We start from the raw sequence: 115,343 nt of genomic DNA, 5'->3' as shown, positions 1-115,343 counted from the left end.
CCGCTCGGCGGAGGCGAGGCCGCCGCGCAGCAGGTCCGCCAGCCGCTGCTCCAACTCGCCTGCCCCCGCGGTGATCCGCTCGGCCCGCCGCTCCGCCCGGCGCCGCGCCGCCTCGGGATCACCCGGCGAGGAAGCTCCAGATCCCCCGCCCGCCGCACTCCGCTCCTCGGCGCGCTTGCGTCTTCCCTCCAGCCACTGGGCGGCCCAGTCCGGCGCCTGCCCGGAGGGCACCGCGCCGTCCGCGCCCGCCCAGAGCAGCAGCAGCCCCAGCGCGTGCTTGCACGGGAACTTCCGGCTCGGGCAACTGCACTTGTAAGCGGGACCCGTCGAGTCCGCGATGTCGATGACCGTCTGATACGGCTTGCTGCCACTTCCCCTGCACAGTCCCCATACCGTCCCCTCCTCAGTACTGCCCGCTTCCGACCACGGTCCGGCCGCGCCGAGCTTGCTCCCCGCCTTGCGTGACGCGGCGTCAGGCGCCAGTGCCAGCACCTGATCCGCCGTCCAGCGCACCGCCTGCTGTGTCATGTCATCGAAGGTAGGTCCCACCACTGACAATCGATCCTCGCGAGCACGTTTTCGCAGGTCAGGGCGCATTGTCAGTGGCGTGGTGCACGGTGGAACCAGATCCGAACCGGCCGAGCTGGAGGGGGACCGAGCCATGACCGTGTCCGTTGGACCGACGTCCGTTCACACACCCGCGGGAGAGAGGGGGCCGAGCCGGCCGAGCGAGGTGCTGCGGCCGCACGCCGAGCACGCCTTCGCCGCCGAACTCGCCGCGCTCGCAGCGCAGGACGACCGGCCCCGCCCGGAGCGCTGGCTGCTGTCGCCCTGGGCCGTGGCCACCTATCTGCTGGGCGGCACACTGCCGGACGGCACCGTGATCACCCCCAAATATGTGGGGCCGCGCCGCATCGTCGAGGTCGCCGTCACCACCCTCGCCACCGACCGGGCGCTGCTCCTGCTCGGTGTGCCCGGCACCGCGAAGACCTGGGTGTCCGAGCACCTGGCGGCCGCGGTCAGCGGCGACTCGACGTTGCTCGTGCAGGGCACGGCCGGCACGCCGGAGGAGGCCATCCGGTACGGCTGGGACTACGCGCAGCTGCTCGCGCACGGGCCCAGCCGGGACGCGCTCGTGCCGAGTCCCGTCATGCGGGCCATGGCCGAGGGCATGACGGCCCGCGTCGAGGAACTGACCCGCGTTCCCGCGGACGTTCAGGACAGCCTGATCACGATTCTCTCCGAAAAGACCTTGCCGATACCGGAATTGGGCCAGGAAGTGCAGGCCGTCCGCGGCTTCAACCTGATCGCCACGGCCAACGACCGCGACCGCGGGGTCAATGAACTCTCCAGCGCGCTGCGCCGCCGTTTCAACACGGTGGTGCTGCCGCTGCCGGAGAGCGCCGAAGCCGAGGTCGACATCGTCTCGCGCCGGGTCGACCAGATCGGCCGCTCCCTCGACCTGCCCGCCGTGCCCGAGGGCGTCGAGGAGATCCGCCGCGTCGTCACCGTCTTCCGGGAGCTGCGCGACGGGATCACGGCCGACGGGCGGACGAAACTGAAGTCGCCCAGCGGCACGCTGTCCACGGCCGAGGCGATCTCCGTCGTCACCAACGGCCTTGCTCTGGCAGCCCACTTCGGCGACGGCGTCCTGCGGGCGGGCGATGTCGCCGCCGGCATCCTCGGCGCCGTCGTGCGCGACCCTGCGGCCGACCCCGTCATCTGGCAGGAATACCTGGAAGCGGTCGTCCGCGAGCGTGACGGCTGGAAGGACTTCTACCGTGCCTGCCGCGAGGTGAGCGCATGAGCGCGGAGCGGGACGCCGGGCCGCCCGCGCCGGAGGACGGGGTGACGGTCCGGGGCACGGGGCCGCTGCTGCTCGGTGTGCGGCACCACGGGCCCGGGTCGGCGCGGGCCGTGCGGGCCGCGCTGGAGGCGGCGGCTCCAAGGGTCGTACTGATCGAGGGGCCGCCCGAGGCGGACGCACTCGTCCCGCTGGCCGCCGACAAGGACATGCGGCCCCCCGTGGCGCTCCTCGCCCATGTCGTGGACGAGCCCGGTCACTCGGCCTTCTGGCCGCTGGCCGAGTTCTCGCCGGAGTGGGTGGCGATCCAGTGGGCTCTGGAACACGGAGCGGCGGCCCGCTTCATCGACCTTCCGGCGGCCCACACCCTGGCCTGGGGGAAGGAAGAGACGGACCCGGAGCGCGGCGCGCCGGGCGGCACCCCGCTCACGACCCTGGCCCCGCCCGGGAACCCCGACGCGCCCGGCACGGGGGGAGATCACGGTCCGAGGGGAGGCCCCGGTCCGGAGGGAGACCCAGCTCCGGAAGGAGACCCCGGCCTGGCGGTCGACTCCCGTCCGGAGGGTGATCCCGGTCCGGTAGGAGATCCCGGCCGAGCGGGTGCCTCCGGCCCGGCGGGTGATCTCGCTCCGGTAGGAGATCCCGGCCCAGCGGGTGCCTCCGGCCCGGGTGGAGATCTCGGCCCGGCAGGTGATCCCGGACGGCCGGACGCGGCCGGTGATGTCGATCGTCCCCTCGACGCGGCGGCCGTGCGGATCGATCCCCTCGCGGTGCTTGCCGAGACGGCCGGTTACGACGACCCGGAGCGCTGGTGGGAGGACGTGGTCGAGCACCGGGCCGGGACGGCGGGCGATCCGTTCGCGCCCTTCGCCGTGCTGGAAGAGGCGATGGGAGCGCTGCGCGAGGCGTTCGGGGTCGGGGGACACGACCGGGACCTGGTGCGCGAGGCGTACATGCGGCTCCAGATCCGGGCGGCGCAGCGGGAGTTCGGGGACGACGTGGCCGTGGTGTGCGGGGCCTGGCACGTGCCCGCGCTGCGGCAGCGGACCACGGTCGGCGCCGACCGGGCACTCCTCAAGGGCCTGCCCAAGGCCAAGGTCGACCTGACCTGGGTGCCCTGGACACACCGCCGGCTCTCCCGGGTCAGCGGGTACGGGGCGGGCATCGACTCGCCGGGCTGGTACGGGCATCTGTTCAGCGCCCCCGACCGTCCGGTCGCGCGGTGGATGACCAAGGTGGCCCGGCTGCTGCGCGACGAGGACCGGGGCGTGTCGTCGGCCCACGTCATCGAGGCGGTGCGGCTGGCCGACACGCTCGCCGCGATGCGCGGTCGCCCGCTGCCCGGACTGACCGAGACGACCGACGCCGTCCGGGCCGTGATGTGCGAGGGCTCGGACGTGCCCCTGGCGCTGGTGCGCGACCGGCTCGTGGTCGGGGATGTGCTGGGGGAGGTGCCGGAGTCCGCCCCGGCGGTGCCGTTGCAGCGGGACCTCACGCGGTCGCAGCGGCGGCTGCGGCTCAGACCCGAGGCGCTGGAGCGGGAGATGGAGCTCGACCTGCGCAAGGAGACCGACGCGGGGCGCAGCACGCTGTTGCACCGGTTGCGGCTCCTCGGTATCGCGTGGGGCGAGCCCGCGATGTCCCGTGGCAGCACGGGCACCTTCCGGGAGACCTGGCGGCTCCGCTGGGAGCCGGAGCTGTCGGTGCGGGTCGCCGAGGCCGGCGTGTGGGGCACGACCGTTCTGGCCGCCGCGACGGCCAAGGCCGAGGCGGATGCCGTCGGCGCGCCTTCGCTGGCCGATGTCACGGCGCTCGCCGAGCGCTGCCTCCTCGCCGAACTCCCGGACGCGCTGCCCGTGGTGATGCGGGTGCTCGCCGACCGGGCCGCCCTCGACGCGGACGTGGGCCACCTCGCGCAGGCCCTGCCCGCACTCGTCCGCTCCCTGCGCTACGGCGACGTACGCGGCACGGACACCCACGCCCTCGCCGATGTCGCGGCCGGCCTCGCCGAGCGTGTCTTCGTCGGTCTCCCGCCGGCCTGCGCCGCCCTCGACGGCGACGCGGCCGAGGAGATGCGCCGCCACGTCGACGCCGTGCACGGGGCGGTGGGAATGCTGGGGGAGGCGACCGCGGGGACCGTTTCGCCCGGCGACGGAGCTCAGGCTGGCGGCATCCGCGGGCGCTGGTACTCCGTGCTGCGGGTGCTCGCCGCGCGGGACACCGTGCCGGGGGTGGTCAGGGGGCGGGCGGTTCGACTGCTCCTGGACGAAGGGGAGCTGGCGCAGGAGGAGGCCGCGCGGCTCATGGGGCTGGTGCTGTCGCCGGGGACGGAGCCGGCGGACGCGGCCGCGTGGATCGAGGGGTTCGTCGGGGGCGGCTCCGGCGGCGGCATGCTGCTGGTGCACGACGAGCGGCTGCTCGGGCTGGTGGACGCGTGGCTGACCGGGGTGCCGACGGAGGCGTTCACCGATGTGCTGCCGCTGCTGCGCCGGACGTTCTCGGCGTACGAGACAGGGGTGCGCAGGACGCTGGGCGAACTCGTCCGGCGCGGCCCGGCGCCGCGGACGGATGCCGAGGTCACCGGCTCCGGCTCCGGCATACCCGGGTTCGCCCCCGACCTCGACACCGGGCGCGCGGACGCCGTACTTCCGTTGCTGAGCCTGCTGCTGGGGCTGGGTGAATCCGGGGACGGCGACGGCGAGGACGCGGACGACCTGACGGGCGGCGAGGACGCGGACGACCGGGCGCGTGACGGCAACGACAACGATCTGGTGAGGGTGGCTCCATGACCGAGGCAGCGGTGGGCGCCGGCGACGAGCGGCTGCGGCGATGGCGGCTGGTGCTCGGCGGCGACGAGGCGGACGGCACCGGATGCGTGCTCTCCGGACAGGACGCCGCCATGGACGGGGCGCTGAGCGCGCTCTACGGCAAGGGGGGCAACGGGAGCAAGGGGCAGTCGGGGCGGGACCGCTCGGCGGGGCTCGGGGCGTCGGCGCCGTCGGTCGCGCGCTGGCTCGGTGACATCCGGACGTACTTCCCCTCCTCCGTAGTACAGGTGATGCAACGCGACGCCATCGACCGGCTCGGGCTCTCCGCCCTGCTCCTGGAGCCCGAGATGCTGGAGGCGGTGGAGGCCGACGTGCACCTGGTGGGCACCCTGCTGTCCCTCAACAAGGCGATGCCGGAGACGACGAAGGAGACCGCGCGGGCCGTGGTGCGCAAGGTCGTGGAGGACTTGGAGAAGCGGCTTGCCACGCGTACCCGGGCCACGCTCACCGGCGCCCTCGACCGCAGTGCCCGGATCAGCAGACCCCGCCACCACGACATCGACTGGAACCGCACGATCGCGGCCAACCTGAAGCACTACCTGCCCGAGTACCGCACGATCGTGCCCGAGCGGCTGATCGGTTACGGGCGTGCCTCGCAGTCGGTGAAGAAGGAGGTCATCCTCTGCATCGACCAGTCGGGGTCGATGGCGGCGTCGGTCGTCTACGCCTCAGTGTTCGGCGCCGTGCTCGCGTCGATGCGGTCCATCGCCACCCGGCTCGTCGTCTTCGACACGGCCGTCGTCGACCTCACCGACCAGCTCGACGACCCGGTCGACGTCCTCTTCGGCACCCAGCTCGGCGGCGGCACGGACATCAACCGGGCACTCGCGTACTGCCAGTCGCAGATCACCAGGCCGGCCGACACGGTCGTCGTCCTCATCAGCGACCTGTACGAAGGCGGGATACGCAACGAGATGCTGAAGCGGGTCGCGGCGATGAAGGCGTCGGGGGTGCAGTTCGTGACGCTGCTCGCGCTGTCCGACGAGGGGGCGCCCGCGTACGACCGTGAGCACGCGGCGGCGCTCGCGGCGCTCGACGCGCCGGCGTTCGCCTGCACACCCGACCTGTTCCCCGAGGTGATGGCCGCGGCGATCGAGAAGCGGCCACTGCCGATACCGGACACCCGGTGAGAAGGGGCGGGTGGCAGCTGACCGACATCCGGCGGTGACCGACTTCGCGGGCTCATGGACCCGGACGGCCGATTGCCGGCGGATCCACCCGACCGGACCCCTGCGCAAGGGCCGGGTGGTCCCCATGGGGGGTGGGGACCACTCTCGCGGCGCCCTCAGCGGCTGCTCAGAGGGGCCTCACGGGGTAATCCCCGGCCTGGTGAGGGACTGTCCGGCGACGTTCTGTGACAGGTATCACCGCTGAGGTGTGATCTGCGATTTAGGGACCCACGTCCCACGGCGATAACCTGCGAGACGGACATGCCGCGCGCTCGGACATCGTGTGCGCCACCCTTGTGACAGCGGACGTCACGTTGCCCTTCGCGGCACGCCCACGCAGACAACGAACCGCGAGATCACTGATAGGGACGGACGCGCGTGGACCTGTTCGAGTACCAGGCGAGGGACCTCTTCGCCAAGCACGGTGTACCGGTGCTGGCCGGTGAAGTCATTGACACGCCTGAGGCAGCCCGCGAGGCGACCGAGCGTCTTGGCGGCAAGTCCGTCGTCAAGGCCCAGGTGAAGGTCGGTGGCCGCGGCAAGGCCGGCGGCGTCAAGCTTGCCGCCACCCCGGACGAGGCCGTCGCCCGCGCGACGGACATTCTCGGCATGGACATCAAGGGCCACACGGTCCACAAGGTGATGATCGCCGAGACCGCGCCCGAGATCATCGAGGAGTACTACGTTTCGTACCTCCTCGACCGCACGAACCGCACCTTCCTCGCCATGGCGTCCGTTCAGGGCGGCGTGGAGATCGAGGTCGTCGCGGAAGAAAACCCCGAGGCCCTCGCGAAGGTCCCGGTCGACGCCAACGAAGGCGTGTCGATCGAGAAGGCCCGCGAGATCGTCGCCCAGGCGAAGTTCCCGGCCGAGGTGGCCGAGCAGGTCGCCGAGATCCTGGTGACGCTGTGGGACACCTTCATCAAGGAGGACGCCCTCCTCGTCGAGGTGAACCCGCTCGCCAAGGTCGCCTCCGGCAAGGTCATCGCCCTTGACGGCAAGGTGTCGCTGGACGAGAACGCCGAGTTCCGCCAGCCGGACCACGCCGCGCTCGAGGACAAGGAGTCGGCCAACCCGCTCGAGGCCGCCGCCAAGGCCAAGAACCTCAACTACGTCAAGCTCGACGGTGAGGTCGGCATCATCGGCAACGGCGCGGGTCTCGTCATGAGCACCCTCGACGTCGTCGCGTACGCCGGTGAGAACCACGGCGGGGTCAAGCCCGCCAACTTCCTCGACATCGGCGGTGGCGCCTCCGCCGCCGTCATGGCGAACGGCCTGGAGATCATCCTCGGCGACCCGGACGTCAAGTCCGTCTTCGTCAACGTCTTCGGTGGCATCACCGCCTGTGACGAGGTCGCCAACGGCATCGTCCAGGCGCTTCAGCTGCTCGCCGACAAGGGCGAGGAAGTCACCAAGCCGCTGGTCGTGCGTCTCGACGGCAACAACGCCGAGCTGGGTCGCCAGATCCTGTCGGACGCCAACCACCCGCTGGTCCAGCGCGTGGACACCATGGACGGCGCGGCCGACAAGGCCGCCGAACTCGCGGCTGCGAAGTAAGGGACGAGGGAAACAACCGCCATGGCTATCTTCCTCAACAAGGACAGCAAGGTCATCGTCCAGGGCATGACCGGTGCCACGGGTATGAAGCACACCAAGCTCATGCTCGCGGACGGGACGAACATCGTCGGTGGCGTGAACCCGCGCAAGGCGGGCACGTCCGTCGACATCGACGGCAACGAGATCCCCGTCTTCGGCACGGTCGCCGAGGCCATCGAGAAGACCGGCGCCAACGTGTCCGTCCTCTTCGTGCCGCCGGCCTTCGCCAAGGCCGCCGTCGTCGAGGCGATCGACGCGGAGATCCCCCTCGCGGTCGTCATCACCGAGGGCATCGCCGTCCACGACTCCGCCGCCTTCTGGGCGTACGCGAAGTCGAAGGGCAACAAGACCCGCATCATCGGCCCGAACTGCCCCGGTCTCATCACCCCGGGCCAGTCCAACGCCGGCATCATCCCGGGCGACATCACGAAGCCGGGCCGCATCGGCCTGGTCTCGAAGTCCGGCACGCTGACGTACCAGATGATGTACGAGCTCCGTGACATCGGCTTCTCGTCCGCCGTCGGCATCGGTGGCGACCCGGTCATCGGCACGACGCACATCGACGCGCTCGCCGCGTTCGAGGCCGACCCCGACACCGACCTGATCGTCATGATCGGCGAGATCGGCGGCGACGCCGAGGAGCGTGCGGCGGACTTCATCGCGAAGAACGTGACGAAGCCGGTCGTCGGCTACGTCGCCGGCTTCACCGCGCCCGAGGGCAAGACCATGGGCCATGCCGGCGCCATCGTCTCCGGCTCCTCCGGCACGGCCGCCGCGAAGAAGGAGGCCCTCGAGGCTGCGGGCGTCAAGGTCGGCAAGACGCCGACCGAGACGGCCAAGCTCGCGCGCGAGATCCTCGCCGGCTGAGCTGTCGCTCGACCGAACGCCGGTGGGCCCGCACCCTTTGGGGGTGCGGGCCCACCGGCGTTCTCCGTCCCGGACGTCAGCGGATCTCCGGGACCATCCGCTCGGGTCCGCTCACCTCTTGGGACCTCAGCCTGGCCCGCAGCCTCAGCTCCGCCGCGGAGAGCGGCCCGGGGGCGGCCCGGGGCGGCAGGCCGTGGATGGTCTCCGGCGGGGAGAGGGGAGCCTCGTAGTGGTCAGGGGCCGTGTCCAGCGTCAGGGCGGTCACCGCGATCAGCAGGACCGTGAAGGCGATGGCCGCCCGGGTCCACTGCTGGGCCCGGCGCTCGCCGTACCAGCGGACCGTGCGGGGCTTCGCCGCGCGCAGCCGCTCCGCGCTCGCGAGCTCGGCGAGCCGCCAGTGCAGATCCTCCGGCGACGCCAGCTCCGGCAGCCGCGCGGCGACGGCCTCGCGCGCGTGCAGCACCCGGTTGGCCGCCGCGGGCGTGCTCGCCTCCGTCTCGGCCGCGGTCTCCGGCAGCCCCAGCCCGACACCGTCGTAAAGCAGCAGGGTGCGCCGGTACACGGGCGGCAGTTCGAGGAGTACGTCGAGCAGCGCGCGGTCGGCGGCGCCGGCGGGCGGCGCCTCCGGGTGCCGGTAGCGCGGGCGCAGCCGATGCCAGGGGGAGAGCGCGTACTCGTAGGCCGTCGCGCGCACCCATCCGGCCGGGTCCCGGTCCACGGCGACCTCGGGCCAGCGGTACCAGGCCTGTTGGAACGCGCGTTCCACGGACTCGCGGGCCAGTTCGCGCCGCCCGGTCAGCAGATAGGCCTGTCGTACGAGGGCGGGGGCGCAGAACGCGTAGAGCGCGTCGAAGGCCTGAGCGGGCGTCAATGACGGCTCTGTGAGACCGGAGTCCCCGTCCTCCGCGAGCAACTCCCCGGCCCGCGCGGAACGCTTCCTGCCCCCGGCGGCCCGCTCCCCGCGGTCGGCGGACCGGGCCTCACGGGCCGTCCCCGTACGCGTCCCCGCCCCGGTCCCCGCTCCCACCAGCTCGGGGGTGATTTCCTCCTGACGGGCGTTCACCTCGGCCTGGGTGTGGGCCGGACCAGCGGTGAGCAGCCTCGCGTACGCTTCCCGCTTGCGGCCGCGCGGCGCCGAACGGCCGGTCTCCCACGAGCGCACCGTCGCCCGGCTGACGCCGAGCCGGGTGGCCACGTCGGCCTGGGTCAGCGACCGGTCCTCGCGCAGACGGCGGCGCTCCTTGGGCGCGGGCAGCGGGGTGGCGGGGCTCTGTTTCATGTCGGATCCCCCAGGGTGCCCCTTCGTACGGAAAAGTACATAACTGCATATTGAGCGACACATCCAGGGTTCGCCTGTTACGACGAGAAAGCGCGTGTCGTTGGGAGCATGAGGGCCGTGACTCAAATCACCGACCGCAGGCTCTCGTTGTCGCCCCTGCTCACCCGGATGCGCGACCGATCACCCGGACTGGCCGCGAGCCTCCTGGGCGGCGCCCTCGCCGCGGGGCTCGGACTCGGCTCGTTCGCCGTCCTCGTCATGGTGCTGTGGATCAGCTCGCCCTACCCGGACAGCGGGCCGGGCGGAGCGCTGCATGTCGCCGCCGCGCTCTGGCTGCTCGCCCACGGCGTGGAGTTGATCCGCACCGACACCCTGTCCGGCCTGCCGATGCCGGTGGGTGTGACACCGCTTCTCCTGCTCGCCCTCCCGGTCTGGCTGCTGCACCGGGCCGCGCGGGAGGCGGCCGATGTCACCTCTGGCGCGTCGCCGCGTACGGCGTGGGCCGGCGTCGTGGCCGGCTATCTGTCCGTCGGCTGGGCCGCCGCGCTGTACGCCTCGGGCGGGACGTTGCGCCCCTCCTGGACCTGGGCCGTGATCTGCCTGCCGCTGCTCGCGGTGATCGCCGCCGGAACGGGGGTCTGGACGGCGTACGGGCGCCCGTGGGGGCCGATGCCGTTCCGGAGGAAGCGGTTCGTGGAGCCACTTCCGCTCACCGGAGTGCGTCCGGTCCTGGCCGTGCGCCGTCTCGTCGCCGTGGACGACCGGGTGCTCGGCGGAGCGGCGCGGGCCGCCGCGGCCGGGGTCGCGGTCCTCGTCGGAGGCGGGGCGCTGCTCGTGGCGGCGTCGCTGGTCTGGCACGGCGACACGGCTCGCGCCTCGTTCGTCCAGCTCACCGGGGTGTGGTCGGGCCGGTTCGCCGTACTGCTGCTGTGTCTGGTCCTGGTGCCGAACGCGGCGGTGTGGGGGGCGGCGTACGGGCTCGGGCCCGGTGTCGTCCTGAGCGCCGGTCATGTCGCGGGACCGCTGACCGCGACCGTCGTGGGCACGCGCACGACGGCCGATCTGCTGACGGCGTTTCCGCTGCTCGCCGCGTTGCCGGGGGCCGGTTCCGGGGCGCCGCCGACCTGGCTGAGCGGGCTGGTGCCGGTGGCCGCCGCGGTGACGGTGGCGTGGTTCGTGGTGAAGGCGGGGGCCGTACGGGGGACCCCGGGCAGGGAGGAGCCCTGGTCGCACGGGCGGACGGTGGCCGTCGTCTCACTCGCCGCCGGATGGTGCGGCATCGCGCTCGGTGCGCTCGCCGGGCTGGCCGGGGGGCCGCTGGGCGTCGGCGCCCTGACCCATTTCGGGCCGGTGTGGTGGCAGGTGGGGCCCGCGACGGCGGTGTGGACGGCGGTCGTCGGGATTCCCGTCGCGGTGGGCGCGTCGGAGTGGAGGGACCGGGCGCGCGGGGCGGCGAAGGGCGCGGGTGTCCGCCGGGACGCGCGCGGAATCGGGCTGACTCCCCGGCTCCGGATGCCCCACTGGATGCCGGGGCGGACGGGCACCCCCTCGAGGCCGGTGCCGACACCGGTTCCGATGCAGGCGTGGCCGTCCACCGCGGCTCGGGAGGAACCCGCGGCCCGGGTCGAACCCGCGCTGCTGGAGTCCGTTCTTGAGGACTTCGACCCGTACGACCCCTACGACTCCTACGAGCCGTACGACCTTCTGCCGGGGGAGGCCACGGCCGTCGGGTGGCACGAGGAGACGTCGAGGGACACCCGCTGGGAGGCCCTGAAGAAGGCGAGCGGGCACGCCGAATCAGAGGATCCGGAGTACCCGGGACACCCGGAGGGCCCGGAGCACACGAAGGACTTCGAGATCCCGGAGGAGCCGGGGACTCCGACTGAGGGCGGGGCCGAGGACCCGGGCCGAGGTGGTCCGGGGACGGGTTCGCCCCTCTGATCCGGGACCGGGTCTCGCTCCGGCTGATCCGGGACCGGGTCTCGCCCCGGCTGATCCGGCGGGGTTCCCGGGAAGCCGGGTGGCGGACCGGTCTCCTGCCGGGCGGTGGCCCAGGGCAGGAGGCCGGTCGTCAGTTGTGGGTGCCCAGCAGTCCGCGCAGGTCCTTCGGGAGAAGGTCGTTGCAGGACTGCTTCGCGGCGTTCGTCAGGGCGTCGTTCGTACAGGAGTAGTAGTCGCTGTAGACGAGGTGGGCGGTGAAGATCCCGGCGACCATCACGATGGCCAGCGACGCGGTGACCATGCCGCTCACCGCGGCGGTCATCTGGGGGCGCATGTTCGGGTCGGGCGCCGGGGCGTCCGGGTCCGGCGTGCGCGCCTTGGAACGGAGCGCGCTGCCGCCCCAGTACAGCGCGAGCGAGCCGAGCAGCAGGGCCACGTACGGCCAGCCGAAGAGGACGAAGAAGAACGCCCACATGCCGGAGAGCAGTGCGTAACGGGCGCGGCGCTGGGCCGGGTCCGTGGGGTCCCAGCGCATGCCCCCACCGGGTTTGCCGCCGGGTCCTTCGGGACCGCCCTGCCCCTGCGGCGCGCCCGGCCGGTCGCCGAAGCCGCCGCCGTTCGAGGGACCGGGCTGCCGGTCGCTCCACTGGCTGCCCCAGGGGGAGTGCCCCGGGCCCTGCTCTCCGCCCGCGCCGTTCTCGCCAGAGCCCTGTCCGTGCCCTTGTCCGTGCCGGCGCGGCTGCCAGGGCTGGTCGGGTGTCCCCTCCGGCGGCGGCGCGAACGGATTGTCGTCCTGGTTCGAGGGAGCCGACGGGCCGGACGGGGGAGTGTCGGGCGCGTCGGGTCCGCGCTCCCCCGAGGGGCCGCCGCTTCCACCTGCCGAGCCGCCGCCGTTCCCGTCCGCGGAGCCGGGCCCGTCTGTGGAGCCGTCCCCGCTCGACCTCGGCGGGGTGGACGAAGGGCGCCGCTCGCGCAGCAGGAGCGGAGGGAGTCGGAGACTGCGGTCCGGCATCAGGTGAGCGTCTTCCCCTTGGTGGTTCTGGCAGGCGGCGTGTCCACACAGTTTCGCGCTCGCGACGCGCGCCCCGAGCCGGTCCTCCCGGGCTGACGCCTCGGGTCGGTCCGCCCGGACTGACGCCCCGAGCTTCGCACTCCGGACTCGCGCCCCGAGCTTCGTACCCCCGGACACGCGCCCCGGATGTCTCCGGGTCCCGTGCCGCGGGTGGTGTCGGGGCCGTGCCCCGAACGTTCGTCCTCGTCCCAGGTCAACGTCCCGCGCGCACGGGGCGTTCCCCGTGCCGCAGGTGTTCCCGGGTGGATCCTCCCCAGACGCTACCTTCCGGCCTCGCCCCCGTCCCGTGGGGGCCGCCCGGTGTGCCGGTATCGTTGCTGACGGTCGGCCGCTTCGTAGACTTCCCCGTATCCCGGGGCGCGAAGCATTCGTACGACCGTACAAACGCTCCCCCGAGAAAGGGCCCCCTCGTGGCCAAGACCAAGCGCCTCGTCGTGCTGGTCTCCGGATCAGGTACGAATCTGCAGGCACTGCTCGACGCCGTCGCGGAGGCGGGCTCAGCGGCCTACGGTGCCGAGATCGTGGCCGTCGGTGCCGACCGGGACGGTATCGAGGGACTCGCGCGGGCCGAGCGGGCCGGGCTCCCGACCTTCGTGTGCAAGGTCAGGGACCACGGCAGCCGGGACGAGTGGGACCAGGCGCTCGCCGAGGCGACCGCCGCTTACGAGCCCGATCTCGTCGTGTCCGCCGGGTTCATGAAGATCGTGGGGAAGGAATTCCTCGCCCGGTTCGGCGGACGGTTCGTCAACACCCATCCCGCGCTGCTCCCCAGTTTTCCCGGCGCCCACGGCGTCCGCGACGCGCTCGCGTACGGAGCCCGGGTCACCGGCTGCACCGTCCACTTCGTCGACGACGGGGTCGACACCGGACCGATCATCGCCCAGGGCGTGGTCGAGATCCGCAACGAGGACGACGAGAGCGCTCTGCACGAGCGCATCAAGGAAGTCGAGCGAAGGCTGCTCGTCGATGTCGTGGGGCGGCTCGCCCGCAACGGCTATCGCATTGAGGGACGAAAGGTAGTTATCCAGTGACCGCCGACAGCACAGTCACGGCCGAGAGCACCGAGGGCACCAAGCGGGTCATCCGTCGCGCGCTCGTCAGCGTGTACGACAAGACCGGTCTCGAGGAGCTGGCCCGCGGGCTGCACGCGGCCGGCGTCGAGCTCGTCTCCACCGGGTCCACCGCCGCGAAGATCGCCGCGACCGGTGTGCCCGTCACCAAGGTGGAGGAGCTGACCGGCTTCCCCGAGTGCCTGGACGGCCGGGTCAAGACACTGCACCCAAAGGTCCACGCCGGGATCCTCGCCGATCTGCGCCTCGAGAGCCACCGGCAGCAGCTCGCCGAGCTGGGCGTCGAGCCGTTCGACCTCGTCGTCGTCAACCTCTACCCGTTCCGGGAGACGGTCGAGTCCGGGGCGACCCCCGACGAGTGCGTCGAGCAGATCGACATCGGCGGTCCCTCGATGGTGCGCGCGGCCGCCAAGAACCACCCCTCCGTCGCCGTCGTCACCAGCCCCGACCGCTACGGCGACGTCCTCGCCGCGGTCCAGGGCGGCGGTTTCGACCTGCACACCCGCAAGCGGCTCGCAGCCGAGGCCTTCCAGCACACGGCCGCGTACGACGTCGCCGTCGCCTCCTGGTTCGCCTCCTCGTACGCGCCGGTCGACGACTCGCAGTTCCCCGACTTCCTGGGTGCCACCTGGGAGCGCGCGCACACGCTCCGCTACGGCGAGAACCCGCACCAGCCCGCCGCCCTCTACACCTCCGGCACGGGCGGTCTCGCCGAGGCCGAGCAGCTGCACGGCAAGGAGATGTCGTACAACAACTACACGGACACGGATGCCGCGCGCCGTGCCGCGTACGACCACGAGGACCCCTGCGTCGCGATCATCAAGCACGCCAACCCGTGCGGGATCGCCGTCGCGTCGAACGTCGCCGAGGCGCACCGCAAGGCGCACGCCTGTGACCCGCTGTCCGCGTTCGGCGGTGTGATCGCCGTCAACCGGCCGGTCACCAAGGAGATGGCCGAGCAGGTCGCGGAGATCTTCACCGAGGTCATCGTCGCGCCCGAGTACGAGGACGGCGCCCTCGAGGCCCTCACCAAGAAGAAGAACATCCGCGTGCTGCGGGCCCACAAAGCCCCGGCGGCCCCCGTCGAGATCAAGCCCGTCGACGGCGGCGCGCTGCTCCAGGTCGCCGACCGGCTCCAGGCCCCCGGCGACAACCCGGCGAGCTGGACCCTGGCGACCGGTGACGCCCTGCGCGAGGGCGAGCTCGACGAGCTGGCCTTCGCGTGGCGCGCCTGCCGTGCGGTGAAGTCCAACGCCATCCTGCTCGCCAAGGACGGCGCCTCGGTCGGCGTCGGCATGGGCCAGGTCAACCGCGTCGACTCCGCGAAGCTCGCGGTCGAGCGGGCCGGCGCCGAGCGCGCCCGTGGCTCCTACGCCGCCTCGGACGCGTTCTTCCCGTTCCCCGACGGCCTGGAGATCCTCGCCGACGCGGGCGTCAAGGCCGTGGTCCAGCCCGGCGGTTCGGTCCGCGACGAGCTGGTCGTGGAGGCCGCGAAGAAGGCCGGCGTCACGATGTATTTCACCGGGACGCGGCACTTCTTCCACTGATCCCGGACCCGCGCCGAGCCCGTCCGCTTACGGGATTCGGCGTGGGCGGCGCAAGCACCAGGGCCGTGTCTCCCCTGTACGGGGTGAGACACGGCCCTTGATGTGCGTGACGCGAACGGCTCGATGAACTGTTACGTGCGGTGAACGGCCCGGATGCACGGACGGTTCGGTGGTGTGGATGGTGTGGATGTTCGGCGGTACGAACGGTTCGCCGGCGCGGACGGTTCTGCTGTGGGGACGATCCGCTCAGTAGCGCGGACGGTTGAACCACGCGACGCCGGACGGCACGATCATCGCCGCCGCCATCACACCGCCGAAGCCGATCCACAGCAGCGCGAACACCAGCGACGCGGAGGAGTTGGCGTTCGCCGCGGAGATCAGGCCGAGGAAGCCGAACAGGGAGCCCAGGATGCCGTAGACCATGGTGGTGATCCGGACGCCCTGCCCGCCTCTGGTGAACTTGACTCCCAGCGTGATCGACAGACCCGCGAGGGCGAGGAAGAGCAGCGCTATGACGAGGACGATGCCCGCGGAGTCGTGGCCGAGGTCGGAGAGGCCGTTGTTGCCGAAGGTGTCCTCGCCGGCATTGGACGCGTCGTTGATGGTGGCGGCGCCGAAGATCGCGAAGATGCCGATGAGGACCTGCACGCCCGCGACGATGTAGAGCAGCACGCGGGCGGTGGTCATCAGGCCCGGCATGGTCTGCGGCATCATGTTGCCGCCCGGGTAGCCGGGGTACGCGGGCTGCTGCGGGTAGCCGTAGCCCTGCGGGGGCACGTTGGGCGGGGCCTGCGGGTACCCGTAACCGGGAGCTCCCGGCGGCGCGGTTGGAGGCTGCTGCGGCGGCGGGCCGTAGGGGTTGTTCGGGTCGCCGAAACTCATGGCGGGTTTCCTCCGTTGCCTTGTGCGGGGACTACGCGCGGCACGGTTCGGAGGAATTTCTACAGAGCGGTCCGTCCCCCCGGTACTGCCCGCGACACTGTGTGCTCATCGTTCTTTAGCAGACTCTTACTTGTCCAGCGCCATTCCGTATGTGTTGTCCAAGTGCAACATGAGTGATCATGGCCGGATACGGGCGAATCGGGCACCGGAAGGCCACTATGGGCCCGGATTGGAACCTGGACCGCGTCATCCGGGAGGATGGGGGTCATGACCGCCCAGATTCTCGATGGCAAGGCCACCGCAGCCGCGATCAAGTCCGACCTGACCGTCCGCGTGGCGGCCCTGAAGGAGAAGGGCGTCACGCCCGGCCTCGGGACGGTCCTGGTCGGGGACGACCCCGGAAGCCAGAAGTACGTCGCGGGCAAGCACCGCGACTGCGCCCAGGTGGGTATCGCCTCCATCCAGCGCGAACTGCCCGCGACCGCCACGCAGGAAGAGATCGAGGCGGTGGTCCGCGAGCTGAACGAGGACCCTGTCTGCACCGGCTACATCGTCCAGCTGCCGCTTCCCAAGGGCATCGACGAGAACCGCATCCTGGAACTGATGGACCCGGACAAGGACGCGGACGGCCTGCACCCGATGAACCTCGGGCGTCTCGTCCTCAACGAGCCCGCCCCGCTGCCCTGCACCCCCAACGGTGTCCTCACGCTCCTGCGTCGCTACGGCGTGGAGATCAAGGGCGCCGAGGTCGTGGTCGTCGGCCGCGGTGTGACCATCGGGCGTCCGATGCCACTGCTGCTGACGCGGCGCAGCGAGAACGCCACGGTCACCCAGTGCCACACCGGTACCCGTGACCTCTCCGCGCACCTCAAGCGCGCCGACATCATCGTCGCCGCCGCTGGCTCCGCGCACCTCATCCGGGCCGAGGACGTGAAGCCGGGCGCCGCCGTCCTGGACGTCGGTGTCTCGCGCAGCGCCGAGGGCAAGATCGTCGGCGACGTCCACCCGGACGTCGCCGAGGTCGCCGCCTGGATCTCCCCGAACCCGGGCGGTGTCGGCCCGATGACCCGCGCCCAGCTGCTCGTCAACGTGGTGGAAGCGGCGGAACGCAGTGTCGGCTGACGGCACCACCCCCGAGTCCGAGGACGGCGCGGCGCGCGGCGCGCGAGGCGCCACCGAGTCGGCCGTACGGGAGGCGGAGAGCACTCTGCGCGACGCCGTCACCGGGGCGCGTACCTCTGCCTCCACCTCCGGGTCCACCTCTGCCTCCGCTTCCGCGGGAGCAGGGGCTGGGACGGGCGCAGAGGGCGACTCCGTGGCACGGGGCGCGGACGGCCGGGCCACCGAGCCCGGGGCGCGTGCCACGGCCGCTGGGCGGACCGAGTCCGAGAAGGAGAGCGAGATCGAGGCCGAGTTGAAGACTGAGGTCGGGTCCGGGGCTGAGGCGGAGGCTGAGGTCGTGTCTGGGCCCGAGGTGGAGGCTGAGGTCGGGTCTGCGTCCGAGGCGGAGGCTGAGGTCGGGTCTGGGCCTGGGTCCGGGGCCGAGGCGCAAGCTCGGGTCGGGTCTGGGGTCGAGACGGAAGCTCGGGTCGGGTCTGGGGCCGAGACGGAAGCTCGGGTCGGGTCTGGGCGTGGGTCCGGGTCGGAAGCTGGGGTCGGGTCTGGGGCTGGCTCTGGCTCTCGGTCTGGGGCTGGGGCTGGGGCAGAGGTCGAGACTGAGGCCGAGGCCGGTGAGTTGGGCGGGGCGACCGTGCGGGACGCGATCAGCGCGCCCGATGCCGAGGGGAAGCCGCGGCGCACCACGCGGCGCTTCCCGCTGTTCACTCGCGACACGGCACGGCCCGAAGGCGGCGGCCGGGCGGCGTCCGGGGATGCCCCGGCGCCCGCGCGTCAGTGGCCCATTCTCACCGTGCTGTCGGCCGTCGCGCTCGGCCTGCTGCTCACCGCGCTCGACGTGTTCCGCGTCGGCACGATCCTGATCGGCGCCGCACTGCTCGCGGGTGCCGTGATGCGCTGGATGCTGCCCAGTGTGGGCATGCTCGCGGTCCGATCCCGCTTCACGGACATGCTCACGTACGGCGTCCTGGGCATCGCCATCGTGGTGCTCGCGCTGATGGCCCAGCCCAACCCGATGCTGGAGATCCCGTTCCTCGACGACACACTGCACTTCACGGTCCGCTGAATCGCGGACGACCCGCACGTGCGTGTCGGTTCGCCCGTGCGCGCCGACGGCCCGTCTTCTCCTTCGGGGAGGGCGGGCCGTGTTGTTTCATCTGACGCCCACTTGCCTGCTTCGGCTTCGGCTTCGGCTTCGGGGATGACGGCGGCCCGTCCTCTCCCCCGAGTCAAGGACGGGCCGCGATCGGGCGAGTGTTCCGCCCCGGGTCAACCCTTGTGCACGGGAACGGGCTGTTCAACAGTCGGCAGTCCGCTGTGGCACGGAAGTGACCATTCCGCCACGGTGTGCGTGCTCTGCGACGGGAACCACTCAACTCCGGCCCGCCGACCGGTCGTTGCGGTCTGCCGTCCCGCCGTCGCCGGTGGAACACTGGACCGTGGCTCGGCGGGCGTGCAACGGTGCATGCTCCGGCTCAAATGCTCCCGTGCGCCCCCATACCGGGAACTGAGATCCTGACCGAGCGCATCCCTGTGGGTAGCCAGAACGAGGACTCGGCGGAGACGGGGGTATCCCTCCGCTCGACGCCGGGTCGAGAGCTCGGGAGCCGCACGCGGGAAACAGTTGTGCACGTACGGGGGGAAGTGGGGGAAAGAATGCCTCGTTGGAAGGCGTTGCCGGATGAACTCGATCCGCAGGTCAAGGAGTTCGCCAGTCAGCTTCGACTGCTCGTCGACCGGAGTGGGTTGAGCATCGCGGCCGTGGCCGACCGCACGGGCTACAGCAAGACGTCCTGGGACCGGTACCTGAACGGCCGGCTGCTCGCGCCCAAGGGCGCGATCGTCGCGCTGGCCGAGGTGACCGGGACCAGTCCCGTGCATCTGGCGACCATGTGGGAGCTGGCCGAGCGAGCCTGGAGCCGTTCGGAGATGCGCCACGACATGACGATGGAGGCGATACGAATATCCCAGGCGCGGGCCGCGCTGGGGGAGTTCGGGCCGCCTTCGGCGAAGGAGAGCGGCGGGCGGCAGCGGTCGGCCCGGCGCGGCGGCAGCGCGACCGCCGTGCCCGGGATCGCGGAACCGGCGGGGGGTTCGCCTTCGGCGCCGCCGTCCGGGCCGCTTTCCGGTCCGCGGTCCGGGTCTCCGTCGGTGCCGGTGCAGCCGTCCGGTCGGGACGGAGGCGAGGCTTCGCCCGGAGGAGCGGCGGGTGGAACCGGTGGGGCCGCCGGCCCCTCGGCCGGTGGGGCAGGACGTGCGGGCGGCAGCTGGGGGGTTGTCGCGCCGCCGTCCGACGGGGGTGGGCGGTTCGGTCCGGTGGCACCGGCTCGTGCGGCCGGGGGGCCGGAGCCGCAGGACGCGCGGCCCGTCGGTGCCGGGGCGGACTCCGCACGGCGGAAGCGGCGCCTGACGATGTTCCTCGCCGGGGTCGTGGGGGCCCTGGTCGTCGTCGCGGCCGCCGTCTATCTCACGCAGGGCGGAGAGAAGAAGGACGCGGGCGGTACGCCGAAGACGCCGGCCGCCTCCGCCAGTGCTCAGCCCGATCTGCCGCCCGGGGTGAAGTGCGGCGGGGCCTCGTGCACCGGGAAGGACCCCGAGAAAATGGGCTGCGGCGGGCAACTGGCCAGGACCACGACCAGCGTGACGGTGCGGACCACGCTGGTGGAGGTGCGGTACAGCAAGACGTGCGGGACGGCTTGGGCCCGCATCACGCAGGCGGCCGTGGGTGACCGGGTCGAGGTGTCGTCGGGGTCCGCGGCGAAGCAGACGGCCGCGGTCGACACGGACGCGGATGCGTACACGCCGATGGTCGCGGTGAAGGACGCCGGTGACGCGAAGGCCTGCGCGACGCTGAAGTCCGGTCAGAAGGGCTGCACGACGTAGCGGGGCGCTCGCCCTCTCCGGCGCAACTTCGGCTGCGGGGCAGGATTCGGCCCCTCCGGCGTTTTAGGAGCGGAGTCCGGGGCGGAGCCCCAGCGGCGGGAACGGCAGGGGCGGAGGGGGCGAAGAACCGCTGTGGGCAGGCCCCTGAGAAATCCCCGGCGTTGGGGGATTGAGTTGGCGCGGAGGGGGCAGGCGGACCGTACCCCCACGGGATCCGGTTGCTGTCGGGGAGGGGGGAGATCCCTTTCCGACGCCCCCGGTACCCCCTTTGGCGGCCGTCGAGTTCACCCTCTCCCGAGCCCGGCGGCCGCCTTCCGGGGGGATTTGCGGGAGATCTGTGGGGTGGGCCACACGGACCCTGACGTCCGGCGTCCCGGATGCGCGATAGCCTGACGGCGGATCTCTCTTGACGCCGAGAGATCGATCATCGGAACCTTTGATCGATCATTGCGGTGGTTGCAGGGGACGATCCTGCACCCGGGGCAGGGACGCCCCACCGCCTGCTGTCATACGGAGAACGCCATGACCCGCACTCCCGTGAACGTCACCGTCACCGGCGCGGCCGGCCAGATCGGTTACGCCCTGCTCTTCCGCATCGCCTCCGGCCAGTTGCTCGGCGCGGACGTGCCGGTCAAGCTGCGCCTCCTGGAGATCACGCCGGCGCTGAAGGCCGCCGAGGGCACCGCCATGGAGCTCGACGACTGCGCCTTCCCGCTCCTTCAGGGCATCGACATCACGGACGACCCGAACGTCGCCTTCGACGGCACCAACGTCGGTCTGCTCGTCGGCGCCCGCCCCCGCACCAAGGGCATGGAGCGCGGTGACCTGCTCTCCGCCAACGGCGGCATCTTCAAGCCGCAGGGCAAGGCCATCAACGACAACGCCGCGGACGACGTCAAGATCCTGGTCGTCGGCAACCCGGCGAACACCAACGCGCTGATCGCCCAGGCCGCCGCCCCGGACGTACCCGCCGAGCGCTTCACCGCCATGACCCGTCTGGACCACAACCGCGCGCTGACCCAGCTCGCGAAGAAGACGGGCACCACGGTCGCCGACATCAAGCGTCTGACCATCTGGGGCAACCACTCCGCCACCCAGTACCCCGACATCTTCCACGCCTCGGTCGCCGGCAAGAACGCCGCCGAGGTCGTGAGCGACGAGAAGTGGCTGGCCGAGGAGTTCATCCCGACCGTCGCCAAGCGCGGCGCGGCGATCATCGAGGCCCGTGGCGCGTCCTCGGCCGCCTCGGCCGCCAACGCCGCCATCGACCACGTCTACACGTGGGTCAACGGCACGGCCGAAGGCGACTGGACCTCCATGGGTATCCCGTCGGACGGCTCGTACGGTGTGCCGGAGGGTCTCATCTCCTCCTTCCCCGTCACCACGAAGGACGGCCAGTACGAGATCGTCCAGGGCCTGGACATCAACGAGTTCTCCCGCGCCCGCATCGATGCCTCCGTGAAGGAGCTCGAGGAGGAGCGCGAGGCGGTCCGCAGCCTCGGCCTGATCTGATCAGATTTGATCTGACCTGATTCGAACGTGCGATGCCCGGGTGGTGACCACCGCCCGGGCATCGGTGTGTTCCGGGGTCGCGGTTCACCCGTTCGGCGAGCAGGGGCGGTAAGGCGTACGGAAAGTACGTATCGAACGTGTGTGCTTTGTCGCCATAAAGAGGGGTGCTGTTGGCGGAATTCTCACTATCGTCGTTACGTACGGTCCGCCGGGGGGCGGGGCGCGACAGAGGTTCGGCGAGAAACGCGTCGAGATCGGGCCGTCGGGTGGGGCCGACGGGGAGCGGGGGGCGACGGGATGGCGCAGCGATGGGACGCGGACCGTCGGCAATGGGTCGACGACGGTACGGGCCGGCCGGACGGCGGTGGAGTTCAGGACGGTGTCGACGCCGGCGGAGCGCCGCCGGCCGGGGAGCAGCAGTGGTGGGCGGCGGCCACGCAGGCGGGTCCACCGCGGCCCGAGTCCTATCCGCCCGCGGGTTCCGTACCACCGCAGCCACAGGCACAGCCGTTGCCGCCACAACCGCAGCCTCAGCCGCATCAATGGCCCCAACACCAGCAGCAGGCCCAGGCCTGGTCGCAGCCGCACCAGCAGCCGCAGACCTGGCCCGGGGGTGGCGCGACACCCGGGGGCGGTCGGGCGCCGAGGGCCGGTGACTCGCGTCGGCTGCTTCTGGTGATCGTGGCCGTGGCCGTTCTGGCGGGCGGTGTGGGCGGCGGGCTGTGGGCACTGACCAGGGATGACTCGGCGGGACACCCGAACGCGGGCCCGTCCGCGCCCTCGGTGACCGTCACGGCGACGCAGCCCGGCGCGTCTCCGGACACCTCGAACGCCTCCGGCAGCGAGGGTGCCTACGCGGATCCGGCCGTGACCACCGCCCCGGCGCCGTCCCCGGGGTACAGCCGGTCGGTCGATCCGCTCGGCTACACCGTCGACGTGCCGGACGGCTGGGCGCGCGAGGAGACGCAGGGCAAGCTGGCGCCCGTCGTCACCTACACGGCACCCGGCGGCAATCGCAGGCTCATGGTGTTCGAGGTCAAGGAGTCCTCCGTGACGGAGTCCTCTTCGCAGGCCGAGGGCATCGCGGAGGGGTTCAGGGGCTACCAGTACCTGGACCGGCAGACGGGCACGGACTGGACGGAGTTCAGCTACCGCTACGACAGCAGGCAGTACGGAGCCACCCAGACCGTCGACCACCGTTTCCAGGCCGCCGACGGCACGCCGTACGCCATCATCGCGAGCGGTCCGCCGGGCACGGACATGACCGAGCAGCTCACGACGGCCGTGAACTCCTTCTGCCCGACCGGGTTCGACTGTACGAGCCCCACCTGATGTACGAGCCCCACCTGATGTACGAGTCCCACCTGACGTACGAACCGTGCCCGGCGTACGAGCCGCGCCCGGCGCGGGACCGTCACTGAAGCAGGAGTCGCCCCCCAACGCGCGGGCGGGTTCCTGTCCTTAGGCGCCGGCGCCGGGCAGCCGCTTCTCGAACCAGTACGCCGCGTACACGTTGTCGTCGTAGCGCGGGATCTCCGTGTATCCGCAAGCCCGGTACATCGCCCGGGCCTCGGAGAGCGCGGCGTGCGTGTCGAGTCGTACGACGGTGAACTCGCGCTCGGTGGCCCGCTGTTCGAGTCCGTCGAGGATGCGGCGTCCGAGGCCGAGCCGACGGGCGGCGGGGTGCACCCACACATGGCGGATCTCGCCCGCGTGGGGAGCGAGCCGGCGCAGCGCGCCGCAGCCCACGGGGCGGTCCTCCTCGTAGGCGACGAGGAAGGCGCCCGCGTCGCCCGACACCTCGTGGGGCCGGACGAGGGTGCCGGGGTCGAAGCCTTCGGGGAACCGCTCGTCGATGTCCGCCGCGTACGCGGCGAGGCAGGCGCGGGCGTCGGGGGAGGCGCCGTCGACGGTCTCGACGGTGATCGCGGCGAGCCGGAGCAGGCGGTGCGCCGTGTCGAGGGCCGCGGTCAGTTCCGCGCGCCGGGGAGCGGCGAGACCGCCGAGCAGGCCCTCGGCCAGACCGTTGGCCAGCCGGTTCTGCTCTTTGACCTCGGCCTGCCCGGCGGCCGTGAGATCGGCGACCCGCAGTCTGCTGTCGCCGGGATGGACGCTCACCCGGACGAGGCCCTGTGCCTCCAGGGCCCGCACCATCCGGCTCAAGTACCCGGCGTCCAGGCCGAGTCGGGCCCTGAGTTCGCGCAGGGAGGCTCCCGTCCCGCCGATCTCGAACAGCAGCCGGGCCTCGCCGAGGGGGCGGTTCTGGCCGAGGTAGTGGTCGTCGAGGACTCCGATGCGCCGGGTGAAGTAGCGGTTGAACCGCCGCAGCGCCGTCACCTGGTCCGCTGACACCGGCTCCCTGTTCGGCTCCGTACCAGGCCCCATTCTCGGCTCCCTTTCGGCCCTGTTTCTTTGACTTTAGTCAAAGGAAAGAAGGCTGTCCATCGCTGCCCGGCGCCCGGTTCTGGTCGTGTATTGACTGATTTTTCAGTGACCCGGCGCACGAACTTCAAGTGGACCACCGCGGACCGGAACGAGGTCTCCTTGATGATCGCCGACGACAGGCTGACACCTCAGCAGGCGGCGAAGAAATGGGTGAGCACCACGCGTCCACCTGGCGGGCGTGACTTCCGGCGTAGTCGCCGCAGCCCCGTACGGCCGTGGGGCGGATGCCAGAGGTGGCACCCGCCCCACGGGGAGCGGCAATTCGCCGACGTTCCGCGCGGGGCGGCACGGGGAGCGGCAATTCGCCGACGGTCCGCGCAGGGCGGCCATGGCGCACGGGCAGCGGCGCCAAGCAGCGCGCCGTCGCCGGACAAGACGTCGGCCGACCTACCTCAGCTCCGCCGCGATGTCCCTCAGTGCCTCCGCCGCCCGGCGCTGCAGGCCGGGTCCGAACGTGACCCGGGTGGCCCCGAGTTCGCCCAGTTCGACGGCCGTTGCCCCGCCGAGCCGGGCGAAGACGTTCAGCGGCCCGCGGATGCCGGACCGCAGCAGCGGAAGGACCTCGGGCGGTGCCCCGATCGGATACACGCAGTCCGCCCCCGCGGCGACGTACAGCGCGGCCCGCTCGATGGCCCGCCCGGGATCTCCGTCCCCGTGGGCGAAGACATCGACACGGGCGTTCACGAAGAGCAGGTCAGCGGCCGCGCCCCGCACCTCGGCCAGCCAGTCGGCGTGCCGGGCCGCGTCCTTGAGGACACCTCCCGTGGAGTCCTCAAGATTGCAGCCGACGGCGCCTGCCTCCAGCAACCGCTCCACCAGCTCCTTGGGCGCGAGCCCGTAGCCGTCCTCGACATCCGCCGACACCGGCACGTCGACGGCCCGTACGATCCGCGCGACCGCCGCGAACATCTCGTCGGCGGGCGTCTCCCCGTCCACGTACCCGAGCGAGGCGGCGACTCCTGCGCTCGGCGTGGCGAGCGCGGGGAACCCCGCGTCCACGAACACCCGCGCGCTCGCGGCGTCCCAGGGGCCGGGCAGTACCAGCGGATCGTCCGGCACGCGCCCGTGGTGCAGCGCCCGGAAGCGCTCGGCCTTGTTCACCACCGCGTACTCCCCTCCGGGACGCGCCGGGCCGTCACTTGTACTGGCCCGCCTGGTAGTGGCCGGGCACCAGGCGGCAGGTCACGCCGAACCGGTTCCAGGCGTTGATGACCGTGATCGCGGCGATCAACTGGGCCAGCTCGGTCTCCTCGAACTGCCGGGCCGCACGCTCGTACACCTCGTCCGGGACGAATCCTTCCGTGAGTACGGTGACGGCCTCGGTCAGCTCGATCGCTGCGAGCTCCTTCTCCGTGTAGAAGTGCCGCGACTCCTCCCACGCGCCGAGCTGCACGATCCGCTCCACGCTCTCACCCGCGGCCAGCGCGTCCTTGGTGTGCATGTCGAGGCAGAACGCGCAGTGGTTGAGCTGCGAGGCGCGGATCTTCACCAGCTCCAGGAGCAGGGGGTCCACCCCGCGCCGGGCCGCCGCGTCGAGCCTGACCATCGCCTTGTAGACGTCTGGGACGAGCTCGGCCCAGCGGAGTCGCGGGGCGTGCTCGGGCGCGTACCGCGCGCTCTCGGCGCCGGTCGTCGTATTCGGCTCCGTGCTCCTCGCGGCGCCGGTCGCGGTGTTCGTCGCGGTGCTGGTCGTGGTCGTCTCCTGTGTCGTCATGCCATCGACCCTACGAGGGGAGTAGCCCAGGAGTATGGTCCATTTCCATGGCGAGAACATGGGCCACTTTGGGCGTCGACCTTCATGTCGAGCCGACCGGATCCGGAGTCCGCAAAGGGCTGACGGACGCGCTGCGCGAGGCGGTCCGCAGTGGCCGGCTGGCTCCCGGAACCCGCCTTCCGTCCTCCCGCTCGCTCGCCACCGATCTGGGCATCGCCCGCAACACGGTCGCCGACGCCTACGCCGACCTCGTCGCCGAGGGCTGGCTCACCGCCCGCCAGGGCTCGGGCACGAAGGTGGCCGAGCGGAGCGTCGTACGACCTGCGCCGGAGGCCGCGCCGCGCCGCCGAGAACAGGGCCGTCCCACGTACGACCTAGTCCCCGGCACCCCCGACCTCGCGTCCTTCCCGCGCACCGCCTGGCTCAAAGCGGCTCGCCGCGCGCTGACCCGCGCCCCGCACGACGCCCTCGGCTACGGCGATCCACGCGGTCGCCCCGAACTGCGCGCCGCCCTCGCGGTGTATCTCTCCCGTGCCCGGGGCGTCCGCGCCGACCCGGAGCGCATCGTGATCTGCTCCGGCTTCTCGGACGGCCTGACGCTGCTCGGCGCGGTCCTGCGCCGACGGGGTCTGCGCTCGCTCGCCGTGGAGTCGTACGGCCTGGACGTGCACTGGAATCTCCTGCACCGCTCGGGCCTGCGCACCACCCCCCTGCCCTTCGGTGAACTCGGCACCGACACAAGCGACATGGCAGGGGTACGAGCCGTACTGCTCACCCCCGCCCACCAGTTCCCGATGGGTGTGCCGCTGCACCCGGACCGCCGGGCCGCCGTCGTCGGCTGGGCCCGCCGCACCGGCGGGCTGGTCCTGGAGGACGACTACGACGGCGAGTTCCGCTACGACCGGCAGCCCGTCGGCGCGTTGCAGGGCCTGGACCCCGACCACGTGGTCCATCTGGGCACCGCGAGCAAGTCGCTGGCGCCCGCGCTGCGCCTCGGCTGGCTGGTCCTGCCGCCGTCCCTCGCGGACGAGGTCATCTCCCTGAAAGGGGAGGGCGGTTGGTCCACCGGAGCGCTGGACCAGCTGACCCTGGCGGAGTTCATCGCCTCCGGCGCCTACGACCGCCACGTCCGCGCCGCCCGCCTGCGCTACCGGCGCCGCCGGGACGCCCTCGTCGCCGCGCTCGCCACCCGCGCCCCCGCCGTGCACGCCACCGGCATCGCCGCCGGACTGCACGCCGTGCTCCAACTGCCGCCGGGGACCGAGCAGTCGGTCGTCCAGGCCGCCGCCTGGCAGGGCCTCGCCGTACACGGCCTCTCCCGCCACCGTCACCCCGACGCCCGCACCCCGCCCCAGGACGCCCTGGTCGTCGGCTACGGCACACCACCGGATCACGCCTGGTCGGGATCACTGGACGCGCTGTGCCGAGCACTTCCCTGAAGACCTCTACCCCCGGGGACCTCTACCCCCGGGGGACCTCTACCCCTGCGGGACCTCTACCCCTGCGGGACCTCTACGCCCAGCGGGACCTCTACGCCTTGCGCTCTTGCTCCGCCTCGGTCGCCTCCGCCGGCGCGGACGCAGGCGTCGTCTCCGTACCCGGTGCCTCGCCGAACCGCGCCAGCGCCAGGGCCCCCGCCACAGCCACCGCGAAACCGAGAACCGCCAGCCAGGACAATCCCTCGCGGGTACGGTCGCCCAGCCACACCACCCCCACCAGCGCGGGCCCGATGGTCTCCCCGATGACCAGCCCGGCGGTGGCCGTCGTCACCGAACCCCGTTCCAGGGCCGTGGTGAGCAGCAGGAACGCCGCCCCGCCACCGATCAGCAGCGCGTACGTCGCCGGATTGGCCAGCAGCCTCCCCGGATCGAGGTCCGCGATCAGCCGCACCGCGACCTCGACCACCCCGAACCCGAACCCCGCCCCGAGTCCCAGCGCGAGCGCCCGCCCCCGGTCGGGCAGCCGTCCGCCGACCAGCCCCAGCACCAGGACGGCCAGTGACGTCCCCAGCATCGCGTACTTCAAGGCCAGGGACCCCGTCCGGTCCCCCTCCGTCCCGGACGCCAGCCCCAGCATCGCGAGCCCCGCGCACACCACCGCCACCGCGCCCCACTCGACCCGGCTCAGCCGCACATGGAGCAGCCGCGAGGCGACCACCGCGGTGACGGCCAGGCTCGCGGCGAGGGCGGCGCCGACGGCATAGATTGGAAGCGACCGCAGCGCGATGATCTGCAGCAGAAACCCGACGCCGTCGAGGCCCAGTCCCGCCAGATAGCGCCACTGCCGCAGCGCCCGCAGCAGCAGCGCGGCCGCGCCGCCGGCCCCGCCGCCGGTCCCGCCCCCGCCCGCGGCCCGCGCGGCCATCGCCTGCAGAACCGTCGCCGTACCGAAACAGACCGAGGCACCAAGGGCGCACACCATTCCAAAGAGCACGAAGTGACTGTAGGGGACAGTGCGGTGCCGGGAGTCCTCCGGCCCCATCACCGACGGGGACGCCCGCATCCTGCCCCACGTGATCCTCTGGGGCCGGGTCCAGGCATGGCCCGCCCGGTCCGGGCCGGTCCGGGCGAGTCCAAGGCGGTCCTGGCATGTCCCGGCGGGTGGGCGTGTCCCGCCGAGTCCCGCCGGGTCCGGGGCGGGGCCCTTTGTCTATGCCCCCAGTACCGCCCGCAGCTGCGCCAGACCCCAGTCCAGGTCCTCCTCGGAGATGACCAGGGGCGGGGCGATCCGGACGGTGACGCCGTGGGTGTCCTTCACGAGGACGCCCCGGTCCATCAGCTTCTCCGAGATCTCCCGGCCCGTGCCGAGCGCCGGGGCGATGTCGACGCCCGCCCACAGCCCGCGCCCGCGCACCGCGGTGACATGACCGGAGTCCTTCAACAGACCCAGCTCTTGGTGCAGATGCTCACCGAGTTCGGCCGCCCGCCGCTGGTACTCGCCCGACCGCAGCATCGCGATCACCTCCAGCGCCACCGCGCAGGCCAGCGGATTCCCCCCGAACGTCGACCCGTGCTCCCCGGGCCGGAACACCCCGAGCACCTCCGCGCTCGACACCACCGCCGACACCGGCACCACCCCGCCGCCGAGCGCCTTCCCGAGGACGTACACGTCCGGCACCACACCCTCGTGCTCGCACGCGAACGTCCGGCCCGTCCGCCCCAGCCCCGACTGGATCTCGTCCGCGACGAACAGCACGTCACGCTCCAGCGTCAGCTCGCGCACGGCCGGCAGGTAACCGGCCGGCGGCACCAGTACCCCCGCCTCCCCCTGGATCGGTTCGAGCAGTACGGCCACCGTGTTCTCCGTGACCGCCGCCCGCATGGCCGTCAGGTCCCCGTACGGCACGATCTCGAATCCCGGTGTGTACGGGCCGAAGTCGGCCCGCGCCTCCGGGTCCGTCGAGAAACTGATGACCGTCGTCGTACGCCCGTGGAAGTTGTTGCCCGCGACCACGATCTTCGCCATCTCGGCGGGGACGCCCTTGACCCGGTAACCCCACTTCCGGGCTGTCTTCACCGCTGTCTCCACCGCCTCCACGCCGGTGTTCATCGGCAGCACCATCTCCATGCCGCACAGCGACGCCAGCTCCCGGCAGAAGTCCGCGAACCGGTCGTGGTGGAACGCCCGCGACGTCAGCGTCACCCGGTCCAGCTGCGCCTTGGCCGCCTCGATCAGCCGCCGGTTTCCGTGGCCGAAATTCAGCGCCGAGTATCCGGCCAGCATGTCGAGGAAGCGGCGCCCCTCGACATCCGTCATCCAGGCTCCGTCCGCCGTCGCCACGACGACCGGCAGCGGGTGGTAGTTGTGCGCGCTGTGCGCGTCGGCCGAGGCGATGTACGCCTCCGTCGTCTCCCTGGCATCCATAGCGGTCACGGGATCTCCGTTCTCTGACGAGCGGCACCGGGGAGTGGCGCGGTCTTCCCCGGCACGCCGCACGGCGCGTTCTCCCCGGGCGCGGGCTCGTGTTGCCCGCGCGGTGGTGGGCTTGTGGCCTATTTCCTATCGTCGCTCGCATGGTGGACCGGGGACCCCGGTGATCCGGCGCGCCCGGTAGGCTGATCGGCGGGGCCGTGACTGGCGCGCTGGGATGGGACCGACCATCGGGGAGCGGCACCCGCGCTGTGGCTTTCCCGGGGGCGATCCCCGGACCTCCGCACGGAGAAGCAGACCGTCGTGAGGGGCCCGGAGTGTCCGGGCGGGGAGTCGTGGCAACCGAGTGCCGTGCGCCTGGGCCGACCCGTGAACGCTGAACGCCACGTCCGGAGGCCGTCATGCCAGAGCCCCTTTCCACCGAGTCCACCGCCTTCCGCAGCGCCCTCGACGTGATCCGGGCCGTGGAGCCCAGGGTCGCCGACGCCATCGGCCAGGAAATCGCCGACCAGCGCGACATGCTCAAGCTCATCGCCTCCGAGAACTACGCCTCCCCGGCCACGCTGCTGGCCATGGGCAACTGGTTCAGCGACAAGTACGCGGAGGGCACCGTCGGCCGCCGCTTCTATGCCGGCTGCCGCAACGTGGACACCGTCGAGGCACTCGCCGCCGAGCACGCCCGCGAACTGTTCGGCGCCGAGCACGCCTACGCCCAGCCGCACTCCGGCATCGACGCCAACCTCGTCGCCTTCTGGGCCGTCCTCGCCGCCCGCGTCGAGGTCCCGGCACTCGCCAAGGCGGGCGTCCGCAACGTCAACGACCTCTCCGAGGCCGACTGGGCCGAACTGCGCCAGGCGTTCGGTAACCAGCGCATGCTCGGCATGTCCCTGGACGCGGGCGGCCATCTCACCCACGGCTTCCGCCCGAACATCTCGGGAAAGATGTTCGACCAGCGCTCCTACGGCACCGACCCCGCCACCGGTCTCATCGACTACGAGGCCCTGCGCGTCTCCGCCCGCGAGTTCAAGCCGCTGATCCTGGTCGCCGGCTACTCCGCGTACCCCCGCCTGGTGAACTTCCGCATCATGCGGGAGATCGCCGACGAGGTCGGCGCCACCCTCATGGTCGACATGGCGCACTTCGCCGGCCTGGTCGCGGGCAAGGTCCTCACCGGTGACTTCGACCCGGTCCCGCACGCCCAGATCGTCACCACCACCACGCACAAGTCGCTGCGCGGCCCGCGCGGCGGCATGGTCCTGTGCGACGAGACCCTCGCCGAGCAGGTCGACCGCGGCTGCCCGATGGTGCTCGGCGGCCCTCTTCCGCACGTCATGGCTGCCAAGGCCGTCGCGCTCGCCGAGGCCCGCCGCCCCGAGTTCCGCGACTACGCCCAGGCCGTCGTCGACAACTCCCGCGCCCTCGCCGAGGGTCTGATGCGGCGTGGCGCCACCCTGGTCACCGGCGGCACCGACAACCACCTCAACCTCATCGACGTCGCCTCCTCCTACGGTCTGACCGGCCGCCAGGCCGAGTCCGCCCTGCTCGACTCGGGCATCGTCACCAACCGCAACGCCATCCCCGCCGACCCCAACGGCGCCTGGTACACCTCCGGTATCCGCATCGGCACCCCCGCGCTGACCACCCGTGGTCTCGGCACGACCGAGATGGACGAGATCGCCGGTCTGATCGACCGCGTCCTCACCGCCGCCGAGCCCGGCACCACCGCCAAGGGCGCCCCGTCCAAGGCCCAGCACGTCCTGGACGCGAAGATCTCCGACGAGATCGCGCACCGCGCCACCGACCTGCTGGCTCCGTTCCTGCTCTACCCGGAGATCGACCTCGGCTGATGCACGGCACCGGGGCCGGATCCATCCGGCCCCGGACCGGCGCCGGACCGGTCATGGGCCGCCCGGCCCGAGGCGCCCGTGTCGTGCCGGGTCAGGTCGGGCCGGGTCGGCCGGTCACTGGAGTTCGATCAGCTCCTGGCGTGGCCCCAGCAGCGGCCCGGCATTCTCGCGTCGGGCCCGGACCGCCGCGTGGCTGATGAACCACGCGGCCCCGGCGCCGAGCGCCACGCCCGCCGCGAGTCCGGGCACCGCCCAGAACGCCGGGTCCAGCGCCACCCCGGAGGCGGACACGGCCGACCCGGAGCCGAAGAGCCTTCCGTCCTTCATCAGCTCGTCGAACACCGAGCGCGGCGCCGGATTCCAGAGGATTTTGTCGTTCATCGAGTCCGGCGACAGATCCGACCGCACCCACGGCGTACCGTCCACGGCGAGGTACACCTGGTCCTGGCGCTCGATGGTGACATCACCGTCGGGTGTCCGATGGGCGGTCCGCGTTCCGTCCCCGGCACCCGTGACCCCCCAGATCACCGTGGCCTGCGGTTCGGGGAGGTGGCCGTCCTTCCACCCGTCGGGCGCTTTCTCCGTTCCCGTGTACCGGGGCGACAGCAGCCGCCACAGCCGTCCGAAGTCCGGGTCCTCGTTGTGCAGGGTGGTCGTCCGTCCCGTGTCGCCGGCGATGGTCAGGGCGACGTCCGGGCTGTCCACCGAGGAGTGCTGCGCGGCGCTCTCCCGGACCGCCGACGAGGCCACCGGCCCACTCGCCGCCGGGCCGGCCAGGGCGGACGGTGCCGCCGAGACCACCGCCGCGGCGGTCGCCCCCAACGCCCCCATCACCGTGACCAGTTCACGAAGCCCGCGCATGGAACCCCCAACCGGCCGACATGGAGCCGGCCCGCACACCGTTGTGCCAATTTTTTGGGTGCACCGCTGGACCCGCCGGGGTTCCCCTCGACGGCGACGTCCGAGCAGTGCTCCGCCCTGCCGAATCCGGCTACCTGGCGGTTCGGCATTCTTAAGCGCCCGCGACCTCGAAAACACCCCCTCCAGCCGGAATGTCACCTCACCGTTGCACTTTCATGACAGTGGGTGTTCGAAAGCCGCTCAGGTGAGCGAAATAGTCACCGTCTGTGCTGACGAGCCGGAGGCTCGGAGGGTGCGGTTCCGGGAACCACGGCGCCGGTCCACCCGAGTCCCATCTCATTCCGGCCAGTTCCGAAGCGGGCCCCGGCACCTGAGAGAATGGTGAACATGGCCTCTGACAGTCCTCGCGTGCTCTCCGGAATCCAGCCCACGGCAGGCTCGTTCCACCTCGGCAACTACCTCGGTGCTGTCCGTCAGTGGGTGGCGCTCCAGGAGTCCCACGACGCGTTCTACATGGTCGTCGACCTGCACGCGATCACGATTCCGCAGGACCCCGCGGACCTGCGTGCCAACACCCGGCTCGCCGCGGCGCAGCTGCTCGCCGCCGGTCTCGATCCCGAGCGCTGCACGCTCTTCGTCCAGAGTCATGTCCCCGAACACGCGCAACTCGCCTGGATCATGAACTGCCTCACCGGTTTCGGCGAGGCCGCCCGCATGACGCAGTTCAAGGACAAGTCCGCCAAGCAGGGCGCCGACCGAGCGAGCGTCGGCCTCTTCACGTACCCGGTCCTCCAGGTCGCGGACATCCTGCTGTACCAGGCCAACGAGGTCCCGGTCGGTGAGGACCAGCGCCAGCACATCGAGCTCACGCGCGACCTCGCGGAGCGTTTCAACGGCCGCTTCGGCGAGACGTTCAGGATCCCCAAGCCGTACATCCTCAAGGAGACGGCGAAGATCTTCGATCTCCAGGACCCGTCGATCAAGATGAGCAAGTCGGCGTCGACGCCGAAGGGCCTCATCAATCTGCTCGACGACCCGAAGGCGACCGCCAAGAAGGTCAAGAGCGCGGTCACCGACACGGACACCGTCATCAGGTATGACACGAGCGCGAAACCGGGTATCAGCAACCTGCTGACCATCTACTCGACGCTCACCGGGACCGGAATCGGCGAACTGGAGCAGAAGTACACAGGCAAGGGCTACGGAGCGCTGAAAACGGACCTCGCCGAGGTCATGGTCGACTTCGTGACGCCGTTCCGGGAGCGCACCCAGCAGTATCTGGACGACCCGGAGACACTCGACTCGATCCTGGCCAAGGGCGCCGAGAAGGCGCGCTCCGTCGCTGCGGAGACCCTCTCCCAGGCGTACGACAGGGTCGGATTCCTGCCCGCCAAGCACTGACGGCCGAGGCCGCCACCGTATGCGCGGCCGTGCCCCGGCCGAACGGCGGCGGCACGGCCCCCTACCACAGCACCTTCGGCAGTCAGTACGAGACGAGCGCGACACTCGTACGGCGGCCGATTGCGGGTCATACCGCCGTACAGTCGAAAGCCGGGCAGGCCGAGCAACCGCCTCCGCCCGCGCAGCACCACCGGACCGAACAGCCCTGACCATCGACAACGACAGGAGACGACGTGGGGACCGTAACGATCGGCGTGTCGATCGCGGTCCCGGAGCCTCACGGCAGCCTGCTCCAGGAGCGGCGCGCGGGCTTCGGCGACCCCGCGGCTTCCGGCATTCCCACGCACGTCACCCTGCTGCCGCCGACCGAGGTCGAGGACTCGGCGCTGCCCGCGATCGAGGCGTACCTCGTCGAGGTCGCGTCCGCCGGGCGCCCGTTCCCGATGCGGCTGTCCGGCACGGGCACCTTCCGCCCCCTGTCGCCGGTCGTGTACGTACGGGTGGCCGACGGCGCGGAGGCCTGCGCCTGGCTACAGAAGCAGGTCCGGGACGCCTCGGGACCCGTCGCCCGCGAGCTGCAGTTCCCGTACCACCCGCATGTCACCGTGGCGCACGGCATCGACGACGAGGCGATGGACCACGCCTTCGAGGAGCTCTCCGGGTACGAGGCCGGGTGGCCCTGCACCGGATTCGCGCTCTACGAGCAGGGCGCCGACGGCGTGTGGCGCAAGCTCCGCGAATTCGTCTTCGGCGGCACCGCCGTGGTGCCCCCGCAGGCGTCCGCGCCCGAGCGGGACACCACACTGCCGGCGCTCTAGGCCGACCGGCCCGATCGCTCCCGGTCTCCGAGGCCCGGGCTACTGCGCCTTGGGCTACGGCGGCCCGGCCTCCGTGATCCCCGCCTGTGGGCGTCCCGGCCTCCCTGGTCCCGGCCCGTCGGCGGAACCTCAGATCGGCAGTCGCCGGAACACCGCTCGTGGCGTGTGCCGCAGCGCCCACATGACCATCCGGAGGGCCCCCGGCACCCACACCGTCTCGGAGCGGCGCCGCAGCCCCAGCTCGATCGCCGCGGCCACCGCCTCCGGGGTGGTCGACAGCGGCACCTCCGCCAGATGGGCCGTCATCCGCGTACGGACGAACCCGGGGCGTACGACCATGACGTGCGCGCCCGTGCCGTACAGGGCGTCGCCGAGACCCTGCGCGAAGGCGTCCAGGCCCGCCTTGCTGGAGCCGTAGATGAAGTTCGAGCGGCGGGCGCGTTCGCCCGCGACCGAGGACAGCACCACCAGGGAGCCGTGCCCCTGCGCCTGCAACGCCCGCGCGCACACCAGACCGGACGACACCGCGCCCGTGTAGTTCGTCTGCGCGACCCGCACCGCCAGGGCCGGTTCCTTCTCGTCCACGGCCTGGTCGCCGAGCACCCCGAAGGCCATCAGCACCATGTCGATGTCGCCCTCGGCGAAGACCTTGCCGAGCACGGCCTCGTGGGACTCGGGATCCAGGGCGTCGAAGGCGACGGTACGCGCGTCCGCCCCCAGTCGGCGCAGCTGCTCGGCGGCCTCCGCCAGGGCGGGCGTCGGCCGGCTGGCGAGCCACACCGTGCGGGTGCGCCGGGTGATCAGCCGGCGCGCGGTGGCCAGCGCGATCTCGGACGTGCCGCCGAGGATCAGCAGGGACTGGGGGATACCGAAGGCGTCCTTCATGACAGCTCCTGGAGACGAGGGAACGAAGACGGGCGGCGGGGCAGGGCGCTCTACAGGCACAGGCGGCGGGACAGGTCCGAGGTGAAGACTCCCCGCGGGTCCAGCTCCTGCCGCAGGGACCGGAACGCGCCGAGCCGCGGATACATCGCGGCCAGCAGTTCGGGCCGCAACCGCGCGTCCTTGGCGAGGTACACGCGCCCCTCGGCGCCCGCCACCTCCTCGTCCAGCTCGTCGAGGAAGGCGCCGAGGCCCGGCAGGTTCGCAGGGATGTCCAGGGCCAGGGTCCAGCCGGGCATCGGGAAGGACAGCCAGCCCGGATCGCTCTCTCCGAAGCGCTTCAGGACGGCGAGGAAGGACGGGCAACGGCGCTCGGAGATGCGCCGCACGATCCGGCGCAGGGTCTCCTCCCGGCCGTGTCCGACGACGAACTGGTACTGGACGAAGCCACCGCGCCCGTAGACGCGGTTCCAGTGCGGCACCCCGTCGAGGGGATGGAAGAAGGCGGGGATCCGCTGGAGTTCACCGGTCCGCGCGCGGGGCGCCTTGCGGTACCAGAGCTCGTTGAAGAGGCCCACCGTCGTCCGCCCGAGGAGTCCCTCCGGTACGAACGCGGGAGCGGCCGGCAGGTGCGAGGGGCGGAACGCCAGCGGGTGCCTGCGGGCGCGCGGGGGCAGCGAGTCCAGCGGCGCGTGGTCGCCGCGGGTCAGGACCGAGCGCCCCATTCGCGCGCCGCGCGCGAGGAGATCGATCCAGGCGACCGAGTAGCGGTACCGGTGGTCGGTGGCGGTGAGACGGGCCATCAGGTCGTCCAGGTCCACCGTGCGTTCGGTGTCGACGGACATCAGGGCGGTCTCCACCGGCTGGAGGCGGACGGTCGCCGTGAGGATCACACCGGTCAGGCCCATGCCGCCCGCGGTGGCGTCGAAGAGGGGGGTGCCGGGCCCGACCGTCCGGATCCCGCCGTCCGCGGTAAGCAGCTCGAAGGACAGGACGTGGCGGGCGAACGAGCCCGACCCGTGGTGGTTCTTGCCGTGGATGTCCGCGCCGATCGCGCCGCCCACGGTCACATAGCGGGTCCCCGGTGTCACCGGCACGAACCAGCCGAGGGGGAGCAGGACCTCCATGAGCCGGTGCAGGGACACCCCCGCGTCGCACAGGACCGTGCCGCCGTCCACGTCGATGGCGTGGATCCGGTCCAGGCCCGTCATGTCGAGCACCGCCCCGCCCGCGTTCTGTGCTGCGTCGCCGTACGCCCGCCCGAGCCCCCGGGCGATCCCTCCCCGCGCCCCGCACTCCCGGACGGCCGCCGCCGCCTCCTCGTAGGAGCGCGGGCGGACCAGACGGGCGGTGGTCGGGGCGGTGCGGCCCCAACCCGTGACGGAGACGGTGTCGGCAGGCATGACCGTGACCGTAGCGCCGCCAAGGGTGCACAACGGGGCAATCTACCCAACCCTCACGGCTCCTCACCGAAATGGGTGATTAATGGGATGTCGTCAAAGATTGCCGTAATTCTGCGACCACTCCCTAGAAGAGTGCGATCACATGGACGACCTTGACGACCGTGACGAGATGGATCGGCGGCTTGACGACCATGGCCACCGCGGCGGCGGCATGGATCAGCGGCGTGACGGCCCCGGCCACCGAGGCGGCATGGATCAATGGATTGACGGCCATGACGATCACGACGGCATGGACCGGCGGCGTGACGACATGGACCGCCGACTCGATGACCTGGACCGCCGGCTGCTGTCCGCACTCCACGCGTACGGCATGGACGCGCGCGTCGCGGCCGTCGCGCGCGTTCTGTCCCGGAGCGGGGAGCACGGCGCGCTGTGGCTCGCCGCGGGCCTCGCGGGGGCGGCCGCCGACCGCGAGCGGCGCGGCGCGTGGTTGCGCGCGACGGCGCTCATCGCCACCACCCACCTCGCGAGCATGGGGGTGAAGCGGATCGTGCGCCGCCCGCGTCCCACGCATGTGGAACCCCGGGTCCGCACGGCCGGACGGCACTCCTTCCCCAGCTCGCACGCCACCTCCGCGGCCGCCGCGGCGGTCGCCTACGGCACGCTCGGCGGGTACGTCGTCGCGCCGCTCGCGGCCGCCATGTGCCTGTCGCGCCTCGTCGTCGGCGTCCACTACCCCACGGATGTCGCCGCCGGTGCGGCGCTGGGCGCCGCGGCGGCCGGACTGGGCGCCCGCTGGATCGGGGCCGGCCATGGCTGAGCGCACGGCGCTCCTGGAGCGCACCCCGGCCGTCGCCCCGCCGCCGAGGAGCCTGGCAGGGCTCATCCGGGGTCTCGTCAGGACCGCGCGTCCCCGCCAGTGGGTGAAGAACGTGCTCGTCGCGGCCGCCCCGGCCGCCGCGGGCCGACTCTTCTCGCAGCATGCGCTCGGCCAACTCGCCCTTGTCTTCGCCCTGTTCACCGCCTGCGCCGCCGCTGTCTACCTGATCAACGACGCCCGGGACGCCGTCGCCGACCGCGCCCACCCGGTGAAGCGCCACCGCCCGGTCGCCGCGGGCCAGGTCCCCGTCCCGGTCGCGTACGCCGTCGGGGGCACCCTCGGGGCGCTCGTGCCCGCCGTCGCCGCCTGGCTCTGCCCACCGGCCGTCTGCGCGCTGCTGATCGCGTACATCGGCATGCAACTGGCGTACTGCGTCAGCCTGAAGCACGTGCTCGTCGTGGACCTCGTCGTCGTCACGACCGGGTTCCTGATGCGGGCGATGATCGGTGGTCTGGCCCTCGGTATCCCGCTCTCGCGCTGGTTCCTGATCACCACCGGCTTCGGGGCGCTGTTCATGGTCTCGGCGAAGCGTTATTCCGAAGCCGTGCAGATGGCGGGGAAAGCGGGCGCCACGCGCGCGTTGCTCACCGAGTACACGACCGGCTACCTGCGCTTCGTCTGGCAGCTGGCCGCCGGGGTGTCCGTCCTCGGCTACTGCCTGTGGGCCCTGGAGGAGGGCGGAGTGCCGAGCACCGGTGTGCTGCCGTGGCGTCAGCTGTCCATGGTCGCCTTCATCCTGGCCGTCCTGCGCTACGCCGTCTTCGCCGACCGGGGCACGGCTGGCGAGCCGGAGGACGTGGTCCTGCGGGACCGCCCGCTCGCCCTCATCGGCCTGGTGTGGCTGGCGATGTACGGGCTCGCGGTGGCGAACTGGTGAGCGTCACCGGGGACCGGCCCGGCTCCGGGCTCCCCGTCGCCCGCCTGGCGGACGTCGCCACGCCGGTCGACCCGGGGCGGGGACCGCTGCCATGGAGCCGGCTGTCATGGAGCCCGCCGCCATGGAACCGGTGATGGCCCCGGGGGCGACCCGCCCCCGGCAGCGGTTCCTGAGTGAGCTCCTCGGTTTCGCCGCGGTCGGTGTCCTCGCCTACGCCGCCGACCTCGGCCTCTTTCTCTGGCTGCGCGGCCCGGTGGGTCTTGATCCGCTGACCGCCAAGGCGCTCTCCTTCCTGGCGGGTTGTTCGGTGGCGTACGCCGGAAACGCGCTCGGCACCTACCGGCACGCGGCGGCCCGCGGCCCGCGCCCGTACGTGGTCTTCTTCGCGGTGAACATCGCGGGCGCGCTCGTGCAGCTGTTGTGCCTCGCCGTCAGTCACTACGGGCTCGGGTACACCTCACCGCGCGCGGACACCGTCTCGGGTGCGGGAATCGGTATGGCGCTCGCCACTGTCCTGCGTTTTTGGGGTACCCGGTCACTGGTTTTCCGAGGCGAGGGCAGAGTCGGATCATGGACTGGCTGAAAAAGATTCCCGGCGTGGGGCCCCTGGTCGTGCGCCTGATGGCCACGCACGCGTGGCGGTCGTACGAGCGGCTGGACCGGGTGAAATGGACACGGCTCGCCGCGGCGATGACCTTCATCAGCTTCGTGGCGCTGTTCCCGCTGCTGACCGTGGCCGCGGCGATCGGCGCCGCCACGCTGAGCACCCAGCAGCAGAAGGACCTCCAGAACAAGCTCGCCGACCAGGTGCCGGGCATCTCCGACCAGCTCGACATTCACAACCTGGTCCAGAACGCCGCCACGATCGGGGTCGTGGCGGGTGCCCTGCTGCTGGTCACCGGCATCGGCTGGGTCGGCTCGATGCGGGAGTGCCTGCGGGCGGTCTGGGAGCTGCCCGACAGCGATGAGAACCCCTTCGTGCGCAAGCTCAAGGACGCCGGAGTACTCGTCGGTCTGGGCGGCGCCGTGCTGCTCACCATCGCCGTCTCCACGCTCGCGTCCACGGCGATGGGCTGGTCGGCGCGGCACGTGGGCCTCGACGAGCACGGCTGGGGGAGCACCCTGCTCCAGGTCATGGCCTTCGCGGTGGCCGTGCTCGCCGACTTCCTGGTCCTGCTGTACGTCCTCACGCTGCTGCCCGGCGTCGAGCCGCCGCGCCGTCGGCTGATCGTCGCGGCGCTGATCGGCGCCGTCGGGTTCGAGCTGCTCAAGCTGCTGCTCAGCGGCTATATGCGAGGTGTGGCGTCGAAGAGCATGTACGGCGCCTTCGGGGTGCCGATCGCGCTGCTCCTGTGGATCAACTTCACGTCGAAACTGCTCCTGTACTCCGCCGCCTGGACGGCTACGCCGAGCGGGGATTCGGCACAGGAAGCGGCGGGTCCGGACGAACCGGCTGGTCCGGACGAAGCAGCAGGTCCGGACGAACCGGCCGGCTCACGAGAACCGGCCGGCTCACGAGAACCGGCCGACTCGGCGGAACCGGCCGACTCGGCGGAACCGGCCGGCTCCGCCGAACCGTCCGGCTCGGAGGGCCGGAGGGCCTCGGGGGCTCCGAAGAACGCGAAGACTCCGGAGCCCCGGGTGGTCAGCGGCGGCGGCGCACCAGGTCGGGCAGCGGCCAGCGGCGGTTGACCAGGAAGATGCCCGCCGCGAGCAGGGCGAGGAAGCCGCCCGCGACGCCGAGCGCGACGCCGACGCCGGTCGAACCGCCCTTCGTCGCGCCGGTGGAGGCCGCCACCGGCTTCGTGGAGGCGTTCGCGGAGTTCGTGGCGGAGCCCGTGCCGGAACTCGCCCCGCCCGATGCCTTCGCGCCCGGCTGCGCGGTGGTGTCGACGCCCTTGGGCGGGACCAGTTCGCCCACCGGCTGGACCTTGCCCGCGGCCTGGAATCCCCAGTCGAGCAGCCGCGCGGCCTCCTTGTAGACCTCGTTGTGCTCCTTCTTCTCCGGGTTCATGACCGTGACGAGCAGCACCTTGCCGCCGCGCTCGGCGACACCCGTGAAGGTGGCGCCCGCGTTGGTGGTGTTGCCGTTCTTCACACCCGCGATGCCCTGGTACGCGGTGATGTCGCTGTCACCGGACAGCAGCCGGTTGGTGTTCCGGATCTCGGAGGACGCGCGGCTGGTCGTGCCCTTCTTGTTCTTGGTCGTCGCGCCGGGGAATTTCGCCCGCACCGTCGCGCAGTACTCCCGGAAGTCCTTCTTCTGGAGACCCGAACGGGCGAACAGCGTCAGGTCGTACGCCGACGACACCTGGCCCCTCGCGTCGTAGCCGTCCGGGCTCATCACGTGCGTGTCGAGGGCCTGGAGGTCCTCTGCGTGCGCCTGCATGTCCTTGACCGTCTCGTCGACGCCGCCGTTCATCGCGGACAGCACATGAACGGCGTCGTTGCCGGAACGCAGGAAGACACCGAGCCACAGATCGTGGACGGTGTACGTCTCGTTCTCCTTTATGCCCACCATGCTGGAGTCCGCGCCGATGCCCGCCAGGTCGGAGGAGACCACCTTGTGCGGGGTGGTCCTCGGGAACTTGGGCAGCACCGTGTCGGCGAACAGCATCTTCAGGGTGCTTGCCGGGGGCAGCCGCCAGTGCGCGTTGTGCGCGGCCAGGACGTCGCCCGACTCCGCGTCGGCGACGATCCAGGAGCGGGCGGTGATGTCCTTGGGCAGGACGGGGGCGCCGTCGCCGAGGTTCACCTGACTGCCGGGCCGGCCGAGCTGCTCACCGCCGAGGGTCGACATGGTCGCCGGGGGAGTGGCGGACGGCGAGGCCGTGGGGCTCTCCGTCGGGGTCGGGTCGTCGACGGCGTCGGCGAACGCGGGCGCGGTGAGCGAAAGGGTCAACAAGGTGGCGGAAGCGACCAACAGGGATCGCCGGATGGTCTTTTTCGAGGCAGACACGATCGAGAAATTACAGGGGTCGTGACCGGAAGTCCCATCACCATTCAGGGAAGCCGTCTCGCCCTCTCCACCCCGGCGCCGGATCACGGTGGGCGACGGTGATACTGAACGCATGAAGCTCAGCCGCCCCGTGTCCTGGTTCCTGCTCGCCTTCGGGGTGTGGAGTTGGGTCATTTGGGTCACTTTCGTTAAGAATCTGTACCAAGACGTCAGCGGGCTCGCGTTCGATGGCGCGGGCGATCCGACGGCGTACTTCTGGGTGCATCTGACGCTCGCCGTCGTTTCGTTTGTCTTGGGGACGGTCGTCGGGGTCATTGGGTTGCGCGGCGTACGCGCTTTGCGCCAGACGTCATAACGGGGGCATACGACGTCATGGTCATCTTGTTCGTGTTGGCGGGCGTGGCCGCGCTGGCCGTGCTGGGCGGGCTGCACTGGTATGCCTGGCGACGGCTGATCCGGGACACCACGAGCGGCCCCGGAGCGGTCCGCCGGGTGGGCGCGGCCGTCTTCGTCGCCGGACCGCTGCTGATGATCGGCGCCGTCGCGAGCGAGCGGGCGGGGGCTCCCTTCTGGCTCCAGCAGACGCTGTCCTGGCCCGGGTTCCTGTGGATGGCGCTGGCCCTCTACCTCTTGCTGGCACTGCTGGCCGGGGAGGTCGTACGACCTCTCCTGCGGTGGGCCGTGGAGCGCGGGGCTGCCGGACGCCGGGAGACCGACGGAGCCGCGACCCCCGCCCTGGCCGAGGGAGCGGCGCCGCGCCCGACCGTACGTTCCCGCTCCGGCGCGTCCCCTTCGCCGGAGCATGCGGAACAGTCGGCACCGGCGGAACAGTCGGCGGGACCGGCGGAACGGTCGGCACCTGCAGAGCAGCTGGCACCGGCGGAACAGTCGGCGGGACCGACGGAACGGTCGGCACCTGCGGAGCAGCCGGGACCGGCGGAGCAGCCGGCGGGACCGACGGAACTGTCGGCACCTGCAGAGCAGCTGGCACCGGCGGAACAGTCGGCGGCACCTGCGGAGCAGCCGGCACCGGGGGAAAAGTCGGGACCGGCGGAGCATTCGGGACCGGCGGAACAGTCGGCGGGACCGACGGAACTGGCTGCACCTGCGGAGCAGCCGGGACCGGCGGAAAAGTCGGCACTGGCGGAGCATTCGGGACCGGCGGAGCAGGCCGGGTCGCCTGGGCCGCCTGGGCCGACCGGGTCGGCCGGGTCGGCCGGAGCGGCGGCCGTTCGGGCCCCGTCGCGGCGGCTCTTCGTCTCACGCGTCGTGGGCGGCGCCGCCGCGGCCGTCGCGGTGGGGACCGTGGGCTACGGGACGTACGGCGTCCTGCGCGGGCCCGCGGTGAAGCGGGTCACCGTGCCGCTCGCCAAACTGCCCCGGTCCGCCCACGGTTTCCGGATCGCCGTCGTGAGCGACATCCACCTCGGGCCGGTCCTCGGGCGCGGCTTCGCCCAGAAGGTCGTCGACACCATCAACTCCACACAGCCCGATCTGATCGCCGTCGTCGGCGACCTGGTCGACGGCAGCGTGAAGGACCTCGGTCCCGCGGCCGCCCCGCTCGCTGGGCTGCGAGCCCGGCACGGGTCCTACTTCGTCACCGGCAACCACGAGTACTTCTCCGGAGCCGAGCAGTGGATCCGGGAGGTGCGGGAGCTGGGGATCCATCCCCTGGAGAACGCGCGGACCGAACTGGCCGGATTCGACCTCGCCGGCGTGAACGACCTGCAGGGCGAGAGCGAGGGGCAGGGACCCGATTTCGGCAAGGCACTCGGGGACCGGGACATGACACGGGCCTGTGTGCTGCTGGCACATCAACCGGTGCAGATTCATGAGGCGGTACGCCACGGGGTCGACCTCCAGTTGTCCGGACACACCCATGGCGGACAGCTTTGGCCGGGGAACTTCGTCGCGGCCGCGGCCAACCCGACACTCGCGGGCCTGGACCACTACGGCGACACGCAGTTGTACGTCTCCCGGGGCGCCGGGGCCTGGGGTCCGCCGACCCGGGTTGGCGCGCCCTCGGACATCACGGTCGTCGAGCTGGCCTCGCGCGAAGCCTGAGAGTCCGCTGTGAAACGGGCCGGAAATGATCGTTTGCGCCGGTCCGGCGCACTCTTCCCGATTCCCTTCCGCGGTTGAAACTCCTGTGGTTAGGTGATCCGCGTCACTAGGGGAGTGGCGTGCGGTGGGCCTGGGGAGGGCACCGATGCGATCGGTTCGCTTATGGATTCCGGCGACGCTGCTCGTCCTGGCGGGCGTGGGTGTGGTCGGCTGGCAGCTGATGCCGGCGAAGGAGGACCGCGACCGCACCATCACGGTGGGCACGACGGACGCCGTTACGTCGCTCGACCCTGCCGGTGCCTACGACGCCGGATCCTGGGCCCTGTTCAGCAATGTCTTCCAGTCGCTGCTCACCTTCGAACCCGGCGGCGCCAAGCCTGTTCCGGACGCCGCCAAGAGCTGCGCGTTCACCGACACGGGACTGCGCACCTATCGCTGCACACTCCGTGACGACCTGACGTTCGCGAGCGGGCGGCGGATGACCGCGAGAGACGTGAAGTTCTCCTTCGACCGCGTCAAGCGCATCAACGACGAGGTGGGGCCCGCCTCCCTCCTCTCCACCCTGGGCAGCGTGGACGCGAGCGGGCAGACCGTCACCTTCCATCTGTCCTCGCCCGACGCGACGTTCCCCTTCAAGCTGGCGACCGGCGCCGGGTCGATCGTCGACAGCACCCGCTACCCGAGGCGCAGCCTGCGCACCGACACGGGCGCCGACGGCACCGGGCCGTACGTCCTGACGGCGTATACGAAGAACACGCGGGCCGTCCTCGCCCCCAACCCCCGCTACAAAGGCGCCATCAGTGACCTCGGCAGGCCCATTGTGCTGCGGTATTACCCCAACTCGCAGGCGCTGGAGGTGGCCCGGAGGGCCAAGCAGCTGGACGTCGCGGCCCGTCAGCTGCCGCCCGCCGTGCTCGCCGCGCTCTCGCCGAGCGACCCCGCGCAGCGCGTCACCGAGGACGAGAGCGCCGAGACCCGCAACCTCGTCCTCAACGTGCGCGCGCGTTCGCCGCTGCACGACCGGCGGGTGCGGCAGGCCGTCGCCTCGCTGATCGACCGCGAGGAGCTGGTCGACCGGACGTACGAGGGGACCACCGACGCGTTGTACGGGCTGATCCCGGCGGGGATCACAGGACACGCGACATCGTTCTTCGACGACTATCCGAAACCGGACGCCAAGAAGGCGCGGGCCCTGCTGACCGAGGCCGGGGTCTCGTTGCCCGTGCGCTTCACCTACGGGTTCGCCGAGGGGCGGGGTGCCGCGGGCGAGGAGGCCGCCGAGCTCAAGCGGCAGCTCGAGGCGGGCGGACTGTTCAAGGTGACGACCGAGGGCTTCGAGTGGACCGAGTTCCAGAGGCGCTACGCGGAGGGCGGGCTGGACGCCTGGGCGGTCGGCTGGGTCGCCGACTATCCCGACGCGGACACCTTCGGCGCGCCGCTCGTCGGCACCGGCAACAGCATGAAGAACGGCTACAGCAGCAAGGACGTCGACCGTCTGATCCAGGAGACCCAGCAGGACGAAGACCGCAGCCGTACGACGGACGCGTTCCGGCGGCTCCAGCAAGTCGTCGCCCAGGATGTCCCGTTGATTCCCCTGTGGCAGCGCAAGGACTACGTCATCAGCAGTGAGGACATCGGCGGTGGCCAGTATCTGTCCGACGGGACCGGCGTATTCCGCCTCTGGCAGCTGAGCTGGCTGTGACAACTGCCGTTGTCCGCCCGGCCGCTGCCCGCTGCCTGGGCGTTCCGAAGGTGAAGGCGACGGTCGACGCGAGTTCTCCCGCGAGGTCGCTGCCGCGGGCGGGGGTTGCGGCGCTTGCCGTAACCCCCGCCCGCGGATGAGGAGTCGGTCCCTCTACGGGTGCGGAGTGGATCCGTACGCCGTCAGGAAGCGGTCGCGGAACGCGTCCATCTTCCACACCGGGGCGTTGTGCTCGGGCTGCAGGCCGTCCGTCCAGCCCCAGTCGGCGATCTTGTCGAGCACCTTGGGATCCTTGGCGATGATCGAGACGGGCACGTCGCGGCTGGCGTGGTCGCCACTGACCCGGGCGATCGGCTGGTGGTCGCCGAGGAAGATCAGCACGGTGTTCTTGTTGCCGTACTTCACCAGGTAGTTGATGAGACTCGTCACCGAGTACTGGATCGACTTGCCGTACTCCACCTTCGACTTCGGCGAGCTGGTGATGATGTCCGCGGGCTTGTTGCCGGCCTTCTCGATGGCGTTGTAGATCGATCCGTCGCCGACCTGGTCCTGGGGGACCGTCTTGGGGATCGGCGCCCAGGGCTGGTGGCTCGAGGTCAGGATGATCGTCGACATCAGCGGCTTGTCGTGCTTCTTGCTGTGCACCAGGCGTTCGAACGCGGTCAGGGCGTACTGGTCGGGCATGGTCGACCAGCTGAACTTCGGTCCCTTGTAACCGAGATGGTGAGCGTCGTAGAGCTTGTCGATGCCGTAGTACTTCTGCTCGGGCCAGGCCTTCTGGATGCCCGGCATGACACCCACGGTGTCGTAGTCGCCGGTCTTCTTGAAGGCGCCGGGCAGGGTCAGGTGACTGCCCGCGGTCACGGTGCGGTACCGCTGCTGGTTGCTGATCCACAGGCCCGACATGAACGTCGAGTGGCCGAGCCAGCTGCTGCCGCCGTACGTCGCCGAGGTGAGCCAGCCGCTCTTCGCCGCGAAACCGGCCTGCGTCAGCTTGTTGTTCTCCGAGGTCAGGGTCGCGTCGACGCCCGGTGCCATGACCGGGTCCTCGATGGCGCTGCGGCCGTAGCTCTCGATGAACGTGATGATCATGTCCTTGCCGCGCAGATCGGTGAGCAGCTGGCTGGGCGGCGTGTTCGCGAAGTTGTCCTTCTTGGCGATCTTGGCGAACTCGGCTTCGTCCCGCAGCGTCTTGCGCACCCCGTCCGCCCGGTTCTGGACGGCCAGCGCGACGTCCTCGGAGGCTACGGGCACCCCGGTGAACTGCACGCCGAGCGCCGCGCAGGTGACCCAGGTGATGGCCAGCACCAGAGTCGTGCGGGTCGCCGCCTCGGTGTTCCGGGCCACCAGGTTGCCCAGCCGGACGACCGACATCGTCATGAGGACCAGTACGGCGATCACGAGCGCCACGGCGAGTGCCACGATGCCGAGCGCGCCGCCGTTGCCGAACGTGTCCTGGAGGTAGGCCTGCGCGTCGCCGAAGAGCGACCAGTCCAGGACGACGTTGAAGCCTCGCCCGAGATATTCGTTGAAGCCGATGTCGAGGAAGTTCAGGATGGTCAGGACGCCCAGAGCGAGCCCGGCGAGCACCGCCACAACGATCCGCGGCCTGCGGGGCAGGACGATCAGCAGCGCGGCACCGAAGATCGCCTCCACCGGGAGACGCAGGAACTCGGTCGGATGGAACTTGCCCGCCTGACTCGGCATGAGCAGCGCGAACAGGACGAGTACGGCGGCGAGGACGGTCGTGGTCCACGCGAGGGTGCGGGCGGCGACGGGATAGCGGTCCCGCCACCCACGCCACCGGCCGCGCACGGGCGGCTCGTCTCCCGGAGGCTCCTCCCCGTCACCGGCGCCGTCACCGACGGGGGCGTCCGGGGCGTCGGCACCGCTCTCCGCGGCGCCCTCGGACACGGCCGAGTCGTCGTCCGCGTCCGCGCCGACCTCGGCGGATTCCTCGGTCACGGTCGAGGCCTCGGCGGCGGCCTCGGTGGCGGCACCCGTCGCGACCGGGCCTTCGGGCTCGGTCGGAGCGGCGTCGCCGACGGCATCCGTGCCGGTGCCGGTCTCGGCAGCGGCCATCGATTCAGCGGAGGCTGCTTCCGCCGGAGTCCCGTCCGGGTCCTCGGCCTCGATCTCGGTCTCGGCCGAGGAAACGTCAGGTTCGTGCTCAGCAGCGGGTATGTCTTCAGCGGAGGCTGCTTCCGCTGAAGTCCCGTCCGGGTCCTCGGGGTGGATCGAGGCGGCCCCGTCGGTCGGGGTGATCTCGGGGGCCGCCTCGGCCGCTGCCTCCCCCTCGCCCGAGGCGGCGGCGTCCTCATCGGTATCCGTATCCGTGGCCGAATCCGTGGCCGCGTCCGCGAGCGGCTCCGGCGTCGGCTCGTCGCGCGGAGGCGCCTCGTCCGTGTTCGGCAGCTGTCGAGAGCTCGTTTTGAACGACAACCCGGCGGTCCTTCCGTGCGATGCGTGGTGGTGGCGTGGCGGACTGATCGGAAGAGACCGATTCGCCCTCATCGTGGTGTACGGGGCCGTGGCGGCCCGTGTTCAACCGCTTCGGTCAGCTTCTGCCCAAGTTCGTTCTCGCAGGTCACGGCGGTGCGAGCGAGGCCGTCCCGGCCTGCACGGCAGTCCCGGGAGCGACACCGGCCCGGCGTCGCCGCCCCCACCCCACGCGTGTCGGCGGCTCGCCCCACCGGCGCCCGAGGTGTCGGCTCACCGGCGTCCGAGGTGTCGGCTCACCGGCGTCCGAGGTACCGCCCCATCGGCGTCGGCGGTCTCACTCACCGGCGCCCGAGGTGTCGGCTCACCGGCGTCGCCGACCTCACCCCACGAGTGTCGGCGGTCTCGCCGTACTGGCGTCCGAGGTGCTGGCCACCGGCGTCGGCGGTCTCGCCGTACTGGCGTCCGAGGTGTCGCCCCACCGGCGTCGGCGGTCTCGCCGTACCGGCGTCCGAGGTGTCGCCCCACCGGCGTCGGCGGTCTCGCCGTACCGGCGTCCGAGGTGCTGGCCCATCGGCGTCGGCGGTCTCGCTGTACCGGCGTCCGAGGTGCTGGCCCATCGGCGTCGGCGGTCTCACTCACCGGCGTCCGAGGTGTCGCCCCATCGGCGTCGGCGGTATCACCGCACTGGGAGCGTCACCGTCACCGCCAGGCCCTCACCAGGTGCCGTCCGTACCGCGACCGTGCCCCCGTGGGCCCTCACCACGCCCTGCACGATCGCCAGGCCGAGCCCGCTGCCCGCTGCGCCGCCGGCCCGGAAGAAGCGGTCGAAGACGCGCGCCGCGTCCTCCGCCGCGAGCCCGGGACCCTTGTCCGCGACACACAGCCGTATGACACCGTCCGCGCGCTCCAGAGCGAGCCGCACCGGCACGTCGTCGGGTGTGTGGGTGCGTACGTTGCCCACGAGATTGCCCAGCACCTGCCGCAGCCCCGACTCGTCGGCCTGCACGAGCAGCGTGCCGTCGGCGCCCACGGTCACCGGACGGCCGGGCTGCTGGGCGCGCAGGTCCTCGGCCGCGTCCCGTACGAGCCGGCTCAGGTCGACGTTCTTGAACCGCAGTTCGGGCCGCTGGTCGAGGCGGGCCAGGGTGAGCAGCTCGTCGACCAGCCGGCCCATGCGGTCGGCCTCCGCGTTCATCCGGTCCCAGGCCCGCTTGCGCTCGACAGGATCGGTGAGCATCCCCTTCTCGTACAGCTGGAGGTAGCCGCGTATCGCCGCCAGCGGTGTGCGCAGCTCGTGCGAGGCGTCCCCGACGAACCGCCGCAGCTGGGCGGCGCTGTCCTCACGCGTCCGGTAGGCCGACTCGACCTGGTGCAGCATGGAGTTGAGCGCGAGCCGCAGCTGTTCGACCTCCTGGGTCGGATGATGGCTGGAGGGCACGCGCCGGGTCAGATCACCCTCGGCGATGGCCGACGAGGTCTCCACCATGGCCTCCAGCGGCAGCATCCGGCGGCGCACGCTGAACATCGTCAGGCACGCGAGCAGCGCCAACAGCAGGGTGCCCACGGCGAGATCGAGTTTGAGCGCCTTCGCGACGCCCTTGTGCAGTCCGTCGGTCGAGGCGGCGAACAGGACGTACGTCCCGTCGGCGAGCTGTGCCCCGGTCGCCCGGTAGGCGGCGCCGCGCACGGTGATGTCGCGCGGGTCGTCGGCGCGGGCGAGCGCGCCCGGGTCGTCCACGGCGGCGGCGAACGCCCGCTGTGTCTCGGTGGGTTGGTAGCCGGCCACCTCGATCGCCTCGCCCCGCCGGTCGACGGCCGCGAAGATCGAGTCCGGCTTCGGCGACTCGTCGACCGCGGGCCCGATCCGGTCGCGTACGAACGCGAGGGCGCTCAGCGAGTCGATCTGGCTCATGGTGAGCTGCGAAACGCCCAGTGACTGGCGGGTCTTGGCAAGCTGCGCGTCCACCTGGTCGAGGAGATAGTGGCGCATGCCCATCAGGCTCACGGCGGTCGCCACCACGATGCCCAGGGCCAGCAGTCCCACGTTCGCGATGGTCAGCTTGCCGCGCAGCGAATGCACGCCGTGTTTGTAGCGCGGGGGTCGGCAGCCGGGCCGGACGGGCAGGTTCACGCGAGTCCGTATCCGACGCCCCGGCGGGTCTGGATCACCGGCGGCCCCAGCGGTTCGAGCTTGCGCCGCAGATAGCTGATGTACGTCTCCACGACCGTCGACTCGGCCGAGTGCTCGTACTGCCATACGTGGCGCAGGAGTTGCTCCTTGGGCACGATCCGTCCGCCGTTGCGGACGAGGAACCGCAGCAGCGCGTACTCGGTGGGGGTGAGCTCGACCGTGGTGCCCGCGCGGTGGACGCGGTACGTCGTCTCGTCCAGCTCCAGATCGCCGTAGCGCAGCGGCGGGCGTTGCGGCAGCACGTCGTCGGGCCGCGTACGGCGAAGGACGGCGGTGATCCGGGCGACGACCTCGTCGATGTTGAACGGCTTGGTGATGTAGTCGTCGCCGAAGCCGAGCGCGCCGACGATCTCGGCGGGCGCGTCCCGCGCTGTGAGGAAGACGACGGCCAGGTCCGGCTGCCGCAGCCGCAGTTCACGGCCGAGGGCCCGGCCGTCGCCGTCCGGGAGCATCACGTCGAGCAGCGCCGCGTCGGGGCGGGTGCGCTCGGCGAGCGCGAGAGCCTCGCGAACGGTTCCGGCGGCCATCACCTCGAAGCGGTGGTAGCGCAGCGCGATGGTGAGGACGTCCGCGATGCTCGGCTCGTCCTCGACGACGAGGACGGTGGCTCCCTCGTGGGCGGTCATGACCCCAGTATCGGCGCGGCCACCGACAGCGGGAGCGGTTCGCGCCTTGGAGTTCCTTGAGAGTCATGGGCGGGTCATGTCCACGCGCGAGCGTCGCCGCCAATCCTGTTGCCCAGGACCTGGGGGACCGACCGACCGACTAAGGAGCGTTGAACGTGGCGGTATTGGCACGGTGGTGCTATCGGCACCGGCTGGTGGTCCTGTTGCTGTGGGTGGGTGCGCTGTTCGGTCTCGGCTTCGCGGCGACCACCGCGGGCACGGACTACGCGAATGTGTTCTCCCTCCCGAACACGGACTCCAAGCGTGCGTACGACCAGATGGAGAAGGCCTTCCCGAACAGCGCGGGGGACACCGACACGGTGGTGTGGAAGGTCGACGCGGGCACGGTCAGGGACGCCTCCGTGCGCTCCCGCATCCAGCCGGTGCTGGACGAGATCGCCGGTATGAAGGGCGTCGGCAAGGTCGCGGGGCCTTACCAGGGGGAGCGGGGCGCCGCGCAGATCAGCCGCAACGGCAGGATCGCGTACGCCCAGATCACCTTCGCCGAGCAGGCGAACGCCGTACCCAAGGAACTGGTGCAGAAGGTCGTCGACACCGCGCAGGGCGCCGAACGTGGCGGACTTCAGGTGGAGTTGGGCGGTCAGGCGATCCAGCGCGTACAGGAACCGCCCACCGGGCTCGCCGAGATGGTCGGCATCCTGGCCGCGGCCGTCGTGCTCTTCCTCGCCTTCGGTTCGTTCTTCGCCATGCTGCTGCCGATCGGCATCGCGATCTTCGGGGTCGGTACGGGGCTGTTCTCCACGCAGTTGCTCAGCCACACCACGGCCATCCCGGACCTGGCCCCGCTGCTGGCCACCCTGATCGGCCTCGGCGTCGGCATCGACTACGCGCTGTTCATCGTCACCCGTCACCGGCGCGGCATCCTGCGCGGCCTGGCGCCGGAGGAGTCGGCGGTCGTCGCCCTCAACACCTCCGGCCGGGCGGTGCTGTTCGCGGGCGGCACCGTGTGCATCGCCCTCGCGGGCATGCTCGTGACGAACCTGCGCTTCCTCGACGGCGTGGTCATCGGCACCTCTCTCACCGTCGTGTTCAGCGTGCTCGCGGCCACCACCCTGCTGCCGGCGCTCCTCGGGGTTCTCGGCACCCGGGTGCTCAGCCGCCGCCAGCGGCGCAAACTGGCGGCGCAGGGGCCCGAACCGGAGCGGGCGAGCGGGGCCGCGGCCCGCTGGTCGATGAACGTGCAGCGTCGCCCCCGTACGATCGCCGCTCTCGCGCTGGTCGTGATGGCGATCCTCGCGATCCCGGTCCTGTCGCTGCACCTCGGTGCCACCGACCAGGGCAACGACGACTCCACGACGACGACCAGGAAGGCCTACGACCTGCTCGCCGAGGGATTCGGGCCCGGCTTCAACGGCCCCTTGCAGGTGGTCGTGACCGGCGGTGACACGGGCGCCCTGGTGAAGAGCATCGGAGGTACCTCCGGAGTAGCGGCGGTCGCCGCGCTGCCGCCCGCGAACGGCGTGACGGTGATCCAGGTGGTGCCGACGACCTCACCGCAGTCGACGAGGACCGACCAGCTCATCGACACCCTCCGGGACCGGGTGATCCCGGACGCCGGGGTGACGGCCCATGTCGGTGGCGTCACCGCCGTGTCGAAGGACTTCGCCACCATCACCGGTGACCGGCTGCCCTATTTCGTCGCCACGATCATCGGCCTCGGCTTCCTGCTCCTGCTGATCGCCTTCCGCTCCCTGGTGGTCCCGCTGACGGCCGCGCTGATGAACCTGATCGCCGCCGCCGCGTCCTTCGGCGTCCTCGTCGCGGTCTTCCAGTGGGGCTGGGGGCTGGGGCTGCTGGGCCTCGGCAAGGAGGGCCCGATCAACGCCTTCCTGCCCGTCATCATGCTCTCGCTCCTCTTCGGCCTCTCCATGGACTACCAGGTGTTCCTCGTGAGCCGTATGCACGAGGAATGGGTGCACACGAAGGACAACGCGCGAGCGGTGCGGGTCGGCCTGGCCGAGACCGGCCGGGTCATCAACTCCGCCGCCCTGATCATGGTCTGCGTCTTCCTCGCCTTCGTCCTGAGCGGCGACTCGGGTGCGGCGATGGCGGGCGTCGGCCTCGCGGCCGCGGTCGCCCTGGACGCCTTCATCCTCCGTACGGCCCTGGTCCCCGCCGCGATGCACCTGCTCGGCAACTCCAACTGGTGGCTGCCCGCGGGTCTGGACAAGCGGCTGCCGCACCTGGCGGTGGAGCCGGCCGAGGCGTCGTCCGAGGAAACGGCACCGGCCGGGGGCGGCGCGTCGGTCGTCCACGGCTTCGTTCGCGACGCGGAGGGCGTGCCCGTCGACGGAGCGGTCCTCACCCTGCTGTCCAAGGGCGGCCGTGAACTGGACCGGGTGACCTCGCTGGCCGACGGCTCGTACATCGTCTCGGTCCCGGCTCCGGGGAGGTATCTGCTGTCGGCGAAGGCCCGTTCGTACGGGGTGCGGGCACGGCACGTGGTCGTCACGGACGAACCGCTGGTGCACGACGTGGAGCTGGCGGAGGGAGAGGTGGACGCCGACGCGGTCAACTGAGACCGCCCGGACGCCCAACCGTCCCGACGCCAGGGGTGTCCGCAAGTGGTGTCCGTAAGGGGTGTCCGCCAGCGGTGTCCGTAAGGGGTGTCCGCCTGGCGGGCCCCCCTTACTCCGTCTTCTTGGCGGGGTCGGGCAGGGCCTTCGTCATTCCCGGCAGGAAGTCCGTGAACAGCTCGTGCACCTCGTGGACGAGGGGCCGCAGCAGCCGGAAGCGGGACAGAGAGACGCCGCGCGCGGTGAGGCGTGCGCCGCGCTCGGCGAGCCGGTAGCTGCGCTCGCGGCTCTCCGTACGGTCGAAGACCCAGTACAGGACGAGCCCCATCTGGGAGAGCCACATCAGCTCGGGCAGCACCTCGCGCAGTTCCTCCGGCACCTTGGTCTTCGCCCCGGCCAGCACCTCCTTGTGGACGCTGATGGCCTCCACGCGCGCGTGTTCCGACTCGGGGGAGAAGGGGCTGAGCGGACTGTCCGGATCTGCGGCGTTCTTGAAGAACTGCACGGCGAACTCGTGGTACGGCGTGGCGATGTCCAGCCACACCCTCAGCACGCCGCCCAGCCGGGCCTCCAGGTCCGTCTCGCGGTCCAGCACCTCCCGGACCGCCTCCCGGTGTTCGGCGGCGATCCGGTCGTAGAAGCCCTGGATCAGGTGCTCCTTGCCGGCGAAGTAGTAGTACGCGTTCCCGACGGAGACCCCGGCCTCCTGCGCGATGGCCCGCATCGTCGTCTTGTCGTACCCCCGCTCCTGGAAGAGCCGCATCGCGGTCTCCAGGATCAGGGCCCGGGTCTGCTCGCTCTTGGCCGGACTCTTCGCCGTCTCCTTGCCCGGGGACTCGGAGACCGCGGCGGGCTCGGCTGACTCGGAGGACCCGATGGGGCCGGGGCTGTCTGTCGGTGCTGGCACGGGACGAGCCTAACGAGTGGGGGCGGTCGAGCATTCGCCGCTGTCGCAGGCGGGGGCTACGTAGGTCCATCCGGAGGTCGGGTCGTAGCTCCACCCGTCGCCCCAGTGGTACGCGCCACCGCCCCACCGCTGGGACGTCCGTGACGCCTGCGCCTCGCGCCACTTGGCGGCGGCGAGCGTCGCGCCCCTGGCCAGCCTGGCACCCGTGGGAGTGCTCAGCCGATGGGCCAGCGCCCGGTACTCGCGCAGCGCCCACAGGGCGACGACCCACGCGGCGGCTCCCTGGTACACCTGCCCGGCGTCGCCCACCACGGTGATCTCGTCCAGGGTGGCGCGGGGGTCGAGCCCCGGGAAGCGCCGGGCGGCCTCCTCCGATCCGGCCGGTACGAACCGGAGCGGTACGAGTTGCGCCTGCCGGGCGAGCCACTGCTTCAGGAAGGCGCACAGCGAGCAACGCGCGTCGTAGAGGACGGTGAGCCCGAGGACCGGGACGCGCGCGGCGCCCCGGTCCCGGGTGGCCGAGGTGCCGGCCACCGGTCTCACACCCCGGCCGCGGGGGCGGCCCAGTCCGTCGGCTGCACCGGCGGCATCTGCTCCCGCTCCATGACACCCCGCCGCCGGATCTTGTTGAGCACGTAGACGTTCCCCAGGTGCATGACCCCGAGCACCAGCAGGACGACACCCAGCTTGGTCGACAGGGCTTCGAAGATCTCGCGGGCGTTGGAGATCTCGTCGCTCTGGTGCAGATAGAGCGCGACGAAGCCCAGGTTGACGAGGTAGAAGCCCACCACCAGCAGATGGTTGACCGCGTCCGCGAGCTTCTCGTTGCCGTGCAGGACGTCCGCCAGGAAGATCCGCCCGTTGTGGCTCAGCGTGCGTGCCACCCAGACCGTCAGCGCGATGCTGACCAGCAGATAGATGACGTACGCGACGACCGTGAGGTCCATGTCCCCACCCCTTCTTGAACGCGTTCAAAACGCTGTCTGGGATGAATGTAGACCTGCTTTTGAACATGTTCAAGTCGATCTCGTGTGCGCGTCCGTCCGGGCGCCTCCCGCGCTCGGGGCGCGGAGGGCCGCCGGTGCTATCGCTGGGCCCTGCGGGCCAGTTCGGGGCGCTTGGTGTAGTCCGTCAGGCCGATGACGTTGCCCCAGGGGTCCGCGATCTCGACGGTCCAGCCGGTGGCGCCGGAGAAGGGCTCGTCGAGGAGGGCGATGCCCACGGCGGTCAGCGAGCGGGCCGCGGCGCGGGCGTCCGGCACCTCCAGCCACAGCCGCGGCGACGCCCACAGGGGCGGCCGGTGGCTCAACTCCTCGTCCAGTCGCAGCAGTACCCCGGGCGTCTCCTTGCCCACCTTCAGCACCGCGATCCCGGCCTCGTCCAGCCGGAACGCCGGCGGAAACCCGGCGCGCTCGTAGAAACCCACGGCCTCGCCGAGATCCCCGACGGGCAACAGCACGTTGTCGAGCCCGAGCAGCCCGTACGACACGTCGTCTGACATGCCATCAGATTAGGAGCGGACCGAGGGAGGACGGGGACGGGCTGACCGCAGCCCGAACATGTGATCACCCATTGAGGTGAAGCGCCTCCCAGTCCCCCTGGGTACGCTGAATCGACAGGCGAGATTCCGGCCTATGGGAGCACTGATGAGCGCCGCATCCGAGAACGGGCTCGACGACGAGCCGGCGTACCGCTGGCCGATCCCGCCCCCCGAGGGCTGGACCGCGGACGACCTCGACCGGATTCCGGGCCTCCCGCCGCACACGGAGTTGATCGACGGGAGTCTCGTCTTCATGAGTCCGCAGACGGCTTTTCACGGACGCTGCATGCGTCTGCTGGAGAACGCTCTCCTGGAGCAGGCCCCGGACCATCTCGACGTCATGCGGGAGATGACGATCAGACTTGACACCAAGAACCGGCCAGAGCCGGACGTCATGGTGTTTCCGGTGGACGCGAACACGGGGCCGGGCCAGACCTGGTACAGGCCCGAGGACATCCTCCTGGCCGTCGAGGTGGTCTCGCCCGACTCACGCGAACGCGACCGGGAGGTCAAACCCCGCAAGTACGCCGAGGCCGGGGTCCCGAACTTCTGGCGCGTCGAACAGGACGAGGACAAGGGCCTGCCCGTCGTCTACGTCTACGAGCTCGACCCGGCCACTAAGTCGTACGGCCTCACCGGGATCTTCCACGACCGCCTCAAGGCCACCGTCCCCTTCGAGATCGACATCGATCTGACGGCCGTCGACGGACGGAGGGGCGGATCGGAGCCGGCGGCTGACTGAGCTGACGGCGGACGCCCGGATCAGGGCCCGGTGACCGATTGTCAGTGGGGGCTCGTACTGTCGTCCGCATGGGAACGGTGATGTTCGTCGACGAGACGACCAGTGGGGGCCGGGGCGCCGGCTGGGGGATCGAGATCGCCGAGGAGCGGCTCGCCGTGCGCGAGTTGATCCGGCGGCGGGTCTTCCAGGAGGTCGCCGAGTACAACGCGCGCATGCCGGGGGTGTTCCAGGGGCTCGTGCAGCCCGAGGACACCGAGCGGGTGCTGAACGGCTACGCGCTGCGCACACCCCGCCGGATAGACCCCGAGGCCCAGAGCGAGCTGGCGCTCAGGGCCTTCGCCGGGAACGGCTTCCTGGTGCTCGTGGGCGAGCGCCAGGTGACCGACCTCGACGAGGAGATCGAACTGGTCCTGGGCACCGAGGTCACCTTCCTCAAGCTCGTCGCACTGGTAGGGGGATGACGATGGCCGACACCAAGACGCATCTGGGGTGGATCCGCTCGCAGGCGGCCGACGGCAACATGAGCGGGCTCGCCACCGACCTCCTCAGGGCCGCACTGGTCAACACGGGCCAATGGGGCAGCGGCTGGGACGAGATCCTCGACCTGCTGGACGCGCTCCCCGCCGATCAGCGGGAAAGGCTGACCGGCGCCCTGGCGGAGGGCTATCACACGGTCGGCGGCAGATCTGAACCCCGCAACCACGTGCTGACCATGCTCGCCGCCATCGCCCACGGCCTCCCGGAGTACCCGCTCGCAGACGAGCGGGCGAGGCAACTCGCGGAACTCGGCAGGCAGAACACCGTCTGGTACGCGACGCGGATGGACGTCCTGGCCGAGGCCGAACTGGCGGCCGGTCGCACACTGGACCCGGCCGTGGTCGCGGTCTTCCGCCGCACGGGCATGGACACCTACCGCCGCGAGTCCGTTGCCGCCCTGATGAAGAAGCTCACAGAGCCCGTGCTCAACGTCGGTGAGGAATGGGCCGAGCAGGCCATGAGGGACGCCTCCGCCCCCGACTGGCAGGCTCTGCTCGTCCATTTGATGACAGCCACCGCCTCCAAGCCCTCCGCCAAGTGGGACCGGCAGGCCCACGCCCTCGTCGAAGCCCTCGGCGCCGACCGGGTCCGCGCCGCCGCTCTGTCCTGGCTCGCCCTCGTCGGCCGCCCTCGCACCCACCCGCTGGAGCCCAGGTCGTACGAGGCGGACATCAACAGCGCCTATGACCCGTACAACGCCAACGCCCTGCGCGGCCTCGCCTGGCTGGTCTCCGTGCTGCCGCCCCACCCCGACACCGCCCGGGCCCTCGGCGCACTCGTCGAGACGTCCCTCAAGAAGGTCAGCGGACTGGGCCCGCGCAATCCGAAGGTCGCCAACGCCGGTGTGATCGCGCTCTCCCGAATCGACGGCGAGGCCGCCCTGGCCGAACTGGCCCGGCTGGCCACCCGGGTGACGTACAAGGCCACGGCCAAGCTCATCGACGGATTCCTCGGGGCGAAGGCCACCGCCCTCGGGCTCACCCGGGAGGAGATCGAGGAACTGGCCGTCCCGGCGTACGGGCTCACCGACGTCGGGCAGGCGCGTCACGAGTTCGGCGACAACACCGCGCTTCTCGAAGTCCAGGGCTCACGCGCCGTGCTGAGCTGGCACAACGCGACCGGCAAGGCCGTCAAGAGCGTGCCCGCCGCCGTGCGACGCGACCACGCCGAAGAGCTCAAGGAGCTGAAGGCGGCGGTCAAGGACATCGACAAGATGCTGTCGGCACAGGCCGAGCGCCTGGACCGGCAGTTCCTCGGCCGGCGCACCTGGACGTACGACACCTGGCGCGAGCGCTACCTCGACCACCCGCTCGTCGGCACCCTCGCCCGTCGGCTCCTGTGGACGGTCGACGGCACACCGGTCGGCTTCGCGAACGGCGAGCTGTCCACCCTCACCGACGATCCGGTGAAGAGAGGCGAGGAGGTCGCCCTCTGGCACCCCGTCGAGCGTGAGCCGGCCGAGGTCGTCGCCTGGCGGGACTGGCTGGAGCGGCACGAGATCACCCAGCCCTTCAAGCAGGCCCACCGCGAGGTGTACCTCCTCACCGACGCCGAGCGTGCGACGGGCACGTACTCGAACCGCTTCGCCGCCCATTTCGTGCGCCAGCACCAGTTCAACTCCCTGGCCGCCATCAGGGGCTGGCGCAACAAGCTCCGCCTCTGCGTCGACGACGAGGCGCCCCCGGCCACCCGGGAGCTGCCGCAGTGGGGGCTGCGCGCCGAGTACTGGATCACGGGCGACGGCGAGTACGGCCACGACACCACCGAGTCCGGCAGCTATCTGCGGCTGCGTACCGACCAGGTGCGCTTCTATCCGCTCGACGCCCCCGAGAACTCGGCGCACTGCTACGGCGGCGAGTACCGCATGTGGCTGCCGGACGGCCAGGACCCGGTGGAGCCTCTCCCCCTCTCCGGCATCCCGCCCCTCGTCCTGTCCGAAGTCCTGCGCGACGTCGACCTGTTCGTCGGTGTCTCCAGCGTCGGCAACGACCCGACCTGGCAGGACGGCGGCCCCGACGGCCGCTTCCAGGAGTACTGGACGTCGTACGGCTTCGGCGACCTGACCGAGACCGCGCAGACCCGCCGCGCCCTGCTCGACCGCCTGATCCCCCGGCTGGCGGTAGCCGACCGCTGCACCCTGGAGGGCCGGTTCCTGCACGTGAAGGGCGAGCGCCACACGTACAAGATCCACTTGGGCTCGGGCAACATCCTGATGAGCCCGAACGACCAGTACCTGTGCATCGTCCCGAAGGCTGCCGCGGGCGGACCCCGGACCGGCTATCTGCCGTTCGAGGGCGACCGGATGCTGGCGGTCATCCTCAGCAAGGCGATGCTGCTGGCGGACGACCTGCGCATCACGGACCCGACGATCCTGAGCCAGCTGTGACCGATCCCGCCCTCGGCCCGGTCCGCCGCCGTGCGGGCGCGCGCCCGGGACCGGCCGGAGACGGTCCGTCGCGGAGCCGGTGACGGCGAAGCTGTACGACCTGCCGCTCACCCGGCTCATCGCCGAAGTACCTCGACTCCGCTGCGGGGGTGGGCTGTTCGCCGCCTGCCGCGGATCAGGACACTGCGGAGACCGGCTTGTCCGGACCCCGTAGCAGGGCCGCCCCGAGCGGGGTGAGCGTGTGCAGGACGCTCGTGCCGTACCGCAGGCTGCTGATGAGACCCGCGTCCCGCAGGGCCGAGATGTGCTGGCTCACCGTGGGTGCCGACACTCCGGCCAGCCGGGCCAGTTCGCCCGTGTTCGCGCCCAGCGCGGTTCCCCGCAGCACCTGTGCCCGGGTCCGGCCGAGCAGCACGCCGAGCGGGCGGTCGACGGCGGTCGGCCGCGCCTCCCGGAGCGCGGGATAGACCAGCACGGGTGGCTGCGTCGAGTCGGCCAGCGAGATCGGAGGGCCCCAGCAGAAGTACGACGGCACGAGGGTCAGCCCGCGCCCGTCGAGCACGAGGTCGCGTTCCTCCGGCGGGTAGTGCACATGGAGCACAGGTGGATCCCAGCGCATCTGCGGCCCCAGCCCGTCGAGCAGTCCGTCCGCTCCGCCGGCCAGCAGGGCCCGTCCACGGACCGACCGGTCCGCCTCCACCCGGGCCAGCGTCCGCTCCCGATAGGGCGCCAGGGCGACCTCGTAGTACCGCCGCAGAGCATTCGCCAGGTCCTGACGCATCTCGCGTTCCACGAGCCGCGGTGCCCACGACGGCGCCCCGACCGCCATGAAGCGCTTCACCTCCCGGCGCACCCGGTCGGTGGGGGTGTCCACCAGTGCCGCGAGCCCGGCCGCGAGCCCCTGGGCACCCCGTGTCGGAGTCAGGAAGTCGGGGAAGTACGCCGCTCTCGGGAAGACGGGCAGCAGAAGGTGCCGTAGGACTCTTTCAAGTCCCTGGTCGGCCAGCCGCACGCGGGTCGTCCGGTACCACTCCGCGTGCGCGCTGCGCCCCTGCTGGGTCTGTAACCGGTGCAGGCTCAGGGCGATCTCCCAGAGCGGATCCGGCTCGGACGCCAGCCGGGTGCGCGCCAGGTCGGCCTCGGTGAAATGGATGTGCAGCATGACGGCCTCCCGTCCGGCCGCGGTGTGACCGCGGCCGCCCCCGTGCGGCCGCGCCGCGACGACGGCCGCCCCGTGCGGCCGCGCTGTGACAACGGCCGTACGTCCGGCCTGTTCTGGCCCGGCGAGTCATCATGTCCGCCGCCGGACACGGCTGACAACACCTGCAACAGGCGCTATTCGGCCATGTACGGATATGCCTGTGCACTACCTGTGAGGCGTCAGGCGTGCCGTATTCGGCGTTGACCTGCGTTTTTCGGCCCTGGCCGCAATGCGTGGGAAATCGTTCGGGGTGCTGACAGTGTGGTGGGGCCACCCCGAGGTCGACATGAAAGGATTGTCATGTTAGTACCGATAAAGGCTGGATGGGTCCGGTCACGCAAGGCGCTCGCGGCGACCGCGGCCCTGGCCGCGGCGCTCGCCGTCGGCGGAGTCGTCACGGCGTCCCCCGCATCGGCCGGGACGAACTGTGCCGGCGGCTACCACTGTGTGTTCTGGTCCAGCTTCAACAGCGCGAGGCACTCGTACTTCAACGGCGACAGCGACTTCACGAACGACACCTTCAACAACACGACCTACGGCACCGCGGGCTCCGGCACGACCGTCAACGACAACGCGTGGTCCGCCAGCAACTCCAGCAGCGGCGGCTACTACTCGCGGTACTACCTGAACATCAACTCCGGCGGCGGGATGCTCTTCTGCGTCAAGCCCGGCAGCGAGGTCGAGGAACTGGCCGCCGCGCTGTCGGCCAGCTCCCTCTCGCTGACCACCTCCAACCCGGGCGGCTGCTACTGACCTGCGCCGTGTCACGGATCCGGCGGTCCGCCGCCGGATCCACCGCGCCGGGAGGAGGAAGACCTTGGAGACCCGTAGGATCACCGCACTCGTCACGGCCGCGACCGTCGTGGTGGTCGCCGCCTGTGCCGCCTGGATGTACGCCGGCCGGTCCGGTCCGTCCGCCGCCACCCCGCGGCCGACGGCCGACGCCGGACGCCTGAGCGCCCGGCTGCCGTTCTACCCGCTGCTGCACGCGCCCAGCGAGCGGCAGTGGCGGATCGCGGAGGCGGAACGGCAGCTGGCCATCACCTGCATGACCGCCCACGGCTACCGGTACACGCCGGCCGAGATTCCCCGCTCGAGTACGGCCACCGTCGACCATCCGCTGCCGTTCGGCCTGGAGTCGCTCATCACCGCCACCGCGAGCCCCGCGCCGGCCGCGTCGGAACACCGGGAGAGCAAGGCGTTCCTCGCCGCGCTCTACGGTCCCGACGACCGGCGCATCGCCGCCCGGGGCAAGTCCATCAAGGTGTCCTGGCCGGCCCAGGGCTGCCAGGCCGAGGCCGAGAAGCGGCTGCTGGGCTCCGAGCGCCTCCGGTGGCTACAGGTCAGCATCCAGCTCGGCGAGGGCGAGGACCAGGCCCGCAGGAACCTGGACAAGGACCCGGCCTTCCGCGCGGCCGACGCCCGCTGGGCGCGCTGTATGAGAATCGCCGGAGTCGCCACGGACGACCCGGTCAACCTGCTCGACAGCCTCCCCCGCGACACCGACTTCGCCACCAACCCCGTCGCCCGGGCCGACATCCGCTGCAAGTCCGACACCGACTACCTGCGGACGGCCTACACCAGACTGGCCGTGGTCCAGCACGCCTGGCTCGACGCGCACCCCGCGGCTGTCGCGTCCTGGCGCTCCCTGACACAACGCCAGGACAAGGTCGCCACAGACGTCCTCGGATGACGGCGCGGACCGTCTCCGGCCCGGACCTCGCCGGCTCGCCCGGCCGCGACGGCACCCGCACCCGCCGCATACGACAACGTCGGCCTTCAAGACCGGAATCAGGTCTTGAAGGCCGACGTCACAAGGTGCCGGATCGACCGGAGGGGCCCCAGGAGAAGCGGGCCCCTTCGGCGGGTCAGGGGCGAGGGTCAGAAGCGGCGCGTGATCAGCGCGCGCTTGACTTCCTGGATCGCCTTGGTGACCTCGATGCCGCGCGGGCAGGCGTCCGTGCAGTTGAACGTCGTGCGGCAGCGCCACACACCGTCCTTGTCGTTGAGGATCTCCAGGCGCTGCTCGCCCGCCTCGTCACGCGAGTCGAAGATGAAGCGGTGGGCGTTCACGATGGCGGCCGGACCGAAGTACTGGCCGTCGTTCCAGAACACCGGGCAGGACGACGTGCACGCCGCGCACAGGATGCACTTCGTGGTGTCGTCGAACCGCTCGCGGTCCTCGGCCGACTGCAGACGCTCGCGCGTCGGCTCGTTGGTCTCCTTCGTGATGAGGAAGGGCATCACGTCGCGGTACGCCTGGAAGAACGGGTCCATGTCGACCACGAGGTCCTTCAGCACCGTCAGGCCCTTGATGGCCTCGACCGTGATCGGCTTCTCGGGGTTCAGGTCCTTGATCAGCGTCTTGCAGGCGAGGCGGTTCTTGCCGTTGATGCGCATGGCGTCCGAGCCGCAGATGCCGTGCGCGCAGGACCGGCGGAACGTGAGCGTGCCGTCCTGGTCCCACTTGATCTTGTGCAGCGCGTCGAGGACACGCTCCTTGGGGTCGATCTCCAGCTGGAAGTCTTCCCAGACCGACTCGGCCGAGATCTCCGGGTTGAACCGGCGGACGCGGAACGTGGCGGTGATGTACGGGGAGTCGGCGAAACCGGGCTCGGGTGCGCCGGCCGCGTCCGCCTTGTCCAGGGTGGGAGTAGCCATCAGTACTTACGCTCCATCGGCTGGTAGCGGGTCTGGACGACCGGCTTGTAGTCGAGACGGATGGACTCGGTGCCGTCGTCGCCGACCTCGCGGTACGCCATGGTGTGGCGCATGAAGTTGACGTCGTCGCGGTTCGGGTAGTCCTCGCGGTAGTGACCGCCGCGGGACTCCTTGCGGGCGAGCGCGGAGACGGCCATGACCTCGGCCAGGTCGAGCAGGTTGCCCAGCTCGATGGCTTCGAGGAGGTCCGTGTTGAACCGTCGGCCCTTGTCCTGGATCGAGACGTTCAGGTAGCGCTCACGCAGCTCCGCGATCTTCTCGACCGCCGTCTTGATCGTCTGCTCGGTGCGGAACACCATCACGTTGGCGTCCATGCACTCCTGCAGCTCCAGGCGGATCGCGGCGACCCGCTCGGTGCCCGTGGAGTTGCGCAGGCGCTCGACCTGGGTCACGACCTGAGCGGCCGGGTCCTCGGGCAGCTCGATGTGGGCGTCGACCTTCGCGGAGTACTCCGCGGCGGCGACACCGGCCCGCTTGCCGAACACGTTGATGTCCAGCAGCGAGTTCGTGCCGAGACGGTTGGCGCCGTGCACGGACACACAGGCGACCTCACCGGCGGCGTACAGGCCCGGAACCACCGTGGTGTTGTCCGAGAGGACCTCACCCTGGACGTTCGTCGGGATGCCGCCCATGGCGTAGTGCGCGGTGGGCTGGATCGGGATCGGGTCCGTGTAGGGCTCGATGCCGAGGTAGGTGCGCGCGAACTCCGTGATGTCGGGCAGTTTGGCGTCCAGCTGCTCCGGCGGGAGGTGCGTGAGGTCGAGGTAGACGTGGTCGCCCTCGGGACCGCAGCCGCGGCCCTCACGGATCTCCGTGTAGATGGAGCGGGACACGACGTCACGGGACGCGAGGTCCTTCATGACCGGCGCGTACTTCTCCATGAAGCGCTCGCCGTCCTTGTTGCGGAGGATGCCGCCCTCACCGCGGGCGCCCTCCGTCAGCAGGATGCCCATGCGCCAGATGCCGGTCGGGTGGAACTGGAAGAACTCCATGTCCTCCAGCGGCAGCCCGCGACGGTAGACCGCCGCCTGGCCGTCACCCGTCAGGGTGTGCGCGTTGGAGGTCACCTTGAAGAACTTGCCGGTGCCGCCGGACGCGTAGATCACGGCCTTCGCCTGGAAGACGTGGATCTCGCCGGTCGCGAGCTCGTAGGCGACGACGCCCGCCGAGTGCTTGACCCCGTCGATCTCGACGATCAGCTGGTCGAGGACGTAGAACTCGTTGAAGAACTCCACGCCCTCTTTGACGCAGTTCTGGTAGAGCGTCTGGAGGATCATGTGACCGGTGCGGTCCGCGGCGTAGCAGGACCGGCGGACCGGGGCCTCGCCGTGGTTGCGGGAGTGACCGCCGAAGCGGCGCTGGTCGATCGTCCCCTCGGGCGTCCGGTTGAACGGCAGGCCCATCTTCTCCAGGTCGAGGACGGAGTCGATGGCCTCCTTCGCCAGGATCTCGGCGGCGTCCTGGTCGACCAGGTAGTCACCGCCCTTGATCGTGTCGAAGGTGTGCCACTCCCAGTTGTCCTCTTCCACGTTGGCGAGCGCGGCGGCCATACCGCCCTGCGCGGCGCCCGTGTGGGAGCGGGTCGGGTAGAGCTTCGTCAGCACGGCGGTGCGGCTGCGCTTCGTCGACTCGATGGCGGCGCGCATGCCGGCGCCGCCGGCGCCGACGATGACGGTGTCGTACTTGTGGATCTTCATGAGTGGTTGCCTCAGCCCCGTGCCTAGCGGATGTTCGGGTCGAAGGTGAAGATCACCAGCGTGCCCAGCAGAATCGTGAACACCGTGGCGGTGTACAGCAGGCCCTTCAGCCACAGGCGCGTGCCCGCGCGTTCCGCGTAGTCGTTGATGACGGTACGCAGGCCGTTGGAGCCGTGCAGCATGGCGAGCCACAGCATCGCGAGGTCCCAGGCCTGCCACCAGGGGCTCGCCCAGCGGCCGGCCACGAAGGCGAAGCCGATCTTGGAGACGCCGCCGTCGAGGACGAGCTGGATCAGCAGGTGGCCGAGGACCAGGACGACCAGGACGATGCCGGACAGGCGCATGAAGAGCCAGCCGTACATCTCGAAGTTGCCGCGGGTCGACTTCGGGGTCTTCTTGGTGCGCTTGCGCGGGGCCTCGATGAACGGGGCCGGGTTGTCGACGCTGTAGGCCGAGAAATCTCCGGCACCTTCTACGGGGCCGATACCGGAAGCGGCGGTGTCAGTAGTGGACATCTGCGTCAGCTCCCGAATACTTCGCGGAATGCGTGACCGAGGACGGGGTAAAGAGCCCCGAACATCAGCACGACCCAGATACCGACGACGGACCAGAGCATCTGCTTCTGATAGCGCGGGCCCTTGGACCAGAAATCGACGGCGATGACACGCAGGCCGTTGAGCGCGTGGAAGAGAATGGCGGCCACGAGGCCGTACTCCAGCAGCGCGACGATCGGCGTCTTGTACGTGGACACGACCTTGTCGTAGTCCTCGGGGGAGACACGGACGAGAGCGGTGTCCAGCACGTGTACGAACAGGAAGAAGAAGATGAGGACGCCGGTGACTCGATGAGCCACCCAGGACCACATTCCTTCCCGGCCGCGGTACAGCGTTCCAGCCGGCACGGAAGAACCCTCCGGGAGCGGGGATTGGGGCCGCGCCGGCTTCTCTGTCGGTCGGGCCCGGCCGGGTACGGTCCACCGGCCCCGGCCATCGTAGCGACGTGTTGTCGGAACGCTTACAGCGGCCCTATCAATGTGATCAAACTGGCAATCAATCAGGCACGTTCGGGCTATTACGGGCGCCGGATGTCGGCGGATCGCGGCTCGTGGGCGAACTGAAGGACGAGGCGGGTCAGCCGGCCGCGGGCCAGTCTGCGCAGCTCGTCGGCGGTGATGACCCGTTCCTCCTCGGGATCGTTCGCCAGGCGCGACCGGATTCCGACGAGTACTTGGTCGAGAGCTTCCCCCGGGGTGAATCCGTCCAGACAGATGACGAATACATGTCCGAATTTGCTCTCGTATGCGGCGTGCGCGGCGCTCAGCGCGGTGTGGGCGACGGAGTACGCGCCCTCCGGGAGCAGCGTGAGCGATTCGCCGGCGAGGGCTTCGGCCAGGTCGGCCGGGGTCAGGTCGTACGCCGCCTCGTCGGCCGCGGCCAGCAGGGCGCCGAGGTCGGGGTAGGGGCGGTGGTCGGCGAGACGGTGGACCCAGCGCAGGCTGCGGCAGCAGGTGAGCAGGGCGCGGGTGACCTCATCGGCGGGTGCGGAGTTGAACCCGTCGAGGCGGGCCGGGGACGGCGCCGCGCTCTTCTGCTCGGGGAGGGCGACCTGGCCGGGGAGGCGTGGGAGACGGTGAGACGTCAGCGTGGGTCCTCGGCGGTGGGGTGAGACGCGCGACGTCCCGTGAGCGTGACGTGCGTGCGATACGTGTGTTTCGGCAGGGGGAGAAGTGAAAGGTGTGCCGCTCACGCTATCGAGGAGTGTCGGGACCTGTCCGACGGATGCCCGGATTTCACCCGCACGAGAGAGTTTCGGAGCGTGTGGTGGACGGCCCCGGTGACGGCCGGGGCAGAGTTCGCGGTGGCGCGGAGGAGCGGCGCCGAGGGGTGGAGTGGAGAGGTGGACACCTCGATGGAGGAGTACACCTGAATGGAGGGACGGGCCGGAACGGGCCCGGAAGCGACATGGCGCGGCGGAACCGGCGGGCCGAACGGTGGAGGGCCCCGGGCGGCGACATGGGCGTGGCGGAACCGGTCAGGGCGAAATGCGGTGGCGAAATGAGCGGGGTGAAGTGAGCGGAGTTGAAGTGAGCGCGGTGTAGTGATCAGGGTGGGGTGAGCAGGGTGAAGCGGTCGTGGTGAAGTGGGCGCGGCGAAGTGAGCGCGGTGAAATGAGGGTGGCGGAGTGAGTGGTGGCAGGCGGCGGGCGCCGCGGCGGCGGACAGGGCCCAACCGGCAGGCCGGGCTTGTCGCGGGCGGTCTGGCGGTCGCCGGTGTCGTCGCGGTGGCTGTGGCGGTCTGGCCCGGCGGAGACGGGCAGCCGGCCGGGGCGCGAGTGCCGTCCGCCGACCGGTCGCAGGCCGTGTCCGCGGGCCTGTCGCCCGCGGCCAGTCCCTTGCCGACCCGGAACTACCCCCTCTCCAAGGCCCCTCGCACGATCCCGGCCGTACGGCAGCACATCGCGGCCCACGGCCCCGGCTGGCGCCCGGCCGCCGGTGCCCGCGTGGTCGTGGACAACAACGGCCTCGCCGACGAGGGCAAGCTGCTCGCCGGCGAGCTCAAGCTGACGTACGCGGGGCGGACGGGCGCCAAGGCGGGCGATGTCGAGCTGGGCCTCGACAAGGGGACCGCGGGCCCGGAGTCGTACAGCCTCACCGTCAAGAACAGCCGGGTCAAGATCACCGGGCCCGCCGAGGCCGGTGTCTTCTACGGCACGCGCACCCTCAAGCAGGAGGTGCACGGCGGCGGTACCGCGCCGGAGGGTGTCGTACGCGACCGGCCCGCGAAGCCGTTCCGCGGGTTCATGCTCGACATCGCGCGCAAGCACTTCACGGCGGCCTGGATCGAGGACCGGGTGCGGGAGCTCGGGGACCTGAAGTACAACCAGCTCGGCCTGCACTTCTCCGACGACCAGGGCTTCCGCATCCAGTCCGACAGGCACCCCGAGATCGTGTCGAAGCAGCATCTGACGAAGGCGGAGGTGCGCCGGATCCTCGCCCTCGCGGCGAGCCGGCACATCACCGTCGTGCCCGAGATCGACTCGCCGGGCCACCTCGGCGCGGTCATCGCGGCGCATCCCGATCTCCAGCTGCGCAATGTGTCGGGGGTTCCCGTCCGCGGCGCCGTCGACATCTCCAAGCCCGCGGCGGGCGCCTTCGTCGACGATCTGCTCAACGAGTACGCGGTCCTCTTCCCCGGCGCCTACTGGCACCTCGGCGGCGACGAGTACCAGGCACTGACGGTGGCGAACCCGGCGGCGTCCTTCCCGCAGCTGGCCACCGCGGCCAGGAACAAGTACGGAGCGGGCGCGACGGTCTCCGACCTCACGACCGGCTGGCTGAACGACCGCGCCAAGCTGATCCACGGGCACGGCCGGACGGCGCGGGCCTGGAACGACGGCTTCTTCCGCGGGAGCACCGTCCAGGCGGACGGCGGTCTCCAGGTGGCGTACTGGACCGGCAAGGAGATCGGCGCCCGGCAGCCGGTCGAATATCTGAGCGCCGGCCGCAAGGTCATCAACTACAACGACGAGTTCCTCTACTACGTCCTCGGCGAGCCCCAGACCTTCGTCTACCCGACCGGGCAGCGCATCTACCAGCAGTGGACCCCCCTCGTCCTGCGCGGCACGACGCCGGTCCCCGCGAAGTACGACCCCCAGATCCTCGGCGGGTCCTTCGCCGTGTGGTGCGACCTCGCGGGCTCGCAGACCCAGGACCAGGTCGCGGCGGGCATCCGCATGCCGCTGCGCGCCCTGACCCAGAAACTGTGGGACCCGCGCACGCCGGCCCTGTCCTGGACGCAGTTCAAGGCGCTGGCGAACCAGCTGGGCTGAGGCGGTACGGGGCGCGGCAGGAACGGGCTGGACACGGCGACGCTTGGAACCTTACTTTCCGCTTACTTGTTCGTATGCCGGGCGCGACCTCTGGGGAGGGGTGCGCCCGGCTTCCTGTGCGTCACCACGCGGTGACGCACACCTGGGGGTTCTCATGACCATGCCACCATCGCCGCAGCGGCCCACGTCGGAGGGGCCCGCCCCGGCGCAGCCCATGGCGGAAGGGCCCGTGTCGCCGCAGCCCGCTGCGCAGGGGATCGCCTTCACGGCCCCCTTGGCGCCGCTGCCGCCGCTCCCGTCGCCGCACGGCCCCGCCTCGCTGCGCTCGCCCGTCGTCCTCGGAAAGGTCGCCGCCGCACTGCTCGGCCTGGTGATCGCAGTGGACCTCTTCGCGATCTGGGCGGACTACACGCTGGAGACCGCGCTGGGAGTCCTCGTGGACGGCGGGTCCGGTGACAACGTCTGGCGACGGGCCGAGCACGCGGAATCGCTCAACGCCGCCGTCGGGTACGCGCAGTCGGCCGCGCTCGTGTTGGCCGCCGTCGTCTTCCTGAACTGGTTCCTGCGGGTGCGCGTCAACGCCGAGGTCTTCAGTCCGTTCGGGCACGAGAAATCCCGCGCCTGGGTGGGCTGGGGCTGGTTCGTCCCGGTGGTGAACCTGTGGTTCCCGCGTCGGGTCATGGCGGACATCTGGGACGCGAGCCGCCCCGCGGGTGCCCGGAGAGGGCACGGGCTCGTCAACGCCTGGTGGACCTTCTGGATCATCGGGCTGCTGTTCGGCCGGGCCTCCTTCGGCACGTACGGCAAGGCCGAAACCACCGTGGAGCTCCAGGCCGCCGCCGGCGAGGCCATGATCGCGGACGCCCTCGACATCGTGGCCGCCGTGTTCGCGATCCTCGTCGTGCTGAAGCTGACGCGGATGCAGGACCGCAAGGCGCACGAGGGCCCGGTCGCGTCCGGCATCTGACGCGCACCGATTCGTCCGTTTCGCGGCCCGACCTCCCACCTGAGGAGTCGTCGGGCCGCTCCTCGGCGTGTCGGGTGCCGAGTCAGAGCAATTGGCCGAAAACCTGTTCATCCGGCTCCCCGGCGGGCAAGGTGGGGTCGCACTGTGACACTCCTGGTCCGTTGCACGCAGTAAGGGGAAGTGCGGGCTCCGTAAGGCAAGGGCGCCCTGTCGAGGCATTTCGAGGGAGTCGTGATGAGTCTGGTGGAACTGATCGCTCAGGCCGACGAGCGAGGTCTGGCGGCGAGCGGTCTGGCTTGTTTGGATCGGTGTGTACCGCTGCTGGGCGGTGACGACGATGTCCTGCGACCCCTGTGGGCGAGCCTGGCGGAGACGGACCCCTGGGCCGAGTGGGGAACGCGCCTCGACGAGGCGCGCGCCAAGCTGGACGCGGAGGACCCCGAGCCCGCCGTGACCGACGAGGACCACGCCGCCGTGCTCGCCCGCGGCATGCTCGACGCCGTCCCCGCGAAGCCCTCCGAGGATGAGCTGCGTGCCTGGTCGGACGCCTGCTCGGTGGCGGCACTGCAGGTGCACCGGTTCCTCGACCACGCCGACGACGCGGAGGCGTGCGTGACGGCACGCCGTGAGGGGCGCACGGAGGGCATGTCCCCGCTCGTCGCCGCCGAACTGCGCCGCCAGGTCGCCATCCTGGAACTGCTCGCCGAGCACGGCAAGGGTGGGCTGCGGCTCGCACTGGACGCGTCGACGGAGGGGCGGCGCGTGCTGAAGGCGGTGGTGTCACGCAGGGCGCGCGGGCGGGTGTAGCCCCGGGACACGGGTGCGCCGGAGGCGGTAGGGCTCCGGCGCACCCCAAACCTTGTTCCTGAGGGGCTTCTGTGACGGTCCTGGGGTGGAGGTGGCGGTCCTGGGCCGGTGTCGCGAACCCTCGCCCGGACGGGTGACGAATTCGGCCGCCGTCGCGCTCTATCGAGTGTGAACGCAACTCAAGCTACCCGGCCCTCAGCTGCGACAAAGCCCGTTCGCTGGGCGGCCGACACGGTCGCGACCATGCGCGAGGGCGCCCGGCTGCACCTCGACTACTCGGTGCAGAGCCTGTGGCGCGTCGACCGTGTGATCGACGAGATACGCCGGGACGGTGCCCCGTACGCCGCCGTCGAGAGCGTGCTGCGCGGTTTCGGGGCGTACGCCGGTGAGGTCGTCGCCCGTCAGGCCGGTGCCGAATGGTGGGAGACCGGGGGCGAACACTGGCTGCGCACCCCGGACGGACGACTCTGGGACCCGATCGAGGAGGCCCGCCGCTGCTACGCCGGCGACGGCTCCCTGCGCCTGCTGTGCCGTGAGGCCACCCGGTAGGGCCGCTTTCCGTGGCCGGGCGGCCTGTCTGACGCACTGTGACATTTCCGTGGGGTCCGACGCTGATGACCATGGGGGTGTCGACGCGGCCGGCCGCGTCGACAGGGCACATTCGGGCGAACTCGGTGCGAACGAGGACAGTGTTGGGCCAGGGAGGGGAACCCCGCCGCGTGCAGCCGTACGACACGGAACTGGGCGTGGCCGTGGCGCGGGCGCAAGAAGGGGACGAGGTCGCGTTCGCGGCCGCGTACCGGATCGTGCAGCCCGGACTGCTCGGCTATCTGCGGGGCATCGTCGGCGACGACGCCGAGGACGTGGCGTCCGACGCCTGGCTGGAGATCGCCCGGGACCTGGGACGGTTCCGGGGAGACGGCGCGGGGTTTCGCGGCTGGACCGCGACCATCGCCCGGCACCGGGCACTGGACCATCTGCGGCGGCTGAGGGTACGGCCCCGGGGAACGAGCATCGAACAGGATGTGCTGGACCTGCCCGGCAGGCACAGCACGCACGACGAGGCGCTGGAGACCCTGTCCACCGAGTACGCCCTGGAGCTGGTCGCGGGACTGCCGCGCGACCAGGCCGAGGCCGTGCTCCTGCGGGTGGTCGTCGGCCTCGACGGACCGGCCGCGGCGCGTGTCCTCGGCAAACGCCCCGGCGCGGTGCGCACCTCCGCCCACCGCGGTCTGAAGCGGCTCGCGCGCCAGCTCGGCGTCACGGGTGTGACGGACGAGGACTCCCGGACGCTGGGGGAGTCGGGATGAGCGGTACGTACGGAACGGCATCGTCGTACGGAACGGCATCGTCGTACGGCGCGGAGCGCGGAGTGGAGTCCTGGTACGGCGGGGAGTTGTCGGGCGGAGCGGCAGGCGGAGATGGAACCGGACGTGACACCGGACGGGGAACCGGACATGGGTGAACGGCACGGTGACGGCGGGGCTCCCGACCGTCGCGTCGCGCATCCGGCGAACCCCGGGGGCGAACAGGCCGCCCTGGAGACGCTCCTCGCCGCGGCGATCCGCGGTCGGGCGCACGACACCGAGGCGCGTACGCAGGCCGTGGCCGCCTTCCGGGTCGCGCGGGACGGCGGCGCGCACGCCGCTCGCACCCGGCGGAGGGACGACTGGCGCCCCAACGGGCAGCGGCGGCCGAGCCGTTCCATGACGGCCGCGTTCGCCGCGCTGCTGGCCGGTCTGACGCTGGGCGGCGTCGCCGTCGCGGCCATCGGGTCGTCCTCGCACGAAGACGGCGGCCACCGGGACAGAGCCACGGCCCGGCCGTCGAACAGCGCCCCGGACCGGCTCTCCGAGGAGGCCGCGCCGCCCGTCGGCCCCGGGGCTCCGGGCATTTCCAGCCCGAGCGGTTCCGCGGAGACCGACTCCCCGGACCGTCCGCCGCGGGCCCGGGACACCGAGGCCCACTGTCGTGCGTACGCGTCGGTCGGGGGCCGGGGCAACGCCCTGAACTCGAAGGCCTGGCAACGGCTCGTCGCGGCCGCGGGCGGCGAGGACAAGGTCGAGGCGTACTGCGCCGAGCAACTGGCCGAGCGCACCGGTGCCAAGGAGACGAAGGGGACCGGGAACACGGGGAAGCCCGGCAATCCGGGGAACACGGACGGGACGCCGGTTCCGGGGGCCTCCGCCGCCACACCGAAGCCGACGAAATCCAAGAACGAGCGGTAGGCGGGCAGCGGCAGCCGGACCGGGACCGGCAGGTCACCGGGCCGGGTCGCGTGCCCCGACGGCGACAGTGCACGCGTCCGTGCCGACGTGACGGCCTTCGTGCCTGGTCTCTCCCGAGGGCCTGCGGGCCGGTGTCCGGGAGCTCGGCCCGTCGGGCTGGTGAGGCTCACTTGGGGTGCCTGGCCGGTTGGGCGCGCGTTGGTCGCGGACGCCGTGCATCACCCCAGGCCGGAGCGGAAAACCGTGGCAACGGCCGGGGCCGCCACCCCCCACAGGAGAGGCCCCGACCGTCGCGCGGCACGGGCCGCGCGGCGACCCGTACTCTCTACAGCGCCGGGACTGCGTTTTGTGTCACACCTCGCACCGTCACCCTGTAGTTGCGCGTTGTACGAACATGGACGGGGAGCTGTTTCAGGCCGTAACGTGCCTTTCGCGCCGGTGCGGAGAAACGGACGACCGCAACCACGAGGAACCTGAGACCACGACTGCGTGGAATCCGGGACCACGACCACGTGGGGCCTGAGACCAGAACCGCGTGGGACCTGAGACCAGAACCACGCGGACCTGAGACCACAACCGTCCATCGAGGATTCACGACGGCGAGAACCCGGTCCGCGAGAGCGGCGCCGGTTGAGGCGTAAAGAGGGGCGCGGGGGTGCTGGGGGACGACGCGGAGCTGACCGCCGCGGTACTTGCTGCACAGGACGGGGACGAGACCGCGTTCCGGACTGTGTACCGAGCGGTGCACCCACGCCTGCTCGGATACGTACGGACGCTGGTGGGCGAGGCGGACGCGGAGGACGTCACGTCCGAGGCCTGGCTCCAGATCGCCCGTGACCTGGAGCGGTTCAGCGGGGACGCCGACCGCTTCCGCGGCTGGGCGGCGAGGATCGCCCGCAACCGCGCCCTGGACCACATACGGATGCGTGGCCGCCGACCCGCCATCGGCGGCGACGAGACCGAGCTGACCGGCAAGGCCGCCGAGTCCGACACCGCGATCGAGGCGATCGAGGCGCTGACCACCGACAGCACCCTCTCGCTCATCGCCCAGCTCCCCCAGGACCAGGCGGAGGCCGTCGTCCTGCGCGTCGTGGTCGGTCTCGACGCCAAGACGGCCGCCGAGACCCTCGGCAAGCGTCCCGGAGCCGTGCGCACGGCGGCGCACCGCGGCCTGAAACGGCTCGCGGAGCTGCTCGGCACCGATCCGGAATCCGTCGGCGCGCTCGACGCCGTTCCCCCGCAACGAGGTTCGCGCATCCGCGCGGTGACGTCCGCCGGTGTGACGCATACGCGTTCGCGGGCGCAGAAGGACATGTGATGGCCGACGAGCAGTACAGGTGGCTGGACCGCGACGCCGCGGAGCGTCTGCTCCGCGGAGAGCCGCTCGAAGCCGTCGACGCCGGCACCCGCGAGCAGGCGGACCGCCTTGCCGAGGCCCTCGACACACTGGCCGCCGAACCCAAGCTGAGCAGTGACGAACTCCCGGGCGAGGCCGCCGCGTTGGCCGCGTTCCGCAAGGCGCGCGCGGGCGGGGACGGCGCCGCGGCGCAGCTCGACCACGGTGGTCGCGCGCGGTCCGGCGCGCATGCCGCGGACGCCGGTCTCGTACGCATCGGGCGCCCCGGCGCGCACGGACGCCGGACGCGTTGGGGACGGCCCACCCGCTTCGGGCTCGCCGCGGTGCTGGCCGTCGGGATGGTCGGCGGGGTCGCCGTCGCGGCCGGAACCGGAGTGCTGCCGACTCCGTTCACCCGTGAACACCCGGGCCCGGCGGCCACGGCCACGGCGGTACGGACTCCGGACCGGCCGCTCGTGTCCGCCTCGCCGTCACCCGAAGTCTCCGGCGGCATCGGCTCCATGGTGCCGGTGCCTGACGGTCCGTCGGGCGGTCCCTCCGGCGACGCCTCCTCGCCCGCCGATTCCGGCACCGACTACGCGAGCGGTCTGCCCCGCCCGGACTCCACCGGGAGCGCCGACCGCACCCGCGAGTGGTGGGCCCGTACGCGTTCGTACTGCCGCGATGTCCTCGACGGCAAGGATCTCGACGCGGACCGCAGGCGCGCCCTGGAGCATGTGGCGGGTGGCGGCCGCCGGGTGAAGCTGTACTGCTCGGGCGTCCTCGGCCGCGGGCTGGGCAGCGGATCGGACGACGGCACGGGCAACGGAGCGGGCGACGGCGGCGAGCAGGGGTCGGGGCAGGGCTCCGACCAGGGCGGTCAGGGGGACCAGGGCGGCGACCGGGGCGGCGATGACGGCGACGGCCACCACATAGGGCCGCGCGACAACGACCCCCGGAGCAACGGTGGTATCAGCACCCCGTCCGCCCTCTACCCGGGGCCGGCCGCGTTCCGGCCGGCCGTGCCGACGAGGTCCCCACTGCCGAGCCCGACGCCGAGCCCGACGCCCAGCCCGTTCGACACCGCCATCTCGTGAACCGCCGTTCTCCCGGGCGCTGATCGTGCGTGCCGTCGGCTTCCGGACCGGCGTGCTGTCGTGCCGTCAGCTCTCCGACCAGCGCACTCTTGTGACGGTCGCCCTCGCGCAGAGCGTGCTGCCGGGCTGGGCCACCCGGTCGTGCCGCACGGGTGGCCCAGCCCGGTGACTCTGGTCCCGCGAACCCACGAGACTCGCTGACCTGCGCTTTCGTAATGCGTAGAACTTTTTTTGGGCCGGGTGTGACGTTTTCGGCCGCCCTGACGCAGTACGTGGTGAGCCGACTGGTCATCGGCCGTCGCACGGAGCCCGGGTTCCCCCCGTACCCACGGCTCTGTGCAACCGGCGCGGGTGGGACACGTTCCCCCGGTCCCGCCCGCGCCCCACTCTCCCTCGCCCCGCCTTCGCGCAGGGGTCTGTCACCAGTAGACGACGACCTTGTCGCCCGTGCGGACCTGTGCGAACAGCGCCGCGACCTTCCCCTCGTCCCGCACGTTGACGCAGCCGTGCGAGGCGCCGTAGTAGCCGCGGGCCGCGAAGTCCGGGGAATAGTGCACCGCTTGGCCGCCGCTGAAGAACATCGCGTACGGCATGGACGTGTGGTAGATCGTCGACACATGGTGGCGCGACTTGAAGTAGACGCTGAACACTCCTTCGCGGGTGGGCGTGTACTGCGAGCCGAACCGCACGTCCATCTCCGAGACCGTCCTGCCGTCGATCATCCAACGCAGTGTGCGGCTCGTCTTGCTGACGCACAGCACGCGGCCCGTCATACAGCGCGGGTCGGGCTTCGCGGCCGGCTGCCCGCCATAGGGGTACAGCTCCCAGTCCGCCGGTTCGTGCGTCATCTTCCGCAGCCGCCGCCAGGTGACGGTGTCCAGTTCACCGGTGCGCGGCAGTCCCCGCTTGCCCTGGAACCCCTTCACGGCCTCGACCGTCCGGGCGTCGTACGTCCCCGTCGGCGGGGTGATCAGCCACGCGACCTGGTGCAGCCGCGCCTGCGCCTTGCGGACGTCGTCGCCCCGGTCGCCACTGGACCAGAGGACTTCGGCGGGGACGGCGGCGGGCTTGTCGCCCTTCCCCTCCCCGGCGGAGCCGGACTTGTCGTCCGGCCCCTTCGACGGCGCTGCGGGCTTGTCGTCCTCCCCCTTCGCGCCGGGAGCCGTGGCGAGCGAACCGTCGATCCGTACCGGCGGCTTCTTCCCCTGAGCGTCCACGGCGTGCGCCGTGCAGCCGCTCACCGCGGCGAACGCCGCGAGCGCGGCCAGCGATCTCTTCATGCCAGTCGTACGCATCCGGACCCCTGTTCCACCCGTCCTGTCCTGCACATCAGGCCCCCGTCCCGCCGTCGTGTCACCTGAGATGCTCCCCGCGGGTGACCGGTTGCGAACCAGGCGGCATGGTGGAAGAAAACCATGGAACCGGCCCGCGGACGGGTCGGTGGGCAAGGTCCCGGCGCGGGTCCCTCCGCCTCGTGCGTCTGGGCCCTACAGTCCGTGGCCGAGGTCGATTCCTGACACGGGCCGCTTCAAGGGAGGCACAGCTATGGCGCGCGAATCCGAGTCCGGACTGCCCATCGAACCGGTCTACGGCCCGGAGACCCTGGACGGCTGGGACCCGGCCGAGAAGCTGGGCGCGCCGGGCGCCTACCCCTTCACCCGCGGGGTGTACCCGTCGATGTACACGGGCCGCCCGTGGACGATGCGGCAGTACGCGGGGTTCGGCACGGCCACCGAGTCCAACGCCCGCTACAAGCAGCTGATCGCCAACGGCACGATGGGCCTGTCGGTCGCCTTCGACCTGCCCACCCAGATGGGCCACGACTCGGACGCTCCCCTCGCGCACGGCGAGGTCGGCAAGGTCGGTGTGGCGATCGACTCGGTCGACGACATGCGCGTCCTGTTCGGCGGGATCCCGCTGGACAAGGTCTCCACCTCGATGACGATCAACGCGCCCGCCGCGCTGCTGCTGCTGATGTACCAGCTGGTCGGCGAGGAACAGGGCGTCCCGGCGGATCAGTTGACCGGCACCATCCAGAACGACGTCCTCAAGGAGTACATCGCCCGCGGGACGTACATCTTCCCGCCCAAGCCGTCCCTGCGGCTCATCGCGGACATCTTCAAGTACTGCCGTACCGAGATCCCGAAGTGGAACACGATCTCGATCTCGGGCTACCACATGGCCGAGGCGGGAGCGACTCCCGCGCAGGAGATCGCGTTCACCCTCGCCGACGGCATCGAGTACGTCCGTACGGCCGTCGCCGCCGGTATGGACGTCGACGACTTCGCGCCCCGCCTCTCCTTCTTCTTCGTCGCGCGTACGACGATCCTGGAGGAGGTCGCCAAGTTCCGTGCGGCCAGGCGCATCTGGGCCCGGGTCATGAGGGACGAGTTCGGCGCGAAGGACCCCAAGTCGCTGATGCTGCGCTTCCACACGCAGACGGCGGGTGTCCAGCTCACCGCACAGCAGCCGGAGGTGAACCTGGTCCGGGTCGCGGTCCAGGGCCTCGGCGCGGTCCTCGGCGGCACCCAGTCGCTGCACACCAACTCCTTCGACGAGGCCATCGCGCTGCCCACCGACAAGTCCGCGCGACTGGCCCTGCGCACCCAGCAGGTGCTGGCCTACGAGACGGACGTGACGGCGACGGTCGACCCGTTCGCGGGCTCGTACGTCATCGAGAGGATGACCGACGACGTCGAGGCGGCCGCCGTCGACCTCATGACGAGGGTCGAGGACCTCGGCGGCGCCGTCGAAGCCATCGAGCACGGCTTCCAGAAGGGCGAGATCGAGCGGTCCGCCTATCGCGTCGCCCAGGAGACCGATTCCGGCGAGCGTGTGGTGGTCGGCGTCAACCGCTTCCAGCTCGACGCGGAGGAGCCCTACGAGCCGCTCCGCGTCGACCCGGCCATCGAGGCCCAGCAGGCCGAACGCCTCGCCCGCCTCCGCACCGAGCGTGACCAGGCGGCCGTCGACACCGCCCTCGCCGCCCTGAAGAAGGCCGCCGAGGGCACGGACAACGTCCTCCACCCCATGAAGGACGCCCTGCGCGCCCGCGCGACGGTCGGCGAGGTCTGCAACGCGCTGCGCGAGATCTGGGGCACGTACGTCCCGACAGATGCCTTCTGACCTGGGGGATTCCTTCGTACGGGTGAACGGAAGCTGAAGCCGCGCGCCCCCGGTTACGCTCATGGAGAGTGACCCCTGAAAAGGAGGATGCCGTGGCCGTACTGCAACACGAGCTGACGTTGAGCGAAGCCGCCGACCTGCTCTCCCGTGCACTGCCTGGGCACCGCGTGGAGATTCTGCAGGGGAGGCTCACTGTGACACCACCGCCGGACGGCTCGCACGCGCTGTCGCTGTCGTGGCTGGTCGTGGCGTTCGACAGGGCGGGTGCCCGCGACGCGGGGCTCAGGTACGTCCAGGGCGTCGGCCTCTGGCTGCCCACGCTGCCCGCCGACTTCGCGATCCCCGACTTCTCCATCGTCGACGAGGACTTCCGGGACGCCCTCGTCCAGAAGAACTGCTACGCCCCGAACGTCTTCCGCCTGGTCGTCGAGGTCACCTCGTCGAACTGGTCCGACGACCTCGGCCCCAAGGTCGAGTGCTACGCCGAGGCCGGGATCCCGGTGTACATCGTGGCCGACCGGAAGCACGACGAGGTCCTGCTCCACCGGGACCCGGTCGACGGCAAGTACGCGGCCCCCGAGCGCTACAAGCGAGGGCAGAGCTTCCCGGTTCCCGAGTCCGTCGGTGTTGTCCTCGACCTCTCCGTGGACACGCTCCTCGACGGTGACTGACCGGCGGGACGCCTCTACGAGTTGTCGGAGGCCCGTGCGACACTCGCTCTCATGCTTGGTGTCATCGATCTCCCCACCTATCTCGCGGGTCTCGTCCTGATCGTCCTGTTGCCGGGGCCGAACTCGCTGTACGTGCTGTCCGTCGCAGCCCGCAAGGGCGTCCGTACGGGATATACCGCCGCCGCGGGTGTGTGGTGCGGGGACACCGTGCTGATGACACTGTCGGCGGCCGGTGTGGCGTCACTCCTGCAGGCGAACGCCGTGCTGTTCGGGATCGTGAAGTACGCCGGCGCGGGATATCTGACGTGGCTGGCGGTCGGGATGCTGCGGGCCGCGTGGGCGATGTGGCGGGCCCGGCGGGAGCCGGTCGCGGAGAGCACGGAGGCCGAGGTGGTGGCCGGGGAGCGGCCGTTCCGGCGGGCGCTGGTGATCAGCCTGTTCAATCCGAAGGCGATCCTGTTCTTCGTCGCCTTCTTCGTGCAGTTCGTCGACCCCGGGTACGCCTATCCGGCCCTTTCCTTCGTCGTGCTCGGCGCCTTCGCCCAGCTCGCGAGCTTCCTCTACCTGACCGCGCTGATCTTCAGCGGTACGCGCCTCGCGGCGGCCTTCCGCCGACGCAAGCGCCTCTCCGCGGGCGCCACGACCGCCGCGGGCGCCCTCTTCCTCGGCTTCGCGGTCAAGCTCACGCTCGCCAGCGCCTAGGGTCTGTCAGCCGGCGCTCAGTCCCACCCGGGCCGCGTACTCCGGCAGGCCCCGCGCGTCCGCGCCCGCCCATCCCACGTACCCGTCGGGGCGGACGAGGAAGACCCCGGTCCCGTACCGCCCGTACGACTCGATCCGCACGGTACGGACTCCGGGGAGCACCGGCGCCTCCGCGTCCGTGCCGACCGTCAGCAGGGTCCAGTGCGGTCCCCGGAACACGTCGAAGAGGCGGACGCCCTCCACGGTTCCGTCGGGCGCGCGGTCGCCCGCGCCAAGGGCCTCGTCCGACAGATCCGTACGGATCTCCACCGCGAGGGAGGAGCCGCGGTAGCCGAGCCCGAGCTGGCGGGTCGCCTCGCCGCGGCGGGCCTCACCGCGGTGGACCCGGGTGGACAGACCGAGCATGTCGGCAGCGACGGGGAGCCGTTCCTCCTCGTAGGTGTCGAGGAGGTTCTCGGTAGCCGCCTCGCGCAGGACCGCGCCGAGCTTCCAGCCCAGGTTGTAGGCGTCCTGGACGCTGGTGTTGAGCCCCTGCCCGCCGGCCGGTGAGTGGATGTGCGCCGCGTCTCCGGCGAGGAGGACCCGCCCGGCGCGGAAACGCTCCGCCAGCGCCGTGCGCGGCCGGAAGTCCGAGGCCCAGCGCACCTCGGTCACGGCCTCCGGCGAGAGGTGGGACCGCGAGGCGACGGTCTTGCGGATGCCGTCGAGGGACAGGTCGACGTCCGTGCCCTCCGGGAACTGCGCCACGACCTGGAAGTCCTCCGTACCGGCGAGCGGGCAGATCGCCAGGAAGCTGCCCGTGCCCTCGCGCGCCGGGAAGACATGCCAGTTGTCGCGGTCCAGCCCGGTGATCCGTACGTCCGCCACGAGCATCGGGTTCGGGTCGACGGTCTCCCCGGCCATGGCGATGCCGAGCGCGCGGCGCACCGCGGAGCGGCCACCGTCGGCGGCGACGACGTACCGCGCGCGGACCGGCGCGCCGGAGGCGAACCCCACGGTCACGCCGTCCTCGTCCTGGGCGACCGTGACGACCTCACGGCCGAAGGCGACCCGGCCCCCGAGCTCCTGAAGCCGCGCGAAGAGGATTTCCTGCGTGCGCCACTGCGGCACCATCCACGGGGCGTTGTACGGCGAGTCGTCGGTCGGCTCGGCCGGGTCGAACATCTGGTGCTCGCCCACTCGCTCGCCGTCCTGCCAGATCATCCCGACCGGGTAGTCGCCGCCTGCGGCGCGGATCGCGTCGAGGACGCCGAGGTCGTCGAAGACCTCCATCGTGCGGGGCTGGATCCCCTTGCCGCGGGAGCCGGGGAACAGCCCGTCGGCCCGCTCGACGACGAGCGCGTCCACTCCACGCCGGGCGAGGTCGGCGCCGAGGGCGAGACCGGTCGGGCCGGCGCCGACGACGAGTACGTCCACGTCGACGTCCACTTCCACTTCCACGTCTGCTTCCACACCCACGGCCATCTCCTTAACGCTGTTAAATTTCATGTTCCGAGCCTGCCCTTAACGGCGTTAAACTGTCAAGCGTGGTTACTCAGAAGCCTCAGCGATCCCCGAAGCTGGACAAGAAGCAGGTCGTGGAGACCGCTCTGCGGCTGCTCAACGAGACGGGCCTCGACGGCCTCACCCTGCGGGCCATCGCCAGGGAGTTGGAGGTCCAGGCGCCCGCGCTCTACTGGCATTTCAAGAACAAGCAGGAACTGCTCGACGAGATGGCCACGGAGATGTACCGCCGGATGGTCGAGGGCACCGGGGCGGAACCGGACGCCGGCTGGCGGGAGCGGCTGCTCGTCGCCAACCGCGGGCTGCGCGCCGCTCTGCTGAGCTACCGCGACGGCGCGAAGGTCTTCAGCGGTTCACGGTTCACCGGCACGCTGCACGCCGTCGAGTTGGAGCGGACGCTGGGGCTCTTCACCGGGGCGGGATTCACTCTCGCCCAGGCGGTCCGTGCGGCGTCCACCGCGTACCTGTACACGATCGGCTTCGTCACGGAGGAGCAGGGCGTCCAGCCTCTGCCGGGCGAGCGCCGCGAGGGCTACGACACGACGGAACGCGCCCGCCGTATGGCCGACTTCCCCCTGTCGGCCGCGGCGGGCGCGGAGATCTTCGAGGACTACGAACGGCACTTCGAGGAAGGTCTGAGCCTGGTCGTCGCGGGCATCGAGGCGCGCTACGGGGTCGGCTGAGCGGGCGGCCCGCTCGGCGGAGGGGCGTTTTCCGGCCGGGTGTACGGGTGCCTTCGGGGGCGTCCTGCGGAGCGGTCACCGGAAGGCCGGCTACGGGCGCGGCTTCGACAGGGCCGTGCGGAGCTTCGGGGTGAGCCACTTCTCCACGTACTGGTTGAGCAGCCAGGCGAGCAGCAGCATCGTGGCGACCGTGGCCAGGAAGGTGCCGTACGACGGGAGGTGCAGGGTCCGGTGGTAGGCCTTGATGACGACCCAGCCCAGGTGTTCGTGGACCAGGTAGAACGGGTACGTCAGCGCGCCCGCGACCGTCAGCCAGCGCCAGTTCGCCCAGTGCAGCCAGCCCAGCGCGATCGCGGCGACGGCGACGTAGCCGAAGGTGACGACCAGGATGATGCCGAAGGACGAGCGGGTGGAGAAGAACTCCGGGTTCGGGGCGTGCCACAGCCGCTGGACCGCGTAGTGCTGGCCGATCAGCCAGCTCACGCCGACGATGCCCCAGGCGTGCGCGTCACGGCGGTTGCGGTGGACGAGGTAGAGGCCGACACCCCCGATGAAGTACGGGGCGTACTCCGGCATCAGGACCATGTTGAGCAGTGGCTCGTTCACGCCCTGCGCGATGGCCGCGGCCAGGGTCCAGCCGGCGCAGAACAGGATCACGCGCTGCCGGTTCGCCCCCGGAAGCACGATGCACAGCGCGAAGAGGGCGTAGAAGCGGACCTCCGCCCACAGGGTCCAGCACACGCCGAGCACCCGGTCGACGCCCAGCGGCTGCTGGAGCATGGTGAGGTTGAGGAGCGCGTCGCTCGGGGAGACCGCCTTGTACGCGACGAACGGCAGGGTGAACACCGCCGTCACGATGATGATCGCGGCCCAGTACGCGGGCAGCAGCCGGGAGGCGCGCGAGGCGAAGAAGGAGCGCAGCGGCCGGCCCCAGCCGCTCATGCAGATGACGAAGCCGCTGATGACGAAGAAGACCTGCACACCCAGGCATCCGTAGGCGAACAGATTGTGCAGGGTGGGGAACTGATGCCTCGGCGAGCTGCCCCAGGCCTTCACGACCTCGCCGTCCCGGCCGCCGTAGTGGTACCCGGCCACCATCAGGGCCGCGATGAGTCGCAGCCCGTCGAGGGCGCGCAGCCGGTTCTCCCGGCGCGCCGCGGGCTTGGGTGCGGGAGAGGTCTCGGCAGGTGGCAGGACGGTACGGACCACGGTGCCGGTTGCCGTCCCGCGGGCCTCCTCGGGCGTGTCGATCACAAGGTTCCCCTCAATGGGACTCAGCTGGCCCACAGCACGTTAGTCCGATAGTCGGGGATGCTTGCGCCTGGGCGAGGCCGGTTTGTCGTCTCGCCCACGGGAGTTCATCTATGTGATGCCCCTACGTTGAGAACTCTTCCGAATCGGCACAAATCGCCGGTGGTCTGGACAGGCTGGGACGGGGGTCCTGGCGCGTTCTTGAACGGGTGTCGGGGGCGTGTTGTGGACGTGGGGGAGCGCATGAGCGCACAACGGCGCACAACGGCGCACGTCGGGGGCCCGAGCGACCGGGAACCCGGGAACCCGGGAACCCGGGCTGCCCGGGGAACCGGAGTAACCCGAGAGACCGGACCGCGACCACACCCGCCAGGCCGACGGGGTGTAACTGTCGGCAGTCAAGCAGTCCGCGTAGCGCCTGGGGCGGCGCGCTGTTCCAGCCGCGCACCCACAGCAGGGCACCTATGGCCGCGCAGGCCGCGGCGATTCGGGCAGCCCAAGGGAGCGGGGCCGGGTCGTATGCGACCCGGCCCCGCTCCCTGGTCCTTCGCTGCCGGAGCGTTCCGTCCTCGCGGACGCCCCTGTCCCGGGCGCCGCCTCAGCGGCCCACCGCCCGCTTCAGGGAGCGCGCCCTCCGGGCGACCCGCCGTACCGTCGCGTTGCGCGGGATGAACGCGAGCTGGGCCGGTACCGCTCCGGGCAGCGCCAGCGAGGTGAGGCGCTTGCGCTTGAAGTAGCGCCAGGTGTGCTGCGTCAGCTGGTGCGTCAGATAGCTTTCGGCCGCCGGGCGCAGGTCGGGACAGATCTTCGGCTGCATCGCGAAGCCCACGGCTCTCAGGAGCTTCGTCAGGTCCGCCACGTCCATGCCGGGGCGCTGTTCGGTGACCGCCGCACGGTCCGGCAGGTCGGGCAGCAGCGCGTCGACGATGGTCACCGGGACGCGGTTGCTGTTCTCGTACGGGGTGAGACGGTCGAGCAGCGACCCGGTCCCGACCCGGGCGACCGGCAGGCCGTACAGCGCGGACGCCGTGAGCAGCGCCGTGGAGAAGCAGCCGACGACCAGTGCGGGACGCATCCGCTGGTAGAGCACCTCGGCGAGGACCGGGGTGTCGAGGACGGTGAGGTCCGCACCCAGCTTCTCGGCCTCCTTCTCCAGCAACCGCGACCAGCGCGCCGGGGCCGAGGGGTGGGGCTTGAACACCACGCGGGTGTGGCCGAGCGCGAGGGCGCCCTTCAGCATCCGTACGTGGAGCTCCTCCTCCTCTTCGGCGGTGAGGATCTCCAGGGCGGAGAGGTACTGGCCGAGCAGCAGCGCCGGCTCATCGATCGACGGCAACTCACCACCGGTGTCGACGAGTTCCGCGAGCACCTTCACGAACGCGTCCGTGGGTACGATCTCCGGCTCGACGTCGAACTCGGTGAGCAGCAGCGGCCGGAGGCCGGGGACCAGGTCCAGGTGGAGCAGCCGGGTCACCCGGGTGCCGACCAGTGGGTCGATCTTGTTGCGGGTGGGGCCGTAGCTCATCAGGCCGTCGGCGTAGACCGTGACGGGCGCGCCCATGAAGATCTGGGAGACGCCGAGCGCCGGATTGACCTGGATCGACTCCACGGCCAGTTCGATGTCGTCGTCGCCGAGGTTCCAGGCGAGCCGCAGATGCCGCTCCCACAGGGGTACGTCGTCCGGCCGCGGGGTCCAGCCGCCCGGGTGGAACGGGGAGATGGTCTCGTTCCACGAGATGACGTCGTCGAAGCGGCCGCGCAGCTGCTCGAAGCCGGGCATCTCGTCCACGCCGGGCGTCGTCTCGGGCGTCGCAGTGTTGTTCGAGACCAGCAGGATGCGCCGGTCGGCCGGTCCGAAGCTGTCGGTGTCGAGGGCCGCGGCGAGCGTGGCCGTGCCGTACAGCGTGGACGCCATGAAGATCTGGGTGGTCACGCCGCCACCCCCGCGGCGGGCGCGGGCCGTCGGCGCAGCCGGCGCAGCCGGGTGGCGCGCTGGACGTCCATCGAGTCGAGGGCGTCGTCGAGCACGTCCTGCGGCATGCGGCGCAGCGCTACCGCACTCATGGATTTCAGTTTCCGTGCCACCGCCGGCTCGAACCTTTCGATGGATCCCAGGTGATGGGAAATAATCGCGCAATATGTGCGCACGGCTTTGGGCAGGAGTTTTTCCGCGTCCCGGTCCTCTGCGGTTTCCGCTACGACCTGGTCGAACGCGCGAATGAAATCGAGCTGACGGACGTCTCCGATCTGGGTGAGGGAGGAGGCGACACCACGCCGGTAGAACACGCCCAGCAGCCCCACCGTGGCGAAGGATTCCGCCTCCCGGTGCAACTTCCAGATCCACGGCCGGTCCTCGGCCGTGCGCAGCCCGTCGGTGAAGTGGAGCAGCCCGCGGTCGACCAGCCGGCGGTGGTAGATGCCCGCCCAGGCGTAGGCGTAGTCGACGGAGGTGGACCGGTCGGCGGGCAGAATGGCGTCGCGGGGATCGAGGACGACTCCGCGGCGACCGTGCGGTACACGGTGGACGGTGCGGGCCCGCGCGGTGCACTGGACATGGTCCGTACGGACGAAGTCGCAGCCCAGGTCCTCGATGGAGGAGACGAGTTGTTCGTAGTATCCGGGGGCGAGCCAGTCGTCCCCGTCGAGGAACGTGAGGTACTCGCCACGCGCTTTGTCGATCCCGGTGTTGCGTGCGGTGGCCAGTCCTCCGTTCTTCTCGTGTCTGACATACACCGCACCCGGGAGCTCGCGCTCCGCGCGCGCGAGGATGTCCGGTGTCTCGTCGCGCGAGCAGTCGTCGACGAGAATGAATTCGAAGTCCTGCCGTGCGTTCGCACGCAGGCTCTTCAGGGTGTCGGGCGCATATTGCTGCACGTTGTAGAACGGCACGATGACGGAGAGCTTGACCACCCCTGTGACGTTAGGGGGCGGCCCGGCATTCGTCTTGACCGTTGGTGAGATACGAGGTGAACGACGCGTGGCGGAACCGTGAACCACATCGTTTTCTCAGCCGATCCCTGGCTGATTCCCCATTCGTCGATGTGCTGTTAACCGTTTGTTGTATTCAGGTTGGGCCGCTCCTCGAAATGGGTTCCTAGCGTCTAGGACGTGCCAGCAAGTACCACGAAGTCCCTGCGAGTGGCCGTCCTCGCGGATTCCGACACCAGGTGGAAATGGGGCTCGCTCACCGCGAACCGCATTTCCCCGGCCGAATCGGACATCCGCCTCGACGGGTTCCTCCTGCGCGGCCGTGCCACCCCGACCGCCCGCCAGCTCGAAGAGGTCGGCGTCCGGGCGGACTCCCTCCGCGAGGTCACGGCCGTCGAGTTCCTGCGCGAGCTGGGCAAGGAGGACCGCGCCTACGACGTGGTCGTCCTCGCCCTGGTCGGCGGTGCCGTCCAGGCGATGCTGCACGGCCTGGCCCGCGCCTGGGACGGGCGGACCGAGCGGCCCCTGGTCGTCACCGGCTACGTCGGTGTCGTCTACGAGAAGCTCGCGGACGGGCTGCTGCTGCGGCACGGCGCGGACCTCGTCCTCGCCAACTCCCGTCAGGACGCGGAGCGTTTCCGGGCCGTGTACGAGGGGGTCGGCGCCGAGGCCGGGTCGGTGACCGAGGTCGCGCTGCCCTTCCTCGGTGGGGCGGCGTACAAGGAGAACGACCCGTACACGGTCGTCTTCGCCGCCCAGCCCTCCGTACCGGAGAGCCGCAAGGACCGTACGTACCTGCTGGACCGGCTGATCCGCCACGCGCGGCTGCACCCGGACCGCGAGGTGCTGCTCAAGCTGCGCTCCAGGCCGGGCGAACACACCACGCACATCGAGGAGTTGCCGTACCAGAAGCTGGTGCAGAAGGCGGACCCGCCGGCCAACTTCCGCCTGGTGTACGGGCACATGGGCGAGGTACTCGACCGCACCGACCTGTTGGTCACCATCAGCTCCACCGCCGCCCTGGAGTCCCTGCACCGCCGTATCCCCACAGTCGTCCTCAGCGACCTCGGGGTGCGCGAGGCGCTCGGCAACCACCACTTCGTGGGCTCCGGCTGCCTCGCCTCCTGGGACCGGCTCGACGCCGGTCACCGGCCGGTGCCGGACGCCGCGTGGGTGGCCCGGCAGGGCGTCGCCGCCGAGGGAGGCTCGTACGAGACGGCCTTCGACGCGGCGCGGCAGCGCATCACCGAGCTGCTGGCGGCGGACAAGCTGCCGCCCCTCGCTCCCTACTACACCCCCGTCACCGCGCCCGGCTATCTGCCCGGCATCCTCGCCCGCCACCACCTCGGCCCGGACGGCAGCCCGCTGCCCGGTGCCCCCGCGGCAGACCGGGAACCCAGCCCCGTACGGCAGATCGTGCGCCGGGCCGCCCGCGGCGCCTACCGCCACGGCGTCCAGCGCGTGGCACCGGTGATCCGGCGGATGGGCGACCTGTGAGCGCCCCGACAGCGGGCAGCCCGCGGTCCTCCGCCCCCTCACGCCTTCCTCGCCTCCCTCGTCAAGGAGAACAGCGCATGACCAACTCGGAAGCGGGCCAGGCCGCGCCGGTGCGCCGCGTACTCGCGGTGATCCCCGCGCGCGGCGGCTCCAAGGGCGTGCCCGCGAAGAACCTCCTCCCCGTCGGCGGTGTGCCGCTGGTGGCCCGCGCGGTGCGCGAGTGCCGCGCCGCCCGCCTCGTGACGGACGTGGTCGTCTCCACCGACGACCAGGCCATCGCGGCGGCCGCCCGCCAGGCAGGCGCCGAGGTCGTGCTGCGCCCCGCCGCCATCGCCGGGGACACCGCCACCTCCGAGGCCGCCGTCCTGCACGCCATGGACACCCATGAGGCGCTGCACGGCTCCCCGGTCGACGTGGTCCTGCTCGTGCAGTGCACCAGCCCGTTCATCATCCGCGAGGACGTGGACGGCGTCGTGAACGCGATCGTCGCGAACGGCGCGGACACGGCGCTGACCGTGGCTCCCTTCCACGGCTTCGTCTGGCGCGACGGGGACGACGAGGCCACCGCCGCGGTGGCCGCCGGGACCGAGCGCGCCGCCGTCGACGGCGGCAGCGACATCCTGGTCACGGACACCGCCACGAGCGGCGGCTACGGCGTCAACCACGACAAGTCCTTCCGCCCGCGCCGCCAGGACCGCCCCCAGGACCTCCTGGAGACCGGTGCCGTCTACGCCATGGAGGCCGCGGGCTTCCGTGAGGCGAGGCACCGCTTCTTCGGCCGCACCGAACTCGTGCGCACCGACCCGGCCCGGGTGCTGGAGATCGACGATCCTCACGACCTCGCCCGCGCCCGGGCCCTCGCGCCGCTCTTCGACGCGAACCGGCCCGGCACCCTCCCGACCGCAGCCGACATCGACGCGGTCGTCCTCGACTTCGACGGCACCCAGACCGACGACAGGGTGCTGATCGACTCCGACGGACGGGAATTCGTCTCCGTGCACCGCGGGGACGGACTCGGTATCGCCGCTCTGCGCAAGAGCGGGCTGACGATGCTGATCCTGTCCACGGAACAGAACCCGGTCGTCGCCGCCCGGGCCCGGAAGCTCAAGATTCCGGTCCTGCACGGCATCGACCGGAAAGACCTCGCACTGAAGCAGTGGTGCGAGGAGCAGGGCATCGCGCCTGAGCGCGTGCTCTACGTCGGCAACGACGTCAACGACCTCCCGTGCTTCGCCCTCGTGGGCTGGCCTGTGGCGGTCGCGAGCGCCCACGACGTCGTGCGCGGCGCCGCACGCGCGGTCACCACCGTTCCCGGTGGCGACGGCGCGATCCGAGAGATCGCCAGCTGGATCCTCGGCCCTTCTCTCGACTCCCTCGACAAGTAAGGAACGTTTCACCATGAGCAACTCCCGTCTGCGCAACTTCGGTTCGAAGACCGCCGGCCCGGGTCACCCCGTCTACGTCGTCGGCGAGATCGGCATCAACCACAACGGTGAGCTGGAGAACGCCTTCAAGCTCATCGCAGCCGCCGCCGAGGCCGGTTGCGACGCCGTCAAGTTCCAGAAGCGCACCCCGGAGATCTGCACCCCGCGCGACCAGTGGGACATCGAGCGCGACACCCCCTGGGGCCGCATGACCTACATCGACTACCGCCACCGCGTGGAGTTCGGCGAGGACGAGTACCGCCAGATCGACGAGTACGCCAAGAGCAAGAACATCGACTGGTTCGCCTCCCCGTGGGACACCGAGGCCGTCGCCTTCCTGGAGAAGTTCGACGTCCCGGCCCACAAGGTCGCCTCCGCGTCGCTGACCGACGACGAGCTGCTCCGCTCGCTGCGCGCCACGGGCCGCACGGTCATCCTCTCCACCGGCATGTCGACGCCGAAGCAGATCCGCCACGCGGTCGAGGTCCTCGGCAGCGACAACATCCTCATGTGCCACGCCACGTCGACCTACCCGGCGCAGGCCGAGGAGCTCAACCTCCGCGTCATCAACACCCTCCAGGCCGAGTACCCGAACGTTCCGATCGGCTACTCCGGCCACGAGACGGGCCTGCAGACCACGCTCGCCGCGGTCGCCCTCGGCGCCACCTTCGTCGAGCGTCACATCACCCTGGACCGCGCGATGTGGGGCTCCGACCAGGCCGCCTCCGTCGAGCCGCAGGGCCTGACCCGCCTCGTCCGCGACATCCGCACCATCGAGGCCTCCCTCGGTGACGGTGTCAAGAAGGTCTACGAGTCCGAGCTCGGCCCGATGAAGAAGCTGCGCCGCGTCACGGGCGTCGTCGCCGAGGCCGAGATCGCCGCGGCCGCGGGCGAGCCCGTCTCGGTCTGAACGCCCTGAATTCCTTACGACGGGACGGTCGTACGTCGATGAGCCCCCGCGCCGGTTCCGCCGGCTCCCACACTCTCGCCTTCGTCGAGAGTCCGGTACAGCTCCTGAACGTGCTGGAATGGGCGCACGCACATGCCCACAATGATGCGGCGCCCGGCGCGGGGCTCACCCTCGTCGTCCTGTCTCCCAACGACCCGATGACCCGCGGCCAGCTCCGCCGGATGGCGGAACTGGCCCGCGACGAGGGCCACGCGGTCCGCTGGGAGGAGGCGCGCGGCGGCACCACCGCCCCCTTCCACACCATCGGGGGACTGACCCCGCTGCTCCGCCGGGCCCGGCGGATCGTCATGGGGGACCCGTTCTCCCGCTATGTGCAGCTGTTGCTGACCATCACCCGGGCGCAGGACCTGGTCGTGGTCGACGACGGCACGGCGACGATGGAGTTCGTCGCCCAGCTCGCCCGCGGTGAACGCCTGGTGCGCTGGCACCGGCGCGGTGGCCGCCCCGGCCCGCGGGACGTGCTCTTCGCTCCCGTGTCCGCCGCGGCCCGCCGCCGACTGACGCCCAGTGACAGCCGTACGGTCGAGGTCTTCTCCTCGATGCCGATCGAATCGGCACCGGACGGCGTCCGGATCACCGCCAACGACTTCTCCTGGACCCGGGCCCGGTTCGGCCCGCCGCGCATCACCAAGACCGCGGACATGGTCGGCACCTCGCTCGTCGAGACGGGTGTGGTCGACCCGGACCGCTATCTGGAGGCGGTCCGCGCGCTCGCCAAGGCGCACGGCGCGACCCGCTACTTCGCGCACCGCCGCGAGAGCGCCGACAAGCTGCACCGGCTGGCCGCCGAGACGGGTCTGGAAATCGTCCGTCCCGACCTGCCGCTCGAACTGATCGCCCGGCGCGGCCCCATCGGCCGGACGATTCTGAGCTTCCCGTCGACGGTCGTGCACACGCTGCCGCTCGCCCTCGTCGGCACCGATGTGCGCGTCGCGGTCTGCGACATCGACCCGAGCTGGCTGACCCAGAACGCCTCGCCCCGCGCCCAGGGCTTCCTCTCGGGCGTCACGGGTACGGCCCGGGACATCCACCGTCTCTCGGCGGTCTCCACCGTCTGAAACAAGCCACACCTTCTCGACGTTCAGAGCCCGGCGCATCGCGCCGGGCTCTACTCGTTCACCCGCCGGATGATCTACGCGCATCATCCAGGCTCTCCACGCGCATCCTCCACGATGACCGCACCGAACAGCCGTGCGCTGTTCACCAGTTCTCCATGATGTGCGCGTTGGACCGACACGATCCGGCCATTGAATCGCAGCGCGTGGTAACGACCGTGGACCGCGCGGGGATTCCGTTTCCGGAATGGGGGGACAAGCACGTGGCGTCCGCGCAAGAGGAGTCCGACAGACCGGAGTCCGGAAGATCCGAGTCCGGAGCATCGGCATCCGGCGTACCAGAGACCGGGATCTCGGAGTCCGACAGACCGGAGTCCGACAGACCGGAGTCGGGCAGGGCGGGGACCGAGGGGGCAGGGAACGGCAAGGCCGTCTCCGGCCGGCCGGAGGTCCAGGAACTCACTCCCCGGCGGCTCGACGCGGCCCGCGGCCTGGGCGACCGCATCTTCCGGTACCAGCTCACGGGTACCGGCATCGCCGTCCTCGCCGTCATGGCGGGGGTCGGCCTCTTCCTGCTCCTGAGAGCCGGTCAGGCGCTGCGCGCCCGGGGCTTCGCGTTCCTCACCACCGCCGAATGGCAGCCGGACGTCCACAACTTCGGCATCGCCGCCGTCATGACCGGCACCATCCTGATCGCCTTGGTCGCGGTGACGGTCTCCGTGCCGCTCGCCGTCGGAACCGCCCTGTTCATCACCGACGTGGCTCCGCCCAAACTGCGCCGCACCCTCGTGTCGATGGTCGACCTGATGGCGGCCGTCCCCTCGGTGGTGTACGGGCTGTGGGGGCTGTTCTTCTTCCAGCAGCACGTGATCGGCCTGTCGCGCTGGCTGTCCACCTGGTTCGGCTGGATCCCCCTGTTCAAGGTCGACGGCGCCCAGCCGGGCGAGCCGCTGGCCACCGAGAGCGTGTACACGGCCTCCACCTTCATCGCCGGGCTCGTCGTCGCCCTGATGGTCGCGCCGATCCAGTGCTCGGTGATGCGCGAGGTCTTCTCACAGGCCCCGGCCGGCGAACGCGAGGGCGCCTACGCGCTCGGTGCGACCCGCTGGGGGATGATCCGCAGCGTCGTCCTGCCGTACGGCAAGGGCGGCATGATCGGCGGCACCATGCTCGGACTCGGCCGGGCGCTCGGCGAGACCATCGCGGTCTACCTGATCATCTCGCCGGTCTTCACCATCCAGCCGCACATCCTGCAGACCGGCTCGAACTCGGTCTCCTCACTGATCGCCCTGCACTACGGAGACGCCTCCGAGTTCGGTATGTCGGCGCTGATGGCGGCGGGCCTGGCGCTGTTCCTGCTCACCCTGGCGGTCAACTTCACCGCCTCCTCCGTGGTGGCCCGCAGCCGCTCCGGCGCGCAGAGCGAGGCATGAGATGACCGTCATCGAAGAAACGTCCCTCTCCGACGTCCGCGACGCCGCGCCTGTGCCCGTGCCCGTGCCCGCGGATGTCGCGGTGGAGCACGCGCCGCAGCCCCTCCGGCCGCGCCGCATCAGCGGTGTCAGCCGCACCGGGGTGCTGTCCCTGTGCGGCGCCGCCGCCTCCGGACTCTGCGTCACCGTCCTGCTGTTCGGCCAACTCGCCCCGTTCTCAGGCATGTTGGGTTTCACGGTCACCGCCTATCTCGTCTTCCTGGCGATCTACGCGGTGCTGACCGGGCTCGACGAGGACGGCCAGGCCGTACGCGACCGGGTGATGACGGTCGTCCTCTGGACGGCGGCCACGCTGCTGTTCTCCGGCCTCTTCATGGTCGTCGGCTTCACCGGCTGGCGCGGCCGGGAGGCGCTGCCGCACGGCAACTTCTTCACCCAGGACATGCAGGCCTCGGGCCCGCTCGACCCGCTCACCCACGGCGGCATCGCCCACGCGATGCTCGGCACACTCACCATGATCGCCATCGCGCTCGCGATCACCGTGCCGCTGGGCCTCGCCTGCGCCGTCTACCTGAACCAGATCCCGGGCCGGTTCTCCCGTTTCGTCCGGACCATCGTCGAGGCGATGACCGCACTGCCGTCGATCGTCGCCGGTCTGATGGTGTACGCCACCTGGATCCTCGGCCTCGGCATGCAGAAGTCGGGCCTCGCGGCCGGCTTCGCGATCAGCGTGATGATGCTGCCGATCGTGATCCGGGCCTCCGACGTGGTGCTGCGCCTGGTGCCGGGCAACCTCACCGAGGCGGCCGAAGCGCTCGGCGCGCCACGCTGGCGGACGGTCTGGCACGTCGTGCTGCCCACCGCCCGCTCCGGCCTCGCCACCGCCGTCATCCTCGGCACCGCCCGCGGAATCGGCGAGACCTCGCCCGTCCTGCTCACCGCCGGCTTCACGGCCGCGCTCAACGCGGACCCGACGAGCGGGCCGATGGTCTCGCTGCCGCTCGCGGTCTTCAACTTCGTCAAGTCGCCCGAGCCCACGATGATCGCCCGCGGCTTCGGCGCCGCCGCCGTCCTGATGGCCCTCGTCCTGGTGCTGTTCGTGATCGCCCGGGTGATCGGCGGGCGCGGCCCCGGCCACCAGACCAAGCGCCAGGCCCGCCGGACCGCCCGCGCCTCACGGCAGGACATACGGCGCTTCGAGGACCTGCACGCGCCCGGCCTGTCCCTGTTCGAGAGCCCCGAGGGATCACACCCCAAGGGAACCGCCCTGTCCGCCCCCGCCACCGGAGAGACCGACTGATGCGCAGCCACCTCCACACCGCCCTCGGGCGCCTTCGGGCACTCGGGACGCTCGGCGCGCTGCTCGGCGTGATCGCCGCGCTGCTGGCCGGTCCGCTGGCGGCCCCCGCCGCCGCCGAGAGCTACACGCCGATATCCGGCGCAGGCTCCACCTGGGCAGAGAACGCCGTCGACGAATGGCGGCGCGCCGTCAACCAGTACGGCATGCGGATCAGCTACGCCGGCACCGGTTCCTCCGACGGCCGCCGTCAGTTCCTCAGCGGCACCGTCGACTTCGCCGTCTCCGACATCCCGTTCCAGACCCACCCGACCGACGGCTCGGCCGCCGAACGGCCCGCGTCCGGGTCGTACGCCTACATGCCGATCGTGGCCGGCGGCACCGTCTTCATGTACCACCTGACCGTCAACGGCAAGCGGGTCACCAACCTGCGCCTGTCCGGCGACGTGGTCACCAAGATCTTCACCGGAGCCATCAAGACCTGGGACGACCCGGTCATCAAGGCCGACAACCCGGGGCTCCAGCTCCCGCACCGCACCATCGTCCCCGTCGTACGCTCCGACGGCTCCGGCTCCACCGCCCAGTTCACGATGTGGATGGCCAACCAGCACAAGTCGCTGTGGCAGTCCTACTGCCGCAAGGTCGGCCGCTCCGGAGCCTGCGGGCAGACCTCGTACTACCCGACCGTCTCCGGCATGATCGCCCAGTCCGGCGACCTCGGAGTCGCGGGCTACGTCGCCCAGAACTACGGCGAGGGCGCGATCGGGTACGTCAACTACTCGTACGCCCTGAACGCGCACTATCCGGTCGCCAAGGTCCTCAACCACGCGGGCTACTACACCGAGCCGACCCCGCAGAACGTCGCGGTCTCGCTGCTCAAGGCGAAGATCAACACCGACAAGGGCTCCGCGGACTACCTCACCCAGAAGCTCGACGGCGTCTACAACGACTCCGACCGGCGCAACTACCCGCTGTCCAGCTACTCGTACATGATCCTGCCCCTGAAGGTGCAGGGCACCTTCACCAAGGCCAAGGGCAAGACGCTCGGCGCGTTCTCGTACTACTTCATGTGCCAGGGCCAGCAACAGGCACCCTCGCTCGGCTACTCGCCCCTGCCGATCAACCTGGTGAAGGCGGGCTTCGCCCAGATCCGCCGCATCCCGGGCGTGCAGGCCCAGAGCATCAACCTCAGGGGCTGCAACAACCCGACCTTCTCCAGCGACGGGCACAACAAGCTCGCCGACACCGCCCCGTACCCGGCCGCCTGCGACAAGAAGGGCGCCCCGGCCTGCACCACCGGCAGCGGCGGCGCCAAGGCGGGCGGCAGCTCGGGCGGTTCGGGCTCCACGGGCGGCACGAGCGGCGGATCGACCTCGGGCGGTTCCACCGGCGGAGGCGCCAACGGCGGTACCACCGGCGGGAGTTCGGGCGCTGGCGGCTCGACCGCGGGAGGCGGTACCGGCGGCGGCTCCGCACCGGTCGTCGACCCCGACACCGGCCAGACGCTCTCGCCCGGCACCGGCGGCGGCTCGGGGACCGGTTCCTCGGGCGGCAGCGGCGGAGGCGGAGGAAGCGGCGGCACCGGCGCGGTGAACGACACCATCGCGCTCGCCCAGCCGGTCTCCGTGGCCGGCACCCAGGGCTGGACCAGCACCCAGACGCTGATGCTGATCGCGGCCTTCCTGGTCCTCGGTCTCGTCCTGCTGCCGTCCGTGGTGTCCCGGGCGATCGCCGGGCGCGGCGCCGGCAAGGACGCCGGAGAGGGGCAGAAGCGATGAACTCCCGCATCACAGGACCCCGCATCACAGGACCGCGCGGCGCGAGACCCGCGGCCACGAGCCCGCGAGCGCGCGGGAAAGCGGTGCTCCGCGTACGACGGCTGCTCCTGCGCGTCGTCGCCGGAGCCGCCGTGGGCGCCCTCGCCGGCCTCGGCGTGGCCCAGGCGGCGGCCCCCGCGTCCGCGACGGGCACCGCGGCCACCACCTCCTCGGCCGTCACGGTCTCCGGCCGCGGCGAGTTCAAGGACATGAAGTTCACCGTCGACCAGACCACCCACCTGACCAGCCAGGCGGTCACGGTCTCCTGGTCCGACGGCACCCCGTCCACGTTCGCCGGCACGTCGTTCAACACCGACTTCGTGCAGATCATGCAGTGCTGGGGCGACGACGACGGCACGGTGCCGTCCAACCCGGGCCCCGCGCGCACCCAGTGCCAGTACGGCGCCTCCCCGACCACCGACCGGGGCAGCTGGCCGGGCAACGACTACGACGACACCCGCAAGGTCTTCTACAGCGCCGACCCCACCAACTACGGTCAGGACAACCGGTACGGGGCCGCCAACCCCAACGCCCCGGGCGAGGTGCCCTTCAAGTCCGTCGACGGCACGCTGATCACCTCCGGCACCCAGAACAACGCCTTCTTCAACCGCAACACCACCAACGAGGTCGACTTCGCCCGCACCGGCGCCGACGGCTCCGGCAAGGAGTACTTCGAGGTCCAGACCGCCAACGAGGCCCCGCACCTGGGCTGCGGGCTGCCGGTCACCGCCAACGGCGGCACCAAGCCCCGTTCCTGCTGGCTCGTCATCGTCCCGCAGGGTCACCTCGACCTGGACGGCAAGCCCTACGCCGACCACAGCCAGGTCAACGCCGGCTCCCCGGTCTCCTCCACCAACTGGAAGAACCGCGTCGCGATCCCGCTCGGCTTCAACTCGGTCGGCACCAACTGCGCGCTCGGCGCGAAGGAGCGCGCCACCACCGGCAGCGAGCTCGCCGCCGACGCGATGACCAGCTGGCAGGCGGCCCTGTGCCCGACCGGCACGGTGTACGGCTACACCGAGCTGGGCGAGCCGGACACCCGCGCCCGCCTCACCAACGACGGCTCCTCAGGACTCGCCTTCACCACCCGCGCCCTCGGAGCCGACACAGGGACCACGGCACCCTCCGACCCGACCGTGTACTCGCCCGTCGCGCTCTCCGGAACCGTGATCGGCTTCACCGTCGAACGCAGACCGAAGGCGGGCGCACCGGACTCCGTCCGCAAGCTCGCGGGCACCAAGGTCGAGTCCGTCGACCTCACGCCGCGTCTGGTCGCCAAGCTGCTCACCGAGTCGTACCGCAACTCGCCCTGGGGAGCGGTACTCGGCGACAAGACGGCCACCGGCTACGGCTGGGCCAGGACCAACCCCGCGGGCCTGGCCAGTGACCCCGAATTCATCTCCCTCAACCCCGAGTTCGCGGACCTGTCGGTCTCCGAGACCCCGTCCACCGACACCGACCTGATCACCTCGCTCGGGCACAGCGACTCGGCCCGCGCGCTGTGGCAGTGGATCCTCTCCGACAAGGACGCCCGCGGCTTCCTGGCCGGTGCCGCCGACGACTGGGGCACCCGGGTCAACCCGTACTACAGCACCAGCGCGGACCTGAACCCGACCGGTATCGCCTTCGATCCCGCGAGCGCCGACGACTACCCCAAGAGCGACCCGTGGTGCGCGATCCCGCCGGGCACCGACGCCACGATCAAGCAGTGCATGACCGACTTCCACCCCTATGTGGAGGACATGCACTCCGGCGCCCTGCACACCCGGCGCGCCGACACCCTCTGGAAGTCCAGCTGGGACGCGCTCGCCAACCCGCCGGCCTTCAAGAGCCCGGGACCCCAGACGGTCGGCTCCCGCTTCGTGATCACGGTCACCGACGCGGCCTCCGCCGCGCGCTACGGCCTTCAGACCGCCCGGCTGCGCAACACGGCCGGTAAGTTCGTGGGCCCCGCCGCGGCGTCCCTGACCGCGGCGGCCACCGGTGCCACCGGCACCGGAGCCCCCGAGATCACCCCCGCCACGGCCGACGCCGAGGGCGCCTACCCGCTCGCCCAGCTGGTCTACGCGGCCGTCCGCCCGGCCAAGGTCGACGCGGCCGCCCGCAAGGACTACGCGGCCCTGCTGCGATACGCCGCGGGTGACGGACAGACCAGCGGCGCCGACCCGGGCCTGCTCCCGGCCGGCTACGCCCCGCTCTCCGCCGCCCTGCGCACCAAGGCGAACACGGCCGCCGACGCCCTCGTCCACTACACCGCACCCAGCTCGACGCCCTCCGACGGCTCGGGTACCGCCGGCGGATCGAGCGGCGGCTCCACGGGCGGCGGCTCCACCGGCGGCAGCGACTCCCTCGGCTCCGGCGGAGGATCGGGCGGCACCGTCTCCGGCGGTTCCACGGGCGGCGACAGCGGCAGCGGCGGCAACGGCGCCACGCCGAGTGCCGGCGCGAGCACGAGCGCGAAGCCGAGCGCCGCACCGTCCTTCGACGGCGGCAAGGCCCTGCAGACCACCGCGCTGGGCACCACGCCCGACGATCCGGCCAACTCCCTGCGGTACGCCGTCCCGATCGGCGCCGCGCTCGGCGCCTTCGCCGGCATCGGCGCGCCGTTCGCCGGCGGCGGCAGGCTCCGGCTCCCGCTGCGCATCCCGCTGCCCGGCGGCCGTGGAGTGACCGTCCCCGCGTTCACCCTGCCCGAGTGGCTGCGCAAGCGGCTGCCTTCCGGGCGGAGCTGAGCGCGCGGAGCGCGGGCCCGCCGGGCCCGCGCTCCCCACAGACGGCCGCCCGCCCCGAAAGGCAGTCGGGGCGGACGGCCCGTACCACCCTGCCAGATCCTCCCGACGTCACGTCGCACACCTTCTGGAGACTCTCAATGCGCACGATGCGCCTTTCGGCGGCCATGGTCGCCGCCGCCGTGGTGTCCGGCTCGCTGGCTCTGGCGAGCCCGGCGTCCGCCGACCCCACCCCCGCCGGCACCTTCCGCAACCTGGTCGGCGTGGGTTCGGACACCACCCAGGACGTGCTCAACGCCCTGGCCGGCGACACGGTCAACGGCAAGGGCTACGCCGACAGCGCCGTGAAGGCGGCCAGCGGTGCGGGTGTCGCCTCCTACGACGCGATCGAGCCCGGCACCGGCTCCACCACCTCGAACATCCAGACCCGCACGGGCGGCCCGTCCTTCCTGCGCCCCAACGGCTCCGGCAAGGGCCGCCTCGCCCTCAGCATGTCGCTGACAGGCGACAAGTTCCCCGACAGCTCGGGCGTTTCCATCAAGGGCCAGGTCGACTTCGCCCGCTCCTCCAGCGGCCCGAGCACCTCCGGCACCGCCTTCACCTACATTCCGTTCGCGCGTGACGCGGTCGGCGTCGCGGTCCACGGTTCGGCCCTGAACACGCTGACCGTCGACCAGCTCCACGACATCTACTCGGGCACGCTGACCGAGGTGAACGGCCAGACCGTGCACCCGAAGATCCCGCAGTCCGGCTCCGGCACCCGCAAGTTCTTCCTCGGCGCCATCGGCCTCACCGACGCCACGCTCTCCCCGAACGTCGGCACCGTCCAGGAGAACCAGGCCAACGGCGCCCTCGACGCGGACGGCACGCTCGTCCCGTTCTCGGTGGGCAGCTGGATCGCCCAGAACAACGGCATCTCACCGGACTTCAGCACCACCGCGGCCGCCGCCGGCGCCCACCTGGCCGCCGTGCAGCTGCCCGGCGACGAGGGCGCCACCACCCCGGTCACCACGGTGAACGGCAAGCTCGCTCCGGTCGGCGCCTACTACGAGAACGCCACCTTCGGCCGCGACGTCTACAACGTCGTCCCGACCCGGGCGATCGACCCGACCGGCGTCTTCTTCGACAAGGACCTCTACGACGTCTTCGTCACCAGCGGCACCCACGAGGCGGCCCTCGCCTCCGACGCCGCCGAGGGCGTCATCGCCAAGTTCGGCTTCGTGAACGAGTCCTACAACGGCTCGGTCAACCCTGCCAAGCACGCCAAGCTCGGCGGCCTGGAGGAGTCCGGTGTCGACGCGTCCACGCCGGCCGCGCCGACCCTGAGCGGCACCCGCGGCGACGGGAGCGTCAAGTTCAACTGGACCGCTCCGTCCGCCACCGGCCTCCCGGTCACCGACTACCGCGTGACCCTGACCGGTTCGGACGGCGCCGTCGTGGCCGTCAAGGACCTCCCGGCCACCACCACGTCGTACACCTTCAGCGGTCTGGCCCTGGGCCACTACACGGCCGAGGTCTCCGCCGCCAACCTCAACGGCAGCGGTGCCGTCGCCTCCTGGGCCGGCGACATCAAGTACACGTCCACCACCAAGGCGACCGCCGTGACGACCGCGTACGGCAAGACCCCGAAGGTCGCCGTCACGATCACCGGCACGCACGGTGTCGTCCCGACCGGCACGGTCACCGTCAAGGAGGGCACCACCACCCTCGGCACGGGCACCCTGGACAGCACCGGCAAGGTCTTCGTCAGCCTGTCCAGCCACCTGAAGGTCGCCAAGCACAGCCTCACGGTGTCCTACGCGGGCAGCGGCAAGCTCCTGACGTCCAGCGGGACCGCCTCGTTGACCGTCTCGAAGGCGAGCCCGAGCGTCAGCACCACGGCGCCGACCTCGATCAGCCACCTCTCGCAGGCCAAGGTCACCGTCAAGGTCTCCGCGACCGGCACCACGCCGACCGGCACGGTCCGCATCTACGAGGGCTCGCACGTCGTCGCCACCGGCACCCTGAGCGGCGGCAAGGTGACCATCAAGCTGCCGAAGCTGTCCCGCGGCACGCACACCCTGCACGCCTGGTACCTGGGCTCCACCACGGTGAGCTCGAAGACCGGCACCACGTTCAAGATCAAGTCCACCTGATCCGTGGCCTGTTGAACCACCCGCTCGCCGGGGGCGCCCAGTAGGGCGCTCCCCGGCGGGACCCCTCTTTGTTTTCCGCCCATCCCGTTCCATGAGTTGAGTGAAGGAGACGTGCCGCCGTGACGGTCGCCGTACAGACCACGCTCGCAACGCCCGTGCCGTGGCCGGGTGTTCGGAGCGTCACCGCCGTCCGGCATCTCGCCCGCGGCGGCCTGCTCACCCTCGCGGCCCTGCTGCTCGGCCTCACCGCGCAGCTGCTGTTCCTCAGCGGCTTCCAGGAACGAGCGGCACAGCACTCCGCGTACGACTCCCTGCGCGCCCAACTGGCCCTGGGAACCGCGCCGGTGGCCCAGACCGACCAGCAGGGTGCGCTGCTCGCCCCCGGCACGCCGGTCGCGCTCATCGACATCCCCGCCCTCCACGTCCACCAGGTGGTCCTCGAGGGCACCGACTCCGGCGTCATGACCGACGGCCCCGGCCACCGCCGGGACACCCCGATGCCGGGGCAGGCCGGCACCAGCGTGCTGATGGGCCGCGCCGCCGCGTACGGCGGTCCCTTCGAGCACCTCGGCGACCTCGCCACCGGCGACACGTTCAGCGTGACCACCGGCCAGGGCAAGGCGAAGTACCAGGTCTTCGGCATCCGACACGCCGGTGACCCGGCACCCGCACCGCTCGACGCGGGCAAGGGCCGCCTGGTCCTCCTCACGGCCACCGGACCGGACTTCATGCCCGGCGGAGTGCTGCGCGTCGACGCAGAGCTGGTCTCCGCGGCCGCGCAGACCCCGGCCGCGGTCATCCGCTCCGGCACGCTTCCCGAGTCCGAACAGCCGCTGGCCCGGCCCGGCGGAATGCCGTGGCCGCTGGTGATGTGGCTCCAGGCGCTGGTGGCCGTGGCGGTCGCCGCGGTGTGGGCCTGGCACCGCTGGGGCCGTCACCAGACCTGGATCGTGTTCGCGCCGGTCGTCGTCGTTCTCGGCCTCCAGGTCGCGACCCGCGCCACCGAACTGCTGCCCAACCTGATGTGACACCGCCGACCGGCCCCACCCCCGTGACCCGTCCGAGCCCGCCTCGACCCGTGATGTTGCAGAGCCCGACCCGACCTGATCCGACCCGACCCGATCCGACCTGTGCCGAGCCCGGCCCGACGCCGTGCGGAGCCCGCCTTGACCCCGTTACCCAGCCGAGCCCGACCCGATCCCGCCATGAGGTGCCCGACGTGACCGATGCGACCGCCGCGCGTGACAGCGCCGCGACAGAGACCGCCCCGACCGACAGCGTGCCGGCCGCCACCGCCGGGACCGGCCGTGCGCCCGCCGCCACCGCCGTCATCGACCCGGGGACCGCCATGGGCGACACCGTCGCGCTGCCGCCCGTCCCGGGGACCGCCGCGGCCGACACCGTCGCGCTGCCGCCCGCCCCGTCAGAGGTGCCCTTCCCGGCCCGGCCGACGGCCGCCCCCGCGGAGCTCGACGCGCGCGAGGTGTCGGCCTGGTTCGGCAGCCACCTGGTGCTGGAGCGCGTCTCCCTCACCATGCCCGCCGGACAGGTCACCGCCCTGATCGGCCCCTCCGGCTGCGGCAAGTCGACCTTCCTGCGCACCCTCAACCGGATGCACGAGCTGATCCCCTCCGCCGCGATGGCCGGCGAGGTGCTCTTCGACGGCGAGGACATCTACGCACCCGAGCGGCGGCTGACCGAGGCCCGGCGCCGGATCGGCATGGTCTTCCAGAAGCCGAACCCGTTCCCGGCGATGTCGATCTACGACAACGTGGTCGCAGGTCTGCGCCTGACCGGCACGCGCACGGGCCGCCGGGAGAAGGACGAGCTGGTCGAGGAGAGCCTGACCCGGGCCGGTCTGTGGAAGGAGGTACGGGACCGACTCCGCCAGCCCGGCGGCGCGCTCTCCGGCGGCCAGCAGCAGCGTCTGTGCATCGCCCGCGCCCTGGCCGTACGTCCCCGGGTGCTGCTGATGGACGAACCGTGCTCGGCGCTCGACCCCACGTCCACCCGCCGGGTCGAGGAGACCATCCACGAACTCGCCGGCCAGGTGACCGTCGTGATCGTCACCCACAACATGCAGCAGGCGGCCCGCGTCTCCCAGCAGTGCGCCTTCTTCCTCGCCGAGCAGGGCACCCCGGGCGGCATCGTCGAGCACGGTCCGACCGGCGACATCTTCGGCACCCCCAAGGACGAGCGCACAGCGGACTACGTCGCGGGCCGCTTCGGCTGACCCCCACCCACCACCGGCCCCGCGCCCACCCACGCCGAACCGCCAGCACCGCCCGCCCGCGTCGGGCACGCCAACGTCGGTCCTGTCGGCGCCGGCCCACCCGCGCCCGGCCCCCTGCGTCGGGCACGCCAGCGCCGGGCCTGTCGGTGCCAGCCCGTCGTGTCGGCCCACCCGCGTCCGGCTGCCTGCGTCGGGCTCGCCCGCGTCGGCTGCCCGTGTCCGGCTGTCTCCGTCGGGCCTGCCCCTGCTGGCCCGCCCGTACCCGGCCGCCGTGCCGGTCTGTCGGTGCCGGCCGCCCGTGCAGGCCCGCCCGCGTCCGGCTGCCTGCGTCGGGCTCGCCCGTGTCGGCCTGTCGGTGTCGGCCGCCTGTGTCGGCCCGCCCGTGCAGGCCCGCCCGTATCGGGCTGCCTGCGTCGGGCACGCCAGCGCCGGGCCTGTCGGTGCCAGCCTGTCGTGCAGGCCCGCCCGCGCCCGGCTGCCCGCGTCGGTCCTGCCCTTGCCGGCCCGCCCCGTGTCCGGTCGCCAGCGTCGGGCCCGCCCGTGTCGGCCTGTCGGTGCCGGCCGCCCGTGTCCGGCTGTCTCCGTCGGGCCTGCCCCTGCTGGCCCGCCCGTACCCGGCCGCCGTGCCGGTCTGTCGGTGCCGGCCGCCTGTGCCGGCCCGCTCGCGCCAGCCCACCCTTGCCCCCGGCCGCCCGCACCGGGCCCACCCGCGCCGGGAACTGCCCCATGCCCGGCCGCCCGTGACGGAACCGCCATTGCCGGGCCGCCTTGCCCGCTCGCCAGGCCAGGCCAGGCCAGGCCAGGCCAGGCCGAGACTGCCCGGGCCGGGTTCACGCCCGCCCGGCCCGTGCGGGGCCTGCCAATGCCCGGCCATCCCCGCGGGGCTCTCCGTGCCGGGCCCAAGTTCGCCCCGGCGCTCGCGCCGGGCCCGCCCGTGTCCGGTCACCAGGACACGGGACCGCCCGTACGAGGCCACCCGTGCCCGGCCACCGGCGCCGGGCCCACCCTCGCTGGGCCCGCCCGCGCCGGGCCCACCCGCGCCGCGCCCCGCGGACCCCGCTGTTCACGGAACGTGACGTGGCTGTCGCGCGGCAGTGACGGTTTCGGAATCCGGTTGCGGTGTTGTGAGACTGTGGAGGCCGGATAAGGGAATGCGCTCGGGTAAGCCGGGCGTCCCCTCGTGCACATCGGCGGGCGATCCCCGGCCGACCCGGATCACAGCCGGTCACCTGCGCCCGTTCAAGATCCAAACGCCCGAAGAGCCGGGCGAGTTTACCCATCCCCGTCGCCGATCATGCGCCGCGCGGTCAGATTTTCTTCCCCTAACGGGCTGAACTTTTGTTGATCGTGGGTTAGTTGGCCGCCCGATCGTCCTACCCTTCAAAGGGTGAACCAACTGATGTCCCGAGAGTCCGAGGCCGATCTCCCCGGGGAGCCGCTGCTCCCCGGCGCGCTGCCCGAGGCACTGCGCGCCGAACTCGTGGCGTTCCGTCGCGACTTGCACATGCACCCGGAGCTCGGCAACCAGGAGTTCCGCACCACCGCGGCGATCAAGGCGCGCTTGGAGCAGGCGGGCCTGAAGCCGCGTGTCCTCGCCATCGGAACCGGCCTCATCTGTGACATCGGGGACGCCGACGACGTACGCCCCATGCTGGCGCTGCGCGCCGACATCGACGCGCTGCCCATCCCGGACACGAAGAGTGACTGCGCGTACCGCTCGACCGTGCCCGACCGCGCCCACGCCTGCGGCCACGACGTCCACACGGCGGTCGTGCTCGGCGCCGGTCTCGTCCTCGCGGACCTGCACGCCCAGGGGCTGCTGCCCCGGCGTGTCCGGCTGATCTTCCAGCCCGCGGAGGAGGTGCTGCCCGGCGGCGCCCCGGACGCGATCGAGTCGGGCGTGCTCGAAGGGGTCGGACGGATCGTCGGCGTGCACTGCGACCCGAGGGTCGACGCGGGGCGCATCGGACTGCGGCACGGCGCCATCACCTCGGCGTGCGACCGGCTGGAAGTATCCCTGGACGGCGCGGGCGGCCACACCGCGCGCCCCCACCTCACCACCGACCTCGTCACCGCCGCCGCGCGGGTCGTGACCGACGTGCCGGCGCTCGTCGCCCGGCGCGTGGACGCCCGCAGCGGGCTCGCGGTGACCTGGGGCCGCATCGAGTCGGGTCACGCCTGCAATGTGATCCCGCAGCACGCCGAGCTGTCCGGGACGATCCGCTGCCTGGACCTCGACGCCTGGCGGGCCGCGCCCGACCTCGTCCACGCGGCGATCGACGAGATCGCGAACCTCTACCGCGCCAAGTCCGAGATCAACTACATCCGGGGCGTCCCGCCGGTCGTCAACGACCCGGCCGTCACCGAGCTGCTCCGCGGCGCGATGACCGCCCGGCGCGGCGCGCACTCCGTCGAGGACACCGAGCAGAGCCTCGGCGGCGAGGACTTCTCCTGGTACCTGGAGCACGTGCCCGGCGCGATGGCCCGGCTCGGTGTGCGCCCGCCGGGCGACCGCACCATCCGCGATCTGCACCGCGGCGACTTCGACGCGGACGAGCACGCGATCACGGTCGGCGTCGAGATGTTCACCGCCGCGGCCCTCCAGGACGAGCAGAACTGACGCCTCCTGGACCAGGACCCGCCCTCGCGGTCCGGTGGCGAAGGGTGCGGCCGGTGACTCCGGTCGCGCCCCCAGGCCCCCCGCAGTAGCGTGGTCCCCGTCATCGTCACCAGTCACTCTGTGGAGCAGGAACCACCCGCTCCGTCACGTGGGCCCCGTTTTCCGGACACACCGCGTGACGGTCGTGGAGGGTGCTGCGTCCTCAAACGCGCCTTTCGGTCCGGTGGTTCACAAGGACGTAACCGGCCATCGGCACGAATGGATAACGGCCAGGCGGAACCCCGTTCCCTGGACGGTCTACGCGCGTTAATGTGCGCCGAACTCAGCACCCACTGCGGGGCTTTGGAGAATGGGGAGCTTCAGATGCGTCGGATAGCCAGCCTGACCCGCGTCGCGGTGGGGGTCGCGTCGCTCGCACTCGCCGCCACGGCGTGCGGCGGCACCAGCAGCGACAACAACAGCAGCAGCAACAGCAGTTCGAGCGGCGGCGCCAAGGGCCTCGCCATCGCGTACGACGTCGGCGGCAAGGGTGACCAGTCCTTCAACGACGCCGCGTTCGCCGGTCTGGAGAAGGCGAAGAAGGAGTTCGGCTACCAGACGGCCGACGTCGAGCCCAACGACAACGAGACGGACGCCGACAAGCAGCAGCGTCTGGAGTCGCTGGCCAGGCAGGGCTACAACCCGGTCATCGGCATCGGCTTCGCCTACGGCCCCGCCCTGGAGAAGGCCGCCGCGAAGTTCCCGAAGACCAGCTTCGGCATCGTGGACTCGGTCGTGCCGGGCAAGAACGTGGCCTCCCTGGTCTTCGCCGAGCAGGAGTCCTCGTACCTCGCCGGTGTCGCGGCCGCCAAGGCCACCAAGAGCAACACCGTCGGCTTCATCGGCGGTGTGGACGTTCCGCTGATCCACAAGTTCGAGGCCGGCTACACCCAGGGCGTCAAGGACACCAAGCCCGGCGTGAAGGTCCTCTCGCAGTACCTGACCCAGACCGCGGCCGAGGGTGGTTTCTCCAGCCCCGACAAGGGCAAGGCCGCCGCCGAGGGCCAGATCGAGAAGAAGGCCGACGTCCTCTACGCCGCGGCCGGTCTGTCCGGCCAGGGTGTCATCGAGGCCGCCTCCAAGGCGGGCGTGTGGGCGATCGGCGTCGACTCCGACCAGTACAAGCAGGCGGCGCTGGCGGCGTACAAGGACAAGATCCTGACCTCCGCGCTCAAGGACGTCGGCGGCGCGGTCTACACGCTGTCCAAGTCGGTCCACGACGGCAAGCCGCTGACCGGCACGCAGACCTTCGACCTCAAGGTCAACGGTGTCGGCCTGGCCGACAGCAACCCGAAGATGGGCGAGATCGCCGGTCTTACCGACGCCGTGGCCAAGGCCAAGGCGGCCATCGTCGACGGCAGCATCAAGGTCAAGACCAGCTAGTCGCCGCGAGCGGCGGGTGATCGCGGCGGGCCGGTCCCGCCACCTCCCCGCCGGTCGGGCGAACACGGTCGAAGCACAGCGGAACGGGCGGGCACCTCAGGTGCCCGCCCGTTCCGCTGTCCGTTTCCGGGGTCACCCACCGCCACATTCCCTTTGCGATCGGCAAGTCCCCGGCCCGTCGGTGAGTGGCGTCGGGCACAGCCGGATAACAAGGTGGACAGAAGGGGTTTTCTAGTTGGTCTACGCGCGTTAATCTGCGGCGAAGCCAGCGCCGAAGCTGAACCGTCAGGCGCTGAACGACAGGAGCACAACTAATGCGCCGGGTTACCCGCATCGCGCTCGCAGGTACTGCGACCGCCTCTCTCGCCCTCGCTCTGTCCGCCTGCGGCGGCACCTCCACCTCCTCGTCCTCCACGGACTCCAAGGGCGGTCACAAGGGCCTCGCCATCGCGTACGACGTCGGCGGCAAGGGCGACCAGTCCTTCAACGACGCCGCGTTCGAGGGTCTGAAGAAGGCGAAGAGCGAGTTCAAGTACGCCACCGCCGACGTCGAGCCCACCGATGGCGAGACGGACGCGGACAAGACGCAGCGCCTGGTCTCGCTGGCCAAGCAGGGCTACAACCCGGTCATCGGCATCGGTTACTCCTACGGCCCGGCCGTCAAGGCCGCCGCGGCGAAGCTCCCGAACACCACCTTCGGCATCGTCGACGACTCCACCGTCACGGCGAAGAACGTCGCGGACCTGGTCTTCTCCGAGCAGGAGGCCTCCTACCTCGCCGGCGTCACCGCCGCCCTTTCCACGAAGACCAACACCGTCGGCTTCGTGGGCGGCGTGGACGTTCCGCTGATCCACAAGTTCGAGGCGGGCTTCGAGCAGGGCGTCAAGGACACCAAGCCCGGCGTCAAGGTCCTCTCGCAGTACCTGACGCAGACCGCCCAGGAGGGTGGCTTCGCCAGCCCCGACAAGGGCAAGACGGCCGCCGAGGGCCAGATCGAGAAGAAGGCCGACGTCGTCTACGCCGCGGCCGGTCTGTCCGGTCAGGGTGTCATCGAGGCCGCCTCCGCCAAGAAGGTCCTGGCCATCGGTGTCGACTCCGACCAGTACCTGCAGCAGGCGCTGGCCCAGTACAAGGACTCGATCCTGACCTCCGCCACGAAGGACGTCGCCAAGGCGGTGTACAACCTGGCGAAGTCGGTCGAGGACGGCAAGCCCGAGAGCGGTATCGTTCGGGGCGATCTGAAGTCCGGTGAGGTCGGCCTGGCCGATTCCAACCCGGCATACAAGAACAACACCGCGATCCAGGACGCCGTCAAGGCCGCCCAGGAGAAGATCATCAGCGGTGCGATCAAGGTCAAGACCAGCTGACGAGCAGTACCTCAGGAGCAGCCAATGCGGTCCCGGGGAAGTTCGGGTGCGTCTCTGTGCCGTCCGGCACGGGGAGGCGCCTGTTCTGCCCCGGAGCCGCTTGGTAACCGCGGGGTTACGTCCGCTCAACGGGATACGAGGAGTCTGGCTCCCCGTATCCCGTTCTCGCGGCGCGTGGCCCCTTTCGTTGCCGTAGGGGCGCTACGCGCGTAGACGACCCCCTTTCCCTCAGGAGAGTGCGCCATCAACGCGTCAAGCAGCCCTCCGGCCGGCGCGGTCAACGGTCAGGCGACCGCTGTCGAACTCGCCGGGATCACCAAGCGATTCCCTGGCGTCGTGGCCAACCACGACATCCACTTCAGCGTCCGCAAGGGCACCGTGCACGCCCTCGTCGGCGAGAACGGCGCCGGCAAGTCGACGCTGATGAAGATCCTCTACGGCATGCAGAAGCCGGACGAGGGCACCATCGCCGTCGGCGGCGAGCAGGTCACCTTCTCGTCCCCCGCCGACGCCATCGCCCGCGGCATCGGCATGGTCCACCAGCACTTCATGCTGGCCGACAACCTCACCGTCCTGGAGAACGTCGTCCTGGGCAGCGAGAAGCTGTACGGCATCGGGGGCAAGGCCCGCCGCAAGATCGTGGAGCTCTCCGAGCGCTACGGCCTCGGGGTCCGCCCTGACGTCCTGGTCGAGGAACTCGGCGTCGCCGACCGGCAGCGCGTGGAGATCCTCAAGGTCCTCTACCGCGGCGCTCAGATCCTGATCCTGGACGAGCCCACCGCAGTCCTGGTGCCGCAGGAGGTCGACGCGCTCTTCGACAACCTGCGCGAACTCAAGGCCGAGGGCCTTTCGGTCATCTTCATCTCGCACAAGCTGGGCGAGGTCCTCTCCGTCGCCGACGACATCACGGTCATCCGGCGCGGTACCACGGTCGGCACCGCCGTGCCCTCCGAGACGACCCCGCGTCAGCTCGCCGAGCTGATGGTCGGCAGCGAACTGCCGACGCCGGAGACCTCCGAGTCGACGGTCACCGACCAGGCCGTGATCGAGGTCGAGGACCTGACGGTCTTCGCCAAGGGCTCGGTGTCGATGGGCAAGGGCTCGGCGGCCCTGCTCATGGACCAGGTGGAGCGCGGCGAAGTACGGCTCGTGCTCGACCATGTCTCCTTCACCATCCACGCCGGTGAGGTGATGGGCATCGCCGGTGTCGAGGGCAACGGCCAGACCGAACTCATCGACGCGCTGATCGGCCTCAAGGGCGCCGACTCCGGTGTCATCCGCTTCGCGGGCGACGACATCACCGGCCTGTCCACGCGCAAGCGCCGCGAGGGCGGCATCGGCTACATCCCCGAGGACCGGCACCGCCACGGCCTCCTCCTGGAAGCCCCCCTCTGGGAGAACCGCATCCTCGGCCATGTCACCGAGAAGCCCAACGCCAAGGGCATCTGGATCGACATCAAGGGCGCCCAGCAGGACACCCGCCGCATCGTCGAGGAGTACGACGTGCGCACCCCCGGCATCGACGTCACCGCGGCCTCCCTGTCCGGCGGCAACCAGCAGAAGCTGATCGTCGGCCGCGAGATGAGCCACAAGCCGAAGTTCCTGATCGCCGCCCACCCCACCCGCGGTGTGGACGTCGGCGCGCAGGCGCAGATCTGGGACCAGATCCGCGAGGCGCGCCGCGAGGGACTCGCCGTCCTGCTGATCTCCGCGGACCTGGACGAGCTGATCGGCCTGTCCGACACGCTCCGGGTGATCTACAACGGCAAGCTGGTCGCGGACGCCGACCCTGCCACCATCACCCCGGAGGAACTCGGCTCGGCCATGACCGGTGCCGCCTCCGGACATCTGGAGAACGAGGAGCTCGCCGAAGCGGCCGAGCTCGAAGAGCCCGCCGAGAACCCGGCGGACGCCCCGGAAGACGAGGCCCGCTGATGAAGAAGTTCGACAAGGAGCGCCTGCTCCTCGGGGTGGCCGGACCGGTCATCGCGCTCGTCGTCGCCGTGGCGCTGACCTCGATCGTGCTGCTCGCCTCGGGCAAGAGCCCGATCGAGCCGTACACGATCATGTTCCAGCAGGCGACGTACTCCGACATCCAGGTCCTGATCATCAACCAGGCCTCGCTGTACTACATCGCGGCGCTGGCGGTGGCCATCGGCTTCCGGATGAACCTGTTCAACATCGGTGTGGACGGCCAGTACCAGCTCGCCGCCATGATGGCCGCGATCGTCGGCGCGCACGTCGCGCTGCCGGCCGTGCTCCAGGTCCCGCTGCTGATGCTGACCGCCATCTGCACCGGCGCGTTCTGGGCCGGAATCGCCGGTGTCCTCAAGGTCACCCGCGGGGTCAGCGAGGTCGTCGCGACGATCATGCTCAACGCGATCGCGACCTCCGTCATCGCCTACCTGTGGCTGCCCGACGTCTTCGGCGTCAAGCTCGGCAACAACAACACCACCGGCGAGATGCACAAGTCCGGCTGGGTCCCCGGCTTCAACATGGGTGACGCGGGCGAGATCTACGGTCTGGTCATCCTCGCCGTGGTCCTCGGCATCGGCTACTGGATCGTCCTCAACCGCACCCGGTTCGGCTTCGACCTGCGCGCCTCCGGCGCCTCCGAGTCCGCCGCCGCGGCCAGTGGTGTCGACCCCAAGCGCATGGTGCTCACCGCGATGCTGCTCTCCGGCGGCATCGCCGGTCTCGCGGGTCTGCCGATCCTGCTCGGCGACACCCACACCTACAGCCTCAACTTCCCGACCGGCATCGGCTTCCTCGGTATCGGTATCGCGCTGCTCGGCCGCAACAGCCCCGTCGGCATCGCCTTCGCGGCCCTGCTGTGGGCCTGGCTGGACAAGGCCTCGCCCGAGCTCGACTTCCACGGGTACGACAAGGAAATCGCGGTCATCATGCAGGGCCTGATCGTGATCGCGGTCGTGGTCTCGTACGAGGCCGTCCGCGAGTGGGGTCTGCGCCGCCAGCAGCGCCGCGTCGGCGCGGAACTCGCCGCGGGCAACGTCCTCGGCGGCCCCAACAACACCGAGAAGGAGGTGGCTGGCCGATGACCACCGCAACCGACGTCAACCAGCCCACGCAGCAGCCCGCGGCTCCCAGCGGCCGCCGGATGTCGCTCCCCGTCCTCCTGCTGGTGATCGCGGGCGGCCTGGCGCTGACCTCGATCGTCCGCATCATCACCGGCGCCGACGGCATCACCAACGTCAGCCAGATGTCCACCGCGCTGGAGCTGGCCGTCCCGATCGGCCTGGCCGGTCTCGGCGGTCTGTGGGCCGAGCGCTCGGGCGTCGTCAACATCGGCCTCGAAGGCATGATGATCCTCGGCACCTGGTTCGGCGCCTGGGCCGGCTACCAGTGGGGCCCGTGGACCGGCATCCTGGTCGGCGTCATCGGCGGCGCCGTCGGCGGTCTGCTGCACGCGATCATGACGGTCACCTTCAACGTCAACCACATCGTCTCCGGTGTGGCCATCAACATCCTGGCGCTCGGTGCCACCCGCTATCTCTCCCCGCTCGCCTTCGAGGGCGTCCCGGGCGGCTCGGCCAAGCAGTCCCCGCCGGTCGAATCGCTCGGCCAGTTCACCGTGCCAGGGCTCTCCGACTGGCTCACCACCCTGAACTCCAAGGGCTGGTTCTTCGTCTCGGACGTCGCGGGTCTGCTCGGCGGCCTGGTCACCGACGTCTCCTGGCTGACGCTGATCGCCGTCGCGCTGATCCCCGCCACCTGGTGGATCCTGTGGCGCACCCCGTTCGGTCTGCGCCTGCGGTCCTGCGGTGAGAACCCGATCGCGGCCGAGTCGCTCGGCGTGAACGTCTACAAGTACAAGTACATCGCCGTGATCATCTCCGGCGGTCTGGCCGGCCTCGGCGGTGTCTTCCTCTCCATCGTCGCCAACCCCTTCTACCTGGAGGGCCAGACCGCCGGCCGCGGCTACATCGGTCTCGCCGCGATGATCTTCGGCAACTGGATGCCCGGCGGACTCGCGCTGGGCGCGGTCCTGTTCGGCTACACCGACAGCCTCAACCTGCGCGGCGGCTCGGAGAACGTCCACGCCCTGCTGCTGCTCGGCGCCATCCTGCTCGGCATCGGCGCGATCTGGCTCGCGGTCAAGAAGAAGTACGTGTCCGCCGTCATCACCCTGGTCATCGGCGTCCTCGTGTTCCTCTGGTACGCCACGACCAACGAGGTGCCCAGCCAGATCGTCTCCGCCACGCCGTACGTGATCACCCTGCTCGTCCTCTCGCTGTCGGCGCAGCGCCTGCGCATGCCGAAGGCGGACGGCCTGCCGTACCGGAAGGGGCAGGGCAAGTGACAGCCGCCGGCGCGGAGTCCGCGGACGTCGACTGGGAAGAGCTGCGGGAGGTGGCCCGTACGGCGATGTCCCGCGCGTACGCCCCCTACTCGAAGTACCCGGTCGGCGCCGCCGCCCGCGTCGACGACGGCCGGATCATCTCCGGCTGCAACGTCGAGAACGCCTCCTACGGCCTCGGCCTGTGCGCCGAGTGCGGTCTCGTCTCGGAGCTGCACACCACCGGCGGCGGCCGGCTGACGCACTTCACGTGCGTCGACGGGCAGGGCGAGATCCTCGTCCCGTGCGGACGCTGCCGGCAGCTGCTGTTCGAGTTCGGCGGGGACGAACTGATCCTGGAGACGCCGGACGGGCTCGTGTCCCTCTCCGAGATGCTGCCGCAGGCCTTCGGGCCGAGCCATCTCACCAAGTAATGCCCCGCGGCCCCTCCTGATCGACCGATCCCAGGGAGGGGCCGCTCATCTTTTCGGAAGGAACCCCATGGCCATGGACGCCGTCTCCGTCATCCGTACCAAGCGGGACCGCGCCGAACTCAGCGATCCGCAGATCGACTGGGTCATCGACGCGTACACCCGCGGCGAGGTCGCCGACTACCAGATGGCCGCCCTCAACATGGCGATCCTGCTCAACGGCATGAACCGCCGTGAGATCGCCCGCTGGACGGCCGCCATGATCGCCTCGGGCGAGCGCATGGAGTTCTCCTCCCTGTCCCGCCCGACCGCCGACAAGCACTCCACCGGCGGCGTGGGCGACAAGATCACCCTCCCGCTGGCCCCGCTGGTCGCCGCCTGCGGTGCCGCGGTGCCGCAGCTGTCCGGGCGCGGCCTCGGCCACACCGGCGGCACCCTGGACAAGCTGGAGTCGATCCCGGGCTGGCGCGCGCTGCTGTCCAACGAGGAGATGCTGCACGTCCTCGACACCACGGGTGCGGTCATCTGCGCGGCCGGCGACGGTCTCGCCCCGGCCGACAAGAAGCTCTACGCGCTCCGCGACGTCACCGGCACGGTCGAGGCCATCCCGCTCATCGCCTCCTCCATCATGTCCAAGAAGATCGCCGAGGGCACGGGCTCACTCGTCCTGGACGTGAAGGTCGGCTCCGGTGCGTTCATGAAGACCATCGAGGACGCCCGCGAGCTGGCCTCCACGATGGTGGGCCTCGGCACCGACCACGGTGTGAAGACGGTCGCGCTCCTCACCGACATGTCGACGCCGCTCGGCCTGACCGCGGGCAACGCCCTGGAGGTCCGCGAGTCGGTGGAGGTCCTCGCCGGCGGCGGCCCCGCCGACGTCGTGGAGCTCACGATCGCCCTGGCGCGCGAGATGCTCGACGCGGCCGGGATCAAGGACGCCGACCCGGCGAAGGCGCTCGCCGACGGCTCCGCGATGGACGTGTGGCGCCGCATGATCGCCGCGCAGGGCGGTGACCCGGACGCAGAGCTGCCCACCGCGCGCGAGACGCACGTCGTCACCGCTCCGGCCTCCGGTGTGCTGACCCGTCTCGACGCGTACGACATCGGGATCGCCTCCTGGCGCCTCGGCGCCGGACGCGCCCGCAAGGAGGACCCGGTGCAGGCCGGCGCGGGTGTCGAGCTGCACGCCAAGCCGGGCGACACGGTGACGGCGGGCCAGCCCCTCATGACCCTCCACACGGACACCCCGGACCGCTTCGACTACGCGCTCCAGGGAGTCGAGGGCTCGTACGACATCGCGCCGGCGGGCACCGGCTTCAAGGCCACGCCGATCGTGCTGGACCGGATCGCCTGATCGTCACGTCCACTCCGCTCCACGACGGGGACCGGCGCACTCGCGCCAGTCCCCGTTCGCGTCTCACCCGAGCACGGCCGCGATCACCACGAGCACCGGCACGGCCAGGATCGTCGAGAGCAGGATCGACTCGCGGGCCAGGGACTCGCCGACCCGGTAGCGCGAGGCGTACGTGAACAGGTTCTGCGCGGCGGGCAGCGCCGAGGTGACCACCACGTCGAGCAGCGGCGCGCCGCCGAGGCCGAACACGCCGACGGCCAGTGCCCAGGCGGCCAGCGGCTGACCCACCGCCTTCAGCGCGACGGACAGCAGCACCGGACCCCGGTCCGCGCCGCGGCCGGGCAGACTGCTGCCGCACAGCGAGATCCCGAACGCCAGCAGCACCGCGGGCACCGACATACCGCCGATCAGCCGGAGTGGATCCAGGATCGGGCCCGGCACGGTCAGACCGGTCGCCGACACCGCGACCCCGCTCAGCGAACCGACCGCGATCGGATTGCGCAGCGGTGTGATCAGCCGCTGCCACAGCGGACCCTTCTCGCCCGCCCCGGACAGGTCGAGGACGGTCAGCGCGATCGGCGTGACCATGATCTGCTGGAACAGCAGCACCGGCGCCACCAGCGAGGCATCGCCCAGCACATACACGGCGATCGGGATACCGAGATTGCCGGCGTTGACGTAACTGGAGCAGAGCGCGCCGATCGTCGTCCTGCCGAGGCCCCAGCGGCGTACGGCCCCCACCGCGACGAACACACCGGCCGCCGCGGCCGTGCTCATCGCCGTGACCAGCAGCCGGCTGGAGAAGATGACCGACAGATCGGCCTGCGCGAGCGTTGTGAACAGCAGCGCGGGCGACGCCACATGGAAGGCGAGCTTCGTCAGCACCTCCCGCCCGTTGTCCCCGAGATAGCCGCGGCGCCCGATGACGTACCCGACGCCGATGACCACCGCGATGACCGCGAAGCCCGTCAGCACCCCTTGCACGGCGCCCCCTCGGCGGGGAGAGGGCCGTCGGGTATCGCGGGCGGAACCGATTCATGGGGCACGCATCCAACTCAACGGGGAGGAGCCGACACGGGTCAATGTGATCTTCCGCGCCACCCGCGATGAGTTCCGTGCCCCAGGGCGGTCTACTGACTGTGGATTCCGCGACACCGGCCGTACTCGTGATGCCAGGACTCGTCACCCGGGACGAGGTGCCCCGGCTCTGTGACGCCGTCCGAGCGCACCTCGGGGTGACCGGGGGCGGGGTCGTGGTCTGCGATGTCGCGGGCCTCGGG

94 protein-coding genes and 2 pseudogenes (2 of these 96 only partly in view) are annotated in these 115,343 nt (G+C 71.1%); 63 read left to right on the top strand and 33 right to left on the bottom strand.

Features of this window, described 5'->3' with window-relative positions:
* A protein-coding gene (locus tag ACFYR3_RS09530; protein ID WP_389282275.1) for an SWIM zinc finger family protein crosses the window boundary here: on the bottom strand, window positions 1-528 show its beginning. The gene continues 828 nt to the left of window position 1, outside the view; the window shows 528 of its 1,356 coding nt (coding positions 1-528); the start codon lies at window positions 526-528; the stop codon falls past the left edge of the window.
* A 133-nt stretch (window positions 529-661) separates the two neighbouring features.
* Between ACFYR3_RS09530 and ACFYR3_RS09525 the strand changes: the two genes are divergently transcribed.
* The 5 genes from ACFYR3_RS09525 to sucD all read left to right on the top strand — a co-directional run bounded on the left by ACFYR3_RS09525 (window position 662) and on the right by sucD (window position 8,264).
* Window positions 662-1,807: an AAA family ATPase gene (locus ACFYR3_RS09525; RefSeq protein WP_389282273.1), complete on the top strand. Its 1,146-nt coding sequence runs from the start codon at window positions 662-664 to the stop codon at window positions 1,805-1,807.
* Entirely contained in the window at window positions 1,804-4,593 is a 2,790-nt protein-coding gene (locus ACFYR3_RS09520) for a DUF5682 family protein (RefSeq protein ID WP_389282271.1), read from the top strand. The genes ACFYR3_RS09525 and ACFYR3_RS09520 overlap by 4 nt, the downstream gene beginning before the upstream one ends.
* The gene (locus ACFYR3_RS09515) at window positions 4,590-5,762 is read left to right on the top strand and encodes a VWA domain-containing protein (RefSeq protein WP_356784098.1); all 1,173 of its coding nucleotides are present in this window, start codon (window positions 4,590-4,592) and stop codon (window positions 5,760-5,762) included. The genes ACFYR3_RS09520 and ACFYR3_RS09515 overlap by 4 nt, the downstream gene beginning before the upstream one ends.
* A gap of 417 nt (window positions 5,763-6,179) precedes the next feature.
* Window positions 6,180-7,358, top strand: a complete 1,179-nt coding sequence (gene sucC / locus ACFYR3_RS09510) for an ADP-forming succinate--CoA ligase subunit beta (RefSeq protein WP_355844192.1) — start codon at window positions 6,180-6,182, stop codon at window positions 7,356-7,358.
* A gap of 21 nt (window positions 7,359-7,379) precedes the next feature.
* A complete protein-coding gene (sucD, locus tag ACFYR3_RS09505) occupies window positions 7,380-8,264 on the top strand; it encodes a succinate--CoA ligase subunit alpha (protein ID WP_329301294.1) in 885 nt (294 codons plus the stop codon).
* A 76-nt stretch (window positions 8,265-8,340) separates the two neighbouring features.
* Here the strand turns inward: sucD and ACFYR3_RS09500 are convergent, their stop codons facing one another.
* Window positions 8,341-9,543, bottom strand: coding sequence for a helix-turn-helix domain-containing protein (locus ACFYR3_RS09500; protein WP_389282268.1), 1,203 nt, complete (start codon window positions 9,541-9,543; stop codon window positions 8,341-8,343).
* Window positions 9,544-9,651: 108 nt separating this feature from the next.
* Between ACFYR3_RS09500 and ACFYR3_RS09495 the strand changes: the two genes are divergently transcribed.
* A complete protein-coding gene (locus ACFYR3_RS09495; RefSeq protein WP_389282266.1) occupies window positions 9,652-11,484 on the top strand; it encodes a DUF6350 family protein in 1,833 nt (610 codons plus the stop codon).
* Window positions 11,485-11,614: 130 nt separating this feature from the next.
* On the opposite strand, the gene ACFYR3_RS09490 is transcribed toward ACFYR3_RS09495, so the two are convergent.
* Complete coding sequence (locus ACFYR3_RS09490) at window positions 11,615-12,496, bottom strand: hypothetical protein (RefSeq protein WP_355844201.1); 882 nt, start codon at window positions 12,494-12,496, stop codon at window positions 11,615-11,617.
* A 470-nt stretch (window positions 12,497-12,966) separates the two neighbouring features.
* On the opposite strand from ACFYR3_RS09490, the gene purN reads away from it, so the two are divergent.
* Together purN and purH are read left to right on the top strand one after the other, a co-directional pair.
* The gene (gene purN / locus ACFYR3_RS09485) at window positions 12,967-13,587 is read left to right on the top strand and encodes a phosphoribosylglycinamide formyltransferase (protein ID WP_355844204.1); all 621 of its coding nucleotides are present in this window, start codon (window positions 12,967-12,969) and stop codon (window positions 13,585-13,587) included.
* A complete protein-coding gene (purH, locus tag ACFYR3_RS09480; protein WP_355844206.1) occupies window positions 13,584-15,173 on the top strand; it encodes a bifunctional phosphoribosylaminoimidazolecarboxamide formyltransferase/IMP cyclohydrolase in 1,590 nt (529 codons plus the stop codon). The genes purN and purH overlap by 4 nt, the downstream gene beginning before the upstream one ends.
* Window positions 15,174-15,419: 246 nt before the next feature.
* On the opposite strand, the gene ACFYR3_RS09475 is transcribed toward purH, so the two are convergent.
* A complete protein-coding gene (locus tag ACFYR3_RS09475) occupies window positions 15,420-16,055 on the bottom strand; it encodes a hypothetical protein (protein WP_355844209.1) in 636 nt (211 codons plus the stop codon).
* A gap of 267 nt (window positions 16,056-16,322) precedes the next feature.
* Between ACFYR3_RS09475 and ACFYR3_RS09470 the strand changes: the two genes are divergently transcribed.
* The 5 genes from ACFYR3_RS09470 (at window position 16,323) to ACFYR3_RS09450 (ending at window position 22,898) form a co-directional block, all read left to right on the top strand.
* Window positions 16,323-17,177 carry a bifunctional methylenetetrahydrofolate dehydrogenase/methenyltetrahydrofolate cyclohydrolase gene (locus ACFYR3_RS09470; protein WP_389282263.1) on the top strand — a complete coding sequence of 285 codons (855 nt, stop codon included), beginning with the start codon at window positions 16,323-16,325 and terminating at the stop codon, window positions 17,175-17,177.
* 613 nt (window positions 17,178-17,790) lie between these two features.
* On the top strand, window positions 17,791-18,237 hold the full coding sequence (locus ACFYR3_RS09465) for a DUF3017 domain-containing protein (protein WP_355844325.1): 447 nt from the start codon (window positions 17,791-17,793) through the stop codon (window positions 18,235-18,237).
* A gap of 590 nt (window positions 18,238-18,827) precedes the next feature.
* On the top strand, window positions 18,828-20,054 hold the full coding sequence (locus ACFYR3_RS09460; protein WP_355844212.1) for a DUF2690 domain-containing protein: 1,227 nt from the start codon (window positions 18,828-18,830) through the stop codon (window positions 20,052-20,054).
* Window positions 20,055-20,576: 522 nt separating this feature from the next.
* On the top strand, window positions 20,577-21,566 hold the full coding sequence (locus ACFYR3_RS09455) for a malate dehydrogenase (protein ID WP_356785572.1): 990 nt from the start codon (window positions 20,577-20,579) through the stop codon (window positions 21,564-21,566).
* 297 nt (window positions 21,567-21,863) lie between these two features.
* Window positions 21,864-22,898: a hypothetical protein gene (locus tag ACFYR3_RS09450; protein WP_389282260.1), complete on the top strand. Its 1,035-nt coding sequence runs from the start codon at window positions 21,864-21,866 to the stop codon at window positions 22,896-22,898.
* A gap of 129 nt (window positions 22,899-23,027) precedes the next feature.
* Here ACFYR3_RS09450 and ACFYR3_RS09445 read toward each other — a convergent pair whose 3' ends face one another.
* Window positions 23,028-23,951 (bottom strand): GNAT family N-acetyltransferase, encoded by a 924-nt coding sequence (locus ACFYR3_RS09445; RefSeq protein ID WP_389282258.1) that lies wholly within the window; start codon window positions 23,949-23,951, stop codon window positions 23,028-23,030.
* A gap of 123 nt (window positions 23,952-24,074) precedes the next feature.
* On the opposite strand from ACFYR3_RS09445, the pseudogene ACFYR3_RS09440 reads away from it, so the two are divergent.
* Window positions 24,075-24,193: pseudogene (locus ACFYR3_RS09440) on the top strand (glycine/betaine ABC transporter substrate-binding protein); the annotation flags it as partial.
* 205 nt (window positions 24,194-24,398) lie between these two features.
* Here ACFYR3_RS09440 and ACFYR3_RS09435 read toward each other — a convergent pair.
* Together ACFYR3_RS09435 and ACFYR3_RS09430 are read right to left on the bottom strand one after the other, a co-directional pair.
* Window positions 24,399-25,112: an isocitrate lyase/phosphoenolpyruvate mutase family protein gene (locus ACFYR3_RS09435; RefSeq protein WP_355844328.1), complete on the bottom strand. Its 714-nt coding sequence runs from the start codon at window positions 25,110-25,112 to the stop codon at window positions 24,399-24,401.
* A 34-nt stretch (window positions 25,113-25,146) separates the two neighbouring features.
* Window positions 25,147-25,725 (bottom strand): carboxymuconolactone decarboxylase family protein, encoded by a 579-nt coding sequence (locus ACFYR3_RS09430; protein WP_389282256.1) that lies wholly within the window; start codon window positions 25,723-25,725, stop codon window positions 25,147-25,149.
* A gap of 47 nt (window positions 25,726-25,772) precedes the next feature.
* Here ACFYR3_RS09430 and ACFYR3_RS09425 point away from each other — a divergent pair, with 47 nt between their 5' ends.
* On the top strand, window positions 25,773-27,164 hold the full coding sequence (locus tag ACFYR3_RS09425; RefSeq protein ID WP_389282254.1) for a PLP-dependent aminotransferase family protein: 1,392 nt from the start codon (window positions 25,773-25,775) through the stop codon (window positions 27,162-27,164).
* A 91-nt stretch (window positions 27,165-27,255) separates the two neighbouring features.
* Here the strand turns inward: ACFYR3_RS09425 and ACFYR3_RS09420 are convergent, their stop codons facing one another.
* Window positions 27,256-28,146 (bottom strand): hypothetical protein, encoded by an 891-nt coding sequence (locus ACFYR3_RS09420; protein ID WP_355844331.1) that lies wholly within the window; start codon window positions 28,144-28,146, stop codon window positions 27,256-27,258.
* A gap of 228 nt (window positions 28,147-28,374) precedes the next feature.
* Window positions 28,375-29,589, bottom strand: a complete 1,215-nt coding sequence (gene rocD / locus ACFYR3_RS09415; protein ID WP_355844334.1) for an ornithine--oxo-acid transaminase — start codon at window positions 29,587-29,589, stop codon at window positions 28,375-28,377.
* A 407-nt stretch (window positions 29,590-29,996) separates the two neighbouring features.
* On the opposite strand from rocD, the gene ACFYR3_RS09410 reads away from it, so the two are divergent.
* A complete protein-coding gene (locus ACFYR3_RS09410; RefSeq protein ID WP_389282252.1) occupies window positions 29,997-31,442 on the top strand; it encodes a glycine hydroxymethyltransferase in 1,446 nt (481 codons plus the stop codon).
* Between the two features lie 114 nt (window positions 31,443-31,556).
* Here the strand turns inward: ACFYR3_RS09410 and ACFYR3_RS09405 are convergent, their stop codons facing one another.
* The gene (locus ACFYR3_RS09405) at window positions 31,557-32,303 is read right to left on the bottom strand and encodes a hypothetical protein (protein WP_355844231.1); all 747 of its coding nucleotides are present in this window, start codon (window positions 32,301-32,303) and stop codon (window positions 31,557-31,559) included.
* A 387-nt stretch (window positions 32,304-32,690) separates the two neighbouring features.
* Here ACFYR3_RS09405 and trpS point away from each other — a divergent pair, with 387 nt between their 5' ends.
* Both trpS and ACFYR3_RS09395 read left to right on the top strand, forming a co-directional pair.
* Window positions 32,691-33,704 (top strand): tryptophan--tRNA ligase, encoded by a 1,014-nt coding sequence (gene trpS / locus ACFYR3_RS09400; protein ID WP_355844233.1) that lies wholly within the window; start codon window positions 32,691-32,693, stop codon window positions 33,702-33,704.
* A gap of 233 nt (window positions 33,705-33,937) precedes the next feature.
* Window positions 33,938-34,522 carry a 2'-5' RNA ligase family protein gene (locus tag ACFYR3_RS09395; protein ID WP_355844235.1) on the top strand — a complete coding sequence of 195 codons (585 nt, stop codon included), beginning with the start codon at window positions 33,938-33,940 and terminating at the stop codon, window positions 34,520-34,522.
* A 129-nt stretch (window positions 34,523-34,651) separates the two neighbouring features.
* Here ACFYR3_RS09395 and ACFYR3_RS09390 read toward each other — a convergent pair whose 3' ends face one another.
* The 3 genes from ACFYR3_RS09390 to ACFYR3_RS09380 form a co-directional block, all read right to left on the bottom strand.
* The gene (locus tag ACFYR3_RS09390) at window positions 34,652-35,407 is read right to left on the bottom strand and encodes a decaprenylphospho-beta-D-erythro-pentofuranosid-2-ulose 2-reductase (protein ID WP_389282249.1); all 756 of its coding nucleotides are present in this window, start codon (window positions 35,405-35,407) and stop codon (window positions 34,652-34,654) included.
* A gap of 50 nt (window positions 35,408-35,457) precedes the next feature.
* Window positions 35,458-36,807: an FAD-binding oxidoreductase gene (locus tag ACFYR3_RS09385; protein WP_355844239.1), complete on the bottom strand. Its 1,350-nt coding sequence runs from the start codon at window positions 36,805-36,807 to the stop codon at window positions 35,458-35,460.
* Window positions 36,808-36,931: 124 nt separating this feature from the next.
* A complete protein-coding gene (locus ACFYR3_RS09380) occupies window positions 36,932-37,090 on the bottom strand; it encodes a hypothetical protein (RefSeq protein ID WP_355844242.1) in 159 nt (52 codons plus the stop codon).
* Window positions 37,091-37,096: 6 nt separating this feature from the next.
* Here ACFYR3_RS09380 and ACFYR3_RS09375 point away from each other — a divergent pair, with 6 nt between their 5' ends.
* The 4 genes from ACFYR3_RS09375 to ACFYR3_RS09360 all read left to right on the top strand — a co-directional run bounded on the left by ACFYR3_RS09375 (window position 37,097) and on the right by ACFYR3_RS09360 (window position 40,256).
* Window positions 37,097-37,627: a phosphatase PAP2 family protein gene (locus ACFYR3_RS09375; protein WP_389282246.1), complete on the top strand. Its 531-nt coding sequence runs from the start codon at window positions 37,097-37,099 to the stop codon at window positions 37,625-37,627.
* Window positions 37,620-38,564 (top strand): decaprenyl-phosphate phosphoribosyltransferase, encoded by a 945-nt coding sequence (locus tag ACFYR3_RS09370; protein ID WP_356785558.1) that lies wholly within the window; start codon window positions 37,620-37,622, stop codon window positions 38,562-38,564. Before ACFYR3_RS09375 ends, ACFYR3_RS09370 begins: the two co-directional genes overlap by 8 nt.
* 133 nt (window positions 38,565-38,697) lie before the next feature.
* Entirely contained in the window at window positions 38,698-39,147 is a 450-nt protein-coding gene (locus ACFYR3_RS09365) for a GtrA family protein (RefSeq protein ID WP_389282403.1), read from the top strand.
* Window positions 39,135-40,256, top strand: coding sequence for a YhjD/YihY/BrkB family envelope integrity protein (locus ACFYR3_RS09360; protein ID WP_389282244.1), 1,122 nt, complete (start codon window positions 39,135-39,137; stop codon window positions 40,254-40,256). Before ACFYR3_RS09365 ends, ACFYR3_RS09360 begins: the two co-directional genes overlap by 13 nt.
* Here the strand turns inward: ACFYR3_RS09360 and ACFYR3_RS09355 are convergent.
* The gene (locus tag ACFYR3_RS09355; protein ID WP_355844250.1) at window positions 40,210-41,523 is read right to left on the bottom strand and encodes a D-alanyl-D-alanine carboxypeptidase; all 1,314 of its coding nucleotides are present in this window, start codon (window positions 41,521-41,523) and stop codon (window positions 40,210-40,212) included. The genes ACFYR3_RS09360 and ACFYR3_RS09355 overlap by 47 nt on opposite strands.
* A 112-nt stretch (window positions 41,524-41,635) precedes the next feature.
* Here ACFYR3_RS09355 and ACFYR3_RS09350 point away from each other — a divergent pair, with 112 nt between their 5' ends.
* The 3 genes from ACFYR3_RS09350 to ACFYR3_RS09340 all read left to right on the top strand — a co-directional run bounded on the left by ACFYR3_RS09350 (window position 41,636) and on the right by ACFYR3_RS09340 (window position 45,289).
* Window positions 41,636-41,878, top strand: a complete 243-nt coding sequence (locus ACFYR3_RS09350; RefSeq protein WP_355844253.1) for an SCO4848 family membrane protein — start codon at window positions 41,636-41,638, stop codon at window positions 41,876-41,878.
* Window positions 41,879-41,895: 17 nt separating this feature from the next.
* The gene (locus tag ACFYR3_RS09345; RefSeq protein ID WP_389282241.1) at window positions 41,896-43,587 is read left to right on the top strand and encodes a metallophosphoesterase; all 1,692 of its coding nucleotides are present in this window, start codon (window positions 41,896-41,898) and stop codon (window positions 43,585-43,587) included.
* A 145-nt stretch (window positions 43,588-43,732) separates the two neighbouring features.
* Entirely contained in the window at window positions 43,733-45,289 is a 1,557-nt protein-coding gene (locus ACFYR3_RS09340) for an ABC transporter substrate-binding protein (RefSeq protein ID WP_389282239.1), read from the top strand.
* 153 nt (window positions 45,290-45,442) lie between these two features.
* On the opposite strand, the gene ACFYR3_RS09335 is transcribed toward ACFYR3_RS09340, so the two are convergent.
* The 3 genes from ACFYR3_RS09335 to ACFYR3_RS09325 form a co-directional block, all read right to left on the bottom strand.
* The gene (locus ACFYR3_RS09335; RefSeq protein WP_389282401.1) at window positions 45,443-47,371 is read right to left on the bottom strand and encodes a sulfatase-like hydrolase/transferase; all 1,929 of its coding nucleotides are present in this window, start codon (window positions 47,369-47,371) and stop codon (window positions 45,443-45,445) included.
* Between the two features lie 1,036 nt (window positions 47,372-48,407).
* Window positions 48,408-49,811 carry an ATP-binding protein gene (locus ACFYR3_RS09330; RefSeq protein WP_389282237.1) on the bottom strand — a complete coding sequence of 468 codons (1,404 nt, stop codon included), beginning with the start codon at window positions 49,809-49,811 and terminating at the stop codon, window positions 48,408-48,410.
* 47 nt (window positions 49,812-49,858) lie between these two features.
* Window positions 49,859-50,548 (bottom strand): response regulator transcription factor, encoded by a 690-nt coding sequence (locus tag ACFYR3_RS09325; RefSeq protein ID WP_355844264.1) that lies wholly within the window; start codon window positions 50,546-50,548, stop codon window positions 49,859-49,861.
* Window positions 50,549-50,712: 164 nt separating this feature from the next.
* On the opposite strand from ACFYR3_RS09325, the gene ACFYR3_RS09320 reads away from it, so the two are divergent.
* The gene (locus ACFYR3_RS09320) at window positions 50,713-53,127 is read left to right on the top strand and encodes an MMPL family transporter (protein WP_355844343.1); all 2,415 of its coding nucleotides are present in this window, start codon (window positions 50,713-50,715) and stop codon (window positions 53,125-53,127) included.
* Window positions 53,128-53,236: 109 nt separating this feature from the next.
* On the opposite strand, the gene ACFYR3_RS09315 is transcribed toward ACFYR3_RS09320, so the two are convergent.
* The 4 genes from ACFYR3_RS09315 to ACFYR3_RS09300 form a co-directional block, all read right to left on the bottom strand.
* On the bottom strand, window positions 53,237-54,031 hold the full coding sequence (locus ACFYR3_RS09315; protein ID WP_389282235.1) for a TetR/AcrR family transcriptional regulator: 795 nt from the start codon (window positions 54,029-54,031) through the stop codon (window positions 53,237-53,239).
* Window positions 54,032-54,040: 9 nt separating this feature from the next.
* Window positions 54,041-54,565 carry a thiol-disulfide oxidoreductase DCC family protein gene (locus ACFYR3_RS09310; protein WP_389282233.1) on the bottom strand — a complete coding sequence of 175 codons (525 nt, stop codon included), beginning with the start codon at window positions 54,563-54,565 and terminating at the stop codon, window positions 54,041-54,043.
* Window positions 54,566-54,570: 5 nt separating this feature from the next.
* Window positions 54,571-54,978 carry a hypothetical protein gene (locus ACFYR3_RS09305; protein WP_355844273.1) on the bottom strand — a complete coding sequence of 136 codons (408 nt, stop codon included), beginning with the start codon at window positions 54,976-54,978 and terminating at the stop codon, window positions 54,571-54,573.
* A gap of 137 nt (window positions 54,979-55,115) precedes the next feature.
* Window positions 55,116-55,532 (bottom strand): VOC family protein, encoded by a 417-nt coding sequence (locus ACFYR3_RS09300; RefSeq protein WP_355844276.1) that lies wholly within the window; start codon window positions 55,530-55,532, stop codon window positions 55,116-55,118.
* A gap of 145 nt (window positions 55,533-55,677) precedes the next feature.
* Here ACFYR3_RS09300 and ACFYR3_RS09295 point away from each other — a divergent pair, with 145 nt between their 5' ends.
* The 3 genes from ACFYR3_RS09295 (at window position 55,678) to ACFYR3_RS09285 (ending at window position 59,236) form a co-directional block, all read left to right on the top strand.
* Entirely contained in the window at window positions 55,678-56,313 is a 636-nt protein-coding gene (locus ACFYR3_RS09295) for a Uma2 family endonuclease (protein WP_355844279.1), read from the top strand.
* A gap of 68 nt (window positions 56,314-56,381) precedes the next feature.
* A complete protein-coding gene (locus tag ACFYR3_RS09290) occupies window positions 56,382-56,774 on the top strand; it encodes a hypothetical protein (RefSeq protein ID WP_355844282.1) in 393 nt (130 codons plus the stop codon).
* Window positions 56,771-59,236: a DUF4132 domain-containing protein gene (locus tag ACFYR3_RS09285; RefSeq protein WP_355844284.1), complete on the top strand. Its 2,466-nt coding sequence runs from the start codon at window positions 56,771-56,773 to the stop codon at window positions 59,234-59,236. The genes ACFYR3_RS09290 and ACFYR3_RS09285 overlap by 4 nt, the downstream gene beginning before the upstream one ends.
* Window positions 59,237-59,411: 175 nt before the next feature.
* Here the strand turns inward: ACFYR3_RS09285 and ACFYR3_RS09280 are convergent, their stop codons facing one another.
* Entirely contained in the window at window positions 59,412-60,398 is a 987-nt protein-coding gene (locus ACFYR3_RS09280) for an ArsR/SmtB family transcription factor (RefSeq protein ID WP_389282230.1), read from the bottom strand.
* A gap of 339 nt (window positions 60,399-60,737) precedes the next feature.
* Between ACFYR3_RS09280 and ACFYR3_RS09275 the strand changes: the two genes are divergently transcribed.
* Complete coding sequence (locus ACFYR3_RS09275) at window positions 60,738-61,190, top strand: hypothetical protein (protein ID WP_355844290.1); 453 nt, start codon at window positions 60,738-60,740, stop codon at window positions 61,188-61,190.
* A 64-nt stretch (window positions 61,191-61,254) separates the two neighbouring features.
* Window positions 61,255-62,130: a hypothetical protein gene (locus tag ACFYR3_RS09270; RefSeq protein ID WP_389282228.1), complete on the top strand. Its 876-nt coding sequence runs from the start codon at window positions 61,255-61,257 to the stop codon at window positions 62,128-62,130.
* A gap of 188 nt (window positions 62,131-62,318) precedes the next feature.
* Here the strand turns inward: ACFYR3_RS09270 and ACFYR3_RS09265 are convergent, their stop codons facing one another.
* From ACFYR3_RS09265 to ACFYR3_RS09245, 5 genes are all read right to left on the bottom strand, one after another.
* The gene (locus tag ACFYR3_RS09265) at window positions 62,319-63,098 is read right to left on the bottom strand and encodes a succinate dehydrogenase iron-sulfur subunit (RefSeq protein ID WP_261705969.1); all 780 of its coding nucleotides are present in this window, start codon (window positions 63,096-63,098) and stop codon (window positions 62,319-62,321) included.
* A complete protein-coding gene (sdhA, locus tag ACFYR3_RS09260; protein WP_355844296.1) occupies window positions 63,098-64,855 on the bottom strand; it encodes a succinate dehydrogenase flavoprotein subunit in 1,758 nt (585 codons plus the stop codon). Before sdhA ends, ACFYR3_RS09265 begins: the two co-directional genes overlap by 1 nt.
* Before the next feature lie 23 nt (window positions 64,856-64,878).
* Window positions 64,879-65,370: a succinate dehydrogenase hydrophobic membrane anchor subunit gene (locus ACFYR3_RS09255; RefSeq protein ID WP_261705971.1), complete on the bottom strand. Its 492-nt coding sequence runs from the start codon at window positions 65,368-65,370 to the stop codon at window positions 64,879-64,881.
* 5 nt (window positions 65,371-65,375) lie between these two features.
* Window positions 65,376-65,756: a succinate dehydrogenase, cytochrome b556 subunit gene (sdhC, locus tag ACFYR3_RS09250; protein WP_266761980.1), complete on the bottom strand. Its 381-nt coding sequence runs from the start codon at window positions 65,754-65,756 to the stop codon at window positions 65,376-65,378.
* 170 nt (window positions 65,757-65,926) lie between these two features.
* Window positions 65,927-66,496, bottom strand: coding sequence for a 2-oxo-4-hydroxy-4-carboxy-5-ureidoimidazoline decarboxylase (locus tag ACFYR3_RS09245; RefSeq protein WP_355844346.1), 570 nt, complete (start codon window positions 66,494-66,496; stop codon window positions 65,927-65,929).
* A 540-nt stretch (window positions 66,497-67,036) separates the two neighbouring features.
* Here ACFYR3_RS09245 and ACFYR3_RS09240 point away from each other — a divergent pair.
* The 8 genes from ACFYR3_RS09240 to ACFYR3_RS09205 all read left to right on the top strand — a co-directional run bounded on the left by ACFYR3_RS09240 (window position 67,037) and on the right by ACFYR3_RS09205 (window position 75,118).
* Window positions 67,037-68,683, top strand: a complete 1,647-nt coding sequence (locus tag ACFYR3_RS09240) for a glycoside hydrolase family 20 protein (RefSeq protein WP_355844299.1) — start codon at window positions 67,037-67,039, stop codon at window positions 68,681-68,683.
* Window positions 68,684-68,912: 229 nt separating this feature from the next.
* Window positions 68,913-69,650 (top strand): DUF4328 domain-containing protein, encoded by a 738-nt coding sequence (locus tag ACFYR3_RS09235; protein ID WP_389282224.1) that lies wholly within the window; start codon window positions 68,913-68,915, stop codon window positions 69,648-69,650.
* A 234-nt stretch (window positions 69,651-69,884) separates the two neighbouring features.
* Window positions 69,885-70,457: a hypothetical protein gene (locus ACFYR3_RS09230; RefSeq protein ID WP_355844305.1), complete on the top strand. Its 573-nt coding sequence runs from the start codon at window positions 69,885-69,887 to the stop codon at window positions 70,455-70,457.
* 168 nt (window positions 70,458-70,625) lie between these two features.
* Window positions 70,626-71,006: a hypothetical protein gene (locus tag ACFYR3_RS09225; RefSeq protein ID WP_355844308.1), complete on the top strand. Its 381-nt coding sequence runs from the start codon at window positions 70,626-70,628 to the stop codon at window positions 71,004-71,006.
* A gap of 143 nt (window positions 71,007-71,149) precedes the next feature.
* Window positions 71,150-71,767, top strand: a complete 618-nt coding sequence (locus ACFYR3_RS09220; RefSeq protein ID WP_355851711.1) for an RNA polymerase sigma factor — start codon at window positions 71,150-71,152, stop codon at window positions 71,765-71,767.
* A 147-nt stretch (window positions 71,768-71,914) separates the two neighbouring features.
* Window positions 71,915-72,685 carry a hypothetical protein gene (locus ACFYR3_RS09215; protein ID WP_355851714.1) on the top strand — a complete coding sequence of 257 codons (771 nt, stop codon included), beginning with the start codon at window positions 71,915-71,917 and terminating at the stop codon, window positions 72,683-72,685.
* A 655-nt stretch (window positions 72,686-73,340) separates the two neighbouring features.
* Window positions 73,341-74,003 carry an RNA polymerase sigma factor gene (locus ACFYR3_RS09210; protein WP_355851717.1) on the top strand — a complete coding sequence of 221 codons (663 nt, stop codon included), beginning with the start codon at window positions 73,341-73,343 and terminating at the stop codon, window positions 74,001-74,003.
* Complete coding sequence (locus tag ACFYR3_RS09205) at window positions 74,003-75,118, top strand: hypothetical protein (RefSeq protein WP_389282221.1); 1,116 nt, start codon at window positions 74,003-74,005, stop codon at window positions 75,116-75,118. Before ACFYR3_RS09210 ends, ACFYR3_RS09205 begins: the two co-directional genes overlap by 1 nt.
* A gap of 419 nt (window positions 75,119-75,537) precedes the next feature.
* Here ACFYR3_RS09205 and ACFYR3_RS09200 read toward each other — a convergent pair whose 3' ends face one another.
* On the bottom strand, window positions 75,538-76,413 hold the full coding sequence (locus ACFYR3_RS09200) for a L,D-transpeptidase family protein (RefSeq protein ID WP_389282219.1): 876 nt from the start codon (window positions 76,411-76,413) through the stop codon (window positions 75,538-75,540).
* Between the two features lie 250 nt (window positions 76,414-76,663).
* Here ACFYR3_RS09200 and ACFYR3_RS09195 point away from each other — a divergent pair, with 250 nt between their 5' ends.
* The 3 genes from ACFYR3_RS09195 (at window position 76,664) to leuE (ending at window position 79,617) form a co-directional block, all read left to right on the top strand.
* A complete protein-coding gene (locus ACFYR3_RS09195; RefSeq protein ID WP_389282217.1) occupies window positions 76,664-78,244 on the top strand; it encodes a methylmalonyl-CoA mutase in 1,581 nt (526 codons plus the stop codon).
* A 92-nt stretch (window positions 78,245-78,336) separates the two neighbouring features.
* On the top strand, window positions 78,337-78,915 hold the full coding sequence (locus ACFYR3_RS09190) for a Uma2 family endonuclease (protein WP_355851729.1): 579 nt from the start codon (window positions 78,337-78,339) through the stop codon (window positions 78,913-78,915).
* A 51-nt stretch (window positions 78,916-78,966) separates the two neighbouring features.
* Window positions 78,967-79,617 carry a leucine efflux protein LeuE gene (gene leuE / locus ACFYR3_RS09185; RefSeq protein ID WP_355851732.1) on the top strand — a complete coding sequence of 217 codons (651 nt, stop codon included), beginning with the start codon at window positions 78,967-78,969 and terminating at the stop codon, window positions 79,615-79,617.
* A gap of 6 nt (window positions 79,618-79,623) precedes the next feature.
* On the opposite strand, the gene ACFYR3_RS09180 is transcribed toward leuE, so the two are convergent.
* Complete coding sequence (locus ACFYR3_RS09180; protein WP_355851898.1) at window positions 79,624-81,081, bottom strand: FAD-dependent oxidoreductase; 1,458 nt, start codon at window positions 81,079-81,081, stop codon at window positions 79,624-79,626.
* Window positions 81,082-81,143: 62 nt separating this feature from the next.
* Between ACFYR3_RS09180 and ACFYR3_RS09175 the strand changes: the two genes are divergently transcribed.
* The gene (locus tag ACFYR3_RS09175) at window positions 81,144-81,803 is read left to right on the top strand and encodes a TetR/AcrR family transcriptional regulator (RefSeq protein WP_389282215.1); all 660 of its coding nucleotides are present in this window, start codon (window positions 81,144-81,146) and stop codon (window positions 81,801-81,803) included.
* Between the two features lie 90 nt (window positions 81,804-81,893).
* Here the strand turns inward: ACFYR3_RS09175 and ACFYR3_RS09170 are convergent, their stop codons facing one another.
* From ACFYR3_RS09170 to ACFYR3_RS09160, 3 genes are all read right to left on the bottom strand, one after another.
* Window positions 81,894-83,057, bottom strand: coding sequence for an acyltransferase family protein (locus tag ACFYR3_RS09170; protein ID WP_389282213.1), 1,164 nt, complete (start codon window positions 83,055-83,057; stop codon window positions 81,894-81,896).
* 595 nt (window positions 83,058-83,652) lie between these two features.
* Window positions 83,653-84,987 (bottom strand): polysialyltransferase family glycosyltransferase, encoded by a 1,335-nt coding sequence (locus tag ACFYR3_RS09165; protein WP_355851737.1) that lies wholly within the window; start codon window positions 84,985-84,987, stop codon window positions 83,653-83,655.
* On the bottom strand, window positions 84,984-85,964 hold the full coding sequence (locus ACFYR3_RS09160; RefSeq protein WP_355851740.1) for a glycosyltransferase family 2 protein: 981 nt from the start codon (window positions 85,962-85,964) through the stop codon (window positions 84,984-84,986). Before ACFYR3_RS09160 ends, ACFYR3_RS09165 begins: the two co-directional genes overlap by 4 nt.
* Window positions 85,965-86,162: 198 nt before the next feature.
* Here ACFYR3_RS09160 and ACFYR3_RS09155 point away from each other — a divergent pair, with 198 nt between their 5' ends.
* The 19 genes from ACFYR3_RS09155 to ACFYR3_RS09065 all read left to right on the top strand — a co-directional run bounded on the left by ACFYR3_RS09155 (window position 86,163) and on the right by ACFYR3_RS09065 (window position 114,063).
* Window positions 86,163-87,479 (top strand): DUF6716 putative glycosyltransferase, encoded by a 1,317-nt coding sequence (locus ACFYR3_RS09155; RefSeq protein WP_389282210.1) that lies wholly within the window; start codon window positions 86,163-86,165, stop codon window positions 87,477-87,479.
* A gap of 77 nt (window positions 87,480-87,556) precedes the next feature.
* Window positions 87,557-88,864, top strand: a complete 1,308-nt coding sequence (locus tag ACFYR3_RS09150) for an N-acylneuraminate cytidylyltransferase (RefSeq protein ID WP_355851746.1) — start codon at window positions 87,557-87,559, stop codon at window positions 88,862-88,864.
* 13 nt (window positions 88,865-88,877) lie between these two features.
* On the top strand, window positions 88,878-89,813 hold the full coding sequence (locus ACFYR3_RS09145; protein WP_355851749.1) for an N-acetylneuraminate synthase family protein: 936 nt from the start codon (window positions 88,878-88,880) through the stop codon (window positions 89,811-89,813).
* A gap of 38 nt (window positions 89,814-89,851) precedes the next feature.
* Window positions 89,852-90,931: a hypothetical protein gene (locus ACFYR3_RS09140; protein WP_389282208.1), complete on the top strand. Its 1,080-nt coding sequence runs from the start codon at window positions 89,852-89,854 to the stop codon at window positions 90,929-90,931.
* A gap of 260 nt (window positions 90,932-91,191) precedes the next feature.
* Entirely contained in the window at window positions 91,192-92,361 is a 1,170-nt protein-coding gene (gene pstC, locus ACFYR3_RS09135) for a phosphate ABC transporter permease subunit PstC (protein WP_355851755.1), read from the top strand.
* Between the two features lies 1 nt (window position 92,362).
* Entirely contained in the window at window positions 92,363-93,661 is a 1,299-nt protein-coding gene (gene pstA, locus ACFYR3_RS09130) for a phosphate ABC transporter permease PstA (RefSeq protein WP_389282206.1), read from the top strand.
* Window positions 93,661-95,436: a phosphate ABC transporter substrate-binding protein PstS gene (pstS, locus tag ACFYR3_RS09125; protein ID WP_389282204.1), complete on the top strand. Its 1,776-nt coding sequence runs from the start codon at window positions 93,661-93,663 to the stop codon at window positions 95,434-95,436. Before pstA ends, pstS begins: the two co-directional genes overlap by 1 nt.
* Window positions 95,437-95,519: 83 nt before the next feature.
* Window positions 95,520-98,207 (top strand): hypothetical protein, encoded by a 2,688-nt coding sequence (locus ACFYR3_RS09120; protein WP_389282202.1) that lies wholly within the window; start codon window positions 95,520-95,522, stop codon window positions 98,205-98,207.
* Window positions 98,208-98,344: 137 nt separating this feature from the next.
* Window positions 98,345-100,339, top strand: a complete 1,995-nt coding sequence (locus ACFYR3_RS09115; protein WP_355851766.1) for an Ig-like domain repeat protein — start codon at window positions 98,345-98,347, stop codon at window positions 100,337-100,339.
* 119 nt (window positions 100,340-100,458) lie between these two features.
* Window positions 100,459-101,367 carry a sortase gene (locus ACFYR3_RS09110; RefSeq protein ID WP_389282200.1) on the top strand — a complete coding sequence of 303 codons (909 nt, stop codon included), beginning with the start codon at window positions 100,459-100,461 and terminating at the stop codon, window positions 101,365-101,367.
* A gap of 320 nt (window positions 101,368-101,687) precedes the next feature.
* Window positions 101,688-102,572, top strand: coding sequence for a phosphate ABC transporter ATP-binding protein PstB (pstB, locus tag ACFYR3_RS09105; protein ID WP_389282398.1), 885 nt, complete (start codon window positions 101,688-101,690; stop codon window positions 102,570-102,572).
* 1,399 nt (window positions 102,573-103,971) lie between these two features.
* Window positions 103,972-105,192 carry a M20 family metallopeptidase gene (locus ACFYR3_RS09100; RefSeq protein ID WP_389282396.1) on the top strand — a complete coding sequence of 407 codons (1,221 nt, stop codon included), beginning with the start codon at window positions 103,972-103,974 and terminating at the stop codon, window positions 105,190-105,192.
* 363 nt (window positions 105,193-105,555) lie between these two features.
* On the top strand, window positions 105,556-106,614 hold the full coding sequence (locus tag ACFYR3_RS09095; protein WP_355851771.1) for a BMP family ABC transporter substrate-binding protein: 1,059 nt from the start codon (window positions 105,556-105,558) through the stop codon (window positions 106,612-106,614).
* A gap of 314 nt (window positions 106,615-106,928) precedes the next feature.
* On the top strand, window positions 106,929-107,981 hold the full coding sequence (locus tag ACFYR3_RS09090) for a BMP family ABC transporter substrate-binding protein (RefSeq protein WP_355851774.1): 1,053 nt from the start codon (window positions 106,929-106,931) through the stop codon (window positions 107,979-107,981).
* Window positions 107,982-108,224: 243 nt separating this feature from the next.
* Complete coding sequence (locus ACFYR3_RS09085) at window positions 108,225-109,916, top strand: ABC transporter ATP-binding protein (protein WP_389282394.1); 1,692 nt, start codon at window positions 108,225-108,227, stop codon at window positions 109,914-109,916.
* Window positions 109,916-111,040 carry an ABC transporter permease gene (locus tag ACFYR3_RS09080; protein WP_355851777.1) on the top strand — a complete coding sequence of 375 codons (1,125 nt, stop codon included), beginning with the start codon at window positions 109,916-109,918 and terminating at the stop codon, window positions 111,038-111,040. The genes ACFYR3_RS09085 and ACFYR3_RS09080 overlap by 1 nt, the downstream gene beginning before the upstream one ends.
* Window positions 111,037-112,302, top strand: a complete 1,266-nt coding sequence (locus ACFYR3_RS09075; RefSeq protein ID WP_355851780.1) for an ABC transporter permease — start codon at window positions 111,037-111,039, stop codon at window positions 112,300-112,302. The genes ACFYR3_RS09080 and ACFYR3_RS09075 overlap by 4 nt, the downstream gene beginning before the upstream one ends.
* Complete coding sequence (locus ACFYR3_RS09070) at window positions 112,299-112,712, top strand: cytidine deaminase (protein ID WP_355851783.1); 414 nt, start codon at window positions 112,299-112,301, stop codon at window positions 112,710-112,712. The genes ACFYR3_RS09075 and ACFYR3_RS09070 overlap by 4 nt, the downstream gene beginning before the upstream one ends.
* A 67-nt stretch (window positions 112,713-112,779) precedes the next feature.
* The gene (locus tag ACFYR3_RS09065) at window positions 112,780-114,063 is read left to right on the top strand and encodes a thymidine phosphorylase (protein WP_389282197.1); all 1,284 of its coding nucleotides are present in this window, start codon (window positions 112,780-112,782) and stop codon (window positions 114,061-114,063) included.
* 63 nt (window positions 114,064-114,126) lie between these two features.
* Here ACFYR3_RS09065 and ACFYR3_RS09060 read toward each other — a convergent pair whose 3' ends face one another.
* Window positions 114,127-115,047 (bottom strand): AEC family transporter, encoded by a 921-nt coding sequence (locus ACFYR3_RS09060; protein ID WP_389282195.1) that lies wholly within the window; start codon window positions 115,045-115,047, stop codon window positions 114,127-114,129.
* A 122-nt stretch (window positions 115,048-115,169) separates the two neighbouring features.
* Between ACFYR3_RS09060 and ACFYR3_RS09055 the strand changes: the two are divergent.
* Window positions 115,170-115,343 (top strand): annotated as a pseudogene (locus ACFYR3_RS09055) (hypothetical protein); its annotated part runs 66 nt beyond the window's last position; the annotation flags it as partial.

The organism is Streptomyces sp. NPDC005784 (genome assembly GCF_042871525.1).
Taxonomy (GTDB): domain Bacteria; phylum Actinomycetota; class Actinomycetes; order Streptomycetales; family Streptomycetaceae; genus Streptomyces.
This window is presented reverse-complemented; position numbering and strand designations above follow the sequence as displayed.

Coding starts and splice junctions, on each gene's coding strand:
- ACFYR3_RS09525 (WP_389282273.1), top strand. CDS start 662: ATGACCGTGTCCGTTGGACCGACGTCCGTTCACACACCCGCGGGAGAG.
- ACFYR3_RS09520 (WP_389282271.1), top strand. CDS start 1,804: ATGAGCGCGGAGCGGGACGCCGGGCCGCCCGCGCCGGAGGACGGGGTG.
- ACFYR3_RS09515 (WP_356784098.1), top strand. CDS start 4,590: ATGACCGAGGCAGCGGTGGGCGCCGGCGACGAGCGGCTGCGGCGATGG.
- sucD (WP_329301294.1), top strand. CDS start 7,380: ATGGCTATCTTCCTCAACAAGGACAGCAAGGTCATCGTCCAGGGCATG.
- ACFYR3_RS09500 (WP_389282268.1), bottom strand. CDS start 9,543: ATGAAACAGAGCCCCGCCACCCCGCTGCCCGCGCCCAAGGAGCGCCGC.
- ACFYR3_RS09495 (WP_389282266.1), top strand. CDS start 9,652: ATGAGGGCCGTGACTCAAATCACCGACCGCAGGCTCTCGTTGTCGCCC.
- ACFYR3_RS09490 (WP_355844201.1), bottom strand. CDS start 12,496: ATGCCGGACCGCAGTCTCCGACTCCCTCCGCTCCTGCTGCGCGAGCGG.
- ACFYR3_RS09475 (WP_355844209.1), bottom strand. CDS start 16,055: ATGAGTTTCGGCGACCCGAACAACCCCTACGGCCCGCCGCCGCAGCAG.
- ACFYR3_RS09470 (WP_389282263.1), top strand. CDS start 16,323: ATGACCGCCCAGATTCTCGATGGCAAGGCCACCGCAGCCGCGATCAAG.
- ACFYR3_RS09460 (WP_355844212.1), top strand. CDS start 18,828: ATGCCTCGTTGGAAGGCGTTGCCGGATGAACTCGATCCGCAGGTCAAG.
- ACFYR3_RS09455 (WP_356785572.1), top strand. CDS start 20,577: ATGACCCGCACTCCCGTGAACGTCACCGTCACCGGCGCGGCCGGCCAG.
- ACFYR3_RS09450 (WP_389282260.1), top strand. CDS start 21,864: ATGGCGCAGCGATGGGACGCGGACCGTCGGCAATGGGTCGACGACGGT.
- ACFYR3_RS09445 (WP_389282258.1), bottom strand. CDS start 23,951: ATGGGGCCTGGTACGGAGCCGAACAGGGAGCCGGTGTCAGCGGACCAG.
- ACFYR3_RS09430 (WP_389282256.1), bottom strand. CDS start 25,725: ATGACGACACAGGAGACGACCACGACCAGCACCGCGACGAACACCGCG.
- ACFYR3_RS09425 (WP_389282254.1), top strand. CDS start 25,773: ATGGCGAGAACATGGGCCACTTTGGGCGTCGACCTTCATGTCGAGCCG.
- ACFYR3_RS09420 (WP_355844331.1), bottom strand. CDS start 28,146: ATGGTGTGCGCCCTTGGTGCCTCGGTCTGTTTCGGTACGGCGACGGTT.
- rocD (WP_355844334.1), bottom strand. CDS start 29,589: ATGGATGCCAGGGAGACGACGGAGGCGTACATCGCCTCGGCCGACGCG.
- ACFYR3_RS09410 (WP_389282252.1), top strand. CDS start 29,997: ATGCCAGAGCCCCTTTCCACCGAGTCCACCGCCTTCCGCAGCGCCCTC.
- ACFYR3_RS09405 (WP_355844231.1), bottom strand. CDS start 32,303: ATGCGCGGGCTTCGTGAACTGGTCACGGTGATGGGGGCGTTGGGGGCG.
- trpS (WP_355844233.1), top strand. CDS start 32,691: ATGGCCTCTGACAGTCCTCGCGTGCTCTCCGGAATCCAGCCCACGGCA.
- ACFYR3_RS09390 (WP_389282249.1), bottom strand. CDS start 35,407: ATGAAGGACGCCTTCGGTATCCCCCAGTCCCTGCTGATCCTCGGCGGC.
- ACFYR3_RS09385 (WP_355844239.1), bottom strand. CDS start 36,807: ATGCCTGCCGACACCGTCTCCGTCACGGGTTGGGGCCGCACCGCCCCG.
- ACFYR3_RS09375 (WP_389282246.1), top strand. CDS start 37,097: ATGGACCGGCGGCGTGACGACATGGACCGCCGACTCGATGACCTGGAC.
- ACFYR3_RS09370 (WP_356785558.1), top strand. CDS start 37,620: ATGGCTGAGCGCACGGCGCTCCTGGAGCGCACCCCGGCCGTCGCCCCG.
- ACFYR3_RS09365 (WP_389282403.1), top strand. CDS start 38,698: ATGGCCCCGGGGGCGACCCGCCCCCGGCAGCGGTTCCTGAGTGAGCTC.
- ACFYR3_RS09360 (WP_389282244.1), top strand. CDS start 39,135: ATGGACTGGCTGAAAAAGATTCCCGGCGTGGGGCCCCTGGTCGTGCGC.
- ACFYR3_RS09350 (WP_355844253.1), top strand. CDS start 41,636: ATGAAGCTCAGCCGCCCCGTGTCCTGGTTCCTGCTCGCCTTCGGGGTG.
- ACFYR3_RS09345 (WP_389282241.1), top strand. CDS start 41,896: ATGGTCATCTTGTTCGTGTTGGCGGGCGTGGCCGCGCTGGCCGTGCTG.
- ACFYR3_RS09340 (WP_389282239.1), top strand. CDS start 43,733: ATGCGATCGGTTCGCTTATGGATTCCGGCGACGCTGCTCGTCCTGGCG.
- ACFYR3_RS09335 (WP_389282401.1), bottom strand. CDS start 47,371: ATGGCCGCTGCCGAGACCGGCACCGGCACGGATGCCGTCGGCGACGCC.
- ACFYR3_RS09325 (WP_355844264.1), bottom strand. CDS start 50,548: ATGACCGCCCACGAGGGAGCCACCGTCCTCGTCGTCGAGGACGAGCCG.
- ACFYR3_RS09305 (WP_355844273.1), bottom strand. CDS start 54,978: ATGGACCTCACGGTCGTCGCGTACGTCATCTATCTGCTGGTCAGCATC.
- ACFYR3_RS09300 (WP_355844276.1), bottom strand. CDS start 55,532: ATGTCAGACGACGTGTCGTACGGGCTGCTCGGGCTCGACAACGTGCTG.
- ACFYR3_RS09295 (WP_355844279.1), top strand. CDS start 55,678: ATGAGCGCCGCATCCGAGAACGGGCTCGACGACGAGCCGGCGTACCGC.
- ACFYR3_RS09290 (WP_355844282.1), top strand. CDS start 56,382: ATGGGAACGGTGATGTTCGTCGACGAGACGACCAGTGGGGGCCGGGGC.
- ACFYR3_RS09285 (WP_355844284.1), top strand. CDS start 56,771: ATGACGATGGCCGACACCAAGACGCATCTGGGGTGGATCCGCTCGCAG.
- ACFYR3_RS09280 (WP_389282230.1), bottom strand. CDS start 60,398: ATGCTGCACATCCATTTCACCGAGGCCGACCTGGCGCGCACCCGGCTG.
- ACFYR3_RS09275 (WP_355844290.1), top strand. CDS start 60,738: ATGTTAGTACCGATAAAGGCTGGATGGGTCCGGTCACGCAAGGCGCTC.
- ACFYR3_RS09265 (WP_261705969.1), bottom strand. CDS start 63,098: ATGGCTACTCCCACCCTGGACAAGGCGGACGCGGCCGGCGCACCCGAG.
- sdhA (WP_355844296.1), bottom strand. CDS start 64,855: ATGAAGATCCACAAGTACGACACCGTCATCGTCGGCGCCGGCGGCGCC.
- ACFYR3_RS09255 (WP_261705971.1), bottom strand. CDS start 65,370: ATGTCCACTACTGACACCGCCGCTTCCGGTATCGGCCCCGTAGAAGGT.
- ACFYR3_RS09230 (WP_355844305.1), top strand. CDS start 69,885: ATGAGTCTGGTGGAACTGATCGCTCAGGCCGACGAGCGAGGTCTGGCG.
- ACFYR3_RS09215 (WP_355851714.1), top strand. CDS start 71,915: ATGGGTGAACGGCACGGTGACGGCGGGGCTCCCGACCGTCGCGTCGCG.
- ACFYR3_RS09205 (WP_389282221.1), top strand. CDS start 74,003: ATGGCCGACGAGCAGTACAGGTGGCTGGACCGCGACGCCGCGGAGCGT.
- ACFYR3_RS09200 (WP_389282219.1), bottom strand. CDS start 76,413: ATGCGTACGACTGGCATGAAGAGATCGCTGGCCGCGCTCGCGGCGTTC.
- ACFYR3_RS09195 (WP_389282217.1), top strand. CDS start 76,664: ATGGCGCGCGAATCCGAGTCCGGACTGCCCATCGAACCGGTCTACGGC.
- leuE (WP_355851732.1), top strand. CDS start 78,967: ATGCTTGGTGTCATCGATCTCCCCACCTATCTCGCGGGTCTCGTCCTG.
- ACFYR3_RS09180 (WP_355851898.1), bottom strand. CDS start 81,081: ATGGCCGTGGGTGTGGAAGCAGACGTGGAAGTGGAAGTGGACGTCGAC.
- ACFYR3_RS09150 (WP_355851746.1), top strand. CDS start 87,557: ATGACCAACTCGGAAGCGGGCCAGGCCGCGCCGGTGCGCCGCGTACTC.
- ACFYR3_RS09145 (WP_355851749.1), top strand. CDS start 88,878: ATGAGCAACTCCCGTCTGCGCAACTTCGGTTCGAAGACCGCCGGCCCG.
- ACFYR3_RS09140 (WP_389282208.1), top strand. CDS start 89,852: ATGAGCCCCCGCGCCGGTTCCGCCGGCTCCCACACTCTCGCCTTCGTC.
- pstA (WP_389282206.1), top strand. CDS start 92,363: ATGACCGTCATCGAAGAAACGTCCCTCTCCGACGTCCGCGACGCCGCG.
- pstS (WP_389282204.1), top strand. CDS start 93,661: ATGCGCAGCCACCTCCACACCGCCCTCGGGCGCCTTCGGGCACTCGGG.
- ACFYR3_RS09115 (WP_355851766.1), top strand. CDS start 98,345: ATGCGCACGATGCGCCTTTCGGCGGCCATGGTCGCCGCCGCCGTGGTG.
- pstB (WP_389282398.1), top strand. CDS start 101,688: ATGGGCGACACCGTCGCGCTGCCGCCCGTCCCGGGGACCGCCGCGGCC.
- ACFYR3_RS09100 (WP_389282396.1), top strand. CDS start 103,972: ATGTCCCGAGAGTCCGAGGCCGATCTCCCCGGGGAGCCGCTGCTCCCC.
- ACFYR3_RS09095 (WP_355851771.1), top strand. CDS start 105,556: ATGCGTCGGATAGCCAGCCTGACCCGCGTCGCGGTGGGGGTCGCGTCG.
- ACFYR3_RS09090 (WP_355851774.1), top strand. CDS start 106,929: ATGCGCCGGGTTACCCGCATCGCGCTCGCAGGTACTGCGACCGCCTCT.
- ACFYR3_RS09080 (WP_355851777.1), top strand. CDS start 109,916: ATGAAGAAGTTCGACAAGGAGCGCCTGCTCCTCGGGGTGGCCGGACCG.
- ACFYR3_RS09075 (WP_355851780.1), top strand. CDS start 111,037: ATGACCACCGCAACCGACGTCAACCAGCCCACGCAGCAGCCCGCGGCT.
- ACFYR3_RS09065 (WP_389282197.1), top strand. CDS start 112,780: ATGGCCATGGACGCCGTCTCCGTCATCCGTACCAAGCGGGACCGCGCC.